Annotated in this window: 108 protein-coding genes and 1 tRNA gene; 84 read left to right on the top strand and 25 right to left on the bottom strand. The window is 54.2% G+C overall.

Annotated features, from left to right (window positions below; genetic code table 11):
- Nucleotides 1-97: 97 nt before the first annotated feature.
- Nucleotides 98-613 (bottom strand): MogA/MoaB family molybdenum cofactor biosynthesis protein, encoded by a 516-nt coding sequence (locus tag CHH75_RS17460; protein ID WP_095265750.1) that lies wholly within the window; start codon nt 611-613, stop codon nt 98-100.
- A gap of 109 nt (nt 614-722) precedes the next feature.
- Between CHH75_RS17460 and CHH75_RS17465 the strand changes: the two genes are divergently transcribed.
- The 6 genes from CHH75_RS17465 (at nt 723) to CHH75_RS17490 (ending at nt 5,714) form a co-directional block, all read left to right on the top strand.
- On the top strand, nt 723-1,886 hold the full coding sequence (locus CHH75_RS17465; protein ID WP_095398783.1) for a CobW family GTP-binding protein: 1,164 nt from the start codon (nt 723-725) through the stop codon (nt 1,884-1,886).
- A 144-nt stretch (nt 1,887-2,030) separates the two neighbouring features.
- Nucleotides 2,031-2,369, top strand: coding sequence for a four-helix bundle copper-binding protein (locus CHH75_RS17470; protein ID WP_095265655.1), 339 nt, complete (start codon nt 2,031-2,033; stop codon nt 2,367-2,369).
- Nucleotides 2,370-2,560: 191 nt separating this feature from the next.
- Entirely contained in the window at nt 2,561-3,454 is an 894-nt protein-coding gene (locus CHH75_RS17475; RefSeq protein ID WP_095398784.1) for an ATP-binding cassette domain-containing protein, read from the top strand.
- Entirely contained in the window at nt 3,454-4,182 is a 729-nt protein-coding gene (locus CHH75_RS17480; protein ID WP_095398785.1) for a hypothetical protein, read from the top strand. The genes CHH75_RS17475 and CHH75_RS17480 overlap by 1 nt, the downstream gene beginning before the upstream one ends.
- Before the next feature lie 75 nt (nt 4,183-4,257).
- Nucleotides 4,258-4,722: a hypothetical protein gene (locus tag CHH75_RS17485; RefSeq protein ID WP_095265652.1), complete on the top strand. Its 465-nt coding sequence runs from the start codon at nt 4,258-4,260 to the stop codon at nt 4,720-4,722.
- Nucleotides 4,723-4,790: 68 nt separating this feature from the next.
- Entirely contained in the window at nt 4,791-5,714 is a 924-nt protein-coding gene (locus CHH75_RS17490; protein WP_095398786.1) for an S-layer homology domain-containing protein, read from the top strand.
- Nucleotides 5,715-5,986: 272 nt separating this feature from the next.
- Here the strand turns inward: CHH75_RS17490 and CHH75_RS17495 are convergent, their stop codons facing one another.
- On the bottom strand, nt 5,987-8,092 hold the full coding sequence (locus tag CHH75_RS17495; protein ID WP_095265650.1) for an ABC transporter ATP-binding protein: 2,106 nt from the start codon (nt 8,090-8,092) through the stop codon (nt 5,987-5,989).
- Nucleotides 8,093-9,850, bottom strand: a complete 1,758-nt coding sequence (locus tag CHH75_RS17500; RefSeq protein WP_095265649.1) for an ABC transporter ATP-binding protein — start codon at nt 9,848-9,850, stop codon at nt 8,093-8,095.
- A 568-nt stretch (nt 9,851-10,418) separates the two neighbouring features.
- Between CHH75_RS17500 and CHH75_RS17505 the strand changes: the two genes are divergently transcribed.
- Complete coding sequence (locus tag CHH75_RS17505; protein WP_095265648.1) at nt 10,419-10,724, top strand: HesB/YadR/YfhF family protein; 306 nt, start codon at nt 10,419-10,421, stop codon at nt 10,722-10,724.
- A gap of 49 nt (nt 10,725-10,773) precedes the next feature.
- A complete protein-coding gene (locus CHH75_RS17510) occupies nt 10,774-11,226 on the top strand; it encodes an NUDIX domain-containing protein (RefSeq protein ID WP_095265647.1) in 453 nt (150 codons plus the stop codon).
- Nucleotides 11,227-11,324: 98 nt separating this feature from the next.
- Here the strand turns inward: CHH75_RS17510 and CHH75_RS17515 are convergent, their stop codons facing one another.
- A complete protein-coding gene (locus tag CHH75_RS17515) occupies nt 11,325-11,840 on the bottom strand; it encodes an ADP-heptose synthase (RefSeq protein ID WP_095398787.1) in 516 nt (171 codons plus the stop codon).
- A gap of 182 nt (nt 11,841-12,022) precedes the next feature.
- On the opposite strand from CHH75_RS17515, the gene CHH75_RS17520 reads away from it, so the two are divergent.
- Nucleotides 12,023-13,768 (top strand): ABC transporter ATP-binding protein, encoded by a 1,746-nt coding sequence (locus tag CHH75_RS17520; RefSeq protein ID WP_095398788.1) that lies wholly within the window; start codon nt 12,023-12,025, stop codon nt 13,766-13,768.
- Between the two features lie 152 nt (nt 13,769-13,920).
- Here CHH75_RS17520 and CHH75_RS17525 read toward each other — a convergent pair whose 3' ends face one another.
- A complete protein-coding gene (locus CHH75_RS17525) occupies nt 13,921-14,364 on the bottom strand; it encodes a DUF441 domain-containing protein (protein ID WP_095398789.1) in 444 nt (147 codons plus the stop codon).
- Between the two features lie 81 nt (nt 14,365-14,445).
- Nucleotides 14,446-15,426 carry a YpdA family putative bacillithiol disulfide reductase gene (locus CHH75_RS17530; RefSeq protein ID WP_095266188.1) on the bottom strand — a complete coding sequence of 327 codons (981 nt, stop codon included), beginning with the start codon at nt 15,424-15,426 and terminating at the stop codon, nt 14,446-14,448.
- A 394-nt stretch (nt 15,427-15,820) separates the two neighbouring features.
- On the opposite strand from CHH75_RS17530, the gene CHH75_RS17535 reads away from it, so the two are divergent.
- On the top strand, nt 15,821-16,417 hold the full coding sequence (locus CHH75_RS17535) for a DUF2087 domain-containing protein (protein ID WP_095266272.1): 597 nt from the start codon (nt 15,821-15,823) through the stop codon (nt 16,415-16,417).
- Nucleotides 16,418-16,506: 89 nt separating this feature from the next.
- Here the strand turns inward: CHH75_RS17535 and CHH75_RS17540 are convergent, their stop codons facing one another.
- The 4 genes from CHH75_RS17540 to CHH75_RS17555 form a co-directional block, all read right to left on the bottom strand.
- Entirely contained in the window at nt 16,507-17,133 is a 627-nt protein-coding gene (locus tag CHH75_RS17540; RefSeq protein WP_095266189.1) for an FMN-dependent NADH-azoreductase, read from the bottom strand.
- A gap of 82 nt (nt 17,134-17,215) precedes the next feature.
- Nucleotides 17,216-18,058, bottom strand: coding sequence for a DUF4097 family beta strand repeat-containing protein (locus CHH75_RS17545; RefSeq protein ID WP_095398790.1), 843 nt, complete (start codon nt 18,056-18,058; stop codon nt 17,216-17,218).
- Nucleotides 18,055-18,603: a DUF1700 domain-containing protein gene (locus tag CHH75_RS17550; protein WP_095266191.1), complete on the bottom strand. Its 549-nt coding sequence runs from the start codon at nt 18,601-18,603 to the stop codon at nt 18,055-18,057. Before CHH75_RS17550 ends, CHH75_RS17545 begins: the two co-directional genes overlap by 4 nt.
- Nucleotide 18,604: 1 nt before the next feature.
- Nucleotides 18,605-18,925 (bottom strand): PadR family transcriptional regulator, encoded by a 321-nt coding sequence (locus CHH75_RS17555; protein WP_095266192.1) that lies wholly within the window; start codon nt 18,923-18,925, stop codon nt 18,605-18,607.
- A gap of 228 nt (nt 18,926-19,153) precedes the next feature.
- Here CHH75_RS17555 and CHH75_RS25360 point away from each other — a divergent pair, with 228 nt between their 5' ends.
- Nucleotides 19,154-19,288 (top strand): hypothetical protein, encoded by a 135-nt coding sequence (locus CHH75_RS25360; protein WP_255223059.1) that lies wholly within the window; start codon nt 19,154-19,156, stop codon nt 19,286-19,288.
- A 109-nt stretch (nt 19,289-19,397) separates the two neighbouring features.
- Here the strand turns inward: CHH75_RS25360 and CHH75_RS17560 are convergent, their stop codons facing one another.
- On the bottom strand, nt 19,398-19,637 hold the full coding sequence (locus CHH75_RS17560) for a hypothetical protein (RefSeq protein WP_095266193.1): 240 nt from the start codon (nt 19,635-19,637) through the stop codon (nt 19,398-19,400).
- A gap of 471 nt (nt 19,638-20,108) precedes the next feature.
- Here CHH75_RS17560 and CHH75_RS17565 point away from each other — a divergent pair, with 471 nt between their 5' ends.
- The 10 genes from CHH75_RS17565 to CHH75_RS17610 all read left to right on the top strand — a co-directional run bounded on the left by CHH75_RS17565 (nt 20,109) and on the right by CHH75_RS17610 (nt 31,644).
- On the top strand, nt 20,109-20,420 hold the full coding sequence (locus CHH75_RS17565; protein ID WP_095398791.1) for a ubiquitin family protein: 312 nt from the start codon (nt 20,109-20,111) through the stop codon (nt 20,418-20,420).
- 82 nt (nt 20,421-20,502) lie between these two features.
- On the top strand, nt 20,503-24,483 hold the full coding sequence (gene essC / locus CHH75_RS17570; RefSeq protein WP_095398792.1) for a type VII secretion protein EssC: 3,981 nt from the start codon (nt 20,503-20,505) through the stop codon (nt 24,481-24,483).
- A 16-nt stretch (nt 24,484-24,499) separates the two neighbouring features.
- Nucleotides 24,500-25,306: a hypothetical protein gene (locus CHH75_RS17575; protein ID WP_095266196.1), complete on the top strand. Its 807-nt coding sequence runs from the start codon at nt 24,500-24,502 to the stop codon at nt 25,304-25,306.
- A gap of 34 nt (nt 25,307-25,340) precedes the next feature.
- On the top strand, nt 25,341-25,850 hold the full coding sequence (locus CHH75_RS17580) for a WXG100 family type VII secretion target (RefSeq protein WP_095266197.1): 510 nt from the start codon (nt 25,341-25,343) through the stop codon (nt 25,848-25,850).
- A 162-nt stretch (nt 25,851-26,012) separates the two neighbouring features.
- Nucleotides 26,013-26,288 (top strand): WXG100 family type VII secretion target, encoded by a 276-nt coding sequence (locus tag CHH75_RS17585; protein ID WP_095266198.1) that lies wholly within the window; start codon nt 26,013-26,015, stop codon nt 26,286-26,288.
- A 161-nt stretch (nt 26,289-26,449) separates the two neighbouring features.
- Nucleotides 26,450-28,552: a serine/threonine-protein kinase gene (locus CHH75_RS17590; protein WP_095398793.1), complete on the top strand. Its 2,103-nt coding sequence runs from the start codon at nt 26,450-26,452 to the stop codon at nt 28,550-28,552.
- Nucleotides 28,553-28,573: 21 nt separating this feature from the next.
- Nucleotides 28,574-29,326, top strand: a complete 753-nt coding sequence (locus tag CHH75_RS17595) for a vWA domain-containing protein (protein WP_095266200.1) — start codon at nt 28,574-28,576, stop codon at nt 29,324-29,326.
- 5 nt (nt 29,327-29,331) lie between these two features.
- On the top strand, nt 29,332-30,165 hold the full coding sequence (locus CHH75_RS17600; protein ID WP_095266201.1) for a hypothetical protein: 834 nt from the start codon (nt 29,332-29,334) through the stop codon (nt 30,163-30,165).
- 201 nt (nt 30,166-30,366) lie between these two features.
- Nucleotides 30,367-31,164, top strand: a complete 798-nt coding sequence (locus CHH75_RS17605) for an SDR family oxidoreductase (RefSeq protein ID WP_095398794.1) — start codon at nt 30,367-30,369, stop codon at nt 31,162-31,164.
- 84 nt (nt 31,165-31,248) lie between these two features.
- Nucleotides 31,249-31,644: a DnaJ family domain-containing protein gene (locus CHH75_RS17610; protein WP_095398795.1), complete on the top strand. Its 396-nt coding sequence runs from the start codon at nt 31,249-31,251 to the stop codon at nt 31,642-31,644.
- Between the two features lie 90 nt (nt 31,645-31,734).
- Here the strand turns inward: CHH75_RS17610 and gluQRS are convergent, their stop codons facing one another.
- Complete coding sequence (gene gluQRS / locus CHH75_RS17615; protein ID WP_095398846.1) at nt 31,735-32,703, bottom strand: tRNA glutamyl-Q(34) synthetase GluQRS; 969 nt, start codon at nt 32,701-32,703, stop codon at nt 31,735-31,737.
- Between the two features lie 198 nt (nt 32,704-32,901).
- Between gluQRS and hrpB the strand changes: the two genes are divergently transcribed.
- The 5 genes from hrpB (at nt 32,902) to CHH75_RS17640 (ending at nt 39,260) form a co-directional block, all read left to right on the top strand.
- Nucleotides 32,902-35,406, top strand: coding sequence for an ATP-dependent helicase HrpB (gene hrpB, locus CHH75_RS17620; RefSeq protein WP_095398796.1), 2,505 nt, complete (start codon nt 32,902-32,904; stop codon nt 35,404-35,406).
- A gap of 346 nt (nt 35,407-35,752) precedes the next feature.
- Nucleotides 35,753-36,115 (top strand): replication termination protein, encoded by a 363-nt coding sequence (locus tag CHH75_RS17625; RefSeq protein ID WP_095266205.1) that lies wholly within the window; start codon nt 35,753-35,755, stop codon nt 36,113-36,115.
- Nucleotides 36,116-36,152: 37 nt separating this feature from the next.
- Complete coding sequence (locus tag CHH75_RS17630; RefSeq protein WP_095266206.1) at nt 36,153-37,163, top strand: Gfo/Idh/MocA family protein; 1,011 nt, start codon at nt 36,153-36,155, stop codon at nt 37,161-37,163.
- 162 nt (nt 37,164-37,325) lie between these two features.
- On the top strand, nt 37,326-38,606 hold the full coding sequence (locus tag CHH75_RS17635; protein ID WP_095398797.1) for an MFS transporter: 1,281 nt from the start codon (nt 37,326-37,328) through the stop codon (nt 38,604-38,606).
- 84 nt (nt 38,607-38,690) lie between these two features.
- Entirely contained in the window at nt 38,691-39,260 is a 570-nt protein-coding gene (locus CHH75_RS17640) for a winged helix-turn-helix domain-containing protein (protein ID WP_095266274.1), read from the top strand.
- 118 nt (nt 39,261-39,378) lie between these two features.
- Here the strand turns inward: CHH75_RS17640 and CHH75_RS17645 are convergent, their stop codons facing one another.
- Nucleotides 39,379-39,933 carry a TraR/DksA C4-type zinc finger protein gene (locus CHH75_RS17645; protein WP_095398798.1) on the bottom strand — a complete coding sequence of 185 codons (555 nt, stop codon included), beginning with the start codon at nt 39,931-39,933 and terminating at the stop codon, nt 39,379-39,381.
- Between the two features lie 200 nt (nt 39,934-40,133).
- Here CHH75_RS17645 and CHH75_RS17650 point away from each other — a divergent pair, with 200 nt between their 5' ends.
- Entirely contained in the window at nt 40,134-40,511 is a 378-nt protein-coding gene (locus tag CHH75_RS17650; RefSeq protein ID WP_095398799.1) for a DivIVA domain-containing protein, read from the top strand.
- A gap of 47 nt (nt 40,512-40,558) precedes the next feature.
- Here CHH75_RS17650 and CHH75_RS17655 read toward each other — a convergent pair whose 3' ends face one another.
- Nucleotides 40,559-41,062: a cupin domain-containing protein gene (locus CHH75_RS17655; protein WP_095398800.1), complete on the bottom strand. Its 504-nt coding sequence runs from the start codon at nt 41,060-41,062 to the stop codon at nt 40,559-40,561.
- Between the two features lie 386 nt (nt 41,063-41,448).
- Here CHH75_RS17655 and CHH75_RS17660 point away from each other — a divergent pair, with 386 nt between their 5' ends.
- The 5 genes from CHH75_RS17660 to CHH75_RS17680 all read left to right on the top strand — a co-directional run bounded on the left by CHH75_RS17660 (nt 41,449) and on the right by CHH75_RS17680 (nt 46,339).
- Nucleotides 41,449-42,336 carry a BglG family transcription antiterminator gene (locus CHH75_RS17660; protein WP_095398801.1) on the top strand — a complete coding sequence of 296 codons (888 nt, stop codon included), beginning with the start codon at nt 41,449-41,451 and terminating at the stop codon, nt 42,334-42,336.
- A gap of 14 nt (nt 42,337-42,350) precedes the next feature.
- The gene (locus CHH75_RS17665) at nt 42,351-42,851 is read left to right on the top strand and encodes a PTS sugar transporter subunit IIA (RefSeq protein ID WP_095266212.1); all 501 of its coding nucleotides are present in this window, start codon (nt 42,351-42,353) and stop codon (nt 42,849-42,851) included.
- Between the two features lie 163 nt (nt 42,852-43,014).
- Nucleotides 43,015-43,293 carry a hypothetical protein gene (locus CHH75_RS17670; protein ID WP_095398802.1) on the top strand — a complete coding sequence of 93 codons (279 nt, stop codon included), beginning with the start codon at nt 43,015-43,017 and terminating at the stop codon, nt 43,291-43,293.
- A gap of 5 nt (nt 43,294-43,298) precedes the next feature.
- Nucleotides 43,299-44,765 (top strand): N-acetylglucosamine-specific PTS transporter subunit IIBC, encoded by a 1,467-nt coding sequence (nagE, locus tag CHH75_RS17675; protein ID WP_095266214.1) that lies wholly within the window; start codon nt 43,299-43,301, stop codon nt 44,763-44,765.
- A 191-nt stretch (nt 44,766-44,956) separates the two neighbouring features.
- On the top strand, nt 44,957-46,339 hold the full coding sequence (locus tag CHH75_RS17680; RefSeq protein WP_095266215.1) for an amino acid permease: 1,383 nt from the start codon (nt 44,957-44,959) through the stop codon (nt 46,337-46,339).
- Nucleotides 46,340-46,354: 15 nt separating this feature from the next.
- Here the strand turns inward: CHH75_RS17680 and CHH75_RS17685 are convergent, their stop codons facing one another.
- Complete coding sequence (locus tag CHH75_RS17685) at nt 46,355-46,981, bottom strand: LysE family transporter (RefSeq protein ID WP_095398803.1); 627 nt, start codon at nt 46,979-46,981, stop codon at nt 46,355-46,357.
- 276 nt (nt 46,982-47,257) lie between these two features.
- On the opposite strand from CHH75_RS17685, the gene CHH75_RS17690 reads away from it, so the two are divergent.
- The 3 genes from CHH75_RS17690 (at nt 47,258) to odhB (ending at nt 52,523) form a co-directional block, all read left to right on the top strand.
- Complete coding sequence (locus tag CHH75_RS17690) at nt 47,258-48,163, top strand: DUF72 domain-containing protein (RefSeq protein ID WP_095398804.1); 906 nt, start codon at nt 47,258-47,260, stop codon at nt 48,161-48,163.
- A 215-nt stretch (nt 48,164-48,378) separates the two neighbouring features.
- Nucleotides 48,379-51,255, top strand: coding sequence for a 2-oxoglutarate dehydrogenase E1 component (locus CHH75_RS17695; protein WP_095398805.1), 2,877 nt, complete (start codon nt 48,379-48,381; stop codon nt 51,253-51,255).
- A gap of 5 nt (nt 51,256-51,260) precedes the next feature.
- Complete coding sequence (gene odhB / locus CHH75_RS17700) at nt 51,261-52,523, top strand: 2-oxoglutarate dehydrogenase complex dihydrolipoyllysine-residue succinyltransferase (protein ID WP_095398806.1); 1,263 nt, start codon at nt 51,261-51,263, stop codon at nt 52,521-52,523.
- Between the two features lie 162 nt (nt 52,524-52,685).
- On the opposite strand, the gene CHH75_RS24930 is transcribed toward odhB, so the two are convergent.
- Nucleotides 52,686-52,856, bottom strand: coding sequence for a hypothetical protein (locus CHH75_RS24930; protein WP_176475608.1), 171 nt, complete (start codon nt 52,854-52,856; stop codon nt 52,686-52,688).
- Between the two features lie 167 nt (nt 52,857-53,023).
- Here CHH75_RS24930 and CHH75_RS17705 point away from each other — a divergent pair, with 167 nt between their 5' ends.
- The 3 genes from CHH75_RS17705 (at nt 53,024) to CHH75_RS17715 (ending at nt 55,386) form a co-directional block, all read left to right on the top strand.
- Nucleotides 53,024-54,103 (top strand): lactonase family protein, encoded by a 1,080-nt coding sequence (locus CHH75_RS17705; RefSeq protein ID WP_095398807.1) that lies wholly within the window; start codon nt 53,024-53,026, stop codon nt 54,101-54,103.
- A gap of 162 nt (nt 54,104-54,265) precedes the next feature.
- Nucleotides 54,266-55,051: an SDR family oxidoreductase gene (locus CHH75_RS17710; protein ID WP_095398808.1), complete on the top strand. Its 786-nt coding sequence runs from the start codon at nt 54,266-54,268 to the stop codon at nt 55,049-55,051.
- A gap of 89 nt (nt 55,052-55,140) precedes the next feature.
- Nucleotides 55,141-55,386: a YuzB family protein gene (locus tag CHH75_RS17715; RefSeq protein ID WP_095266222.1), complete on the top strand. Its 246-nt coding sequence runs from the start codon at nt 55,141-55,143 to the stop codon at nt 55,384-55,386.
- Between the two features lie 175 nt (nt 55,387-55,561).
- Here the strand turns inward: CHH75_RS17715 and trhO are convergent, their stop codons facing one another.
- The gene (trhO, locus tag CHH75_RS17720; RefSeq protein WP_095398809.1) at nt 55,562-56,464 is read right to left on the bottom strand and encodes an oxygen-dependent tRNA uridine(34) hydroxylase TrhO; all 903 of its coding nucleotides are present in this window, start codon (nt 56,462-56,464) and stop codon (nt 55,562-55,564) included.
- A 310-nt stretch (nt 56,465-56,774) separates the two neighbouring features.
- On the opposite strand from trhO, the gene CHH75_RS17725 reads away from it, so the two are divergent.
- The 6 genes from CHH75_RS17725 (at nt 56,775) to CHH75_RS17750 (ending at nt 63,782) form a co-directional block, all read left to right on the top strand.
- Nucleotides 56,775-57,824 (top strand): ABC transporter substrate-binding protein, encoded by a 1,050-nt coding sequence (locus CHH75_RS17725; protein WP_095398810.1) that lies wholly within the window; start codon nt 56,775-56,777, stop codon nt 57,822-57,824.
- A gap of 57 nt (nt 57,825-57,881) precedes the next feature.
- Nucleotides 57,882-58,808 (top strand): ABC transporter permease, encoded by a 927-nt coding sequence (locus tag CHH75_RS17730; RefSeq protein WP_095266225.1) that lies wholly within the window; start codon nt 57,882-57,884, stop codon nt 58,806-58,808.
- The gene (locus tag CHH75_RS17735; RefSeq protein ID WP_095266226.1) at nt 58,808-59,602 is read left to right on the top strand and encodes an ABC transporter ATP-binding protein; all 795 of its coding nucleotides are present in this window, start codon (nt 58,808-58,810) and stop codon (nt 59,600-59,602) included. The genes CHH75_RS17730 and CHH75_RS17735 overlap by 1 nt, the downstream gene beginning before the upstream one ends.
- 271 nt (nt 59,603-59,873) lie before the next feature.
- On the top strand, nt 59,874-61,091 hold the full coding sequence (locus tag CHH75_RS17740; protein ID WP_095266227.1) for a CynX/NimT family MFS transporter: 1,218 nt from the start codon (nt 59,874-59,876) through the stop codon (nt 61,089-61,091).
- 279 nt (nt 61,092-61,370) lie between these two features.
- On the top strand, nt 61,371-62,585 hold the full coding sequence (locus CHH75_RS17745) for a chromate transporter (protein ID WP_095266228.1): 1,215 nt from the start codon (nt 61,371-61,373) through the stop codon (nt 62,583-62,585).
- A 285-nt stretch (nt 62,586-62,870) separates the two neighbouring features.
- On the top strand, nt 62,871-63,782 hold the full coding sequence (locus tag CHH75_RS17750) for an NAD(P)/FAD-dependent oxidoreductase (RefSeq protein WP_095398811.1): 912 nt from the start codon (nt 62,871-62,873) through the stop codon (nt 63,780-63,782).
- Nucleotides 63,783-63,931: 149 nt separating this feature from the next.
- On the opposite strand, the gene CHH75_RS17755 is transcribed toward CHH75_RS17750, so the two are convergent.
- The gene (locus CHH75_RS17755; protein WP_095266230.1) at nt 63,932-64,240 is read right to left on the bottom strand and encodes a hypothetical protein; all 309 of its coding nucleotides are present in this window, start codon (nt 64,238-64,240) and stop codon (nt 63,932-63,934) included.
- Nucleotides 64,241-64,374: 134 nt separating this feature from the next.
- On the opposite strand from CHH75_RS17755, the gene CHH75_RS17760 reads away from it, so the two are divergent.
- From CHH75_RS17760 to CHH75_RS17785, 6 genes are all read left to right on the top strand, one after another.
- Nucleotides 64,375-64,734 carry an antibiotic biosynthesis monooxygenase family protein gene (locus CHH75_RS17760; RefSeq protein ID WP_095398812.1) on the top strand — a complete coding sequence of 120 codons (360 nt, stop codon included), beginning with the start codon at nt 64,375-64,377 and terminating at the stop codon, nt 64,732-64,734.
- A 176-nt stretch (nt 64,735-64,910) separates the two neighbouring features.
- Nucleotides 64,911-65,879, top strand: a complete 969-nt coding sequence (locus tag CHH75_RS17765) for an AAA family ATPase (RefSeq protein ID WP_483310957.1) — start codon at nt 64,911-64,913, stop codon at nt 65,877-65,879.
- An 11-nt stretch (nt 65,880-65,890) separates the two neighbouring features.
- Nucleotides 65,891-66,997: a DUF58 domain-containing protein gene (locus CHH75_RS17770; protein ID WP_095398814.1), complete on the top strand. Its 1,107-nt coding sequence runs from the start codon at nt 65,891-65,893 to the stop codon at nt 66,995-66,997.
- The gene (locus CHH75_RS17775) at nt 66,994-68,313 is read left to right on the top strand and encodes a DUF4129 domain-containing protein (protein ID WP_095398815.1); all 1,320 of its coding nucleotides are present in this window, start codon (nt 66,994-66,996) and stop codon (nt 68,311-68,313) included. Before CHH75_RS17770 ends, CHH75_RS17775 begins: the two co-directional genes overlap by 4 nt.
- Before the next feature lie 5 nt (nt 68,314-68,318).
- On the top strand, nt 68,319-70,277 hold the full coding sequence (pulA, locus tag CHH75_RS17780) for a type I pullulanase (RefSeq protein WP_095398816.1): 1,959 nt from the start codon (nt 68,319-68,321) through the stop codon (nt 70,275-70,277).
- 125 nt (nt 70,278-70,402) lie between these two features.
- Complete coding sequence (locus tag CHH75_RS17785; protein ID WP_255223060.1) at nt 70,403-71,977, top strand: S-layer homology domain-containing protein; 1,575 nt, start codon at nt 70,403-70,405, stop codon at nt 71,975-71,977.
- A 92-nt stretch (nt 71,978-72,069) separates the two neighbouring features.
- Here the strand turns inward: CHH75_RS17785 and CHH75_RS17790 are convergent, their stop codons facing one another.
- On the bottom strand, nt 72,070-73,170 hold the full coding sequence (locus CHH75_RS17790) for an alpha/beta hydrolase family protein (protein ID WP_255223061.1): 1,101 nt from the start codon (nt 73,168-73,170) through the stop codon (nt 72,070-72,072).
- Nucleotides 73,171-73,379: 209 nt separating this feature from the next.
- On the opposite strand from CHH75_RS17790, the gene CHH75_RS17795 reads away from it, so the two are divergent.
- The 5 genes from CHH75_RS17795 to CHH75_RS17820 all read left to right on the top strand — a co-directional run bounded on the left by CHH75_RS17795 (nt 73,380) and on the right by CHH75_RS17820 (nt 76,530).
- A tRNA-His gene (locus CHH75_RS17795) sits at nt 73,380-73,452 on the top strand.
- Nucleotides 73,453-73,744: 292 nt separating this feature from the next.
- Nucleotides 73,745-74,476 (top strand): ZIP family metal transporter, encoded by a 732-nt coding sequence (locus tag CHH75_RS17805; RefSeq protein WP_095266243.1) that lies wholly within the window; start codon nt 73,745-73,747, stop codon nt 74,474-74,476.
- 72 nt (nt 74,477-74,548) lie between these two features.
- The gene (locus CHH75_RS17810) at nt 74,549-74,809 is read left to right on the top strand and encodes a YqkE family protein (RefSeq protein WP_095266244.1); all 261 of its coding nucleotides are present in this window, start codon (nt 74,549-74,551) and stop codon (nt 74,807-74,809) included.
- Nucleotides 74,810-75,008: 199 nt separating this feature from the next.
- Entirely contained in the window at nt 75,009-75,728 is a 720-nt protein-coding gene (locus CHH75_RS17815; protein WP_095398819.1) for a DsbA family oxidoreductase, read from the top strand.
- A 211-nt stretch (nt 75,729-75,939) separates the two neighbouring features.
- Complete coding sequence (locus CHH75_RS17820) at nt 75,940-76,530, top strand: TVP38/TMEM64 family protein (protein WP_095266277.1); 591 nt, start codon at nt 75,940-75,942, stop codon at nt 76,528-76,530.
- A gap of 23 nt (nt 76,531-76,553) precedes the next feature.
- On the opposite strand, the gene CHH75_RS17825 is transcribed toward CHH75_RS17820, so the two are convergent.
- A complete protein-coding gene (locus CHH75_RS17825) occupies nt 76,554-77,843 on the bottom strand; it encodes an MFS transporter (RefSeq protein WP_095398820.1) in 1,290 nt (429 codons plus the stop codon).
- A 260-nt stretch (nt 77,844-78,103) separates the two neighbouring features.
- On the opposite strand from CHH75_RS17825, the gene CHH75_RS17830 reads away from it, so the two are divergent.
- The 6 genes from CHH75_RS17830 (at nt 78,104) to CHH75_RS17855 (ending at nt 84,624) form a co-directional block, all read left to right on the top strand.
- Nucleotides 78,104-78,946 carry a DegV family protein gene (locus tag CHH75_RS17830; RefSeq protein WP_095266247.1) on the top strand — a complete coding sequence of 281 codons (843 nt, stop codon included), beginning with the start codon at nt 78,104-78,106 and terminating at the stop codon, nt 78,944-78,946.
- A 51-nt stretch (nt 78,947-78,997) separates the two neighbouring features.
- Nucleotides 78,998-80,365 carry a beta-N-acetylhexosaminidase gene (gene nagZ, locus CHH75_RS17835; RefSeq protein WP_095398821.1) on the top strand — a complete coding sequence of 456 codons (1,368 nt, stop codon included), beginning with the start codon at nt 78,998-79,000 and terminating at the stop codon, nt 80,363-80,365.
- Nucleotides 80,366-80,621: 256 nt separating this feature from the next.
- Complete coding sequence (gene rpoD, locus CHH75_RS17840) at nt 80,622-81,530, top strand: RNA polymerase sigma factor RpoD (protein ID WP_230875876.1); 909 nt, start codon at nt 80,622-80,624, stop codon at nt 81,528-81,530.
- Between the two features lie 211 nt (nt 81,531-81,741).
- Nucleotides 81,742-82,788 (top strand): UDP-N-acetylmuramate dehydrogenase, encoded by a 1,047-nt coding sequence (locus tag CHH75_RS17845; protein ID WP_095266250.1) that lies wholly within the window; start codon nt 81,742-81,744, stop codon nt 82,786-82,788.
- Nucleotides 82,789-82,888: 100 nt separating this feature from the next.
- Entirely contained in the window at nt 82,889-83,818 is a 930-nt protein-coding gene (locus CHH75_RS17850; RefSeq protein ID WP_095398848.1) for a manganese-dependent inorganic pyrophosphatase, read from the top strand.
- A 290-nt stretch (nt 83,819-84,108) separates the two neighbouring features.
- Nucleotides 84,109-84,624: a hypothetical protein gene (locus tag CHH75_RS17855; protein WP_095398822.1), complete on the top strand. Its 516-nt coding sequence runs from the start codon at nt 84,109-84,111 to the stop codon at nt 84,622-84,624.
- A gap of 207 nt (nt 84,625-84,831) precedes the next feature.
- On the opposite strand, the gene CHH75_RS17860 is transcribed toward CHH75_RS17855, so the two are convergent.
- The gene (locus CHH75_RS17860) at nt 84,832-85,575 is read right to left on the bottom strand and encodes a hypothetical protein (protein ID WP_095398823.1); all 744 of its coding nucleotides are present in this window, start codon (nt 85,573-85,575) and stop codon (nt 84,832-84,834) included.
- 269 nt (nt 85,576-85,844) lie between these two features.
- Here CHH75_RS17860 and CHH75_RS17865 point away from each other — a divergent pair, with 269 nt between their 5' ends.
- Entirely contained in the window at nt 85,845-87,335 is a 1,491-nt protein-coding gene (locus CHH75_RS17865; protein WP_095266254.1) for an alpha-N-arabinofuranosidase, read from the top strand.
- A gap of 13 nt (nt 87,336-87,348) precedes the next feature.
- Nucleotides 87,349-87,633: a DUF6171 family protein gene (locus CHH75_RS17870; protein WP_095266255.1), complete on the top strand. Its 285-nt coding sequence runs from the start codon at nt 87,349-87,351 to the stop codon at nt 87,631-87,633.
- Between the two features lie 63 nt (nt 87,634-87,696).
- On the opposite strand, the gene CHH75_RS17875 is transcribed toward CHH75_RS17870, so the two are convergent.
- Nucleotides 87,697-88,965 (bottom strand): MFS transporter, encoded by a 1,269-nt coding sequence (locus tag CHH75_RS17875; protein ID WP_095398824.1) that lies wholly within the window; start codon nt 88,963-88,965, stop codon nt 87,697-87,699.
- Nucleotides 88,966-89,178: 213 nt separating this feature from the next.
- Here CHH75_RS17875 and CHH75_RS17880 point away from each other — a divergent pair, with 213 nt between their 5' ends.
- The 7 genes from CHH75_RS17880 (at nt 89,179) to CHH75_RS17910 (ending at nt 94,905) form a co-directional block, all read left to right on the top strand.
- Complete coding sequence (locus CHH75_RS17880; protein WP_095266257.1) at nt 89,179-90,219, top strand: LacI family DNA-binding transcriptional regulator; 1,041 nt, start codon at nt 89,179-89,181, stop codon at nt 90,217-90,219.
- A gap of 14 nt (nt 90,220-90,233) precedes the next feature.
- Nucleotides 90,234-91,394 carry a Gfo/Idh/MocA family protein gene (locus CHH75_RS17885; protein ID WP_095398825.1) on the top strand — a complete coding sequence of 387 codons (1,161 nt, stop codon included), beginning with the start codon at nt 90,234-90,236 and terminating at the stop codon, nt 91,392-91,394.
- A 55-nt stretch (nt 91,395-91,449) separates the two neighbouring features.
- Nucleotides 91,450-92,181, top strand: coding sequence for a ThuA domain-containing protein (locus tag CHH75_RS17890; RefSeq protein WP_095266259.1), 732 nt, complete (start codon nt 91,450-91,452; stop codon nt 92,179-92,181).
- 27 nt (nt 92,182-92,208) lie between these two features.
- Nucleotides 92,209-93,315: a Gfo/Idh/MocA family protein gene (locus CHH75_RS17895; RefSeq protein ID WP_095266260.1), complete on the top strand. Its 1,107-nt coding sequence runs from the start codon at nt 92,209-92,211 to the stop codon at nt 93,313-93,315.
- A gap of 163 nt (nt 93,316-93,478) precedes the next feature.
- Nucleotides 93,479-93,658, top strand: coding sequence for an H-type small acid-soluble spore protein (locus tag CHH75_RS17900; protein ID WP_095266261.1), 180 nt, complete (start codon nt 93,479-93,481; stop codon nt 93,656-93,658).
- Nucleotides 93,659-93,890: 232 nt separating this feature from the next.
- Nucleotides 93,891-94,397 (top strand): GNAT family N-acetyltransferase, encoded by a 507-nt coding sequence (locus CHH75_RS17905; protein ID WP_095398826.1) that lies wholly within the window; start codon nt 93,891-93,893, stop codon nt 94,395-94,397.
- Between the two features lie 157 nt (nt 94,398-94,554).
- On the top strand, nt 94,555-94,905 hold the full coding sequence (locus CHH75_RS17910; protein ID WP_095266263.1) for a hypothetical protein: 351 nt from the start codon (nt 94,555-94,557) through the stop codon (nt 94,903-94,905).
- A 108-nt stretch (nt 94,906-95,013) separates the two neighbouring features.
- On the opposite strand, the gene CHH75_RS17915 is transcribed toward CHH75_RS17910, so the two are convergent.
- Complete coding sequence (locus CHH75_RS17915) at nt 95,014-95,859, bottom strand: hypothetical protein (RefSeq protein WP_095266264.1); 846 nt, start codon at nt 95,857-95,859, stop codon at nt 95,014-95,016.
- A 312-nt stretch (nt 95,860-96,171) separates the two neighbouring features.
- On the opposite strand from CHH75_RS17915, the gene CHH75_RS17920 reads away from it, so the two are divergent.
- The 7 genes from CHH75_RS17920 (at nt 96,172) to CHH75_RS17950 (ending at nt 105,072) form a co-directional block, all read left to right on the top strand.
- The gene (locus tag CHH75_RS17920; protein WP_095266265.1) at nt 96,172-98,241 is read left to right on the top strand and encodes a bifunctional aldolase/short-chain dehydrogenase; all 2,070 of its coding nucleotides are present in this window, start codon (nt 96,172-96,174) and stop codon (nt 98,239-98,241) included.
- A gap of 84 nt (nt 98,242-98,325) precedes the next feature.
- Nucleotides 98,326-99,630, top strand: a complete 1,305-nt coding sequence (gene rhaA, locus CHH75_RS17925) for an L-rhamnose isomerase (protein WP_095398827.1) — start codon at nt 98,326-98,328, stop codon at nt 99,628-99,630.
- A gap of 52 nt (nt 99,631-99,682) precedes the next feature.
- Nucleotides 99,683-101,161: a rhamnulokinase gene (locus tag CHH75_RS17930; protein WP_095398828.1), complete on the top strand. Its 1,479-nt coding sequence runs from the start codon at nt 99,683-99,685 to the stop codon at nt 101,159-101,161.
- A 23-nt stretch (nt 101,162-101,184) separates the two neighbouring features.
- Complete coding sequence (locus tag CHH75_RS17935; RefSeq protein WP_095398829.1) at nt 101,185-101,961, top strand: DeoR/GlpR family DNA-binding transcription regulator; 777 nt, start codon at nt 101,185-101,187, stop codon at nt 101,959-101,961.
- Nucleotides 101,962-102,069: 108 nt separating this feature from the next.
- Nucleotides 102,070-102,798, top strand: coding sequence for a (Fe-S)-binding protein (locus CHH75_RS17940; protein WP_095398830.1), 729 nt, complete (start codon nt 102,070-102,072; stop codon nt 102,796-102,798).
- Nucleotides 102,795-104,312 carry a LutB/LldF family L-lactate oxidation iron-sulfur protein gene (locus CHH75_RS17945; RefSeq protein ID WP_095398831.1) on the top strand — a complete coding sequence of 506 codons (1,518 nt, stop codon included), beginning with the start codon at nt 102,795-102,797 and terminating at the stop codon, nt 104,310-104,312. The genes CHH75_RS17940 and CHH75_RS17945 overlap by 4 nt, the downstream gene beginning before the upstream one ends.
- Complete coding sequence (locus CHH75_RS17950; RefSeq protein WP_095398832.1) at nt 104,302-105,072, top strand: LutC/YkgG family protein; 771 nt, start codon at nt 104,302-104,304, stop codon at nt 105,070-105,072. The genes CHH75_RS17945 and CHH75_RS17950 overlap by 11 nt, the downstream gene beginning before the upstream one ends.
- A gap of 56 nt (nt 105,073-105,128) precedes the next feature.
- Here the strand turns inward: CHH75_RS17950 and CHH75_RS17955 are convergent, their stop codons facing one another.
- Nucleotides 105,129-105,989 (bottom strand): SDR family oxidoreductase, encoded by an 861-nt coding sequence (locus tag CHH75_RS17955; protein WP_095398833.1) that lies wholly within the window; start codon nt 105,987-105,989, stop codon nt 105,129-105,131.
- 261 nt (nt 105,990-106,250) lie between these two features.
- On the opposite strand from CHH75_RS17955, the gene CHH75_RS17960 reads away from it, so the two are divergent.
- Entirely contained in the window at nt 106,251-107,765 is a 1,515-nt protein-coding gene (locus CHH75_RS17960) for a UDP-N-acetylmuramoyl-L-alanyl-D-glutamate--2,6-diaminopimelate ligase (RefSeq protein WP_095266279.1), read from the top strand.
- Nucleotides 107,766-107,799: 34 nt separating this feature from the next.
- Nucleotides 107,800-108,900, top strand: a complete 1,101-nt coding sequence (locus CHH75_RS17965) for a PQQ-dependent sugar dehydrogenase (RefSeq protein ID WP_095398849.1) — start codon at nt 107,800-107,802, stop codon at nt 108,898-108,900.
- A 124-nt stretch (nt 108,901-109,024) separates the two neighbouring features.
- Here the strand turns inward: CHH75_RS17965 and CHH75_RS17970 are convergent, their stop codons facing one another.
- The gene (locus CHH75_RS17970) at nt 109,025-109,669 is read right to left on the bottom strand and encodes a helix-turn-helix transcriptional regulator (RefSeq protein WP_095266312.1); all 645 of its coding nucleotides are present in this window, start codon (nt 109,667-109,669) and stop codon (nt 109,025-109,027) included.
- Nucleotides 109,670-109,933: 264 nt separating this feature from the next.
- Here CHH75_RS17970 and CHH75_RS17975 point away from each other — a divergent pair, with 264 nt between their 5' ends.
- The 5 genes from CHH75_RS17975 (at nt 109,934) to CHH75_RS17995 (ending at nt 115,070) form a co-directional block, all read left to right on the top strand.
- Nucleotides 109,934-110,170 carry a ferredoxin family protein gene (locus tag CHH75_RS17975; RefSeq protein WP_095266280.1) on the top strand — a complete coding sequence of 79 codons (237 nt, stop codon included), beginning with the start codon at nt 109,934-109,936 and terminating at the stop codon, nt 110,168-110,170.
- Nucleotides 110,171-110,652: 482 nt separating this feature from the next.
- Entirely contained in the window at nt 110,653-111,816 is a 1,164-nt protein-coding gene (locus tag CHH75_RS17980) for an ROK family transcriptional regulator (protein ID WP_255223062.1), read from the top strand.
- Between the two features lie 25 nt (nt 111,817-111,841).
- Nucleotides 111,842-112,849, top strand: a complete 1,008-nt coding sequence (locus CHH75_RS17985; RefSeq protein WP_095398835.1) for an asparaginase — start codon at nt 111,842-111,844, stop codon at nt 112,847-112,849.
- A 26-nt stretch (nt 112,850-112,875) separates the two neighbouring features.
- Nucleotides 112,876-114,357 carry a leucyl aminopeptidase family protein gene (locus CHH75_RS17990; protein WP_095398836.1) on the top strand — a complete coding sequence of 494 codons (1,482 nt, stop codon included), beginning with the start codon at nt 112,876-112,878 and terminating at the stop codon, nt 114,355-114,357.
- Nucleotides 114,358-114,365: 8 nt separating this feature from the next.
- Nucleotides 114,366-115,070 carry a copper homeostasis protein CutC gene (locus CHH75_RS17995; RefSeq protein WP_095398837.1) on the top strand — a complete coding sequence of 235 codons (705 nt, stop codon included), beginning with the start codon at nt 114,366-114,368 and terminating at the stop codon, nt 115,068-115,070.
- Nucleotides 115,071-115,343 lie beyond the last annotated feature (273 nt).

Here is a 115,343-nt window from a genome sequence, read left to right on the forward strand (position 1 = left end):
GACAATCTGACAGCGGCGCGTTAGCGCCGCTGTTTTATTATTGACTCAGCTAAGCGGGTTTTTCGGAAACGCAGCTGCTGCGTGACGCCACGATTTCCTAGCCCTGCTTGTCCAGCTCCCGCTTCACGTGACGGAGCTCCGGCACGAGGATGCGGCTGAGCGCCAGCTTGACGGCGCCGGTCGAGCCCGGCATCGAGAATACGGCGGTATTGCCGACGGTTCCGCCGATCGCCCGGCTTAAGATAGCGGCTGGCCCGATATCTTCTGCAAAGCTGAGGTAGCGAAAAATTTCGCCGAAACCGGGCAGCTCCTTATCGAGCAAGGAAGCAACCGCCTCGTACGTCGTATCCCGTCTGGATATCCCGGTTCCACCCGTCAGCAGCACGGCCTCGACCTCGGGATCACCGGCGGCTTCATGGATCAATTCCCGAATCGTGTCGTAGTCATCCTTCACTATCATTTTTTTGACTACACGATATCCCGCTTCTTCAAGCATCTCGCGCATCAGATGGCCGCTGCGGTCATTCTCCTCTGTTCTTGTATCAGATACGGTCACAATCATGCAGTTTACGGTCTGAGGCGCTTCTTGTCTATGTTCTTCCACTGAATTCATCATCAAATCACATCTCCTGTCTCGTTATTGCGGCATCTGTTGCAGTCCTGCGTTCATTTGTAGTACACTCGCTAGCATAATACACTAACGGTAGTTAAAGGAGTACTTTATGGATCATCGTGTAACGCCCATCTATATTTTATCAGGTTTTCTTGGCAGTGGAAAAACAACGCTGCTCACCCGCTTCATCAGTCACTGGAAGCAGCAGGGACTGAAGCCTGCCATCGTGATGAACGAGATCGGCGAGGTGAACATTGACGGTTATATCGCCGGCCAAGATGTTCCCACAGCCGAAATGCTCAGCGGCTGCATCTGCTGCTCCATCCGCTCTGACCTGTCTTCGGAGCTGGCGCTGCTGATCCAGCGGGAACAGCCGGATGTCATTGCCATTGAAGCTACGGGGGTCGCGAATCCGGTGGAGATTCTGGATGCGATTGCCGAGGCTTCATTGTATATGAAGGTGGATCTGAAACAGCTGATCACCGTGGTGGATGCAGGTCATCTGCTGGAGCTGCACCGAGAGCAGAAGGGCAAAACCTACCGTCTCATGCAGGAGCAGATTCGGGCAGCGACCTTGCTCATTTTGAATAAAATCGATCGCATTAAGGACCATGAGCAGGCGGAGATCCGTCAGCTGCTCACGCGCTGGAATCCGTATGCGCCGATTGTGCCGGCATCGCATTGCGAGGTGGATGTTGAAGCGCTGCTCGTTGGCCGGACAGCCGATGTGGTGGACGCTACAGGCCAGGGAAGCGGCAGCGGCGTTGCGGAATCTTCTGTACTGTCAGCTGGCTCTCCCGCGGCTGCGTCCCATTCCGCAGCACGAAGCCGAACCGCAACTGCGGCCGGCAGCCAATGGAATTCAGACGCTGATCATCACGGCCAGGGCGGTCATGACCCTCATAATGATCACCAACAGGACCATGAGCATCACCATCATGACCATGACTCTCATGATCACAAGCATCACCATCACGACTCTCACGATCATGTCATGTCCTACACCTATTATTTCTCCCGACCGGTCAACAGCGAGGCGTTTGAGCGATTCATATCCGAGCTGCCGCGGGATGTGTATCGGGCCAAAGGAATATTGACGTTCAGCGATACGAACAGCCGCTTTCTGTTCCAGTATGCTTATCGGGAAACAGACTTTACGAAAATTACGCCGCAGGGGGAACTGCCCGATGTGGTTGTGTTTATCGGAGAGCACTTTCATAAATCGGGGCTCGAGCAGCAGCTTCAAGCGCTTGAAAATGAGGAGCACGGATAAACATCTAATCTAATCTGCTCTGTTCTCTAATCTGTGCGCTTAAGGTCCCGTTTCCTCGTATTGCTCGTCAGGTTGGTTCAGCCGACCGGTTCGTGTTTAATAGATTGACATAGCGTTTTCAAGACAGCAAGGAGGATCTGATCGATGTTGACTGAGCCTAAGTACGAACAATGTATTGAAGCTTGTATTCGATGTATGAACGCTTGCAATGTGTGCTACGTTTCGTGTCTGAAGGAATATGAGCTGGCCAAGCTGCTGGACTGCATTGCGATCGACCGGGAGTGCGCAGATATTTGCGCTTATGCTGCCCAGGCAATGTCACGCAACAGCCCTTTTGTCAAAGAAATAGTCGAGCTATGCATCAAGATTACGACGGCATGTGCCGAGGAATGCGGCAAGCATGACCACGACCACTGCAAGCAATGCGCAGAAGCCTGCAGACAATGCGCCGAGGCTTGCCGGGAAATGCTGAGCCATCTTTAAGCCTGAGTGTTTGCTATATGAGGAAGTCCGGCTTCGTAATGGAGCCGGGCTTTTTTTGAGTGACGGCATGTTTTAAGTTATGGCGTTCCTAGGGTGAGGCTGGCACACGTTGATAACGTTACGGAGAACCTCTATAATTACGACTATGGAACGATGATGTATCCAATGAATGGAATTGTAGGTGGGTCGCTTTGGAGAAGGTACTCGAACTCATCAAGGTGGATAAACGCTTCGGCCAATATGCTGCCTTGACGAATATAACATGGAGCCTGAAGCAGGGGGAGTGCGCTGCGATTGTCGGGGGAAACGGAGCCGGGAAAAGCACGCTGCTCCACATCCTTGCCGGCCTTATCCGGCCATCCGGCGGGTCGCGGATTGCACATATAGACCCGCTGCGGATCGGCTACGTCCCTGAGCGATTTCCGGCGACCCGCTTCCGTCCGACGGAATATTTGCGTCATGTGGCGGCGATCCAACGGCTTGCCAAATCGGAGGCGGCAAGACGCATCGATGCGATGATGGCGGTGTTCCAGCTTCCAGACACCAGTATGATGCGAAGCTCGAAGGGGATGCTGCAAAAGGTAAATCTGATGCAGGCGCTGCTTCGCCAGCCGGATCTTCTCCTTCTTGATGAGCCGCTGTCTGGACTCGATGAGGCAAGCCAGGCTGAAATGGTCGGCCTCTTGAATGAGACGAAGCGGCTGGGCACGGCGATCGTCATGTCTGTACATGAGCCGCTGCTCATTTCTTCGGTCGCTGACCGGGTGACCCGGCTGAGCAGGGGGCGGATCGTGCATGAAGGACCGCCGGAGATTCGCATCAGCCGGGAAGAAGATGAGATGAGGCTGGAGTTCGCGAATGTGGCGGCACATCTGTTGTCGGAGCTGGAGGAAGCCAGCGGCTTCCTCCGCTGGGAAACGAAAGGCAAGACTGGAGCGGTCATTGTGCGCGCCAGTATTGCTGATGACGTAATGCTGCATATTTTGCAGTCAGGCGGGTCCATCCTCGGTGTGCAGCGGCTGCATGAGCGTTCAGGCGCCGCGGGAGTGCCGGCCCAATCAGCAAGGAAGGGGGCGCTCGCTTAATGATGCCTCTGATCCGCTATATGATTGCGAATTACACGCGTTCCTATCGTTATTTTGCACCGGTGGCTTTTATGCTCATCTCGGTGGTCTTCATATATGCTTATCGGCCCAATCCGATTATGGACAGCTATGCGGTTACGGCTGCTTTGTTATTTATAGGCTCGGCCTGGCTCGGGATGAATTTCCTGAATCATGATCAGGGCAGACAGGCTGTGCTGCTCATTGTTCAGAGCGGGAGCGCGGGACGCTATTACATAGGTCAATATCTGGCCATTATCCTGATTGCAATGATGTTTAGTCTGTTCGCGGTCGGCTACCCGATCGCTGCCAATATGTTTGACAAGCCGATAACGATGTCCGAGCTGGTGATTGGATATTCAGCACATGCTGTATTAACCATGCTGGGCGCATCGCTGTCGATGTATTTTCAATCGGGATGGATGGAGAACCAGGGAAGAGCGGCAGGTTTGCTGCTGCTGGTGATGATTGTTTCATTAGCCGGACAGAGTGTCGGGAACCAGCTGCCGGAAGCGGCATCCCTTGTTCGTTATCTATTGCCGCCGGTGTGGCTGGTCATGGATATGATGGTCAATGCGCCGGTGCGCGGGCAGGCGGTTCAGATCCTCGCGATCCTGTATGCCTGGCTGTACAGCCTGGTTCTTCTTGCCGTATATGTGTGGTGCGCCCTTCGCCGGGATGCGGCCGTTCCGGCTCAAAAAGGCGGTTGAACAACCGGCCTTCTTCCTATACCATTAAGAATAATAGATATAGCAGATGGTAAATAGTCAAGACAGGAGGACGTTATGAAAAAATCCTTACTGCTGGACAGCGAACATTCCAGAGAACTGTTTGCCTATTTCGGGTTGGCGGTATACTACTCCCAAGCGCTGGAACAGCAGCTTGCGAATCTGCTGATGTTAATCAAGCTCTCCCAGGGGAGCGTGCCTTCGGAGGAGGATTTTACACAGTTGTATCAGCGCAAGCTCAGCAGTTCTTTAGGCCAGCTGGTGCATGAGATCCAGCATTACTTTCCGTTCTCCGAGGAAGAGACGCAGCAGCTGAAGGAAGTGTGGAAACAGCGGAATTATATCGTTCATGATTATTTTAAGGAACGGATCCATGAAACCTTCACGCCTGCCGGTCGAACGAGAATGATCCGGGAGCTGTCCGCCTTCAAGGACCAGGCGCAAGCGCTGGAGCAGAAGCTGCAGGGCTACTCTCGTGAGATGTATGTGAAGCTTGGCTTACACAATGAACAGAACGTTTAGTAGAAAATAGGACATTGCTGAAACATTTCGCCATACCTCCACGTCAGAAGGAATAGGAGGTGGAAATAATGAACAAAACTACAAAACTGATAACTTCCATTCTTGTGACTTCGTCGCTTCTTGGTGCGGGTGCCGCTTCCGCTTTTACGGATATCCAAGGGGAGCAGCCACTGCAAATGGTGAAGGAGCTTCAAGCGAAAGGAATTATTCAAGGCGTAAGCGCCGACAAATTCGCACCGTCCAAGACAATCACGACAGCACAGGCTGTGCAAATGATTGTGAATGCCGCTCAGCTGGAGTCTATAGCTGGTGCGGGCGACGCTCGTGTGAATGTGCCTGAGAACGCCTGGTATGCGGATGCCGTTCAAATTGCTGCTGAGCATGGACTGTCCGTATCCGAGAACATGAAATGGAACGAAGCGATCACGCGCGAGGCGTTCGCGCAATTGCTGTATGAAGCGGTTGAAGTAACCGGCCCGTATCCGGTCATCAAGATGTACATTAACGTGGCGGATGCGGATTTGATGAAGCAGGACAGCCTTGGTGCGGTTCAGTTTCTGCTGTTAACGAAAATTGCCGAGCTGGATGAGCAAGGGAACTTCCGTCCGACAGACACGCTGACACGGCTGGAAGCGGCTGAGCTCGCTTACCGTGCGGTTCAGTTCTTAGAGATGCATCAGGAGAACGCGATTCCTGACAAGCCGGAGCAGGACGACCCAGCGGTTACGACCGAAGTTGTCAAAGTGGATGCGAACGAGAACAAGGTTATCGTGACTAAAGAGGATCTGCCAAATCCGGGATATGCAATTAAGATTACGTCCGTGGATTATGTAGGTGAAGACGAGGCTGTCGTATACTACACGGTGGTCGAGCCTGATCCTGACAAAATGTACCCTCAGGTCATTACAGCAGGTTCTGATGAAGTGCTGGTGCCGGCTAAGTACACCAACATTACAACCAAGCTTGCAGACAAGCTGGAACTGCTGCCATAATCGGATTCAGATTTCTTCAGCCGCTTAAGAGACGGCTGTAGCGATCCTGCCAGTAAGAAAAGGCTGCATCGCCCGCGAACTTTACGGTTCGCAAGGGCGCTGCAGCCTTTTTGCATGTGCTAAATGTTACAGAATCTCGCTTGACGCTTGGGTTATAAACGATGGTTCGGCCTCAAGACGCATGCCTCTAGCGCGGTATTCGAGCTTCAAACGATGGTCCAGGCTTTCAGGCCTCAGCTTATGCCTGCTGACGAAGACCGCAGCTTCGGCGCTTACGCCTGGCCTCCGGCAAGCTGGCCGGCTGAAGCGCCGACAGCCTCGGGCGCCTCGGTGGAGGCTGGCTCTGGGCCGCCCTGCTGAAGCTGAACCATTTTGTAGTACCGCCCGCCCATCTTCATCAACTCCTCATGGGTGCCGCGCTCTACAATTTCTCCGCGATGCAGCACCAGAATCTGATCCGCATTGCGAATGGTAGACAGGCGATGGGCGATAATGAAGGTGGTGCGGCCCCGTTTTACGACCTCGAGCGCATCCTGGATCAGCGCCTCGGTCTCCGTGTCGATATTGGCGGTCGCTTCATCCAGAATGAGAATAGCCGGATTGAAGGCGAGCGCCCGGGCGAAGGAGATCAGCTGCCGCTCGCCGGCTGACAGCGTGCTGCCCTTCTCAATGACAGGCTCATCGAAGCCCTGCGGAAGATGGAGGAGCAACCGGTCGGCACCGACATCCCGCAGCGCCTGCTCAATTCTCTCCCGGGGAATATCCGGATCGCCCAAGCTCACGTTCGAAGCGATGGTGCCTGTGAACAGGTACGGGTCCTGAAGCACGATGCCCATATGCTTCCGCAGATGCTGTTTCGGTATTTCCGTAACGGGAACACCGTCAATGGTGATGGTGCCTTGCTGCGGATCGTAGAAGCGGAACAATAAATTGATGATGGAGCTTTTGCCGGATCCGGTGTGACCGACAAGAGCGACGGTCTGGCCTTGCTTGGCTTCAAAGGCGATGTTCTTCAGCACATAATCTTTCTTATAGGCAAACGACACATCCTTAAATTCCACATCGCCTTTATAGCGCGGCATGGAACCGTCGTTTACCCGCTCGCCAGGTTCATCCATCAGCTCAAACACCCGCTTTGCGGAGACGATGGACGTATCCAGTGCGGCAAGCTGATTGACCATGCCGGTAATCGGCTGGAACATGCGGCCGAGCAAATCGACGAATGCATACAACACACCGATGGACACAATCCCGGCCCCGTTCAGCGATCCTGACCCGAAATACCACAGTACAACCACCAGGGAGACGTTCCGAAGAATGTTGACCAGGTTGTGGGTTGTCAGGGAATTCAGGTTCAGCATTTTGTTCTGATGGGCAAGGTAGTCCGCGTTCAGATCCTCGAATTCTTTCTGGGTTGCCTTCTGTCTGCGGAATACGCGGATGATCTCCATGCCCTGGATCGATTCATTAATGATGGCATTAATCTCGCTTAAACGCGAACGGATGACGGTGTTGTATCGGGTGGCGAATTTCCGGTACAGAATCGTCCATATGACCAGCATCGGGATGACAAACAGACTGATAAGCCCCAATCTGACATCCAGCAGGAACAGCGCGATATAAATCCCGGTAATGTATACAATACCGGAGCTGAAATTGGACAGTACCGCAACGAACAGATCTTTAACCGCTTCGGTATCGTTAGTAACGCGGGATACAACCTTGCCTGCTGGCAAATTGTCAAAAAAGTGAACCGGCAGGCGCTGAATATGCGCGTATACATCGGTTCTGAGCTTCTGGATTACCCGATTCGCCGCTGATTGCAGCCAGTAGGTTCTTCCGAATACGGTAACCATCGAGATAAACAGGCAGACGAGGAACAGTCCTACCAGCTTGTAGATGCTTGGCAGCTCCGGCTTGTAAAATTCAAACAGCTCCTCGCGAGACAGCTGGACGGCCGGATACTGATGCAGCTCCCCGTTATAGGACAGGCTCAGCATGCCGTCCTGGAAGGAGCGCTCGCCATCGCTGCGCGCCACCGCTTCGGGAATGAAGTAGAAGCTTCGCCCGACCTGGAGAATGCGCACCTCCTGCCCCCGGCTTTCGTTCTCGCCAAATCGGTCTTCTCGCTTGTAATATTGATCCTGATATCTTGCGGCGCCATCCGCCTGGGTCGTTTCATAATAAGGCTTCTCAATGCCCAGAATGTGATCGTCGATCATCGTCTTGGCGATGAACGGACCGGCCAGCTCGGCAGCAACCCCGATCGCCAGCAGGATCAGAGCGGCAATAAACGTTCCTTTGGCTGTGAGCGCATAGCGGAACAGCCGCTTTCCGATCCCGGATTGATGTTTGAATGTCGGTTCATTGGGCGTCAATTAGGACACCTCCTCAGAGGTTAGTTTGTTCTCAAGCTGCTGGCGGTCGTATTGCTCACGGTACCAGCCGTTCATCGCCAGCAGTTCCTCATGTCTGCCCTGCTCGACGATGCGTCCTTCTTCAAGGACGATAATCCAGTCGGCATGCTGGACGGCAGACAGCCGATGTGTAGAGATCAGCGTGGTCTTGCCTGCACGTTTAGTGCGGATGTTGTCAATAATGCGCGCCTCGGTTCGGGCATCGACCGCCGACAAGGCGTCGTCCAGAATCAGAATTTCCGGATCGCTGATGAAGGCGCGAGCGAGGGAGACGCGCTGCTTCTGCCCGCCCGAGAGGGCTACGCCCTTCTCGCCGACAAGGGTATCGAGCCCGTCGGACAGAGTGGACAAGTCCTGGTCAAATGCCGCAGTGGCGATCGCTTCCATAATCAACTCGTCGGAGGCATCCTTTTTACCGAACTGGATGTTTTCCCTAACGGTCTTGGAGAACAGAATTTGCTCCTGCGGCACATAGCCGATCCAGCTGTACAGATGATCAAGCGTCAGCTGTTCAATCGGCACACCGTCAAAGCGAATTTCGCCCGAGCCGGTCGGATATTCATGAAGCAGCTGCTTCAGCAGCGTCGACTTCCCGCTGCCTGTGCGTCCGACGACGCCGAGTGTCTGACCTTTATTCAGCGTGAAACTGATGTCCTTCAGGTTATCCGCCGAAGAGCTCGGATAACGGAACGTGACGTTGCTGAATACGATGGAGTTCGGCACTGCCGGAGTTTCCGGCTGTTCCGGGTCTGTGACGTCAGGCGGTGTTTTCAGCGTCTCGTTGACGCGGTCCAGGGAGGCGCCGCCGCGCTGCATAATGTTAATCAGCTCGCCGATGGCGAACATTGGCCAGATCATCATCCCGAGGTACATGTTGAAGGCAACCAGATTGCCAAGCGTAATCTCGTTCTGGAAGACGAGGTACACCCCGTACGACAGACCGATCACATAGCTGAGGCCGATGGAGAAATTGATCGTTGGCTCGAACAAGGCATCTACTTTGGCTACTGCCAGATTTTTGCGGTATACATCATCCGTGATGTCCTGGAACCGCTTCTGGTCCGCCCGCTCCTGGACGTATGCGCGGACAACGCGCACGCCGGCCACGGATTCAAGCACTTGGTCGTTCATGACACCGAAAGCGTCCTGGGCGAGCGTATAGCGCTTGTGAATGGCCCGCCCGTAAATGACCATCCCGATCGCGATGATGGGCATCGGCAGAATGGCAGCCAGCGTCAGCTTCCAGCTGACCAGAAAGCCCATCGCAAACAGCACGGTGAACAAAAAGACGGAGGAGTCTGTCAGCACGAGCATGCCAAAGCCGGCGGTAGCCGCGACAGAACGCAGGTCATTCGTCGCTTTGGCCATCAGGTCACCCGTCCGGTTGCGCTCGAAGAACGGTGGCAGCATGCCGAGCAGATGATTCATGTACCGGGTGCGCAGCAGCCGCTCCACCAGGTTGGCCCCGCCGAACAGGCGGTGCATCCAGACATAGGTGGCCGCGTAGACGACAGCCACGATGCCCAGTATGAGCAGCAGGTAGCGTGTCAGCGAAGCCCATGTGATCGTGCTGGTGACGATGTCGTCAATCGCGTTGCCAAGCAGAAGCGGCGGGAGCAGTTCGATCACACCGCAAATAATGAGCAGGAACAGGCCGACAAGGTAACGTTTTTTCTCTTGTTTAAAGAACCACCCTAAATTTTTAAGTACAGCAAACACTAGAAACCCTTCCTTTCGTGTGGGAGGTGCAGTCTAAGCTCCGGGTTAAACTAAAAAAAGCACATCATCCGCGAAAGACGGACGATATGCTTCCTTATCATTCAACGTATCTTACGCACGGGGATACGACTGTGCGTGCATAAGGGTCAAGGACCACAATGGAGTTACCCAGCAATGAGCGGAATCCATCAATCCTCGGTAAGATGTGCACCGGCAGGGAGTCGATCAATATTCAATTGCAAGCATTGTCCATCCATATCATGGAGCATAAAATGTACTTGATTGAACATGAGTCTCACCCTTCCTTTCATTTTACAATAAATTGAAATCGCGCTCGTATGGATTGAATTCTATCATCGGGTACCGGAATGTGTCAAACAAAATTTCAGAAAATCTTCATTATTTTTGCGAAACAGGCGGGGGGATTACGGCTGAAAATGTTTGTATCCCTGAGCCGGTTTGCGTTATGATACTAATACACCCTGCATATGACAAGTTTTAGACATGGTTTTCAAGTTCAGGGTAAACATACGTTAGAGAACCTCATGAAAAGGGGAGTGTATAGAGCATGCAAATCGAAGTCACCAATGAGGCTGCCCGCTGGTACAAGAAAGAGCTTGAGCTGGAGAGAGGTAAGGCCATTCGCTTTTTCCCGAGATACAGCTCTGGCGGAGGACTGCATCCCGGATTTTCTCTCGGTATTTCCGTGGAAGAACCGGTGTCGCCGGGATTGACGGAACAGGCCGAGGATCTGCTTTTTTTTATGGAAGAACACGATTTATGGTATCTGGAAGGCTATAAGCTAAGCGTGAAATATGTGGAATCACAGGATGATATTTCGTATATTTATGAAAAAGAGGGCGCAGTTAATTAACCTCGGTTGTAAGTCTGCAGCGCTGCCTTAGGGAAAGGAGGCTCCTTGGATGAGCGTATTTCAACGCGATATCAGGCCTTATATTGGCAGAAGATCGAGCATTCAGGTCAAGGCGGCGGTGCTGGTGCTGAATGATAACGGAGAGGTGCTGCTTCTGAAGAGGCCGCGCAGCGGCGAATGGGGGCTTCCATCAGGCAATTTGAAGCCGGGGGAAGCGCTGGAGGATACAGCTGCAAGAGAGCTGTGGGAAGAGAGCGGCCTGGTGGCCGATCGTTTGCGCCTGCTTGATCTCTTCTCGGGACCACGATATGTCAAAAAGCATCCCGGCGGGGATGAGGAGTATTATGTGATCGGGTTGTACGGGGCCGACGGAGTACGCAGTGCCATCAATATGCCGCAGGGCAAAGATAGCGAAGTATCCTTAAAGTATTTCGGCTTTGACGAGCTGCCGAAGCTCGATCCTCTTGCCGTTCGCCTTTTGGATCACATAGGGCAGTCATGAATCGATAGCAGCAGGCCAGTGGCCGATCGTATGCGATTCCCCGCAAGGGGAATTTTTTTTCGGATACATACGCGGATGGGTAAGTAAATAGGAACAGGCTATTCCGCCTGCTCCGGAAATGGCAGCTCCAATGCAAAATCAAAATCATCGATGTCGTATACCTGAACCGGGAGTGCGTTCTCGATAATGCGTTCGATCAGCTCGTACTGGTCGGTGATGATCGGCGCTTCCGTCCGTCCGGCTGTAAGCAGCAGTTCGGTCTCCACGGGATCGAAAATATCTCCGTACGTGGCGGTATCCATCGCATTGATAACGGTGACGATCGTTCTGTCACCTATCGGAATGCTGGGGCTCTTCGCCCACGGCACTTGAAGCGCGCGATCGATTTTCTTCTTGTTCAGCGGCTCCTCAAAATATTGAATCAACTCACCGATTTTATCCCTGACATGCTGATCATCGGCAGTGTTGGTCATAAGCGGCTCGGGGCTCGGCTGCAATTCATAAAGCTCCATAATCGTGGTATAAGGAATAATAAATTCTACGGGCTTGGGCGGAACCACGAGTTGCCCATAGATGGCAAGCATAACGGCTTCCGTCACAAAAACTCTGGTCATGAATAAGATCCTCCCTGCAGGGGCGTTAATACGTGATCGAATTTTGCGTAATCCTGAATAGGGATTCTGCAACAATCCTGAAAAATCAGTTTAGAACTAATAAATCATTGAAGCGCGTAAATGTCAACTTGCTCTCGAAACAGCGGGCTTGCTGCAACTAAGAAAGGAGCTGTTACTCACCGTTGAAGTCCTGGAAATTGTACTACCCATTCGTCAAACCATACATGAAGTGGATTATCCTCACGCTGATCATTGGCATGATCAAGTTCTCGATTCCTCTATTGCTGCCGATGATTATGAAATATGTGGTGGATTCGCTCCTGATCAATCCGGAACTGACCAATCAGCAGAAGATTCATGATCTGATGATGGTGCTCGCCGGGACGCTGGTGCTGTTTGTGATTGTCCGCGGTCCGGTTGAATATTTACGGCAGTATTTTGCCCAGTTTATAACAAGCCGCATTCTGTTCGATATGCGCAATCGGCTGTACGCCCATCTTCAGCGCCTGTCACTCCGGTATTATCAGAACACCAAGGTCGGCGAGGGGATATCCCGATTCATCAATGATGTCGAGCAATCCAAAAATCTGGTTGAAGTCGGCATGATGAATATTTGGCTGGATATGTTTACTTTGCTGTTTGTTTTAATAATTATGTTCTTCATGAACCCGATGCTTACGCTCGTGTCCATAGCGGTGCTGCCTTTATATGCGTTGGCTGTCAATCTGCTGTATAAGCGGCTCAAAAAGCTGACGAAGGATCGCTCTCAGGCGCTGGCGGGCATCCAGGCTTATCTGCATGAGCGGATTCAAGGCATTTCCGTGATTCGCAGCTTCACACTAGAGCGTTATGATCGCAACAAATTCGAAGGCATTAACGGCAATTTCCTGAACAAGGCGATGGCGCAGACGAAATGGAATGCCCTTACGTTCTCCGTCATTAACACATTGACAGATATCGCCCCGATTCTGGTCATTGGCTATGGGGGCTACCGGGTCATTCAGGGGGACCTGACGCTCGGGACGTTTGTCGCCTTCTTCGGGTACCTGGAGCGGATGTATGCTCCGCTGCGGCGGCTGATCAATTCGTCCACGGTGCTGACCCAGGCGTCAGCGTCGCTGGAACGGGTGCAGGAGCTGCTGGACGAGCCCTATGATATTGTGGATGCACCGAATGCGAGAAAGCTGGATAAGGCGGGACAAATCCAGTTCGACCGGGTATGGTTCCGGTATAACGATGAGAATGGATGGGTGCTGAAGGATATTAACCTGACCATTGAGCAGGGGCAGACCGTGGCCTTTGTCGGCATGAGCGGCGGCGGTAAGTCCTCCTTGATCGGACTGATCCCGAGGTTCTACGATGTGCAGCAAGGGGCGGTCAGAATTAACGGGCAAGACGTCAAGGAGCTGACGCTGGAAAGTTTGCGCGGCTCGGTCGGGATGGTGCTGCAGGACAATTTTCTGTTCAGCGGTTCCGTACGCGAAAATATTATGTTCGGCAATCCGAAGGCCCCGGAGGAGGAGATCATCGCGGCTGCGAAAGCAGCGAATGCGCATGACTTTATTATACAGCTGCCGCAAGGCTACGACACCGAGGTGGGCGAGCGGGGGGTCAAGCTGTCCGGCGGGCAGAAGCAGCGGCTGGCGATTGCCCGGGTGTTCCTGAAGGATCCGGATATTCTGGTGCTGGATGAAGCGACATCTGCGCTTGATCTGGAATCTGAACATTTGATTCAGCAGGCGCTGCAGTCGCTGTCCAGCAACCGGACCACGCTGATCGTAGCCCATCGTCTGTCCACCATTACCCATGCCGACCAGATCGTGGTGCTGGAGAATGGCCAGATCACCGAGCAGGGCACACATCAGCAACTGATGGACCGGGAAGGCAGCTACGCGAGACTGTACAATGTGCAGCATTTGGAGGCGTAGGCAGGCGAATACAGCATCATGCATGATATATAAAAAAGGCGGTTCCCAGTGTCACGGGAACCGCCTTTTCTATACCGGTGCGGGGCAATTTTGCAGCTCTATTCGCTGCAATAACCCGGCCATAGGGTACGCAGGAAGCGCAAGTCGCCGGATTACGACTTGCCAATCAGCAGCGACAGCAGCCCTGCCGCAATGAGCGGGCCGACCGGTACGCCGCGCAGCAGGGCGACGCCAAGCACCGTGCCGACCAGAAGGCCAGCGACGACAGTCGGGTTGCTGCCCATGAGGGAGGCGCCGCGCCCGCCAAGATAGGCAACGAGCATGCCGACGGCAATCGCAAGCAGCGACTTCCAGTTCAGAAATGATTCCCCGATGGTGGCCAGGCTCATCTTGCCGCTCGCCAGCGGAGCCATCACCCCAATCGTCAGGATGATGATTCCGATATTCAGTCCATGCCGCTCCAGCCAGGGAAAGGCTTGGTGAAGACCGGTTACCCGGACGAGCAGCAGCACAATCATGGCGATGGCAACCGGAGAGTTGCTGCTGATGATGCCAAGTGCGGCCAGTCCGAGCAGGACCAATGCGATAACATCCATTCGTATCATCCTCCTTTCGAATGAGGTGGTCTCTACCTCAAGCTCATCCAGGCCTGAGAATTGAAATGACCGCAGTTCCGATCAGCGCCTGGAGGCGATAATATCCTCGGCGATAAGTCGGCCGTGGAAGCGGCCGGTCTCGATGAACACTTCGTTGGCGTTGCGGCCGGATGCGATCACGCCGGCCACGTACAGTCCGTCCACATTGGTTTCCATCGTCTCAGGGTTCAAGCGAGGCTTGTCCATACTGTCGTCCAGTTCAACCCCGGAGGCTGTCAGCAGCTGCCGGTCCGGGCGGAAGCCGGTTAATGCCAGCACGAAGTCATTGTCGATCTTCTTCGTTTCTCCGCTTGCAGAGGTGATCGTAATGGTGTTCTGCTCGATCTGGGTTACCCGGGATTCCAAATGAAGCTGGATGCGCCCTTTTTGCACCATGCTTTCAAACAGCGGGCGCACCCACGGCTTGATGTTGTCTGATACGGCGCTGCCGCGGTACACCATCGTAATGTCTGCCCCGACACGAATCAGCTCCATGGCAGCGTCTACCGCGGAGTTGCTGCCGCCGATAATGGCTGTTCTCATTCCTGCATACGGATGCGCTTCGCGGAAATAATGCGTAACCTTGTCCAAATCCTCGCCCGGAATGCCAATATAATTCGGATGATCAAAATAGCCGGTGGCGATGACGACATGCTTCGCTTGGCGGACGGATTCCTCCCCGCTGCGTTTGCGTGTCTTCACTTGGAAGCTGCCGTCCGGCTGCTTCTCAACCGCTAGCGCCTCTTCATAAGCCGAGATTCTGAGATTATAATGAGCCGCGACCCGGCGGTAATAGGCCAGTGCTTCATGCCGATACGGTTTGTCATTGGATATGGCAAAAGGAATATCTCCGATCTCGAGCATTTCTGCCGTACTGAAAAATTGCATATGTGTAGGATACAGGTAGATGGAATGAACGACATTATGCTTGTCGATCAGCTCCACGTCAAGACCGCGCCGGCCGCATTCGATGGCCGCCGCAAGCCCGCACGGTCCTGCGCCGATGATGAGTACATCTAACATGGGTGAACCTCCTTATGTAAACAGCTTAGGCGAGATCAATCAGCATATTCATCCTACAGCAATTGACGGCATAAATCCAGAATGAGGCCGGATTTTTCATAGGTCTTGTAGGAGGGGGTGTTGACTTTGGTTCAATAATTAGATTAATATCTAATTAGATGATTATATAATTAGATTGGTATTAAATAATAGGCCTAATAACAGGTGAGAAACGAAGGAGATGCGGAGACGGGAGAAGCAGAGCGCATGCCTCTTGTCCCTGGATATCAACCGCCAGAGACGGTGAATGAAGAAATCCGGGGCAGAGCGATCGGAGTGTCCTCTCCATCCTGCCTTATTGTGCCGTTATCCTTTCCATATCATTCTGGTCATTCTGGGCAGAAGGAGCAAGGAGATGCAGCTGGATAAAATCGTAAATGTACATAAAGTGCTTGGAGATCCGAACCGGATGCGGATATTGATGATGCTCAGCGGAGGGGAGATGAACGGACAGATGCTGGCGCAGCGCCTGCATCTGTCGCAGCCGACAGTGACCTTCCACGCTTCCAAGTTGAGGGAGGCGGGGCTTGTCCGGGAGCGGAGGGACAAGAACCATGTTTATTTTTCGCTCCAGCCCGAGTATATAAAGGAAGTGTTTGATGCGTCGCTGTCGTTTATTTTTAACAAAGGAGGTGAGTCGTCTATGTCAGTGGCCACGAATGAGACGTTTAAGGCGTCGGTGCTGAAAAATTTCTTTGGCAAGGATGGCAGGCTTCGCTCGATTCCGGCCCAATATAAGAAGAAGCTGGTGGTGCTTGAATTTATGGTGGAACAGTTGTCTCCGGGGCAACCATACAGCGAGAAGGAAATCAATGAATTTATTAAGCAATTCCATGAGGATTATGCTACGATCCGCCGTGAATTTATTATGCATGAGTATATGTACAGGGAGAACGGCATTTATGTGCGGAACCCGCGCGAGATGTGGACGAAATGGGAAGAAGTGCATTAAGCGAATGAGAAAACCGCCTGCGGTCAAGACCGTCAGGCGGTTTGGGTTTACATCGGAGTCTGTGCTTATTCACAAGCCGGGAGCTTATATTAGAAGCCTGCAGCTGTTTTTCTTACAAGCTCAAGACCGGATTGAACAATGTTCTCTGCTTCAGCAGGAAGCTGGTTGTGACCTTCGATGACGATGGTCTCGATGTCTTGCACGCCCCAGAAACGAAGGGAGTTGGTGATGAAGTTAACAGCCATTTCCGCTGCAGCCATTGGGCCTTCGGAATATACGCCGCCGCGGGCGTTCAGGAGAACGACCTTTTTGTCCGTTACGAGACCGACAGGGCCCTCAGCTGTATACTTGAACGTTCTGCCTGCTTGGTTCAGGTAATCCACATAGGTATGAAGGACGGCAGGAACAGTCATGTTCCACAGCGGGAAAGCAAATACGACTTTATCGGCAGCCAGGAATTGGTCCAGATATTTATTTACAGTGTCTGCAGCCGCTTGCTCTTCCGCAGTCAACGCAATGCCGTTAGCCGCTTTATAAAGGCCGACAATTGCATTGTTGTCATAGTAAGGAAGATTCTCCGCGAACAGGTCCAGCTCCGTAATGCTGTCTTGCGGATGGTTCTGCTTGTAAGTTTCTACAAACTCATGATACATTTTCACACTGACCGATTGATCAATGCTGCGGTTGTTGGCTTTGATGAATAGTACGTTAGACATAAATAGGTAACTCTCCTTAAGAAGTATTGTGATTAACTTTACAAAGTATAGTATATATCCTTTCTCCTGTTTGTCAACCGCATCATTGTACAATCGTAATATTGCCGGAGTAGGTTTCCACTGTAATCGTATCGGTCGTTTCTTTCGGTGAATCAGGTGCCTTTACGTTGCCGGAATCAGTTTTTAGATCATAGAACCCTCGGAAGGTGGAAGCCGGTTGTACCGAAATATTGCCTGATCTTCCCTGAATGTTGACGGGGAAGTTGTCGCGCATGACCAAATTGATGGAGCCGGAATACGATTCAATGTTTACCGGACCGCTGACTTGATCAAGCTTCACATTTCCGGAGCGGCTCAGCAGCTCGATGGGAGCCTCGATGTCGGAAGCTACAATGTTGCCGGAGGATAGATCCATGTGGAGCTGATCTGCTGTTATGTTGGCCAGTGTAATATTGCCGGATCCGACAGAGATGTCAATGCGCTTGGATGCGGCGTTATTTAATTTGATATTATTGGCATGAGAGGAGATCGTAAATTCCTCAAGACGGCTCTGGTCCGGGAGCACGACGTCAATTGTGCCCTTGGGCGTACGGATATCGGCAGCCATAATTTGTGGTCTCATCGGAGACATGATGTCCATATCCAATACGGAGCCTGAAAGCTCCAACCCTTCGAGCGCCTCAACCAGCTCGGGAGGAATGAGTCCTTCGAACCGGATGTAGCCGCTGCTGCTTTCACCGGCACGGACGGAAATGTTCATGTTGATGCCGCTTTTAATATCGAGTGATACTAACTGATCTTCCTTCAGTTCCCACTCGCGGGTATAGTTCGTATATTCAGGGCCGAACTTGAACTTGTTAACTGCCATGCCTGCGAAACCGACAGCGATAAGTAGGACTGCCAGGATCTTCATCTTTTTGTTCATTGGTGTGTTCTCCCTTTCATCACGCGCGTATTCCAGTTTGAATAGCCGCGGGTAAGCTTGGTCAGCGCGGAAAAGATGAGCCGCGATGCCTGCCACAGAAATAGGCCGAATCCGACGAGCGCGATGCTCAGAAACAGCTTGGCGGGATAGAAGCTGTCTTGAAGTATATAATCCACGACGACCAGGGCAGGGCTTATGACAGCGGCGGCTGCGCTTAAAGCGACGCCTCCGCCGGTGATCCACAGAGCGGCCAGGAGCGGATAGGCTATCAGCCCGAACAAGGCCAGGCCGGTTGCAATGAATGCTTTAGCCACGGTGTTCCGTTCGTTAGCAGGCGGTGCCTGAAGCGGGTGTAGATCTCCAAGCGCCTCGCGCGCGATTACGAATGGGTCCCCAAGCTCCTCGGCAATCTCCTTCTCCGTGCGGCCGTTCTGAAGCCCGAAGGCAAAGTGGGCTTCCATATCCTGAATGAACTCTCGCCGTTCATCCGCAGGTAGAATGGCAAGCCTTGATTCCAAAATGGAGATAAACTGTTTTTTTGTCATATTAATTTCCTTCCTCTATCAAATTGGTGACATTGCGTACGAATGCCGACCATTCCTTCACCATCTCCTGCATGTAAATGATCCCGCTTTCGGTTAGCCGATAATACTTGCGTGGCGGCCCCTCCGTGGACTCGCGTAAATAGGTTGTGCAGTAGCCCTCCTTGACTAGCCTGCGCAGAAGGGGGTACAGGGCGCCTTCGGCCACCTCGATATGCCTGGACACGGACTGGGCCAATTCGTAACCATATTGATCCTTGCGGTGAATCAATACGAGAACGCACAGCTCCAGAACGCCTTTTTTAAATTGAATATTGACATCCATGGGTCATGGCCCCTTTTCAACTCATTGGTAGTAATTAATAATCAGTAGCTGATAATAAATATATCATTCAGTACTGAATAATGCAATGTACTAGTTATAAAAACGATTCAGAATGGAGACGTGCCGCATCATTTCGGCGTTTGAACGCGTCAATACGAGGTTAATAGAATTTACAGAACATTCGTGAACAGGGTTCATTTTCCAATTCCCAATGAAAGGATGGGCAGCATGTCGATCGATCGGTTTATCGTCAGGAAACTGGAAACATGCCGGGAGTTAACGACAAGGAGTAATCTCGTCAAATTGCTGCAGATTCGGATTGCTAAAGTATGGGAGGCGGAGGAGAGGAGCCGGAAAGGTTAAATGACAGTGGTACGATTATATCAATGGTCCGCTCATTCCCCGTAGCGGGTACTTTGCTTGAAGCGAAGCACGGGTTCGGGTATGAGCCCAAAAAAAGGGCTATCCCTCTTTAGAAGAGGGATAGCGCAAGGGAATCATTTTCACTTTTGCTGTGGAGAATAGCCTCGGAGCCCTCGATTTCAATGCTGATCAGGGAGTTGAGGCATTTTTTCAGCGCTTTTTTACCATTGTGAATTTTATGATCAAGTGCGCTGCTCAACAATTTTAACACCTTTTGTACCGGTTGCTTGCTATCTGTCGTAAAATAGACAGGGACCGGCTTGTTTTGAAACATGATCAACGTTCTCATTATAATCACCTCACGAAAGTTATTTCATGATATTTGCATTATAAAGGGCCAATCTTAAAATAACCTTAAATTCAGAATATTAATCAGCAGCTATTTTGCAAGATTGACAGATTTGTGAACGCAGGCAGGAACCGGGATTCAGCTCGATTCGATGGGAGATGGCTTGCTCTTGAATCTTGCAATTGAGACTCAAGTATCATATCTTTCATATGGAGTGATAGTACATAGGAAATATGACACAAATTGACAGGGTCAGATCTGGAATGATATAGTTACAATAATGTAACTTTTTAAAAAGGATAAATGGAGGGAAAGTTTCTTCCTTAATGAACAAGAGCTAGTAGGGATAGAAACGACGAAATTTTCCGGAAAATCCCATAAAAATTGCCGAATTAAGACTTTGGACATATGTTTGGACTTTCGTAATGGAATAAACTATGATTACGATGATTTCAGGAGGGCGAGCTCACGATGATACTCACCGTGATCAGCGGACGTAATGAACGAGATTGGTTTGATATTGAAGTGCCTGACCATTGCCAGGTCGGAGAATTGATCGAATTGCTGGGATTGCGGCTCTATCAAAGTGCATCTCAAGAAGGAATTCAATATATATTGGAAGGGAAATTTCCGGAAGGTCTGTGGTTTAAGGTCGAGGAGGGGGCGAACCTCGCGGAAGCAGGACTGAGGGAAGGCACCTGTATCCGGTTACAGCGGGCGTTCTCCACAACGGAAGAGGAAGCGCCGATCTACGGCAGAAGATCGCTGTTTCAGGAAACTTGAGTTTGGGTATATAACCCTTTGATTTCCATTGAATCGATCGCCTGCATATTTCAGATGCTCTGGATTAGGGGGAAATGAGAATATGAACTTGCTGTATCAGCGTTCGCCGCGCATTAAGCCGGCTTTGAGTAAAGAAGAACTAGAGATTTTAAGGCCTCCGTCAGAGCCGAGCAAACCGTCATTCTCGATCATTTCGATTATTATACCGATTGTTATGACCGCGGCTACCGTCGGGATGTATGTGTACATGTACATGAGCGGAAGAATGGGCAACAGCAATCTGATGATGATTCAGTTAATGATGGTTTTTATGATGATGACATCTTATACGCTTCCGTTTTTTGTGTACTTGAGCAACAAGAAGACGTATCAGAAGAAATTGGAGGAACGGAGTCAGAAATACCGTGCTCAGCTGGACATTCACCGTGAACAGCTGAAGGAGCGGCAGCAGGAACAGGTTCAGGTGCTGTTTGATATTCATGGCGATCCGGAGGTTTGCTATCAGATCGTGAAGAATCGGAACAGCAGCCTGTGGGAGCGTTCGCCGGAGGATTCGGATTTTCTTGAGGTGTGCGTAGGGCAAGGGGAGGTCCCTTTTCATATCGAGGTGAAGCCTCCAAGAGCTGACGGGTATGATAAGGAACCGCTCATTGCTGCGGCAGAGGAGCTTGCGGCGGAATTTCAGACCGTTGAGAACGCGTCGATATGTCTGCCTTTGTTCCAGTCCAAAGTTATAGGCATTGTAGGCGCGAGGGAGCAGGTGCTCAGCGCGCTGCGGGTCATGATGGCCCAAATTACGGTAAGACATTCGCCGGATGAAGTGAAGCTGGCTTCCTTCTACGAGGAGAAAGAGGCGGCCGAGTGGGAATGGCAGCGCTGGCTGCCGCATATATGGGATGATGATCGTTCGCTGCGCTACATGGCCGACCGGAGAAGCGTTGCGCATCAGCTGGCGGACCAGCTGTTTACCCAGCTTCAACGCCGCAAGAGCAACCAGACCGAGTATAACAAGAAGACGATTGAAACCCCGGTGTACGTCGTTGTGCTGTCTGACACCCGCCTGATTGAGGAGGAGCCGCTGTTGCCGCTGCTGCTGGAAGATGCGGAGAAGGTCGATGCGGTGACGATTATACTGTCGGACCGCAAGGAAAGCCTGCCGATGCAATGCCAGCTCATTGTGGACGTAGAGCGTGGACGGGCGGTTTCAACCATGAAGAAGCCGGATGCAACCGTCTCCTTGCAGAGCTATGTTCCGCATACGATCAGCCGTGAGCAGTCGGAAGCGATGGCCCGCTATATGGCGCCGATTCGGCTGAAGCGATCGTCCGCCTCGGATATCCCGAGTGTTCTGACACTGTTTGAAATGATGGATGTCCAGAAAGTGCCCGAGCTTGAGGTGCTGCGGCGCTGGAGACAGAATCGTTATCCGGACACATTGCCGGTACCGATGGGCGTAAGAGCCGGGGGCAAGAAGATTAACCTGAATCTTCATGACAAAATCGAACGTCAGGGTCATGGGCCCCACGGGCTGATTGCGGGCACAACCGGCTCCGGTAAAAGTGAAGTCATTCAGTCGATCGTCGCTTCGCTTGCCGCCGAGTTTCATCCCCATGATCTGGCGTTCATGCTGATCGACTACAAGGGCGGCGGGATGTCCAATACGTTCATCAATCTGCCGCATGTGGTGGGCACGATCACCAACCTGGACAACAATCTGATCGAGCGGGCCAAAGTGTCGCTGAAGGCCGAGCTTGTCAGACGCCAAAAAATATTGAACGATGCCGGCAACCTGCAGCATATCGATGAATACTACAAGCTGCTGCGGAGCCGGCATGGCGAGCCTCTTCCGCATCTTGTCATCATCATTGACGAGTTTGCGCAGTTGAAGAAGGATCAGCCTGAGTTTATGGACGAGCTGATCAGCATCGCCGCGATCGGACGTACGCTCGGCGTGCATCTGATTCTTGCCACGCAGAAACCGGCAGGCGTCGTGGACGACAAAATATGGAGCAACTCGCGTTTCCGAATTTGTCTTCGCGTACAGAGCGAAGGTGACAGCCGGGACATGCTGAAAATCCCGAATGCGGCCTGGATCAACAAGCCGGGCAGAGGTTACTTTCAGGTGGGCAGCGACGAAGTGTTTGAGGAGCTCCAGTTTGCCTGGAGCGGTGCTCCTTATATTGAAGATACCAAACAAGAGGGAACGATTGTGGTCAAGGAGGTCCGCATTAACGGCAAGAAGGAGCCGATGCTAAGCGTCGATCCGAGAGGCAGCGCCCAAGAGGAAGTTCCGAAGCAGCTTCAGGTGTTCATCGACCATTTGGCCGAGCTGGCCAAGGAAGAAGGCATCCGGAAGCTGCAGGGACCTTGGCTTCCTCCGCTGCCGGAGCATATGGATCTTGACGAGGTGCCAGGCAGCGATGCTGCCGAAATCCAGGGCGAGGCGCTGGCAGCTTATGTCGGAATGCTGGATGATTTGCCGAATCAGTGCCAACGGCCATTCGTGTTAAATCTGGAGCAGGGCCACTGGGCTATCTACGGAATGCCGGGACTAGGCAAAACGACATTTGTACAGACGATCCTGATGTCGATCGCCAGACGTTTTACCCCTGACCAGTGGCATGGCTACATTGTGGATATGGGGAGAATGCTGCGCGATTTCAGCGGATTGCCGCATATCGGCGGCGTTATGAATGCGGAAGAGGATGACCGGATTCAGCGCTTGTTCCGCTATTTGTCGAAGACGGCCAATCAGCGCAAGGATCTGATCGCGGAGGCCGGTGTCAAGACGATTGCCTCCTACCGCCGGACGACAGGGGAGCAAGTGCCGCAGATTGTGGTCATCATCGACGGCTATTTGAACTTCCGGAACAGCTATCCGGAAGAGAACGAGATGATCGAGTATTTGCTCCGGGAAGGCGGCAGCCTGGGCATGACGTTCATTATAACGGCGAACCGGATATCCGACATGTTCGAGAAGGTTCGCAGCAACATTGCCAACGCCGCAACCTTTGAGCTTGCCGACCCGGCGGACTACTACTATGCTGTCGGGCGTCCGTCCAGAGCGCCAAGCCAGCTTCCTCCGGGAAGAGGACTGGTGAAAGGACAGGTTCCGCCGCTGGAATTCCAGATTGCGCTGCCTGCAGCCGGTCAGGATGAAGGCGCGCGTTCCGGCGCATTGCGGGCAACGATCCAGGGGCTCAAGCAAGCGTGGCAGGGCGATGCCGCACCGCGCATCGAATCGCTGCCGGAGAAGATTATGCTTCACCCGCTGCTTGAGCGCATCGGCAGCGGGCCGGCAACGGACCGATTGGCCCGGTACGAAGTGCCTGTCGGCCTGACCACCGATGATTTATCGCCGTTTCGAATCAATCTTCAGGACGGCCCGCATTTCATCGTTGCCAGCCCGATGGAGGGAGGAAAGTCGACGTTCCTGCTTAGTTGGATTTTATCTCTTTCCTACTGTACAGCGCCGGAGAACCTGGAGATTTATACTGTGGATACGAGGTATGGGAGCAGCGGCTTGAGCAGCCTGCGAGACCTGCCGCATATTAAAGGCCATGCAACAAATGAAGAGGAGCTGCGTCCGATTATTGAGGAGCTGTATCACAAAATCCAAACTCGTACGAAGGACGGGGATGATCCGGCGATCGTGCTGTTTATCGACGATGCCGATGTGCTCAGCAAACAGCTGGCCGACTTTACGGTCAAGGATCAGCTGACCGCGATTGTGCGTCAGGGTCGGGACCGCGGGGTTCATGTCGTGCTTGCCGGCGTGCCGGCAGACTTCCCGACCTTCGGGGTGGACTGGGTAACGGATGTAAAAGCAGCTCAGAACGGATTTTTATTTGGAACATTGGATACGAACGATTTATCGTTCTTTAGAATTCCTTTTTCAGAGTCTACGAATAGTCCTGGAGGGCTAAAGATCCTTCCGCCGGGACAAGGGTACTATGTCAAACGTAAGTATTTCCGGATAAAAAGTGCCGTTCCGTTCGATGACCAGTGGAACGCCCAGAAATGGGTCTCAGAAATTCGCGACATATGGCATGTTGTAGTTTGAGAGGAGGTGGCTCATAATGTTGACGATTCGTGCTTCCAAACAGGATACGATTGCACTGAGCGAGAAGGAATTTTTCTTCTTGGCCGGAATCATCGGTTCGGACCGGTTGCTTGGCGTGGAGGACCCGTTTAGCGGGTATCTGGCCGAGGAAATTGCCGAGGAATGGGAAAGAACGAAGGAGTCGCTGCTCAGCAAGCAGTATTTGCTCCTGAAAGAGAGCGGGGAATTGTCCATCCCGCCTGAAGTGTTCTCCCGGGTGGCGATTGCAGGTCTTTCGGACCGCGCATGCTGGTTGAAATACGAAAATCAGGATAGGGAATTTGAAGGATATTTGCATGTGACCGATGAACGTGTCATCCAGGTATGCAGAAGCGGCGAAAAAAACCGATATTACATGTTGAGTGAACTCGGTTCCATCGAGCAAACCTGCGATCAACTGGTGGAGGATTTGGCGCTCAGCGATCAAAATTGGGGGGATATTCCCGCCTTGCTGCTCAGCCGAAAAGAATTCGGGGACATCTACACCTCCGCCTCTGAATTGACATCGGACGAAATCAGCGATCGGTTGGCCAGATTAACCGATGATGAGGAAGGTTCCATCGCGCTTGCAAAATGTTTGAAAAACAAGGTTTCCTCAGGGGAGCTTCAGCTGTCCATATGGAACGGATTGAATTGGGAAAGTCAAAATGCTGCATTTGTTGTGAATGAGTCCATGAATTGGCTGCTGCGTATGAGCCTGGAGGGGGACCAGGACTGGCTCACCGCGGCGCCAGCTACAAAAGAGCAGTTTCGTCATATGCTTCTCATGTGGCTGAAACAGTAAGATGCCTGTATGACCGTATGAAAGGTGAGGACCTATGCGTATTTCTGTTGAGCCGGAATCTCTCCGGACGTTAAGCCGCCAGCTTAAGCAAAGTGGCGATGAATATCTGGCGATTACGAGAGCGCTGAACGAGGCGATAACCTCGTTAGTCTGGGAGAGCTCTCACAGCACCGCAGTGATGGATGAGTGGCAGACAGCCAAGCGTCTTGGAGAGCATCTGGGGACTCTGCTTGGGCAGATGAGCCAATATCTTCAGAGCAAAGCGGATCAGTTCCAGGAAACCGATCACGAGTATCGAACGATTCTGGAGCATGTCCCGGCAGGGGCGGTGTCCGCGGCTGCATTGTTTGCCGCTTCCAAATTGGAAGGGCGCACGTCGATATTGCCCGAATATGGGAACTACTCAACAGTGATTTCAAATCCGAGCTCAGTTGCCGCGGTGGTCGGCGTAAGCAGTTCGGAGAGTGGCAGCACGGTGAAACAGGCGGCTCTGGAAGGACAGGGATGGACGTTTACCGATCCTTCTCTAGGTATTGCTAACTGATCGGACTGCCATTTTTAGGGATAAAGACTGGAAAATGATTCAAACCGGGACGTTCAGGGTAATTGGAAATTAGGTCCGATGACATTTTGATAATCAAAGACCCATAGGCTAAGATTTCAAGTGTCACAAAAATCAGAAAAGTTGATCAAGGAGGTTACATACATGGCAGGACGCATTTTAATTACACCCGAACAAATCGACCAGGTAGCGAATCAATTTAAACAAAGTGGTGATCAAAGCCAGCAGATCGTCACCAGCCTGACTCAATCCATCAACGGGATGGAAGGTCAATGGGATGGTATGACGAAGCAGCGCTTCTTCCAGGAGTTTCAAGAAGCCAGCCGTCTGATGAACTCTTTTGTTCAAACGCTGGAAAGCATCAGCACTGAGCTGAGAGCAATCTCTCAAAAGTTCCGCACTGCAGACGAATCCCGTTAATTCGGAAAATCAGTCATCATGGTTCCTTTTACTATATAATAGCTGCATAGACACAGAAAACCGGGTCTGCTTCTTCAGCCCGGTTTTCTTGCCATCCAGAAGTTATTGTGGGTGCGGGCCGTCTATGTAAATTGAATGAAGCGCTACGTGAGGTGATGTTCATGGCTTTTCAGCCCAACCCGGGCGATCGGATTACGATTAATGAAACAACGTATATTGTTGGACAGCATCCGGCGGCTCCAGGCTTAGCTTATGCCCAGGCCGGAAGACAAGGTATCGTGTACCAGCTGATTCCGGAACATGGTGAAATTTCTGAGGCGAGGGCCTTGAAGGTGTTCTTCCCTAAATTCCGGATTCCGGCGATGGTGTATCAATCGGAGCATATGAGCCCATACAGCGAAGTGCCGGGGCTGGCCGTATGCAGTCGAGAGGTGCTTACTCCCGAAAAAAACGGAGACTTGATAGCGGCATATCCGGATCTGCTCTATGCCGTCGTGATGCCGTGGATTCATGGGGTCACCTGGTTTGATGTCATCAGCGAGCAGCGCTCGCTGAATCGCTCCGAGAGCCTGATGCTGGCCAAGTCGCTTGCTGCGATCGGCTCGAAAATGGAGCAGCGGGGACTCGCGCATTGCGATTTGTCCGCTCCCAACGTCATGCTTCCGTTTTTTTCGGAAGTAAAGTTACCGGAGGAACAATCGGCTGTCGAACTGGTCGACGTTGAGCAGATGTATAGTCCGAAGATGGACCGGCCGGATGTGCTCCTTGCCGGCTCGCCGGGATATGCGGCTCACCGTACCGTGCACAGCGGTTTATGGAGTGCGTACGCCGACCGCTTCGCCGGCGCGGTCATCATTGCCGAAATGCTAGGCTGGAGCGATCCGGCGGTGGTCAGCAAGGCATGGGGAGAGAGCTACTTCGACCAGCATGAAATGCAGACCGCTTGCGAGCGGTACTTTCTGCTGAAAAAGTCGCTGGAGAACCGCTGGGACCCTGCGGTTGCCGAGCTGTTCACACGCACCTGGGACAGTCAGGATGTGCGAAGCTGTCCTACGTTCGGCGAGTGGTTGATTACGCTGTCTGCACTCTCGCCGGCGGAGCCCGAACCGGAGCCGGTCCAGGAGACGGAGACGGCCTCGCCTGCGCCTGTATCAGCCGCAGCTTCAACTGCGGAAGCGGCCGACATTCCGGACGAAGTGCTGGCGGCAATTCATTTGCCGGCCGGGACGCGGGAAGTGAATGAACAGGTCATTGAGCGTCTGTTTCATCAGGCCCGCGATCTGGAGAACGAGGGGGATCTGTCAGGAGCGCTCGAAATATTCCGTTCCGCCTATCATTTTGTGAAGAAGGGGAGCCCGCTGGAGGTTGAGCTGGCAGCGGCGATTGGCGGTTTGGAGGAGCAGCTTTATCCGCCGGAGTCGGATAAAGCGAAAGGATTTAAGGCGCTTCTAACTTCCCGGAAGTTTATGATTTCCTCGGCGGCAGCACTCGTCATTTTGACTGGCTCAGCCTTTACGGTGAATCAGATCCTGGCCGACAAAGCGGTCAGCAAGCAGCAGCAGGAAGAGCAGCGCCGGCTTGAAGAGGAAGCTCGTCTCCAAGAAGAAGCAAGATTGCAGGAGGAAGCGCGCAAGCAGGAAGAGGAGGCGCGGCAGGCTGAGGAAGCCCGGAAAGCCGAGGAAGCGCGGCTGGCTGAAGAGGCGAAGAAAGCGGAGGAGGCCGAGCTGGCCCGCAAGGAAGAGGAACGGGCAGCGCTTCAGGAGAAGTATGAGCGTCAGGCCAGATATGAGGCCTATCTGGCTCAGCTGGAGGAGAAGAAGAAGCGGCAGGAGCTTCAGGAGAAGTATGACCGCCAAGCCAAGTACGAGGCGTATCTGGCCCAGCAGGAAGAGAAGAAGAAGCAGCGGGAGCAAGAGGCCCAGCTCGCAGCCGCGCAGGCGGCAAAGACCGAAGCGGAAGCCAGAGCCAAGGCGGAGCGGGAGGCGGCTGCCAGAGCAGAGGCTGCGCGCAAGGAGAAAGAAGCAGCCGAGCGCTTGAGGAAGCAGCGGGAGGAGAACGTTACCGAGCTGACCGCGCTTTATAAAGCCGCTTTTAACGCCCAGAAGGCAGGGAACAAGGATCGCGCGAAAAATTTTGCCCGTGAATTTGTCAAAATCTATGATTCGGATGCGGCCTATTACCGAACGGTCACGAATATGAGAAGCCGCTACAACAATGCCGTGAAGTTTATAGAAGACGAAAGTCACTGGATGCCAAGTCTGTAACAGGGGTGAACGTAACTCACGATGAACTATACCATTCAAGCATCGCAGCGCACGCCAGCGCTTATCATATACCTTATTGACATCAGCGCTTCGATGAACATGCTCATGGAGGATCGCAGACGGATCGATATCGTCTACGATGCCTTGTCCCTTGCCATCCGGCAGATGGTGTTCCGTTCGACCAAAGGCAACCGCCTTACACCGCGCTACCGGATTGCGATTCTGGCCTATAGCGACGATGTGTATGACTTGCTGAACGGAATCAAAGGGATCGACGAAATTGCAGCGATCGGCTCTCTGCCTGATTTGACGCCGAAGCGTTTCTCCGATTCGGCGAAGGCGTTTCTTCAGGCCGAACGGATTCTTCAGGCCGAAATTCCGAATATGCAGGATTGCCCTGCGCCGCTCGTCTGCCATATGACAGACGGTGTGGCAACAGGCGACGATCCAGAGCCGATTGCACGCCGAATTATGAGCATGAGCGTGCCGGATGGCAATGTGCTGGTCGAGAATATATTCATCTCTGACCATCTGCTGGACCAGCCGATTGCCGAGCCGCGGCGATGGAAGGGCATTCTGCCCGATACCGATCTGAAGGATGAACACGCCCGGAAGCTGATGAACATGTCCTCGGTGCTTCCGGAAAGCTACAGGGAGATGCTGGTGGAAGCCGACTATCAATTGAGCCCGGGCGCCTTGATGATGCTTCCTGGCACTTGCCAGGAGCTCGTGTCGATCGGGTTCCAGATGTCGGCAGCGACACCGGTGAGGTGAGCCTCATGAGACGGTCGAATGCAAGAGCAGAGGCGATGTCATCCTATTCGTTTACGGATACCCGTTATCGTTACGAGAGCAAGCAGACCGGGGAGCAGCCGCTGACAAGGGTAGAGGGGCGTTTTACGTGCCGATACGCATACGGCAGAGCTGCGGAGACGGTGAAGCTGTCCGAGCAGGGGCAGGACTTTATGGCATTCAGTATGAATGACCAGACCTGCTGCTTTGTGCTGTGCGACGGGGTCGGTCTGAGCTATCGCGGCGATGTGGCTGCACGCTTTCTGGGACAGCGTCTGATGTCCTGGCTGACAGCAGCCGACCAGCCCTCCGGCGCCGCACTGGAGAAAAGGCTGAAGGAGCTGACGGCGGAAGCGGAGGGGGAGATCAATCGGCTGGAGGTCGATGACGGCACCCCCGAGCTGCTCCGTGACGTGCTGCGGGAGAAGCAGCGCATGGGCAGCGAGTCGATGTATATATGCGGCCGCATCGAGCTGCCTGGCCGTTTCCAGCGCAAGGGCAGGCTGTGGCTCGCCTGGCAGGGCGATTCCAGAGTGCGCCTGTGGCGGCATCACCAGGAAGTTACCGCCGAGCTTGGCGACCGATTCCGGACGACAGAGCGCTGGTCCACACGTACAGGTCCGATCGGCGGCAAGCCTCATGAGTATGAATGCAGGCTCGATCAAGGAGCAGGCTATCGGCTGCAGCTGTACAGCGATGGCTTGAATGATCTTGATCCGTTAACGGAGCTGATCCCTGACGAGCAGGTGCAGGTGCTGTTTAATGCGCGTCACACCGACGGGCTTGAGGATGACGCTTCCTTTCTGGAAATTGTATGGTAGTCCGCGAGAATGGCATAAGGATGATAAGAAGCTGAGCGAACGATAGACTGACATATCGGAGGACGATATGGCCGAGGTCTCGTTAGGCTCGGCTTTTTTTGTGATGGGATTTTTTGCGAAAGCGATTATAAATCTGTTGCAATTGGGTAATCTTGTGACAGGTGAACCTAAGCTGTTACTAGAAAAGGAGCGTGGATCTGGATGAACCAAGCAAAGGAACGATTTCATGGGAAGACGGCTATCATTACCGGTGCAGGATCGGGCATCGGCAAGGCAGCAGCGCTGAAACTGGCTGCGGAGGGCGCGAATGTGGCGTTGTTCGATTTGTTGGATGATCGCACGAACGAGACGGAAGCCAAGATCAATGCCATTCGGAACGGGGCGGCCAGAGCGTTTGATGTCGATACGAGCGATCCTGCCCGTGTTGAGAAGGCGGTTCTGGAAACGGTTCAAATCTTCGGCGGCGTAGACATCGTGTTTGCCAATGCGGGCATTAACGGCGTGCTGGCTCCGATTGAGGAGATGGAGCTGAAGGACTGGGAGAAGACGCTTCAGGTTAACTTGAACGGAACATTTCTGACCGTGAAATACTGCATCCCTCATCTGAAGCAGCGCGGAGCCGGCAGCATTATTGTCACCAGCTCGGTCAACGGCACGCGCACGTTCTCGGGCTTTGGCATGGGCGCATACAGCACAACCAAGGCCGGGCAGGTCGCGTTTGCCAAAATGGCCGCACTGGAGCTGGCCCGGTACAAAATCCGGGTGAATGTCATCTGTCCCGGCGCAATTTCCACCAACATTGACCAGAGCACGAAAAAGAGCGAGGAGCTGGAGGAGATCGTCATTCCGGTAGAGTACCCGGAAGGCAGCCAGCCGCTGAAGAATGGACCGGGCAAACCGGAGGAGGTGGCCGATCTTGTCGCTTTCCTCGCCTCGGAGGAATCGCGTCATATTACAGGCGCCCAAATCTTCATCGACGGAGCCGAGTCGCTGCTGTAAGCGCCCAACAGGCCCCCTTGCTTGGATTATGACCGGCTTTCGGATAAGATAGAGGTAAAGCGAAACCGAAGGAGGATGCAGAAAATGGGCATCTTTTCCCGATTGGCCGAGGAGCGGATCGAAGAGGCTGTGCGCAGCGGGGAGCTGGACAATCTGGCATATGCCGGAAAGAAACTCCCGATCGATGATCTTGCTCATATCCCTGAAGATTTGCGCATGTCATACCGCATGCTGAAAAATGCCGGTTATGTGCCGGAAGAGGTCAGTTTGCGGAAGGAATGCGTCCGCCTTCATGACCTGCTCACGGCTTGCCGCAATGAAGGAGAGCAGGCGGAGCTGAAGCGCAAGCTGAGTGAGAAGGAGCTGCGGCTCCGGATGCTGCTGGAAGAGCGGGGGCTTAGCGCAAGCAGCGCCTTTTTCCAGTATGAGGACAAGGTGAGAGATCAGCTGACCGGCAGCGGTAAGGCGGAGCAGGAGTAAGACGGTTTGCGTTATCAACTGCTTGTATTCGATCATCGACAAAGCGCCAGCGATTCCCTGGATATCCGGGAGTCGCTGGCGCTTTGCAGTTCAAGGGTGTAGCGGGAACAGGAGCCGGAACGCTTCGTCGGTCAGCCGGATCGGCTCGCTGCGGACCTTCGAGAGGTCGAATCCGCCCACTAGTTCGCTCGGGGAAACATCTTCCGGGCGGTCAAGCAGGCCTGCCGACCAGGCGAGCCATCCGACCACATGTTGGGGCCGGATGCCCTGGGCCCGCAGAAATGACAGGCTGAGCCCGCGGCTTCGCTTGGCCAGCCGTCGGCCTTCCGCATCCACGATCAGCGGCGCGTGGGCGAAGCTTGGCGCGTCATAGCCCAGCTTCTGGTACAGGAGGAGCTGCCTTGGCGTCGAATCCAGCAGATCAGCCCCTCTTAATACATGCGTGATGCCCATCAGCGCATCGTCCACAACGACGGCGAGCTGGTAGGAAATGATCCCGTCCGCCCGCTTCACAACGAAATCGCCGCCATCGGACAGGCGGCATTCATTCACCCCGGCAATGCCGTCTTGAAACAAGAGAGGATCTTCAGGCGTGATGATCCTCAAGGAGGGCTGCTTGCGCACGGCCTTCGCCTGGGCTTCCTCGGGGCTAAGCCGTCGGCAAGTGCCGGGGTAACGCTTGCCCTCGGAAGCCAGTCCGTGCGGGGCGCTGGCCGCGGCAGCGATGTCGGCACGGCTGCAGTAGCACGGATACAGCAGCCCTTGCTCATGCAGCTTCTGAAGCTCGTGCTCGTACAGCTCTTGCCGCAAAGACTGGCGATACGGTCCGCACGGACCTCCCCGGTCAGGGCCTTCATCCCAGTCCAGGCCCAGCCACTTCAGATCGTTCACCAGCGCTTCGGCCAGGTCCTCTCTGGAGCGGTTCACATCAATATCCTCGATACGCAGAACGAATTGACCGTCCGCGCTTCTCATCTGCAGCCAGCTCAGCAAGGCGATCAACGCATTGCCGATATGCATCTTCCCCGATGGGGTCGGGGCGAAGCGCCCGCGTGGCATGTTGTGCTGCATCATCATTTTCACCTTCCGACTTATCCGACCTCAGTACGATTCATGCTATCGTTAACCTTACGCGAGCAGGAAAGCTTGAGCGGCGCTTAGCCGGATTCTCACTTCCTGAAGCTTGGTTTGCGGTTCAACTCTCTATTATAATAAAAAGTACTTCAGAAAAATAGGATAGGATGACGTGAGGTTCATATGAATAATTCCTTGTTACCGATTCATCAAGTGCTGCCCCGACTACAAGCCGCTTTATCCGAAGGGTCGGCCGCTGTGCTCATTGCGGAGCCTGGCGCAGGCAAAACGACACAAGTTCCGCTGGCTCTGCTTAAAGAGCCATGGCTTGGAAATAAGAAGATCATCATGCTGGAGCCGAGGCGCCTTGCTGCGCGCACGGCCGCCCGTTTCATGGCTTCTGCCATGGGCGAGCAGACCGGGGAGACGGTCGGCTACCGTGTGCGTTCGGAAAGCGTTGTCGGCCCGTCTACCAGAATCGAGGTGGTGACCGAGGGCATTTTGACCCGGATGCTGCAAGGTGATCCTTCGCTCCCGGACGTCGGGATGATCATCTTTGACGAGTTTCACGAGCGAAGCCTTCCGGCTGACACGGGGCTTGCGTTTGCGCTTGAATCCCGCGCTGTGCTGCGGGAGGATCTCAAGCTGCTGGTGATGTCCGCCACGCTTGATGCGGAGCCTGTCGCCCGTCTGCTGGGCGGGGCTCCCGTCATTCGGAGCGAGGGTCAAAGCTACCCGGTGGAAACGGTCTACTGGCCGCAGTTCAGCGCAGCCGGGAAAGATCTGCCTCACTCGGTTGCCCGAGCGGTTCTCCAGGCGCTGCACGAGCAGGAGGGGGACATGCTGGTGTTTCTCCCCGGCGCAGGAGAGATCCGGAGGACGGCGGCAGCGATTTCGGCCGGCCTCACGGGCACCGGTGTCGTCATTCGGCCGCTGTACAGCGCGCTGCCGTTTCGCGAGCAGGATCTGGCGATTCGGCCGGATGCGGAGGGCCGGCGCAGAATCGTGCTCGCCACCTCGATTGCGGAGAGCAGTTTAACGATTGAAGGCGTGCGTGTGGTGGTGGACAGCGGTCACGTTCGGACAGAGCTTGTATCTCCGCGCACTGGCCTGCCGCAGCTCGTCACCAGGCGGGTGTCCAAAGCCTCGGCCGATCAGCGCCGCGGCAGAGCCGGACGTCTGATGCCCGGGGTATGCTACCGGCTGTGGAGCCCGGAGGAGCATGCCAGGTTGCCGGACATGGAGGTGCCGGCAATCCGGCAGTCGGATCTGGCTCCGCTGGCGCTGGAGCTGGCTGCCTGGGGAACGCGCGACCCGGAGCAGCTCGCATGGCTGGACCCGCCTCCGGCCGCCGCGCTCGGGTCGGGGCAGCGTCTGCTCCGGCGACTCGGAGCCCTGGATGAACGCGGCGCGATTACCGATCACGGGCGGGAGCTGGCCACCCTTGGCCTGCATCCGCGCCTGGGGCATATGCTTGTGAAAGCGAAGGCGCTCGGGGCTGCCGCGCTCGCTTGCCGACTCGCCGTGCTCCTGCAGGAGCGGGATCTGCTGCGCGGAAGCGAGGCTGCCAGAGACTGCGACATGAGGACGCGGCTTGCCCAGCTGCTGACTTATGAGAGCGCCGGACGGCTCTCGCAAGCGGAGGAGGAGCAGCTGCCGTCCATAATGCGGGAGGTCAAACGACTGGCACGGCAGCTTCAGATTGACGAAGGAGAACGGGGGGAGCCGGAGCTGTGCGGCCTGCTGTTATCCTTTGCCTATCCGGACCGCATCGGCAAGAACCGGGGGGATGGATCCTTCCTTCTGGCTAACGGCAGGGGGGCCAGGCTGGCCGAGCGGCAGCCTCTGAGCCGCGCTTCATACCTAGTTGCAGCGGCCATTGACGACAAGGGAACCGACGGGCATATCCAGCTTGCGGCTGAACTGGATGCGGCGATGATCGAACGCCATCATCCGGAATCCATCCTTGTTCATAAGGAGGTCAGATGGGACGCAGGCGCGGGGGCGGTCAGGGCGAGAAAGAGCTGGAAGCTGGATGCGATTGTGCTCAAGGAGACGCCGGACCCGAATCCGGCAGCGGAAGAGATCGCAGCAGCCGTGCTGGACGGTATGCGATCCGAAGGTCTGGGACTGCTGCAATGGGGTAAGGCTGACCTTCAGTACCGGGAGAGAATGGCCTTCATGCATGCCCATAATCCCGATTGGCCGGACGTATCGGATGAAGCGCTGCTTGACCGCATGGAGGACTGGCTGCTTCCCTTCCTGGATCGGGTGGAATCCCGGCGCGATTTGCAGCGGCTGAAGCCATCAGCGATGCTGGAGCAGCTGCTGACCTGGGATCAGCGCCGCCTGCTTCAGTCCGAGGCGCCGACGCATATCCAGGTGCCGAGCGGCTCGAAGATTCCGGTCGATTACAGCGATCCGCAGCGGCCGGCCCTCGCCGTGCGGCTCCAGGAAATGTTCGGATTAAGCGAGACGCCGCGAATTGCAGGCGGGAAGGCGGCGCTGACGATTCACCTGCTGTCGCCCGCCCAGCGGCCGGTTCAGGTGACTTCGGATCTGGCAAGCTTTTGGGCTCATGGATATTTTGAAGTGAAGAAAGATTTGAAAGGGAGATATCCGAAGCATTACTGGCCGGATGATCCGTTAAAGGCCCAGCCGACGAGCCGCGTCCGGCCCAAGTCATAATCCCGGGGAGGACAGGCGTGTTTTGCCGCTGGCAGATGAGGGTAATGGTTACATATTGATGAGAGCAAGCAGCCTGCTTCCGCTGCGATAAGCGCATGATGTTGATCGGGACGAGGGGCAGGCGGCTTGGCTGATCAATATTCTGTAATTTCACTATATGAAAAATTCACAGAAATAAAATGACGGGTATGCCGTATCCCCTGCTCCTTCGTCCACTTAGCTACTTTTCGTGCTCCAGCTTCCTTCTCCCATGCCGTTATAAAAGCGGGCTTCCGTTATGCACCAAGGGAAATGTTGGTTTATAATGGTTACAAACGGACAAGCTGCGGGAAAGGAGACGGGACGGATGGCATTTATGATTGCGCAAAGAGCGTTTATTAAACTGTATCTGATCACGATGGTGGAACAGCATCGCGGGTACGGCTATCAGATGCTGGAGGAGCTCAGGCAGCAGTTCAAGAGTCATGGCTATGCGCCGCCGCAGAGCGAAATCTATCGTGCGCTGCATGAGTTGGTGCAGGAGGGAGTGCTGTACCGGACCAAGCAGCTGAAGGGAAACGACCCCCGTGTCGATTTCCAGGAAATCGTGCTGTACCATTTTACGGCGGACGGTGCGGAAAAGGCTAAGCTGTACAAACAGCAGGTGAAGCAGGATCTGGATCGCTGTCTGGGCATTCTTCATAAAGCGGTGAATGACAACTACGGATGACCTGAACATCCATCGCAACCAAAGGAGGAATGACCCTATGGGGAAAAAACTGCGCTTTGGGATTATGAGCACGGCTCGGATTGCTAAAAATTCAATGATACCCGGGATATTGAAGTCTGAACGCTGCGAGGTGGGGGCGGTGGCCAGCCGCGATGCGGCCAAGGCCAAGGATTTGGCGGATCGTTATCAAATTGGCAAGTCCTACGGCTCCTACGATGAACTGTTGGCGGACCCTGAGATTGATGCAGTCTACATTCCGCTGCCGAATCACCTTCATAAATCGTGGACCATCAAAGCCGCGGAAGCGGGAAAGCATGTGCTGTGTGAAAAGCCGGCAGCGCTGACCGTAGCCGATGTGCGCGAGATGGCCGAGGCAGCCCGGAAGAACGGCGTGCTCTTCGCGGAAGCCTTCATGTACCGTTATCATCCGAAGCATGCGCGGGTGCGCGAAATTATCGAGAGCGGGGAGATCGGGGAGCTGCGCGGCATACACGGCTCGTTCACCTGCAACAATGCGGATGATAAAAGCAATGTCCGCTACAGCAAGGAGATGGGCGGCGGTTCCATCTATGATCTGGGCTGTTATCCGATCTCGGCTGCGCGGATGATCTATGGCCGCGAGCCGCTCGCTGTGACGGCCCATGCGCTGTTCTCCGAGGAGCATGGCGGTGTCGATATGATGGTGCATGGCATGATGGAGTTCGAGGGCGGTCTTGGCCTGACATTTGAATGCGGCATGTGGACCTATGCTCGCTGCTCGCTGGAAATCGCCGGGACAGAGGGAAGAATTGAACTGCCGTCAGCCTTTGGCTGGGAGCGGATGGAGCATATGAGCCAGATTCTGGTTCATACGCCGAAAGGAACGCGGGAGGAGAAAGTCGGCATCTACAATCACTTTGCACTCCAGGCCGATGCGCTGGCTGCTGCGGTGTTCGATGGAGCCCCGCTTCCTTACGGTCCGGAGGATGCCATTCGCAATATGAGCGCGCTTGAAGCATGCCTGACTGCGGCACATTCCTCATCGCGCGTGCAGGTTCTCACAGAATAAGAAGGCATACCGCATTTCAACGTAAATCGTCCTGATCAGGGCGGTTTATTTTTTTTGTTGCAATTTTCCTCCACATCGTTAAAATAAAATTAACGTTAAAATTATTTTAACGTTATAAAAATATGAACGTTTGTATAATTTTAACGAGAGGAAGATGGAAAAGTGGAGAGGACCGCCGTATTGGAACAGAAGCAAGGGCTGCGCGAGCTGATGAAGATTCGCTCGTTCATGGTGTATGTCGCCGCTCAGACGATGACGAGATTCGGGGATTCCGTGGATTCGATTGCTTACAGCTGGCTTGTCTACATTCTGACTGGTTCGGAGCTGCTGATGGGATCCTTGTTTGCTTTCAATTTTGTGCCTAATCTGTTATTCAGTCTGTTTACAGGAACGCTCGTCGATCGTTGGTCGAAAAGGAAGGTGCTGGCTGCGGTATATATCGGGCGGGGCGGGATGGTGGCTGTGACCGCAGCGCTGTATGCCTTGGGATGGCTTGAAGTATGGCATTTATTTGCGATCACCTTTATCATCTCCACGCTGGAGTGCTTCTCCAAGCCGGCCGAGATGTCGGTTGTGCCTAGGCTGCTGCCGAAGGAGCAGCTGCTGGCCGGCAATTCAATCTTCAGTTCCTTGAATCGAACGGCGGAGCTTGTTGGCTTATCGGCTGCCGGGGCGCTGATCGCTTTCATCGGAATATCGGGCACAATTCTGGTGGTCAGCGTCACTTTCACTGCTGCAGCGGTGACCGTGCTGACGTTGAGGGGGCTGGACGCCCAGGATCCGGCAGCTGATGAAGAGGAGAAGGCAGGCGGGGCGGTGCAGAAGAGCAGGACCATGATCGCAGATATTAAAGAGGCGCTTGCCTTTGTGAAATCCCATTCCTTGCTCCTTGGCACCACGGCGCTGGCTGTCGTCATTAATTTCTGTGTGGCGCCGCTTAATGTGCTTCAGCCCGTCTATGTAAGAGAGTCGCTCGGAGCGGGCAGCGCGGGGATGAGCGTGCTCGGGACGGCGCTGCTGCTCGGCATGATTGCCGGCAGTCTCGGGGTCGGACAATACGGCAAACGTTATAAAAAGAGCACGCTGATCTTTACCGGCTGTGTCCTGCTTGGCGCATGCTATGCTGCGCTCAGCATTCCGGTAATGCTGCCCGCCTATCGCCTGGAGACCGCGGCGGTGTTCATGTTCTTGCTCGGGGCTTCCGTCAGCATCCTGAATACTCCGATTTCCACCTACCTGATGGAGGTCACGCCCCGACATATGCTCGGCCGCATCGGCTCGTTGCTGGGCGTGCTCAGCACGTTGGCCATCCCGCTGGGAGGCTTTCTTACAGGGGTGGTCGCACAATATCAGACACCGCAAACGCTGTATATGATCATGGGGCTGTTCATGTTGCTGCCGGTGATCGTTCTGGGCAGGCGGAAGAGTTTTCGGGAAATCTAGTATGCGGACACTTTGATATTTCCCCATCCACACCCTATAATAAGAGACGGTAACTATTCTCAATCCGGAACTGGGGTGTTCGATGTGGAAACGAAAGAGCTGAGAACGCTGGAGGAAGTTAAAATATATTCGGATCCATATCGTCTCCAAATTTTGCAATTGATGCACAAAATGAACCGTCCGGCTACGGTGAAGGAGATTGCCGACGAGATCGGGGATGCGCCGGCCAAAGTGCATTATCATATGAAGAAGCTGGAGCGGATCGGCATGGTGTCCATGGTGTCCACCAAGGAGATTAACGGTATTATTGCGAAATATTACGAGCCGTTTGCCGGAATGGTGCAGATTAAGCATGCCACCAAGGAAGGCCATGGCGAAGAGCCGATGATCAAGGAACTGATTCGCTCGGAGACGAACAAGCTGCTGTCCACGATTTTTAATCAGAACAAGGAGCATTTCTTCAAGCAGATGGAGCAGTCCGAACCGTCGGCTGGAAATATGATAACGAGCACGCTCTACATGACGGAGGAAGAGAACAAGCAATTCGTGCTGGAGCTGGATCAGCTGATTGAGAAATACAAGAGGAAGCGCGATGAAGAAGACGTTCATGAATATGAGTTCTTTACCACGATGGTTCAGAACAAAAGGAAATAGCGTCATTGCAGGCAGAAAGCTGGCCCCGACCGGGAGCCAGCTTTCCATTCTATTTTCTGCGAATCTTTCATATTCATGTATAGAGAGGGAGAAGCTTCAATATGGGACGGAGGCGACCTTACTCCTTGTAATCATCGGTCCCCGGCTGTGGCGACAGTGCAGGCGAGGTGGACGTTCCGTAATCCTGGACGGCTTCCCATGCGCCAGCATCGTCGAATTGGCCGGCATTCCGCTGGCGATTAACCCCTGCGCCCGAAGGTGGAGGCGTCATGACCTGTTCTTCTACAGGGCGTGAGTCCTCGGAGCTGTGGCTGGATGCATGCTCGATGCAGTGAATCGTGCTCGGCAGCGCCTCCAGCCGTTCATAGGGAATGTCCCGGCCGCACACGGCACAGGTGCCGTAGCTGCCTTCGTCCATTCGTTGGAGGGCGGTATCAATCCGATCCAGCTCTTGTGCCTGCTTGTCATGTATGGCGAGATCGCGACTGCGTTCGAACTCCTCGGTGGCCAGGTCAGCAGGGTGATTATCGGCTGCGCTCAGTTCCCCGGTCGAATCGCGAAGAGAATCTTCGCCGGATTGCTCCGGAGACCCGATCAGCTGTTCCAGCCTTGCTTTGTCCTGAAGAAGACGCTGTTCAAGTTCGTTCAATTGCGGTTGTGTCAACGCACTCATCGTGAGTCTCTCCTTTCGAGTCGTTCTATGTTTTGCATTACCCGCATGGACGGGACGGCAATCAGTCTTTCGGAAGGACAGGGAGGTGTTTTTGGAACTTTCTCTAAAAAAGCCCCGGGGTGGTTTTATTCTAAGACCCGGATATGATATAAAAAAGGTAGCAAGTTACTGGCTGCATCAACGGATGGAGGTAAATCGCAATGGATGAGCATATGAAACGCCGATTAGACAAGCAGAAGAAACTTTTTCGGCAGCTGGGTATTCAATTGGATGCTTTGTCAATCCATGAGAAGGAATTTTCAACCAAGCTTCGCGGCTACGATCAGGAAGAGGTCGATACCTTTCTGGACGATGTGATAAAAGATTACGAGCGTTTTTACGCCACAATTTCCGACTTGATGGATAAATGGCAGGAGCAGCAGATCATCATCCGGGATTTGAAGGCCGGCATCAAGCCTGAGCCTGAACGGCCGACCCTGGACCCGCTCAAGCTGGAGGAGACGGTGGCCAGACTTGAAGCGGACCTGAAGATTTTGAAGAAGCAGATTCGCCCGGAAGAGAAGTTCTTTATCGAGTGAACTACATAGATTTGATGCTGCAGAACAAAAACCACGATGCAACGCGTTTAACGGTTGATCGTGGTTTTTCGTTGGTTGGCCAGCCACGGCGGGGATGGGGAGGCAGCGTTCTGCCCGGATTTAAGCTGAGTTGTCTGATTCGCCGCCTGTTCCATCACCGGATAAATTTCTGAACGCCACGGCAGCAGCTCTTGTTGATGAGGCCTGTCCTGATTGTAGATCAGAAGGAGTTTCGTGCTCGGGGTTAGCGGTGTCAGCCAGTGGTACCATCCCGGTGGCGCATACGCGGCTTGACCCGGCTGCAGGAGGTAGATATGCGGGTTCTGCGCGGAAGGATCGGCAAGCGCGTAGCTTATTTCTCCGGATAAAAGGTAGCATAGCTCCCCGGCATCCGGGTGGCTATGGGGTGGAAGATGACCGCCGGGCTCCAGATGAACCTCGCTCACACATATCGATTCCATATGCGGAAGCTGCCCCGAGGAGAGATGGGCATAGCCTCTGCCCCGAAGGCTGCTGGCCTGGCTTCGTAGATCATAGCGATGTCTTGTCATCGTTATCCAGGACTCCTTCTTTGCCAATAATAGATGAAGAGGGATTATTCTATCTTATTCCAGGTCCGTTCCAGGTAGAATCGCTTTGAGCCCATATTACAAGCCGGGCTGTTGACGATAGGAAGCATCGGCATGAAGGTGCATGTCCGGATAGATGTAATGGACGGGTACGGGAAAAAGATCGAACATTGACGAAATCCGTGCAATTGTTTATGATGGCAATATCTATTTATATGGCGTGTTACCTTTACAGGGCATGAGCCAAGAAGAGATTCCCGTTAGCGGGTGTCTTATTCTTGGCTTTTTGTTGTGGATTCCCTGAAATGATCCTTGTCCATAAGGTTATGGCATCATCCAGGCATACTATACAGGAAAGGGGGAAGAACATGCGCGGAGACGAGACATATACAGTAGTACGGATCATAGGCAATAATGTGGTGATGGTGCACGGCGGAGCGAAAGCTTCGGAGTATGTCATAATTGGCAAGGGCATCGGCTTTGGAACAAAAATCGGCGATGAGGTGTCTTTGGATGACTCCCGCGTAGAGAAGCTTTTCAAGCTGGAGGATCGGGACCAATTGAATCAGTTCCATGATCTGCTTGAGGAGTTCGACCCCCTGGTCATGGAGGTTGCGGACAGCATCATTAACAGCATTTCTCAGGAATTTCCGGGCACGCTAAATAACAAGGTGTATCTGGCCCTTCCAAGCCATATCCAGTTTACCGTATTTCGTATTCGCAAAGGCATGGACATTATCAATCCTTTTCTTGAGGAAACCCGAATCAGCTTCCCCAAGGAGTACGACATTGCCGCCAGAGCGGCCGCAATGATCGAAGAAGCGTTTCACATCGAGGTTCCGGAGGATGAAGTCGGTTTTTTGACCTACCATGTCTATTCGGCTGTCAGCCATGTGCCGGTCGGACAGCTTGTCAAAGCCTCAAACCTTGTCAGCCGCCTCGTCGATACGATTGAGCAGGAGCGGAAGATCGAGTTCAACCGGAGCAGTATGGATTATGTCCGGCTGCTGACGCATTTGCGTTTCTCGGTGGACCGGATCATGAACCAGACAATGGATGTTGACAATTCGTTTGCCGATCAGATTCGCAGCAGATTTAAGAAGGAATATGCACTGGCCAAGCGTCTGGGTACTTATATGAAGCAAGACTTGAACCGGGAGGTTCCGGAATCAGAGATCTGCTTTCTGGCGATGCATCTGTATCGCTTGTTTCAGGGAAGGAAAGCCTCTAAAGATGACCCCAAGAAACCACATTAAGGGAGGAAACCATCATGTTTGGAAAATGGAAGAAGAAAAAAGCAGCTTCACCTATCGAGATCAAAGCTCCGCTGACAGGAAAGGCGGTGCCGCTGTCCGAGGTGCCTGATGAGGCTTTTGCCGCAGGACATATGGGACAGGGCATTGCGATTGAGCCGGCCGAAGGCCGGTTGGTGGCTCCTTTTGACGGGACAGTCGCGCATGTAATCAAATCCAAGCATGCTGTCATGCTCGAAGATGCACAAACGGGACTGCAGTATTTGTTCCACATCGGCATCAACACCGTCGGTCTGAAAGGCGAGGGCTATACAAGCCATGTCAACACAGGCGATCAGGTGAAAGCCGGTCAGGTGCTGATCGAGTTTGATATGGAGGCGATCCGAAATGCGGGCTATCCGCTCATTACTCCGATCATCGTCACCAATGCGGATGAACTGGCTTCCAAGGTGGAAGGCCAGACGGGACATGTTGCTGCCGGTCAGGATGTTGTCCTGAATGTGGAGCTTAAAGCATAGAATATGCTATATAGGCTGCGCTGGTATGAGCAAGACCGTAAAAAACTAGGAGTCTATAATAAGTATTGACAGCATTGACATGCTGAATTAAGCTTGAACACAGCATTATATCATTCATTGGCGTGTTACCAGTTGTGGGCATGAGCCAAGGAAAGTGGACCTGATGACGCAGGTTTCTTTTCTTGGCTCTTTTTTTGCTGCTATTTTTCTTCCGGATCACTTCTCGCATGGCAGAATAGTTCCTGCTCACTTGCCGGATGATAATCGTAACCGCCGGAATAATTATGAATTTTGTCCACAACTAGCCGGGCAGCAATCAGGTAATAAACCGCTGACGATTGACGATCAGCTTGAAGTTGAGCAGCAGGCCTGCGACGGCAGGGAGACGCGTCATTTTGAAGACGGTTTTACAATAAACCATTTTAGATCAGAGAAAGGATGATTTGAATGTTAGCCAAGTTACAAAGGCTGGGGAAATCGCTGATGCTTCCTGTGGCGACATTACCGGCAGCCGGGATTTTGCAAGGTTTTGGCCTCATCGATTATGAGAATGACCTTCATCTCGGGGCAGCAGTCGGTGGATTCTTGAACACGTATTTTGCTCCCTTCTTGAATGCAGGGGCAGGAGCGATATTTGGGAATTTGGCGCTTATTTTTGCAATTGGGGTAGCGATAGGATTTGCAGGGGATGCCGTAGCGGCGCTGTCAGCTCTTATTGCTTATCAGGTATTGATCAATGTGATGGATGCAGCTCCGGCTGCTTTCGGTTGGATTCCGGATGATACCAGTCTAAATATGGGGATTCTTGGCGGTATTATAGCGGGGATATGGTCAGCGTACCTGTACAAGAAATTCCATAATATCAAACTTCCTGACTGGCTTGGCTTCTTCGCAGGTAAACGTTTTGTTCCGATCATTACAGCGGCGAGCACGATGGTGCTGGCCGTATTGATCGGCATGATCTGGAGTCCGATCCAGGAAGTGATCAGCTCATTCGGCATGTGGGTGGTCGGCCTTGGCGGCATCGGCTCATTTGTGTTTGGCGTTGCCAACCGCCTGCTGATCCCGATCGGGCTGCATCATGTTATCAATGCAATCGCCTGGTTTCAAATCGGCGACTTTACGAATGCGGCCGGTGAAGTTGTGCACGGTGACTTGCACCGCTTCTTCGCCGGAGACAAATCGGCCGGCATGTTCATGACGGGCTTCTTCCCTATCATGATGTTTGCCTTGCCAGGGGCAGCTTTGGCATTTGTCCATACCGCAAAACCGGGGAAAAAGAAAATTGTTGCCTCCATCTTTATGGGTTCGGCGCTGGCCGCGTTCCTGACAGGCATCACCGAACCGCTGGAGTTCACTTTTATGTTCGTAGCGCCGATCCTATATCTGGTGCATGCAATCTTGACAGGGGTAGCGGGTTACATTATGTACGCCTTGGATGTGAAGCTCGGCTTCGCATTTTCGGCAGGCTTGATTGACTATCTGGTCAATATGAAGCTTTCGACGAATGCCTGGCTTCTCATTCCGGTCGGTCTTGTCTTCTTCCTCGTATACTACTTCCTGTTCCGGTTCATTATCCAAATGTTCAATCTGAAAACACCGGGCCGATCTGACGACCCGAATGAATTTGAGATGGACAGCGATGCCGGGGAAGCTGGTTCAACCGCCACCGCCTCGACAGACAGCAGGGCAGCCAAAATTTTGACTCACATCGGGGGCGCTGACAACATCGAATCCGTGGATGCATGCATTACCCGCCTTCGCCTCGTTGTCAAGGACGATCAGGTTGTCAACGATGCAGCGCTGAAGCAGCTTGGCGCATCAGGGGTCATGAGACTTGGCAAAGGCGCAGTCCAGGTTGTGTTCGGTCCGCAATCCGAGTCGATCAAGGACGAGATCAAAAAAATGCTGTAGGGCAACACATGAACCGGCAGGGCCGGAGACGATAGTCTCCGCCCTGCTTTTTATATATACATACAAGAGAAAGACAGCGGGTTCATTTACTAATTGGCAGTTGTGTACATAATGTCGAAGCAAACCCTTCATACTAGATTCAACTGTGCACAAAATCGCTCTGTGTGTGAATCGGGTAGGGAGGACAGAACGTGGAACATACTAAACATCGTAAACGAACTGAAAATACGCTGACCTGGTGGCAGCTGGCGCTGCTGGGGGTCGCCTCGACGATTGGAACCGGTTATTTTCTCGGCTCCAGCCTGGGGATTCGGCTGGGCGGACCGGCCGTGCTGATCTCGTTTGTGCTTGCGGCAATCGCTACGTTCATTGTTTTTGACGTGCTGGCACGCATGACAGCCGAAGATCCGCGTGAAGGATCGTTTCGTTCCTATGCCAAAAAAGCCTACGGCCGCTGGGCAGGCTTCTCGTCGGGCTGGATGTACTGGTGCTCGGAAGTGCTTATTATGGGCAGCCAGATGACGGCGCTCGCGATCTTCTCGCGCTTCTGGTTTCCTGCTGTTCCGATGTGGATATTTGCGGCCGGCTATGCCGTCCTCGGATTGTTGGTCATTTGGATCGGGAACAAGGGCTTCGACCGGCTGGAGAACGTGCTTGCTGTCATTAAGGTGGCGGCGATTGTGATGTTCCTCGTCATTGCCGCTGCGGCTCTGATGGGCTGGCTAAGCGGCGGCACACAGCCGAAGGTGCCTGCGACGGCAGGAGAATGGTTTCCGACGGGCGCGCTGGGCCTGTGGTCCTCCCTCATCTTTGCTTTCTATGCTTTTGGCGGCATCGAGGTGATGGGGGTGATGGCCATCCGGCTTAAAGATCCGAAGGAAGCGCCGAAATCGGGCCGGGTCATGATACTGCTGCTCTCGATTGTGTATGTGATCTCGCTTGGACTGTCGCTGATGATGGTGTCATGGCGTCAATTTTCACCGGAGAAAAGTCCGTTTGTGGTCGCGTTAAGCTCGTACGATCTTCCGTTCATCCCTCATATCTTTAATGCGGTGCTCATCGTGGCCGGCTTCTCCACCATGGTAGCGTCGTTGTATGCGGTGACGACCATGCTCGTGACGCTGTCCGAGGACAAGGATGCGCCGAAGCTGTTCGCCAAAAAGAAATTCAAACGCAAAACTCCGGTGTTCGCGCTTGGATTGACCGCTGGAGGACTGATCGTATCGATTGTTCTGTCGCTCATTATGCCGGGGAAAATCTATGAGTTTTTGACGACAGGCGCAGGACTGATGCTGCTGTACAACTGGTTGTTTATTCTGATCTCCGCCGGAAGAATACTGAAGCTGTCTGTCTGGGGTCAGATCAAACGCTATACAGGAATGCTGCTCATCGTGCTGGCCGTTGCAGGCACCGCCTTCCATCACACCAGCCGGCCGGGGCTCTGGATCAGTCTGGCATTTGCTGCAGTCATCTTGATCGTGGTGCTCATCATGCAGTACATCTGGCGGAAAGCCGAGAAGCGCCAGAAGGAGCATGGCAATGACTCCAGGCTGCGGCCGAAGCCGGTCAGATGAGCGCCATGAAGCGGGTTATCCAAACAGGGCAAACACAGCCCGAATTCCAAAGTAGATGCCGAAGCCGACGAGGGATAGTCCGGACAGAATGGAGATCAGGGCAAGCGCGCCGTCGCTCAGAAACTTGCGGAAGGTGCTGGACAGCGTTGCCATGAAGAAGTCCCAAACAATGACGCCGAGAATGACCGCCAGGCTGTAGAGCATCAGATCGCCCGTTCCGTGGTCGGCAGCGGTTTTGACCAGGACAGAACCATAAATGCCAAGCCAGAACAGAATCGTCATCGGATTAGAGATGGACATGAGGAAGCCGGATACAGCCGATTTCCACAGCGACTCTTCCCCCTTGGCCTCGCTGATGGAGACGGTCCTGGAGTTCAGGATGCTCTCTATGCCTGTATAGATGAGTACAAATGCGCCAAAGAGCCACAGAAACGTCTGCATGAACGGTGTCTCAAGAAAATGGACAACGCCGAGATACACCATGGCCATGTACAGGATGTCCGCCGTCACCGCACCGATACCGAACATCCACGCATGCCAGAAGCCGCGTTTGATTCCTTTGTCGAGCTGAGCCGCATTAATCGGGCCGATTGGGGCCGAGAGGGACAGTCCAAGAAGCATGTAGCTTAAAAATAAACTCATCGTTATCCACCTGCCGTATCATTTATTATTACGAAGACTGCGAAGGCTTGTACGATCACTGTTTGTTCCCATTGTATTCAGGGGCATGTCCTATTTATGACACCATGAACGAAATAATTGATGGATTGCCGCTGAATAACCGCGCCGTTGAGGCGCGGTTTTATTTGGGCTTCAAAGTCTGGTAGGATATAGATTGAAGTTGGGACATCAGGGTAAGTATGAGGTAGCGTCTCTATAGAAACGCTGGCCGTTATGGAACAGATGGAGTGAGTGCTTATGTCGAGTGAAGGACTTGCGCAGCGTGTACATATCGGGTTGTCCGGCTGGGGCGATCATGACAAGCTTTACGATGAAGGCGCGAAGGCCGGTGATAGGCTGGGGATGTACGCGCGGCATTTTCCGGTAGTGGAGATGGACAATTCGTTCTACGCTATTCCCTCTCCGGAGCAGATGGGCAAATGGTGTGATCAGACGCCGGAAGGCTTCGGATTTATTGTGAAGGCTTTTCAAGGGATGACCGGACATGACCGGGGCAAGGGGAAAAGTTATTACCCGAACACAAAGGCGATGTTTGATGCGTTTAAGCAATCGGTGGAGGTGCTGAGGGAGAAGGGGAAGCTGCGAGCGGTCCTTTTCCAGTATCCGCCATGGTTTCAATGCGAGCGCAAGCATGTTGAAATATTGAAGCGGACCCGGGAATGGATGGGCGACGCTCCGCTGGCGCTTGAATTCCGGCATCAAAGCTGGTTTGAGCCGGGGATGCGCGAGAAGACGCTGGCATTCATGCAGGACGAGGGCTGGATTCACAGCATCGTGGACGAGCCGCAGGCAGGAGCCGGCTCCGTGCCGACTGTCCTTGAGCCGACCCGTGAGGATGCGGTGATGATTCGTTTACACGGCCGCAATATGAACGGGTGGAATTCCGGCGGGCAGGAGAACTGGCGCGAGGTGCGGTACCTGTACCGCTACAATGATGAAGAGCTTAGAGAGTGGCGGGATCACGTGCTCAAGCTGCTTAAGCATGTGCGGCAGTGCTGGATGATTTTCAACAACAATTCCGGCGGCGATGCCTCCGACAATGCGAAACAGCTGCTGCAGCTGCTCGGCATGGACAGCGGTCCCGAGCCGCTCAGGCAATTGGACTGGTTTGAATTACCCGGTATTTCTCAGGAAATAGAATGAAATGGAAACTCATACAAAAGTTATGTTGAAGAAAGGCGAAATCGTCAATATTTTGTCGCAAATCCATCTGTTTCCGAGATCAATATTATATAAAAAGGTTATTTTCGGTCTGATGCGGTTGTGTATTATAATGGGAGTGTAAAGAAAACGTTTAAATTTTAATAAAGAAATTCCGTCCAAGTACTATCAAAATAATCTGACGGAGGGAGTCAGCGATGAAGACCCTTGACAGAATGGCAGAAGGGCCCTGGCAGAAATATCACGGTCCGAACTTGGGGTACATTCAAGACCAATACGAGAAATATTTACAGAACCCTGATGAAGTGGAGCCTGGATACCGCGAGCTGTTTGCTAGCTGGGGACCGCCTCCATTTTTGGAAAACAATGAAAAGAAAGCGGATTCGCAGGGACAAGTAGCCCCTCTTGACCGCAACTTGCTGAAGAAGAGTGTGGATGCAGGAAAACTGGTATGGAATATTAGAACCTACGGCCATCTTGCCGCGGATATCGATCCGATCGGCATCGGCGAAGAAGCCGACACCCGATTGCTTCAACCGGAAACTTATCAGCTCAGCCAAGCAGACTTGGCTGCTCTGCCCGCGGAGATTGTGTGGGAGAATGCGCCTGGGGATGTGAAGAACGGCTGGGAAGCTGTTCAGCGGCTGCTGAAATTATATACGGGCACCATCGCATATGAATTCAGTCATATCCATGATGAAGAAGAGAGAAACTGGCTTAACCATCAGGTGGAGTCCGGGCGGTTCCCGGTCAGTCTGTCTGCGGAAGAGCGCAGGGATCTGCTGAAGAAGCTGCTTGAAGCCGAGCAGTTTGAAGAATTTTTGCACCGGACCTTCGTAGGGGCCAAGCGTTTCTCCGTCGAGGGGAATGAAGCGCTTGTTCCGTTGCTGGATGAGATTGTGCGTGAACTGGCCGAGGTGGATGTGGATTCGATCTTGATCGGCATGGCTCACCGCGGACGTCTGAATGTGCTGGCTCACGTGCTGGGCAAGGACTACCGCAAAATTTTCTCCGAATTCATGCATTCGCCGAATAAACATCTGGTGCCGTCGGAAGGCTCGATGGGCATCAACTATGGCTGGACCGGCGATGTGAAATACCATCTTGGCGCAGACCGTTTCCTGAAGAAGGGCGAAGGGCATGATGTCCGCATTACGCTTGCGAACAACCCGAGCCACCTGGAATATGTTAATCCGGTCGTAGAAGGCTTCGCCCGGGCGGCGCAAGAGGATCGGAGCCAGCCGGGATATCCGAAGCAGGATGTCAACAAGGCGGCAAGCATCCAGATTCACGGCGATTCGGCCTTCCCTGGCGAAGGCGTTGTTGCCGAGACGTTGAACTTTAACAAGCTGCCAGGCTACCGGACCGGGGGAGCAATTCACATCATCGTGAATAACCGGATCGGATTTACAACGGAAGGCAAGGATTCCCGTTCTACCCACTATGCCAGCGACTTGGCTAAAGGGTACGAGATTCCGATCATTCATGTGAATGCGGATGATCCGGAGGCTTGCATTGCCGTTGCGCGACTGGCAAGTGAATATCGCAATAAATTCAAGAAGAGCATTCTGATCGATCTCGTCGGCTACCGCAAGTACGGTCACAACGAAACCGATGATCCGGAAACGACACAGCCGCTGATCTATCAGAAAGTGAAAACTCATCCGACGGTCAGCACCATTTATATGAAGAAACTGGTGAATGAGCAGGCGCTGAGCCAGGAAGAAGTGGATCAGCTAAAGGACCAGGTTGTTCAAGTGCTGAAGGATGCATACGACAATGTGAAGTCGAAGGAGCTCTCGGATTCCGCTCTGCTCGAACTGAACGCCAGCGACGGCAAGAGCCGTCCGGAGCCAGCCACGAACATCTCGGCTGAAAGCTTGCGCGGAATCAACCGTGAGCTGCTGAAATGGCCGGAAGGCTTCACGGTGTATCCGAAGCTGAAGCGGATTCTGGAACGGCGCAGCGGCGCCCTGAATGAAGGCGAGAAGGTGGACTGGGGGCATGCGGAAACGCTGGCTTTCGCCACCATCCTGTCCGACGGCAAGCCGATCCGGATTACGGGCCAGGACGCGGAGCGCGCGACCTTCGCGCACCGGAATCTGGTGCTTCATGATTCGGTGAACGGCAGCACCTTCTGCCCGCTGCACCGTCTGCCGCAGGCGAAGGCATCGTTTGCCATTCACAACAGCCCGCTGACGGAAGAGGCGGTTCTCGGATTCGAGTATGGCTACAATGTGTACTCACCGGAGACCTTGGTCATTTGGGAAGCCCAGTACGGCGACTTCGTCAACTGCGCCCAGGTTATCATTGACCAGTTCATCTCTGCGGGACGTTCGAAGTGGAGACAGAAATCGAGCCTGGTCATGCTGCTCCCTCACGGCTATGAAGGTAATGGCCCGGAGCACTCCAGTGCGAGATTGGAGCGTTTCCTGCAGCTGAGCGGCGAGGATAACTGGGTTGTTGCGAATTTGTCGAGCGCGGCTCAATATTTCCACCTGCTTCGCCGTCAGGCTGCCATCACGAATACAGAGGACGCTCGTCCGCTTGTGCTGATGGCACCGAAAAGTTTGATCCGCAACCCGCGGGTGGCATCGCCGGTCCATGCCTTCAGTGAAGGCGGCTTCCAGAAGGTGTTGGAGCAGCCGGGACTTGGCAATAATCCGAAAAAGGTAGAGCGTCTGATTCTGTGCTCCGGGAAAGTGGCAATCGATCTGGAGGATGCGCTGGATAAACAGAAGGATGAAGATCAGTCCTGGCTTCATATTCTGCGGGTTGAGCAGCTGTATCCGTTCCCGAAAGAGGAGATTTCCCGCGTGCTGCAGAAGTTCCCGAATCTGAAGGAAATTCTGTGGGTTCAGGAAGAGCCTCAGAATATGGGTTCATGGTTCTTCATGGAGCCGAGAATTCGCGAAATTGCGCCTCAGGGAGTCGAAGTCCGCTATAACGGACGTCCGGAGCGCTCCAGTCCTGCGAGCGGCTATCAGGATGTGCATGCATACGAGCAACAGACGATCATTTCTTTTGCCCTTAATCGAAAAACCATTAATCAACAGATCTCATTGGGGAGGTAGCGGCTGTGAGCGAAATTACTGTACCAGCTATGGGCGAGTCCATCACCGAAGGAACGATATTTAAATGGCATGTCAAAGAAGGAGATGCTGTAAGTGTCGGTGATGTGCTGCTCGAGTTAGAAACGGATAAGGTCAATCTGGAAATCAGCGCGGAAGCGGAAGGGGTTGTGGAGAAAATCCTTCGTCAGGAAGGTGAGAATGTCACCATTGGCGAAGTGATTGGACAAATCGCTGCGCAAGAAGGCGTAACGAAGTCGGCTCCGGCTCCGAAGGCAGAGGAGCCAGCTCCGGCGAAGTCAGAGGCTGCTCCGGCAGCGGAAGCTGTGAAACCACCAGCGCCGGCACCGGTGGACAGCGGAGATGCTTCAGGCACAACCGCTTCGCCTTCGGCACGCAAGCTTGCACGCGAGCGCGGGATTGATCTGGAACAGGTACAGGGCCGCGACCCGATCGGTCGCATCTATCATGATGACGTGAAGAACCATCAAGCGGGTGCAGCCAGCGCTTCGAAGCCGGCTTCCCCGGCTGCGGCAGCCCCAGCTCCTGCTGCTCCTGCCGAATTCACCAAGCCTGTTGAGCGTGTCAGAATGTCGCGCCGCCGTCAGACGATTGCCAATCGTCTGGTCGAGGCCCAGCATACGGCAGCGATGCTTACTACCTTTAACGAAGTTGACATGAGCGCCATTCTGGATCTCCGCAAACGGAGAAAGGATTCGTTCAAAGAGAAGTTTGAAGTCAACCTCGGCTTTATGTCCTTCTTCACTAAAGCGGTAGTGGGCGCGCTGAAGAAATTCCCGCTGTTGAACGCGGAAATCGACGGCGAAGATATTATTGTGAAGAAGTTCTATGATATCGGTATTGCCGTCTCGGCGAAGGAAGGTCTTGTGGTGCCGGTCGTGCGTGATGCGGATCGCCTTGGCTTTGCAGAGATTGAGAAAGAGATCGTGAATCTGGCAGGCAAAGCCCGCAACAACTCGCTGTCGCTGTCCGAGCTTCAAGGCGGCACGTTCACGATTACGAACGGCGGCGTGTTCGGATCGCTGCTCTCGACACCAATTCTGAATACCCCGCAGGTCGGTATTCTCGGGATGCACAAAATCCAGCTGCGTCCGGTTGCCATTGACGAGGAGCGGATGGAAAACCGTCCGATGATGTACATTGCCTTGTCTTATGACCACCGGATTGTAGATGGTGCTGAGGCTGTAAGCTTCCTTGTCACCGTCAAACAGCTTCTGGAAGATCCGGAATCGCTGCTGCTTGAAGGGTAAGCAAGGATCGAACTTGTGCGAACATAACAAAGGCAGGTCTATGGATTTCCATAGCACCTGCCTTTTTTGTGCTGCACTCCAGCCAGCTCCGGTTGTTTCTCCTATGCGTATTTGCATCTCCCCTAAAATGGGGAGGGGTTAGCAGAGAGGTCGGCCGGGAGCTTAGCGGGACTTTTCTTTACTCTTGGTCTTCTGCGGCTCGAGGTCGCGAGGATTCCAGTTCTCCGCCTGGGGCTCCACGTCCTGATGCTTATTTACCTTATCCCGCTGCTCCTGCGAATCATTATCCGTATATTGACGATTTCTGGCTTCATCACTGCTTGGTTGCTTCATGATACATACCTCCTTCAGGATGATGTAGAGTATACATACCCGGTTCCACGAAAAATAAACGGGAGCAAGGTAGCTTAGCATTTGATTTTCGATGGGGTTATCGTTAACATGGAATTTAAAGGTTTAACATATCTCATTGCACGGATGGATGAGAAAGGAGATACATAATGACGATTTCAAATTCACATCAAACCTTATTGTTTACCGGATCCTATGCCGAGAAGGACAGCCCGGGGATCGGGGTGTATCAGTTCCACCAGGAGCGCGGCGAATTAAAGCTGCTGGACGAGGCATCCGGCATTAAAAATCCGACTTTTCTGAATGTGGATATTTCTGCACGCCGATTGTATGCCATTGGCGAAATTTCGGTACAGGGTCAGAAGGCAGCTGAAATTGTAACGTTTGCGGTCGATCCGGAGCTTGGGAAGCTGCAGGAGCTCAGCCGGGTACAAAGTGTCGGCAGTTCAACCTGCCATATCCAGCGGGATGCAGAGAGCAAATTTCTAATTGTATCGAGTTATCATGGCGGCTTGATCGGGCTTCATGCCATCCAGGATGACGGCACTCCGGGGCCGCTTCTGGATGAGAAGCGTCATGCGGAGCTTGTGCAGGTCGCGGACGGACAGCAGCCTCGGGCGCATTCCGCCTTTTACAGTCCGGATGAGCAGTACCTGTTTGTGCAGGACCTCGGTTTGGACAAAATTATGGCCTACACGGTGGATGCCGATGCAAAGAAGCTGAGCTTCCACGGAGAAACCCAGCTGGCACAGGGGGCCGGACCACGGCATTTGACCTTTCATCCGCGCGGGGTCTATGCTTATGTCATCAATGAGCTTGACTCTACCGTAACGGTGCTGCGATACAACCGTGATCAGGGAAGTCTGGAAACGGTGGAGACGGTATCCACATTGCCGCCCGATTATGAAGGCGAGAGCTACTGTGCCGAGATTGCTATATCAACGGACGGGAAGACGCTGTATGGCTCCAATCGGGGGCATGACAGCATCGTTGTGTATCGGGTTGACCAGAACACAGGCAAGCTGACCCCGCTGCAATATATGCCGACCGGGGGAGGGCATCCAAGGCATTTCAGCTTGATGCCTGGCGGCAAATTTCTGGTGGCTGCGAATCGTGATGGCAACAATCTGGTGCTGTTCACTGTTAATCCGGATGACGGATTGCTCGCTCCGAGCGGGCATACGGTTACCCGGGACAAGCCGGTATGTGTGAAGCCGGTCGTATTTTAACCAACCCAATGATGTGTTCTTCATCAGGAGCTGTTCTGCATGCTGTACTTGCAGAGCAGCTTCTTTTTCCTCGCTTATCGCAACAGGAACACGATTCAGAGCGGAAGCGAACGGGTTATGTTATAAACAGAGCAAGCGAACTTTAGAAGGGGGTGGCACTTGATGCACAAACGATTGAATGGTAAAGTCGCAGTCATTACAGGAGCCGGGTCCGGGATCGGTCGTGCCGCAGCCCTTCTGATGGCAGAGCATGGAGCCAAGGTGCTGCTGATCGACAAGGAAACTGAAGGCATTCAGAAGGTCCGCAGCCTGATCGAGGAGGCGGGCGGCGAGGCGTTAACGGGTCAATGCGATATTTCGGATGGAGCCGCGGTGTCTGAATGCTTGCAGCTTGCTGCCAGAGAATGGGGCGTCATCGATATTGTGTTTGCCAATGCAGGGATTAACGGCGTGATCGCGCCGATCGAGACGATGGAGGACGAGGAATGGGATGCCACCATGAACACGAATCTGCGGGGCACCTTTCTTACTATCAAGCATGCGATTCCTCACTTGAAATCAAGAGGCGGGAGCATCATCATCACCAGCTCAATCAACGGCAACCGCGTGTTCACCAACTTTGGCTTCTCTGCCTACAGCACAACCAAGGCGGGGCAGGTTGCTTTCATGAAGATGGCTGCGCTGGAGCTCGCCCGTTACAAAATTCGTGTCAACGCGATCTGTCCGGGCGCCATCAGCACGAACATTAGCGCCAATACGATGATCAAACCGGAGGTGAAGGAGATCCGGGTTCCGATTGAGTATCCCGAAGGCGATCAGCCGCTCGCCCACGGTCCGGGACAGCCGTCCCAAGTCGCGAAACTGGTGCTGTTCCTGGCTTCGGATGATTCCGATCATATAACCGGCTCGGAAATCTATGTGGATGGCGCTGAATCGCTGATCCATTAGTCGGACTGCGAGGCTTCCGGATTTGACAAATCACCGCAAGTTCCCCATAATGAATTCATATTTTTATATAGAGGATTGTGGTGATCAGGATGGGCATTGTCGTGGTCGAGATCTGCGACAGCAACTTGATGAGTGCTTTGGAGCTGGAGCATTTGGAGGACTTGTATCCCGAAATCGCAGTCCTGCGCGCGGATTGCATGAATCTGTGCGGCCTGTGCAAGCTGCGTCCCTACGCGCTCGTCAACGGGAAGCGTGTATTTGGTAAATCGACCGAAGAATGCATCGAGAAGATCAAGGCAGCGATTGAAGAAGAGCTGGCGGTCTACGGTATGTAAGCATTCCGGAAGGGATGTGTCATAGATGAGGAAGAGGGGCCGTGTGCGTCAAGCTAGTGACGCTTGCGGCTTCTTTTCTTATGCACATGGCCAATAAAGTAAAAAATGCGAGAACACGGAACGATCGTCCGTATCTCGCATAATATTATTGGCGTTACCGGTTAGCTTCTGTCGATCAGGAGGCGTTGTGGCCTGCCAACACAATCTCCTCGCATTCCTTGGAGCAGCAGGCATGATGCAGCTCTTCGCACTCCTCGCAGCAGATGTGCTGAAGATGGCAGGCATCGTTGTCACAGTTGATGTAGCGGTCTTCCGCTTTGCCGCAGTGATGGCATTTGCCTACAATGACATCCTCGTCAGTCTGGTTGATCGGAACCGAGATCCGCTCGTCGAACACATAGCATTTCCCGTCGAACAGGCGTCCCTGCACCTCAGGGTCCTTGCCGTAGGTGACGATGCCCCCGTCAAGCTGGGCCACGTCCTGAAAGCCTTCCTTGATCATGAAGCCGGTCAGCTTCTCGCAGCGAATGCCGCCCGTGCAGTAGGTGAGGATCGTTTTATCCTTGTGTTCGCTCAGGTTTTCCCGAATCCACTCCGGAAACTCGCGGAACGACTGTACATCCGGACGAATCGCATTGCGGAAGTGTCCGATATCATACTCATAGTCATTGCGGCCGTCAAGCACGATGACGTCATCGCGCTGCAAATATTCGTAGAATTCCTTCGGCGCCAAGCGCTTGCCGCTGATTTCGTTCGGATCGAGCTCGTCCTCGACACGAAATGTGACCAGCTCCTGACGGTGACGGACGAACATTTTGCGGAAAGCGTGGCCTTCCGAAGGATCGACTTTAAATACCATGTCAGCAAACAGCGGGTTTGCTTTCATGTCGCGCATATACTGCTCGGTCTGCTCGATGGTGCCGGACACGGTGCCGTTAATGCCCTCGGAGGCGACGAGAATACGGCCTTTAAGCCCGAGTTCCTTGCAGTATTGAAGATGCTCATCCTTGAACGCTTCCGGATCGGGGATGTGCACGAATTTATAGTACAGAAGAATTTGGTACGATTGTTCAGCCATGGTTTTTACCACCTATTCTATATTGGAAATTACTCATTGGATTGAAAATTAGGTATACTTATAGAATTGTAGTGAATTGAGCCCACTTAGTCAATTTAAATGTATAGAAAGTTTGTCATCATTTGCCGGAAATCCGGATTGACGAAACGGGGGAGCAGCATATAATATATTCATAATAGACCGTTGTTCAAATTGTTCAATTGGAACAATATTTATTTTTACTTTAATGCTTTTTCCGGTAAAAGCGGGGAAGCGTTGTCGCTTTTAGTCGAAACGAACGGTTTATCAAGTAGAGAGAGGGGTTATTCTTTTGAAGAGAAAAATGTGGCTGTCCATGGCCTTGTCCGCATTGCTGCTGGTCGCGGCAGGCTGCGGCAACAATAGCAATAATACAGAGCCGAGCGAAATGCCGGGCACCGGTTCCGGTGAACAGGCGGAGACAACATCCTACAGCATTGCCTTTTCCCAGTATGTAGAGCATCCGTCGCTGGACGCGACAAGAGAGGGGATTCTGGCGGCGCTGAAGGAAGCTGGTATTTCCGAAGAAGACAACACATTAAGCATTGACTATAACAATGCACAAGGCGATCCGGGCAACAACTTGTCCATCGGCCAGAAGCTGGGAAATACGAAAGCGGATCTCGTCATTGCGATTGCAACGCCTTCCGCGCAAGCTGTGGCCGAGAACGTGAAGGAGAAGCCGATTCTGTTTGCAGCCGTTACCGATCCGCTTGATTCCAAGCTGGTCAATGACCTGAAGCAGCCTGGCGGCAATATTTCCGGAGCTTCGGACACGAACCCTGAAGCTACGAAGCAGCTGATGCGCTTTGTGAGCACCCATTTCCCGGATGTGAAGACCGTGGGTCTGATCATTAACGAAGGGGAACCGAATGCAGTCGTGATGGCAAGAACGGCTGAAGAGGCGCTCAGCGAGCATGGGATTGAAATGGTGAAAGCCGCGGTCACGAATACGTCGGAAGTAAAGCAGGCCGCTGAATCGCTCGTAGGCAAGGTAGATGCGTTCTTTATTACCCTTGATAACAATGTTGTCAGTGGTGTGGATACGATTATCGAAACAGCCAAAGCCAACCAGATCCCGTTCTTCTCCAGTGACCGTGACACGGTGGAGAAGGGAGCCTTCGCGACTGTCGGCTTCAAATACTACGATCATGGTTATCAAGTAGGCCAGATGGCGGTTGAAATTTTGAAGGATGGCAAAAATCCGGGCGAGATGGAAATTACCGTACCGGATAAGCTGGATCTGATCCTGAACCTTGGGGCTGCGGCTGATTATGGCATTGAAGTGACCGATGCCATGAAAGAGGAAGTTAAAGATCCGGAAAACAACATCATCGAGTAACGCCAAGGCGCGGAGTGAACAGCCCGCGCCTTGCTTAATGCTGAAGGAGGTCAATACATGCTGGATTTTCTGAGCCGGCTGGATGGTCCGATTGAATTGGGACTGTTATACGCTTTAATGGCGTTAGGAGTATATATTACATTTCGAATTTTGGATTTCCCTGACTTGACGGTCGATGGGAGCTTTACCACAGGCGGCGCGATTGCCGCAGTCATGATCACTAGCGGGATCAATCCGTGGCTGGCGACCTTGTGTGCGTTTGCCGGAGGGGCGCTTGCCGGGATCTGTACAGGCCTGTTGCATACGAAAGGGAAGATCAACGGCCTGCTGTCCGGGATCATCATGATGATTGCCCTGTATTCCATCAATATGAGAATCATGGGCAAGCCGAACATTTCACTCAGTCAGCAGGACAAAATTTTCGGGTCGATGGACCCGCTCTATGTCATGCTGATCATTGTCATCATCGGCAAGCTGCTGCTGGATGCTTTCTTCCGGACCGATCTTGGGCTGTCTCTTCGGGCTACAGGAGATAACAAACGGATGATTCGCAGCTTCGGGGCGAACACGGACAATACGACGATTCTCGGACTCTGTATCTCCAATGGTCTGGTGGCGCTCTCCGGGGCTGTAGTGGCCCAGCAATCCAGCTTTGCCGACATTGGGTCCGGTATCGGGATGATCGTAATCGGCCTGGCATCGGTCATTATCGGGGAAGCGATTCTTGGAACAGGCTCGGTATTTCGGACAACGCTGGCCGTTATTTGCGGTTCGATCATTTACCGAATCGTTGTTGCGGCAGCATATGAAATTCGATGGCTGGAAGCATCGGACCTTAAGCTGATCACAGCCATTATCGTCATCATTGCCCTAGTGGTCCCTACGATCCGGAAAGCGTTTAAGCAGCGCTCACAAGCGAGAAGGCGAACGATCGAACTGACAAACGCCACGCACGGGCAAACGACAGAAGGGGGGACGCGATAATGCTGGAACTGAAACAGGTGTCCAAGCTGTTTAACCCCGGAACGGTCGATGAGAAGGTTGCGCTCATGAACATTAACCTTCATCTGAAGCCAGGTGACTTTGTTACAGTGATCGGCAGCAACGGAGCGGGCAAATCGACATTGATGAACATCATTTCCGGCGTTATGAAGCCGGATGCCGGCGAGGTGCGGATTGACGGCAGCCCGGTGGGCCATCTGCCGGAGTTTCGCCGCAGCCGCTGGATCGGCCGGGTCTTCCAGGACCCGATGGCTGGAACAGCACCGCAAATGACGATTGAGGAAAATTTAGCAATGGCTTACCGGCGGGGACAATCCCGAGGCTTGAGCATCGGCGTTACCGCTGCGAAGCGGAAGCATTTCCGGGAGCAGCTGGAGCGGCTTGGCATCGGGCTGGAAAATCGTCTGCGGGCGAAGGTTGGCATGCTGTCAGGCGGAGAGCGGCAGGCGCTCAGCCTGCTGATGGCGACGTTCACCAAGCCGCAAATTTTGCTGCTGGATGAACATACGGCGGCGCTTGATCCGGCCCGGGCGGATTTGATCACCCGGATTACGGAGGAAATTGTCCGTGATATGAAGCTGACAACTTTAATGGTTACCCACAACATGGAGCAGGCGATCCGTCTAGGAAACCGTCTGATCATGATGGATAAAGGCCGTATCATTCTGGATGTGAACGAGGAGCGGAAGCAGACATTGACGGTGGAGCAGCTGCTGGGTGAATTTGAACAAATCAGCGGTCAGAAGCTCTCCGATGATCGTATGGTGCTGGGATAACGCTGGACACGATGCGAGATGGAGCCGTATCCTTACTGAAGTTATTATAGGAGGCGAACATTTGGGCTTTACTTTAGCCCGGAGGTTTGCCTCCTTTTTGATTCCATCGATTATTATAGGGTTCGGCATCCCCCGTTTGGGTACAATAGGTGTACCCTCTTCCCTGATGCTCTCCTGAGATTCGGAAAGCGGGGGTAGTCCTTTTTAATGTCATATGTTAAAATCTGATGAGTTAATTTTTACATATTTTTTTGGTGAGGAGTTTGCAAAAATGGTTTCATCTTCAACAAGAGAATCCAACCCAAGATCATCGAATACGGTCAGCACCGGATTGTTGTTTGCAGGAATGATTCTCGTTGCGATTAACTTAAGAGCCGCGATAACGTCGGTCGGACCGCTGATCGGCATGATCCGCGAAGGTGTTGGCATATCCAATACCATGGCCGGCATGCTGACGACCATCCCGTTGCTGGCCTTTGCGTTATTATCCCCAATCATTCCATCCATTGGGCGCAAGCTGGGCCTGGAGGCTACACTGCTCCTCAGCCTGGTCGTATTGACACTCGGTATCGGGATGCGATCGATTGCATCCCCGATAACGCTGCTGCTTGGCACAGCGCTGCTCGGCTCCGCAATCGCTGCAGGCAATGTGCTGCTCCCCAGTCTGGTGAAGCGGGATTTCCCGCATCGCATCGGCCTGATGACAGGCGCTTATTCGGCCTCCATCAATCTGATGGCTGCAGTGGCATCAGGAGTCAGCATCCCGATTGCCGTGCAGCTTGGATTCGGATGGCAAGGCTCGCTGGGGATATGGTCGCTGCTATCGGTTGGTGCGGCCGTTCTATGGTTCCAGCAGTGGCGAAATCGGCCAGCAACCAAAGCGGTGAGCGTCGCTAATGCCCCCGGCAAGCAAGCGCTTTTTCGTTCAAAGACGGCCTGGTGTATTACGCTGTTCATGGGCATGCAGTCATTTACGTTCTATGTCAACATATCGTGGCTGCCGGAAATTTTGCAAAGTCAGGGCATTCCGGCGGTGACTGCTGGCTGGATGCTGTCGATCATGCAATTTGTCAGCATTCCGTTCTCCTTCATCATTCCGATTCTGGCCGGGCGAAACCCGGATCAGCGGACATTGCTCGCCGTGTCCCTTGTGTCGATGTTTATCGGGTATGGCGGCCTGCTGATCGGATGGACTTCGCTTACCTGGTTCTGGGTGATTCTGGTCGGGATTGCAGGCGGCGCCAACTTCAGCCTGTCCCTGATCTTCTTCACGCTGCGGACCCGCACTGCCCAGGGCGCTGCAGCGATGTCAGGCATGGCACAGTCCATAGGTTATCTGTTAGCCGCTGTCGGACCGATGCTGATCGGACTGCTGCATGATATGACGTCCGGATGGAGCCTGCCGTTGATGATGCTGATGGTGGTCACGAGCTTGTCTCTCGTTGTCGGTCTGGGCGCTGCCAAGCCCGGCTACGTCAGCGACAATTAATATGGATCCCCGCCGAACAGGATGAAAGGATGAATGGTGGTTAACAGCCACACTACGAGGAAGACTGCACCCGCGCGGATTAACAACGCGTTTAGGTGCAGTCTTTTGTAGGTTAAGAGCGTGATCCATCCTTCTGGGCGTTTGTTAATAAAAAGCACTAATTTAGTTTACATAGCGTTAACAAAAATATGTAGATGGGTTGTTTCTGTTTATAATATGCTAAATGGAGGATTTCATGGACTAGTATATTGTCAAAAGAGAAAAAGGAGCGTTACGCTGATGTCGAATTACAACGGGCAAGGAATGGAACAAGGGGAGCGAATCAGCAAAGGAAGAGCGGTATTTGAGGCGGGCTGGACCGCGCTCAAGCTCGGATTGACTTCTTTCGGTGGACCGATTGCGCATTTGGGTTATTTTCACCAAACTTATGTCAAGAAAAAACGCTGGATGGACGAAGAGAGTTATGCCGATCTGGTGGCCTTATCTCAGTTTCTTCCGGGTCCGGCAAGCAGTCAGGTCGGCATTGGGGTAGGTCTGACGAGAGCAGGGATGTGGGGAGCCATTGCGGCCTGGCTAGGGTTCACGCTGCCTTCCGTCGTTGTGCTGATGATTTTTGCAGGACTGATGCATACGTTTGATCCGGGAGCAGCCGGCTGGATTCAAGGCTTGAAGATTGTTGCTGTGGCCGTTGTGGCCCAGGCCGTGCTCGGCATGGCAGGCAAGCTTGCAACAGGGCCTGTCAGGGCGGGGATTGCCTTTCTCGTCATGGCGATTGTTCTGCTGTGGCAAAGTCCGCTTGCTCAAGTGATTACAATTGCGGCCGCAGGTTTGGCCGGACTGTGGCTGTTCAGAAGAGAGCAGGCGAAAGAGGGGAAACCTGACCTGCCTGCCATTATTAGCCGCAGGACCGCCATCTTCTGCCTCGGGCTATTCGCTGTGTTGCTGGTTGGACTGCCGATTGTAAGCGGCATGACAAATAATGAATGGATTGCCATTGTGGACAGCTTCTACCGGGCAGGCTCCCTCGTATTCGGGGGTGGACACGTCGTTCTGCCTCTGCTGGAAAGCGAAACGCTGGCCAACGGCTGGCTGAGCCGGGAGGAGTTTCTGACCGGATACGGGGCGACACAGGCCGTACCTGGGCCGCTCTTCACCTTTGCGGCCTATCTCGGCATGATGATCAACGGCATTGCCGGCGGGATTGTGGCGACACTTGCCATCTTCCTCCCCGGTTTTCTGCTGATCGTGGGCGCCCTGCCATTCTGGAACGGCATGCGCCGGAACGCCAAGCTTCAAGGGATGCTGACAGGGATGAATGCGGCGGTGGTCGGCATTCTGTTCGCTGCGCTGTATCACCCGATCTGGACGTCCTCGATTCATTCTCCGGTTGAATTTGTCATTGGGGCAGGGCTGTTCGGGATGCTGATGTTCTGGAAGTGCCCGCCGTGGCTGGTCGTATTGGCAGGGGCAGTGGCCGGTCAGCTGCTGCTGTAACGAATGGAATGAGGAAAGCGGGGGGGGATGCTGCTGCTTTCCAAACGGTTCAGGAGTTATCTCCTGGGCCGTTTTTTTGTGCTGTCATATGAGGCGATTCTTTCATGAATGGATCATAATTCGGGATTTATAACCGAGTAATTCCCGCCGATTGGTTAAATATTAAATGGGACTCTTGCATAAGAGCAGCCTGGTATTGCAGATACGGAATGCGTAAAATGGCAGCGGCGCTGCCGGAATCCGGAGCAGCAAGCCAGCACAAACCAAAGCCAGGAGGGAACAGCCATGGAAGATTGCATCATCATCGGCGGCGGGATCGCCGGTTTGCAGGCCGCCATTCAATTAGGCCGCTATTCAGTGCATCGGGTACTGGTGATCGACAAAGGAACGGGGAGATCGACGCTATGCCAAGGCTATCATAACATTTTGGGCTGGCCTGACGGGGTGGCGGGAGAGACGCTGCGGCGCCTTGGCCGAGATCATGCGGCCTCCTATGGCGTTCAGTTCGTCCAAGATACGATTGAGGATGCGGAGAAGATGGAGAGCGGATTCCGGCTTCGAGGCGCAAGCGGGAACCGTTATGAGGCCAAAACCTTGTTGATGGCAACGGGGGTCACAGATCGTTATCCGGAGCTGCCGGGTCTAGTGCCAACTCTCGGACGTTCTGTATATGTGTGCCCGGACTGTGACGGCTATGAGATTCAGAATCGCAAAACGGTTGTGATCGGCTCAGGGGAGCCGGGCGCTTCCATGGCGGTGCTGCTGCATGAGCGGACACAGGACATCATGTACGTGAATCACGAGGGCGTTCAGCCAGAGCCGGAAACGATGACAAAGCTGTCCGAGCTTGGCATCCCATATATCGAGAAGCCGATAGCTGAGGTGCAGTGCAGCGAAGATGGAATCATATCCGGCCTGCTGCTGAGTGATCAGCAGGCCCTATCTGCGGAGCGGGGGTTCATCGCTTTTGGCGGGAATACAATTCATTCGGATCTTGCGGCCAAGCTTGGGGCGGAGCTGGAGCACAACCGTCATGTGAAGGCGGATCCGCGCTCGAAACAGACCAGTGTGAACAATCTGTGGGTCGCAGGGGATCTGGCGGTACACTCGGAGCTGTCGACGGCAGCGATGGGCGACGGAGCGATTGCTGCCATCTGGATTCATAAAGCGCTGAACAAAATGAATCATAAAGGCTAGAGCGTAACGAGAGCGATGTGCCCGTCCATCATGGAGCCGGTCCCCGAGAACGGGCACCGGCTCCGCTCCGGACGTCGCTGTATGGCTGGATGCCCCAGCCATTATTCAAGGGCGGATCGGGACGCTTATGAGGTCCGGTCGTTGATTGATTATACTTCTGTCAGTCCGAAGCGCGGGATATGCTGGTCGTTCGCATACTTTTGCAGCAGCTCCGCCTGTCTCGGACCGATCAGGTCAAAATGCGGGTAGGGCTGTCTGTTGTGAATGTATCGCGGATCCAGCCCGTTCTCTTTACACCAGCGTGTGAGCAGATTCAGATCCGAGCAACCGACTTTGGTAACGGTGGTGTATTGCGGAAAGCGCGGATCAAACCAATAGTGAGTCAACAAAGCGATCCCGCCCCGGCCCACAATCTCCTTCCACTGCTGCAGTTCCTGTTTGGATATGCCGAAGGCCATGTCTGAGTCATCATCCTTACCTGAGGTATTCATAGGTATTATACCAGCATATACTGGGATGACCTAATCAATTCAAATACCGGCAGTCGTACAGTTCGAGCGCTGTCAGCTGCTGAAGCAGGGGGAGATGGATCATGATTCTGCAAACCGCCACATTGCATATTAAACCGGGTCTTGCCAGTGAATTCGAGAGCGCCTTTCGGGCTGCTTCAGGCAAACTGATCACCAAAAAAGGATACATAGATCATGAACTGCATAAATGTGTGGAAAACAGGGACGAGTATTTGTTTTTTGTACGCTGGACCGGCATCAAGGATCATCTGATCGGCTTTCGAGGCCACCCCGATTATGCGGAATGGCTGTCAATGCTTGAGCCCTTCTACAGCCAGGCGCCGGAGATGCGGCACTATGTCGATATTCGCGCGACCGGAAGAGAGCAGGAGGACGAGGAGAGTGAAGAGCTGCACGCATCCTCTCGGGAGGAGAGCCCGTAGGAGAGCTGCGGGCGATTTCTTCGATATCACGCGCCGGCCGGAATCCCGATAGATTACTCGCTGGGCTCGTGTGCCAGAGCTGCAAGCGGTTGATTTTTGCGCGCTTAAACAGGAATTAAGGGGAGGCGTGACGAATTTTGATGTAACCCGATGATAAAGGATGAGGAGGGATTACGATCGAGAATCTGGATCATGTTCGTCAGCTAGCCGAACAAATACGAAGCAATGTATCGACGGTCATCGTAGGGAAAGAGTCTATGATTGACAAGTTATTTATCGCAATGGTCACCGCAGGGCATGTACTGCTGGAGGATGTGCCGGGCACGGGGAAAACGCTGCTGGCTAAAGCGGCCGCCAAATCGGTGAACTGTCAGTTTACGCGGGTGCAGTTCACACCGGATCTGCTGCCGTCGGATTTGAGCGGCATTTATTTTTATAATCAGAAAATATCGGAATTCGAATTCCGCGCCGGCCCGCTGTTCACCAACATTTTGCTGGCCGACGAGATCAACCGGGCAACGCCCCGTACGCAGTCCAGCCTGCTGGAATGCATGGAGGAGCGGCAGATCAGCATCGATGGCGTCACTCATCGTCTTGCCGAGCCGTTCCTCGTCATTGCAACGCAGAACCCGCTGGAGCAGCAGGGAACGTTTCCGCTGCCGGAAGCCCAGATGGACCGCTTTTTGTTCAAGCTGAGCATGGGCTATCCTTTTTCCGCGGAAAGCGTTCAAATTTTAAAGCGCTTTAAGGACAGGCAGCCGCTGGAGGAGCTTCAGGCGGTGGCGTCTTCTGACAGTATCATCAAGGCGAGGGAAATCGTCAGCAGCGTGCATGTCAGCGATGAGATGCTGTCTTATATCGTCGCTTTGGCGGAATACAGCCGCCAGGAGGCGTCTGTTGCGATCGGAGTCAGCCCGAGGGGTTGCCAGGCGATGCTGAAGGCGGCGCAGGTACAGGCTGTGCTGCATGGCAGAAGCTTTGTTGTCCCTGATGATGTGAAGGAGCTTGCGGAGCCTGTATGGGCCCACCGTCTTCAGCTTAAAGGGCTCGGGATGAATCGCGGAGGCGGTGTGAAGGCGGAGGAGATCATTCGCCGTATGCTGAGCGAGGTCCCGGTGCCGGCTGAAGAGGGTGTATCGTCCTAGGAGGGATTCTGATGGATGCATATTGGATGCTGCTGCTCGCAGCGCTTGTCATTGGATTCCAAAGCTTTATATTTCGGAAAACGGCATTTCGCAAGCTGAGTTACAGCCGCTCCTTTCAGGTTTCTTCCTGTTACGAAGGCGACAAAATCGAGCTGATGGAAACGATTGAGAATCGAAAGGCGCTTCCGGTGCCATGGCTTCGAGTGGAGTCCCGGTTCCGGACCGGGCTGCTGTTTGGAAGCCAGCTGAATCTCGATATTAGCGAAGGCCAGCACAGTCAAAATCACAAAAGCTTCTTCAGCCTGATGCCCTGGACCAAAATCGTCCGCCGCCACCAGATTACCGCTGCCCGCAGAGGGGTGTACAAGCTCGGCACGGTCACGATGACCTCCGGCGACCTGCTCGGACTGTCATCGATGGTGCGGAGTCAGGCGCTCGAAGGTGAACTTACCGTATACCCGAACCCGATTGATATGCACAATATGGAGCTGCCTGTACGCAGCTGGATTGGCGATCTTGTCGTCCGCCGCTGGATTATGGAAGATCCGTTCCTGCAGTCTGGCGTTCGGGCGTACCGTTCGGGAGACCCGCTCAAGGATATTCACTGGAAGGCCAGTGCCAAGGCAGGCAGCCTGCAGGTGCATCAGCGAGATACGACTGCGGACGGCCGCGTCCTAATCTATTTGAATGTGGAGGATCACGAGCAGATGTGGACGCATGCGACGAAGCCGGAGCCGATTGAATATGGCATTCGGCTAACCGCCGGGATCGTCGTACATCTGCTGTCACAAGGGATGGAAGCGGGTTTTGGCACGAACGGGACGCTTGAAGAGGAGCAGGAAACCCATGTTTCGATTCCCGTAACCGGGGGGAAGAATCATCAGGAGCAGATTTTGAGCACCCTGGCAAGGCTGGAATTAACGCGCAGAATGTCATTTCATGACTATCTGGCAGCGGAGCTGGAACGGTTGGAAGAGGCGCGGGACATTCTGATTCTGTCCACGTATATCAGCCCGCGACTGGAAGAGATGCTTAGCCGATTTGTGAGCCGGGGCCATACGGTAACGATTCATATACTGGATCAGCAGGCTGACGGGGACCAGGAGGAATCCGCATGAAAATAAATCGTTCAGGCATCGGATATCCTGTTGTACTGCTTCAGGCCGTGGTTGAAATCCTGTTGTTGTTTCCGCTTATCTATATTCCGGCTTACTATTTGCTATCCGCCGAGCGCCTCTGGGGGTGGCCTGCGCTCATTCTCGCAGGTTACGTGCTGGGATATTCCGGAACCCGGGTGTGGAAGCTCAGTCGACTGGCATCTGCCGGGCTCTGGGCTTGCATTACGGCATCCGTGCTGGCGATCGCCATGACAGGGACCGGTCCGGCGCTGCTGTTCACATGGCCGATGATGTTTGCAGCCGGCTACCGGGGAATCCGGATGGCTCATAACGGCTGGGATGCATTGTTTCCCGGTCCCTATTATCTGGCCGGTCTGCTGATGCATGGCGGTTCAAGCTTCGTGCTAAGCTTCCAGGAGTCCGTGCATGATCTGCGGACGATGCTGGCCTGGACCGGCGCGCTGGCGCTGATCGCTACGCTGCTGGTGCTCAATCAGAGAATGGTGCTGGAGCAGACCCTGCCGGGGAAGGGGGCGCCGGTGCTGGAGCGCCGCGTCCTTCGGCATAACCGGGCGCTCATTGTTATCCTGCTTCTTATTACAGCGGCCGTTGTTGTTCTTCCGCGACTGCAGCAGTTCGTAGGAGACATGATCCGCAGGTTCGCTGCCTGGATCGCTCAATGGTTTCAGTCTACGCCTTCCGAGGTGCCTCCGCCCGAGCCTGAGGTGATTCCGCCGACGCCGGAGCTGCCTTTTGGCGATGAGACACCCTCGCCATCCCCGTGGCTGGCGTTGCTGGAGCAAATCGTGATCTATCTGGTATACGCGCTGCTGATCGCGGCGATGGTATTCGCCTTGTACCGGCTGGGCAAGCATCTTCCGCGGCTGCTGCGCAAGCTTTCGGCGTGGATGAATCGCCGCTTCTCACACCGGGAAGGTCAGGAGATGCTTGGCTATGAGGACGAAATCGAGCAGATCGAGCATGAGCCTGCCGGACGTAAGCTGCTGCAAGGCCTGCGGCGGCGGTTTGCCGTCCAGAGGGATGAGCCGGCGGCAGACAACGCGGCGGCCGTGCGTCAGACGTACCGGCGGATATTGTCACGCAAGATCAGGGAAGGCTATCACTGGAATGCGGCCTTAACCCCGAGAGAAACCGGACGTGATCTGGACCACTGGAAAGGAACGGGCGGCGAGGCCGAATCGGAGCTGCCCCCTGAATTGATTGAATTATATGAAGTGGCCAGGTATGGCGGCAGAGCGCCGTCGGATGAAGAGGTGCAGCGCGTGCTGAAAGCAAGCAAGAGACATAAGGAGTGATCCGAATGGCGGTGCAGAAGGATAGGAATATCCGGATCGATTACGGGAATCCGGAAGTGACCAAGGGAGTATCTGTTCTATCACAGCAGTTCGACGAGTTGTATGTCTATGATGGCGCTGACCTGGGACTGACGTATACCCCCGCACATTCCAGCTTCCGCTTGTGGGCACCGACAGCGAGCAAGGCGTATGTGCTGCTGTACAGCGATTGGCATTCCGAGACGCCGGAGCGTCATCCTATGCGGCGCGATGTGAAGGGGACGTGGGTGCTGCAAGTGGACGGGGATCTGGCCGGACGATACTACACCTATCTGGTTCAGGTCGGGGAGCAGTGGAATGAAGCTTGCGATCCTTATGCGACTGCGGTGGGGGTCAACGGAGACCGGGCGGCGATTGTGGATCTTCAGACAACAAATCCGAAGCGGTGGAAGGCGGAGCGCCCGCCATTAGCCCATCCGGTCGATGCCATCATCTATGAGCTTCACATTCGGGATTACACCATTCATCCCGGCAGCGGCGTGCGCCAGAAAGGACGCTATCTCGGTCTGACCGAGCCTGGCACGAAGGGCCCTGCACAGATTGCAACCGGTCTGGACCATCTGACCCAGCTGGGCGTGACGCATGTTCAGCTGATGCCGGTGTTTGATTACGCGACTGAAAGCGTGGATGAGACCCGGCTCCATGAGCCGCAGTATAACTGGGGATATGATCCGAAAAATTACAATGTGCCTGAAGGCTCCTACGCGACCGATCCGTATAAGCCGGAAGTGCGGATTCGCGAGTTGAAAACGCTGATCCAGACGCTGCACGATCACGGTCTTAGGGTCATTATGGACGTGGTGTACAACCATGTGTACGACGGTTATGTTATCCATTTTACGAAGCTGGTGCCCGGCTATTATTTGCGGTACAAGCCGGATGGCTCGATGTCCAACGGGTCGGGGTGCGGGAATGACTGCGCGACAGAGCGCCCGATGATGCGGAAGTATATTGTGGATTCGGTTCTGCACTGGGCACGTGAATACCATATTGACGGCTTCCGCTTTGACCTCATGGGACTGATCGATGTGGATACGATGAATGAGCTTCGGCGCAGGCTGGATCAGATCGACCCATCGATTCTGATGCTGGGGGAAGGCTGGGTCATGGACACCGAGCTGCCTGACAACGAGCGGGCGAATCAGTCGCATGCGCCCCGGATGGCGAGAGTGGCTCATTTTAACGGGGACCTTCGGGATGCGGTGAAAGGGGAAGTGTTTGATGAGGCCAAGCCCGGCTTCGTGAATGGGGGGACCGGGTTCGAGACGCGTGTGAAACAGGCGGTTGCCGGGGCGATCACGTATTCGGAGCAGCTGCGCTCCTTTGCCGCCGAGCCTGATCAGTGTGTCAATTATGCCGAGTGTCATGACAATCATACGATGTGGGACAAGCTGAGCCTGTCGGCAAAGGATGCTCCGGAAGAGGAGCGACGGGCCATGCACAGGCTGGCTACCGCTATCGTTCTGACCTGCCAGGGGATTCCGTTTCTGCATGCCGGCCAGGAGTTTTACCGCACCAAGCACGGCGTGGACAACAGCTTTAATGCAGGCGACGAGGTGAATCGGATCGACTGGGAGGCGGCGGCTGCCCATCAGGCTGACGTGCGCGCGGTTCGGGAGCTTATTGAGCTTCGGCGCCGCCACCCGGCCTTTCGCATGCGAAACGCGGAACAGATCCGGAAGCATTTGCGGTTTGAAGAGGGACCGGCGCACACGGTCGCCTACACGCTGCGAGATCACGCCAACGGGGAACGTTACCGCCACCTGTATGTGCTGTATCACACCAGGTCCGGGGTGACCAGACTTGCCCTTCCACCGCTGGGAAGCTGGGAGCCGGTGTTTGGTGCTGCCCATATCGAACATCAGACGACCGATACCTTGACGGTTCGAGGCATCGGAATGGTCATTCTCGGCTGTGACAGGTAAAATTACCAGAAAGTGATGCATGCTTCCTTCTATCAACTTCTGATATGGTTGAACATATCTGAACAGATAGAATCGAGGCGTAACTGGTGAAAAAATGGATGTTGTCTTTCACGCTGCTGTCCTTAATGGCTGCAGCAAGTTGTAATCATGCATTGGCTTATGCTAAAGCTCCGAGTCCCCCTTCGTTTCATGACGTATCCGGAAGCTTCGCCCAGGAAGCGATCGTTCGCCTGGCGGGCAAAGGCATCGTGAACGGAGATGGACAAGGGGCTTTTTTACCGAAAGATCCGGTCACGCGGGCCGAATTTACGGCCATGCTGCTGCGAATGCTGGAGCTCCAGCCGGTACATAATGATCTGCAAGCTTTTCGGGATGTCGATGAATCAGCCTGGTACTATGGCTACATTCATGCAGGGGTCAATCTTTCGCTCGTAGAGGGCAATGGTTATCTCTTTGAACCGAATCGCATGATCAACCGTCAGGAGGCTGCCGTGATGGTGATGCGGGCGCTGAAGCAAACAGACGGTTACACCGGCCATTTGGAAGGCGTTTATGGCGATGCATGGCAGATCGCATCATGGGCCCGCTCTGCTATAGCCCACTCAACGGATGCCGGGCTGCTGACAGGCGACCGGGGGAAGTTCCGACCGCTTGACCTGATGACGAGGGAAGAGGCGGCGGCACTGCTGGACCGCGCACTGACGGCAGGCGATGTGTCGGCGGCGGTGGAAGCGGGGAGGAAGGCGAGTGATGCCACAATTCGGATGGGCTGGCTCTACAACGGAACAGCGTCACAGTACATCGCCTACGCCAAGCGAGCTGAGCTGGATGTGCTTGTTCCGCGCTGGTACTTTCTTGAGCCATCCGGAGCATTGACCGACCATACGGATGACCGGCTGCTTCAATGGTCGAGGTCAAGCGGCACGAAGGTATGGGCGATGGTCGGGAACAGAGGCAATGCCGAATCCACGCATCAACTGCTGAGCAGTGCCGACAAACAGAAGGCGGTCATCAGCGCATTGCGCGGTTATGTGAACAAGTACGATCTGGACGGCATCAATCTTGATTTTGAAAATGTGCGGCCCGAAGATCGTGCGGGGCTTACTGCGTTTGTTGCCTCTTTGTCGACAGAGATGCATAAAGCGAATGCGGTCTTGTCTGTTGATGTATCGCCTGACTTGAACACGGATTGGACGGCCGCCTTTGATTACGCGGCGCTTGGCCATTATGCCGATTATATCGTGCTGATGGGATATGATCAGCATTGGTCTGGATCGCCGAAAGCCGGATCCGTCTCTTCCCAGCCCTGGCTATCCGGTGCGGTGAACAAGCTGCTCACCCAGGTGCCGGCCAGCAAAAGCATCCTCGCCGCCCCGCTGTATACGCGGGACTGGCAGCTCGGGCCGGCGGTGACCTCCCAGGACATCAGCCTGGTGGAGCAGGGCGAGCGGATCCGCCAGCGCCGGGCTCAGCTGGCCTGGGATGAGGTGATGGGGCAATACACGGCTTCCTATACGCTCAGCGGGAATGCGCGTCGCATTTGGACCGAGGATGCGCGTTCCTTGTCGCTCAAGCATGCGATTGGCGCGAGCCGCGGTCTAGCGGGGTATGCTTACTGGTACATGGGCGGAGAGACAGCGGATGTGTGGCCTGCCATCACGAATGCTCTGCAATTTACGGATTATCGGTTCAAGCTGTAGGTACGCGTTCAGCCTGAACACAGCAGAAAAGCACCGGCTCGCCGGTGCTTTTTCATGTTTGGCTGAATCACTACAGGCTCGAGCCTGATGATTTACGGATATGGGACAGGGCTTTTCAGCCAGTCGAACATCCGCTCAATGGCAGCCGCATGCTGCAGGGCAGGGAAGTGATGCCGCAGCCCCAGGTAAAAATGCGCGTCCACGTGGTAACGCAGCTCCTTCAGCCTGTGGAGCATCCGGTGGCTATGCTCAATTGCCACCAGCTCATCGCTGGTGCCATGCACAAGCAGAACCGGGCAGCGTAGCTGCTCCGCCAAATGGAGCGGAGAGCGCTGTCTGTACTTATCCGGCACTTTGTTAGGCGTGCCGCCGATCACTCTCTTCATCATCCGCCGCAAATCGATCCGTTCTTCATAGGTTTGGGTCAGATCGGACACGCCGCTCCACAGGATCAGGCGTGAGATGTGGCTGCACCTTACAGCCGCCTGTGCCGCATTAATTGCGCCTCGGGAAAAGCCGAGCATATGCATCCGTGCCGAATCGATCCAGGGCAGCTGTGACAGCCAGTGGATAGCGGTCAATACATCATGGGTATCCGAGCCGCCGAACTCATCCCGGCCTTGACTTCCCTCGTTGCCGCGATAGGCAGGCGCGAATACGATATAGCCCTGGGCGGCAAACTCTTCGATCCACTTGAGCTTCACTGCGCCGACTCTTCCGATGCCGCCCCGGCAATAGATGATGAGCGGGAATTTGACTTTGCCTGGGGAGGAGATAACCTGAGAGCCAGCTATAGAAGTGTCAGCTATAAGGCCGGCTACGCCAGGCTGCCCCGTATCCGGGATGTTCTCGCCACGGTTCGTTCCCGCCTGATCATGATGTCCATACGCCAGCCCTTCGGCTGACTGGAGATCAAGCGTGCGCGGTGCGTCATGACGCGTGTCAAGGCCAGAGGCCTGAACAGGGCAGGCCCCTGCATCGCTGTTTGGAAGTGAAGCTGTGTCTTTATGAAGATCCCCGCTCGCGGGGCGGTGATGAAGGGAACAGGCCAAAGTGTTCATGACACAGACCTGATCCATGCGCTGAATGTGCTGAAGCATCGCTTTGATTGTATCGATCGCGGTGTCGGGTGGAAATCCGAGATACCCCTTCACCCGCAGCTGATCGGATATGTAGTCGATCTGATAAATCATGGGTTGATTCCTCCAGTGATTGAACAAGCCTCGCCATAATCGGGCATCCGCCCGCGCGAGGTGAATGCTCCACCAGTATAGACCGTTGCAGTCGGGAGAGCAAATGCCGGTCGGCATCGAACTACGGAATGTGAACAATTACCATTTGCCTTTTGGGGTGATTTCTGCTACATTATTTTTCTGGACGCACTTGATGCGTTCAACTTATGGCGGTCGTGGCGAAGGGGTTAACGCACCGGATTGTGGCTCCGGCATTCGTGGGTTCAAGTCCCATCGATCGCCCTTACAAGGGATGCCTGATGGCAGAATGATTTGCCAAGGAAGTCCAAGCTATTCATTCATTTACGTAGAAAAGGTCGAAGACGGCGCTACACTGAGCCGAATCTTCGGCCTTTTTCGGTTATCATCCGGTCAAGAACGACAATATAATGAGAAGGCGGGCCCATCGGCTTGCACAGATGAGGTTGATGAAGCCGGTATTTTTATATCCGTCATTTACGCTGCGCTAGCTTCCGAGTATGATATTGATGTTGGGTTGCTCGGTATTACTTGCGAAAAGGGGACTACATAAAGTATGGAATCTGCATTGCTGGGAAGTCTCATATCTGCGATGGCGACGGTGCTAGGCGCTGTTCCGCTGCTGTTCGTCAAGACGTTGTCGGAAAAATGGAAGGACATTCTGATCGCTTTTACAGCGGGCATCATGGTGTCTGCGTCTACATTCGGGCTGATGCCGCAGGCGCTGGAGGAATCGGGGATGATTCCGCTGACGATCGGGCTGCTCGTCGGCATCCTCGTTCTGGATTTGATCGAAAGGAATATTCCTCATATCGATGTAGAGAACCGGGCAGGCATCAGTTCGTTTGATACCTCATCTCTGCTGGTCATCATTGCGCTGTGCATCCATAATATTCCCGAGGGCTTGAGCACCGGCTTCAGTTATGCCAGCCAGAACGAGGGGCTGGGACCGATGGTGGCGATCTCGATCGGGGCGCAGAACATGCCGGAGGGGCTGGTGCTGGCCGTGTTCCTGATCAATTCCCGGGTGAGCAAGGCGAAGTCGTTTCTTGTCGTATTTTTGACCGGTTTGATGGAGATGATCTCGGCCGTTATAGGCTATTTCGCCGCCAGTTATATCGAGTGGATGATCGGTTACGGTCTGGCGTTTGCGGCAGGGGCGATGATGTTTATCGTCTACAAGGAATTGATTCCGGAAAGCCACGGCCACGGGTATGAGCGCCCTTCTACGTACTCCTTCATCGCGGGTCTGCTGATCATGGTCTACATCAGCTATTTCTTTGTCTGACGGCTTGCTGTCAGGCGGCTGATAAAGCGGCCCGGAGATGCTATAATAAGGGGGAAACCGAGGTGAGCAGAATTGGCGAAGAAAAAGCGTAATATGCATACGCCGAGACCGGAGCCATCCGACAAGCCCGCAACGCTAAAGGATATGCTGAATCCGCAGGTGCTGGAGCAGCTGAAGGCGACAACCGAAGCGCTGAAGGCCAGCGAGTCCGAGCGTCTGGAGAAGGAGCGCCAGCAGCGGGAAGCGGAGCGGAAGGCCGAGCAGAAGCGCCGTGACAATGATTTCGAATATTTGCTCGAGCATAGCGAAATGGATTGGCGCAAATATAAATAACAGGCAGCCTATGGCTGTCTGTTTTATTTGGCTTCATCAGTCACCAGGCAGATGACCCTGGTTACATCACCTGCTTTTCGGCTCGAAGCAGACCAGATGTGAAGGATAGCCGGAAGCCATTGCAGTAGGACGGATAGAAGGTTACAATTAGTAAGCGGATCGTTTTGAATTTTATGTGAAAAAAGAGGGGGCCTTCGGGATGCAAGTGGAGATTTGGTCGGATTATGGGTGTCCGTTTTGTTATATTGGCAAGCGCCGTTTTGAGCAGGCGCTGGAGCAATTTCCTCATCGGGATCAGGTTCAGGTCGTTTATCGCAGCTTCGAGCTTGATCCGAACGCCAATTATAAGCCGGGCTTGACGCTGGATGAACTGCTGAGCGGCAAGTACGGCATGTCCATCGAACAAGCGAAAGCAGCGAATGAGAATGTGACCCGGCAGGCAGCAAGCGTCGGTCTCGAATACCGCATGGATCAAGCCGTGCCGGCGAATTCCTTCGATGCGCACCGGCTCGCGCATTATGCGTCCCAGCACGGTGTGATGAAGGAAATGACGGAGCGCTTGTTCAAGGCTTATTTTACGGAAGGGCAAAACCTGCAGGACCGGGTGGTCCTTGCCGATCTTGCCGCCGAAGTCGGCTTGTCCCGGGATGAAGCGGCCGCTGTGCTGGATAGCGAGGCGTTCAGCACCGAGGTTCGTGCTGACGAAGAGGCGGCGGCCAAGCTGGGCGTACGGGGCGTGCCCTTCTTTGTGCTCGGCGGCCGGTATGCCGTGTCCGGCGCCCAGCCGCTGGAAGTGTTCACAGATGCCCTTCAGCGGGCTTATGCGGAGTCGAATCCGCTCGTCATCGTCAATGAGGACGGGGATGGCGGAGTATGCACGGATGAAACCTGCGAAGTGAAAGGCAAGGAAAACCAATAACGAAGTCACTGGAACCAGGGAACAGCGCCCGAAGAACGGCCACGGCTTGTGGCAGCCCTTCGGGCGCTGTTGTTGTTGGTGACTGAATGCGCACCCTAATACGAACGTGATTTTTTTGTAGGACCCGGGGATCTTTTTCCTTTATACTAGAAGAAATTGTCCAGAGAAATGGGTGGATTCATTGTATATATCGTTGGGTAATATGGATATCATGTCTTATTTCACAGAAAGCAACCTGGAGCTATGGCTGGAAAATTTCCGTTCCCTTGGCCCGCTGCCGGGCATTTTGCTTACCTTTCTCAAGTCCTTCATCCCGCCGCTGCCCACGATTGTCATCGTTGGGGTCAATGCTGCTGTATATGGCATGTGGCCGGGATTTCTATATTCCTGGATCGGGATGGTTGCAGGCTGTCTGACGACGTTTCTCATCGTCCGGAAGGTGTCCTCCTCGGCGTTCATTGAGCGCTGGGCAGCGAAGCCGAAGGTGCAAAGAGGCCGGCTCTGGATTCAGGAGAACGGATTCAGTTATGTATTTCTGCTAGGCATATTGCCAGTCGGGCCGTTCGTTGCCGTCAACATTGCTGCCGGTCTGGCCCGGATGAACATCATGTCCTACTTGCTGGCTGTTACGCTTGGGAAAGGGATTATGGTGTTCTGCGTATCCTATATTGGAGCGAATGTGTCGGATCTGCTGTCCCAGCCGTTCAAGCTGGTAGGTGTGCTGGCCTTCATTATCGTGTCGCTGGTGCTCAGCCGCAAGCTGGAGAGCTATTACATTCGAAGACATGCTCCCCAGCAGTAACGAAAGCCGCGCGTGAAGCGCCGCTAGAGTGCGGCTGTCGTCGAGGCGGACGGGTCCTTCCGCTCGCGAAACAACCGGTAATAAAGGATGGATGATACGACATACAGCACGCCCGTAATGCAGAAGGTAATGGCATAGCCCCAATAACTGCCGTACGTTGTCACCAGCGAGGATTGAACAGGTCCCATCGTCGCCCAGCCGAGCATGAACGCCGTTTGGGTGATGGAGTTGGCAATGCCTCTGCGGTGGTCAGGCACCCGGTCGATCAGAATGGACGCCTGAATCGGATTGGCTGCATTCATCAAGGCCTGCCGGAACAGGAATCCGAGCGACGCCACTAACAATATGTTGGTGAAGCCGGTCAGCAGCAAGAATGGCAGGGACAGCACCTGGAAGAAGACGACCGCTTTGATCGCTCCGATGCGGTTCACCAGTGTCGGTCCGATCATCATGGACACAATGGTCATTACCTGTCCGAGTGAGATCAGGATGCCGACAGCCGACAAGGAGACGGAGAACCGGTTCGTAAAATATAGATTCAGGTAAGGCACGACGAGGCCTGAGCCTAGCCCGATAAGCAGCTGGGTGGCAGCGAATTGACCGATGATCTTGAACTCGCCGCGCCGATCCTGCAGCTGTAGCTGCGGATTGGGGGCAGCGTCTGCCGCGGCTTTAGGCGGTTCGGATTTTCGTTGTTCGCTCTTCTTCATCTCGGTTGTGAACAACAATGGAATAAAAGCCAGAAAGGTGGCCGTTCCGCCGATAAAGAGCGAGATTTTCAGACTGTCGATTCGGTTTAATCCGAGCACTTGCAGGAAGTCGGCCAGAAATCCGCCGCCCATGCTGCCCAGCACCTGGGATGCCAGCACAAGCGAGGCGTGAATGCTGAAGATGCGCATCCGGTCCGCTTTGGTTGTGTTTTCCGCCAGGAACGGAATGGCAAGCACCTGGAAGAAGGAAGAGAACAGTCCGGTATAAATCGCAAGTCCGAGCAAGCTCCATTCGCTTTCGAGAAATGAGCGGACAATGAGTCCGGCACCGCTAAGCAGTGCGCCGAGCACCAGAATGTTTTTGCGGCTTGTCCGGTCTCCCATGAATCCGATAGGAATAAACATAAGGGCCGTTGCCAGCGACTGAACACTGACGACCGTACCGTTCATGGAGTCATCATACCCCAGGTTTTGTATGTACAGATTGTAGAGCACGCTGAACATGCCGGTTCCGATCTGGTAAAGCACGTTGGCCAGGAAAAACAGCTTGATATTTCGGGGCCATTGTTTCAAATCTTTCGCTGACTGATGTAATAGTTTCATATTGATGAATGCCTCCTGTTTGCAGCAACCTTTATATTTTAACAGTTTCTGTATGGAGGGGAAAGGAAAAATGCAACACTGCTGGTAAGAGGCGTGACGAGTTATCATCGCCCGACCAGCCCCTCTTTAGCCCGAGGCTTCGAGGCGGCTTAATGTTTTCCATTTGCATGCTTGGCCCGGGTAGTCTATCATTGTTGTTTAAAGCGGTATCATTTCAGATGCCGTAGATGAATAATGAAAGCGAGACGTGAGCAGCAATTATGAGATCCATTGCATGGGTGACCGACAGCACTTGCACCATTGATCCTTTTTTTGCCAGGGATAACCACGTGTATATCGTCCCGTTACGATTGATCGTGGGGGAGGAAGTGTACAGAGAGAGCATTGACATTTCAGCAGAAGACTTCTATGAAAAAATGAAGAACGAAAGCAAAATCAGCAGCTCGCAGCCGCCAGTCGGCGAATTTATCGAGCTGTACGAGCAATTGAAGGACAAGTACGATGATGTTATTGCCATCCATTGTTCATCGGAGCTTAGCGGTACTCTCCATGCGTCCTTGCAGGCAGCAGAGATCGCTGAAGTGAATGTCGTCGGGATTGATTCCCAAGCAGGCGCATTCCCGCTGCGTGAAATGATTGAATCCGGCATCGAATGGTACAAGCAGGGAGATACGGTAGGGGTTATTAAGGAGAAGATCCAGAACATGGTGCAAAATTTGCGGTTCTATCTGATTCCGGCGAGCCTGCACCGGCTGCACAGCAGCGGCCGTGTATCCGGCACACAGCTTGCGGTCAGCCAGCTGCTGCGCATCCATCTGCTTCTTCGCTTCGATCAAGGGAAGATCGTTGTTGCAGAGAAGATTCGGACGTTCAAAAAAGCCCGCCAGCGTATGATGGACGTGCTGAAGGAGGATATTAAGAAAATCCGAAAAGTATGTATTATGCATGCCAACAATGAGGAAGAGGCCAAGCAGATGGAGCAGGAGATCACCAGTTCCCATCCATCCTTGCAGACGGAGATTATGACCTTTATTCCTGTGGTCGGCATTCATGCCGGTGAAGGAACGATCGCCATGTCATGGATTCGCAATCATACAAGGTAAGAAGCAGCACATTAGCATCGCAAGTTGCGTGCGAGAGGGGGCGGGGACAAGATGTTCAGGAAATGGTCGATAGCGTCCTGGCTGCTGCTTGTTGTCCTCCTGGTGCCGCTCGTCAGCTGCGCTGGGGGCGCTAGCTCAGGCACGGGAGCGACAGATGCCCCGCACGAGGCGTCTGAGTCTGGGGCCGGCGGAGATACGTCAGGGCAGGAGTCCCCTTCGCCGGAAGAGCCCGGTGAGCAGGATGCGGGGAACGGCAGCGATGACTTGGCACCTGTTGAGGATGAAGGGGAAGACAACGGTTCTGGCCCGGACTCCGATGCTATGCTCCAGGCTGCAGCCGAACTGAGCCGCCTTGAGCTTGATGAGAAGATCGGCCAGCTCGTCATGGTAGGCATCGACGGGACGAAGATGGATGAGACCACCCGCCGCCTGATACGAGACGATCATATCGGCGGCATTATCTTGTTCAGGGATAACATCGATAGCATGGAACAGGCGGTAGGGCTCATCAATGAGTTGAAGAGGGAAAATGCCGACAATCCGGTTCCGTTGTGGCTCAGTATCGATGAGGAAGGCGGGCGTGTCACCCGCTTCCCCGAGTCGTATGTGAAACTGCCGTCAAGCCGCGACGTCGGCGGCAAGGGGGATCGAGAGCTTACCGAAACCTTCGGTTCGCTCATAGGGGCAAGGGTGGCCTCGCTGGGGCTGAACATGGTCTATGCACCGGTGCTGGATGTGGATAGCAATCCGGACAATCCGGTCATCGGCGACCGTTCCTTCGGTACGACGCCGGATAGAGTGGCCAAGCACGGCATCGCATCGATGAAAGGCATCCAGCGCGAAGGCGTCGTGCCGGTGGTGAAACATTTTCCCGGCCATGGCGATACCGCGGTTGATTCCCACATCGGATTGCCTGTTGTAAAGCATAGTCTCGAACGTCTGCACGAGATCGAACTGGTGCCATTTCAGCAGGCGATCGAGCAAGGAGCCGATGTGGTCATGGTGGCCCATCTGCTGATGGAAAGCATCGATCCGGATACGCCTGCATCCTACTCCAAGCCGGTCATTACCGGTTTGCTGCGCGAGGAGCTTGGCTTTACCGGCGTTGTCATCACGGATGATCTGACGATGGGCGCTGTTGCCGCCACCGCGGACATCGGCGAGGCGGCTGTGGCCTCGATAGAAGCCGGAAGCAATATCGTCATGGTCGGGCATGATTATGCCAAGGAGGAGGCTGTCATCAAGGCGCTGCAGCAGGCGGTTGAATCGGGGCGCATATCCGAGCAGATGCTCGATGACAGGGTTCTAGCCACTCTGGCGCTGAAGCAGAAGTACAATCTGGATCACGAGGAAGTGCCGATCCCGGATATCAACAGGCTGAACAGCGAGGCGGAAGCGGTGCGCAAGGCCATTAAATAGGTCCGGGCTCAGGCAGGCCTGGCGCTTCCTATAACATGATAAAACCCGATCTCAGGAAGAGATCGGGTTATGATGGTTCATTAATTATACTAAAATGTTGAAAAAAAATCGAAAACATGATAGAATGAGGGGTAAATAATTATTGGGCATTTGTCATAATAATCTAATATTAGATTAGCACAAAATATTGGGAATGTCAACAGGGGGGCATAGAATGGAAAACCGTCAGAGTGCGGATTTTGCATTGGAACGTGAGATGGAAGAGGCGGAAAAAACGGCAGCTTCTCCAGCAGAAGATTTTTCCGTTCATGATGATCTATCGCTTCCGCCAGGCATCAAGATCAGCGATCCAGTTCGTATGTACCTGAAAGAAATCGGTCGTGTTCCCCTTCTCTCGGCAGATGAGGAAGTGGAATTATCGAAACGAATAGAGCAGGGGGACGAGGACGCCAAACGCCGGCTTGCGGAAGCCAATCTTCGTCTCGTCGTCAGCATTGCCAGACGCTATGCAGGCCGAGGCATGCAGTTTCTTGACTTGATCCAGGAAGGCAACATGGGTCTGATCAAGGCAGTTGAGAAATTCGACTACTCCAAAGGGTTCAAATTCAGCACATACGCAACCTGGTGGATTCGTCAGGCAATCACGCGTTCTATTGCGGATCAGGCCAGAACCATCCGGATTCCGGTTCACATGGTTGAAACGATCAACAAGCTGGTCAGAGTGTCAAGACAGCTCCTGCAGGAGCTGGGGCGCGAACCGACGCCGGAGGAAATTGCTAAAGAGATGGACATCAGTCCGGAGAAGGTCAGAGAGATACAGAAGGTATCCCAAGAGCCTGTATCGCTGGAAACCCCGGTCGGGGAAGAGAGCGATTCGAATCTTGGCGATTTTATCGAGGACCAGGACGCGCTTGCTCCGGCAGACGCGGCAGCGTTCGAGCTGCTGCGGGAACAGCTGGAGGAAGTGCTGGATACGCTCACCGAGCGTGAAGAGAATGTGCTTCGCCTCCGCTTCGGGCTCGAGGACGGAAGAACCCGTACCCTGGAGGAAGTCGGTCAGGTATTCGGCGTTACCCGGGAACGGATTCGCCAGATTGAAGCCAAGGCGCTGCGCAAGCTGCGTCATCCGAGCCGGAGCAAGCGGCTGAAGGACTTTCTGGAATAATTCGGTACGATATGATGCTTTAAGCATACGATGTTCTGCAGATCCCTTGAGACGGGCAGCCCGCTGCCGTTTCAAGGGATTTTTGTTTAATCTGTCGCTTGTGACGGCTCAGATTGACACCGGTCAAGGAGTTGCATCATAATGATGTAGCATCCCGCAATGGATTAGAAACTGTCCCAACAAGCGGGCGGTAGAGGGAGTGACAGACAATATGAATGTACATAATTCCGCTGTAGAGCGACTGTGCAGGCGCAATGTCCCTTTGGCGAAATTTTCAACATATGGCATCGGCGGTAACGCCAACTATCTGGCTATGCCCGAGACGAGCGAGGAACTGGCCGAGCTGCTGCAGGACTGCAAGCGGCGCGGAATGCCCTGGTTTATTTTTGGCATGGGCTCCAACATTCTTTTTCCGGACGAACCGGGGAGGGACACGGTGTTTATCACCTTGAAAAATATGGCGGAGATCAAGGCGAACGAAGATCGGTGGTATGTATCTGCGGGCACGCCGATGTCATTGTTATCGCTGCTCGGACTCGTTGGCGGAACCGATATGCTGGATTTCACATTCCTGCTGCCGGGATGCCTGGGAGCTGGCATTTATATGAATGCCAAATACAATGCACAGCAAATTTGCGACATCGTGGATGTTGTCTATTATATCGATACCGAGGACCCTTCGCTTCAGGTGCGTTCCATTTCTGCCGAGGACTGCCGGTTTGCTTACAAGCAATCGATCTTTCAGCAGCATCCCTGGATCGTGCTCGGAGCGGATCTGAAGCTTTGCGTCAGCTCCGAGGAACAGGTGAGAACCGCCGCTGTATTGCTGGCAGAGTGGAAGGCCCGGGGGAGTCACCCGTCTTCGTTGCCGAGCTTCTTTTCATTCTTCCTCGGAGAGATCCATTCTTTGGCCGGACGGGGCATTCAGACACCGCAAACGATGCTCGATATTATCCGCTACCGTACAGGCAAGAAGCACTTCGATTATCCATCATGCGGCTCGGTGTTTAAGAACAATTATGATTACGGTGTTGCGACAGGCTTCCTGGTTGACAAGCTGAACCTGAAAGGGACGGAGCATGGGGGAGCGATCATCTCGCCGCATCATGGTAACATGATTTTGAATTACAATCAGGCGACCGCCGCGGATGTCATCTATCTGATTAATCTCATTACCGAGGCTGTCCATAAGGAATTCGGCTTTGTTCCGGAGCCGGAAATTGTGCTGGTTGAAGAGAAGGACAAAAATTCTCTGTAAAGGAATTGGAATAAGTAGATTTTAACGCTATAATCAGATAGGTGAGCCTCTTTTATCGAGGTGGAAGAGGAATATGAATAGAATGAAAGGAGCAGTATACATGGCAAAAACATTGATCTTTGGTCACAAAAATCCGGATACGGATACGATTTGTTCTGCGATTGCTTATGCGGATCTGAAAAATCAACTGGGTCTGTCCGCCGAGCCTGTACGTCTGGGCGAAGTAAATGGAGAGACGCGTTACGCACTGGATTATTTCAAGGTGGAAGCGCCGCGTCTGGTTGAAACGGTAGCGAATGAGGCGGAGGAAGTCATCCTGGTCGATCATAACGAGCGCCAGCAAAGCGCTAGCGATATCGATAAAGTGCGCGTGGTGGAGGTTATTGACCATCACCGGATCGCCAATTTTGAAACAAGCCAGCCGCTTTACTATCGTGCCGAGCCTGTCGGCTGCACAGCAACGATTCTGAACAAGCTGTACAAGGAGAAAGGCGTGGCCATTCGCAAGGAGATCGCCGGACTTATGCTATCCGCCATTATCTCGGACTCGCTGCTGTTCAAATCCCCGACCTGCACGGAGGAAGACGTTGCCGCTGCGCGCGAGCTTGCCGAAATCGCAGGCGTGGATGCGGAAAGCTATGGCCTGAGCATGCTCAAGGCCGGTGCGGATGTCAGCGACAAAACGATCGCCCAGCTGCTGTCGCTGGATGCAAAAGAATTCCAGATGGGAGAAGCGAAAGTGGAGATCGCCCAGGTGAACACGGTGGATACCAACGATGTGCTGTCCCGCCAAGCTGAGCTGGAAGATGCAATCCACACAATCATCGCCGACAAAAATCTCGATCTGTTTGTGTTTGTAGTAACCGACATCCTGAACAATGATTCCGTTGCGCTCGCGCTTGGAAAAGGGTCACAGGCGGTTGAGAAGGCCTACAATGTCACGTTGTCTGATAACAAGGCGCTTCTGAAAGGTGTCGTTTCCCGGAAATCCCAGATCGTCCCTGTACTTACGGAAGCTTTCACAAGCTAATCGCTTGCGAGCTGACCGGCCTCTTGCACAGAGGCCGGTCTTTTTTGCGTTTCAATATACAATCCCCCGCCCCCATTACGGCTGCTCCTGGACGAAGATTGAAATATTGTCATGTAAATTATAACAATCTGAAACCTTTATTCCGGAAATCAGATCATATAATAAGGATGCATATACTTATAAAAGGCGCGTTTGAGACGGCCAGCCTCCGGGTAATTTTTTCTGAAGGCAAAGCCTGCCCATATTAGACCTATCAATCACATCCCAACGTGAAGGAGCGACGACGGGAAATGAAAAAATCAGCATGGAGAATGGTGTTGTTCACTATCATTGTGCTCATGATGACAACCACCTCAGGAATGGCGTCAAGCAATAGCTATGAGCCTGTTCCGGAAGCTTCCAACCAGCAGGCGGTGTACATTCACTCCCTCGACATCCGGGATGGTCAGTTGTACCTTGATGTGGATCCGATCACCTGGTATGAAGGAGAGGAAGCGGACAAGGTGTTCCGCGAGCGGGTACAGGATCCTGAGATGACAGAAGCGCCGGACGGTTATTATATCGTGAACGATACCGAGGAGCATATAACACTGCCAGTGGATGAGCATGCGGAGATTCTGCTTCAAATTTATGATCGCACAGGCCAGTGGGAAGATGTGCAAATCGTCTGGAATGAGAAAGTAGCCCTGTCACGCTTTGGGGAGCTGTTCGCCAACGATGAGCTTGTAGATATGAAGTGGTTCCCGTATCACATCACCGTCAAGGACGGTGTGGTTGTCAAAGTGATCCAGCAGTACATTCCATAAAATAATCTGACACGCCATAACCATCAGCATAACAGAAAGCTGCCCGCGACCGGGACCGGCCACTGTCTGAAGGACAGGGAGGAGGTTCTCCGGATTTCGCGGGCAGCTTTTTCTAATGGTCGCGGCTTGTACGTATTCCGCGGTGCAATCAGGCACTGTGGTTTTCACCTTCGCCTCAGCGCGAACCGTAGCGCCATGCCTCCGGCATCAGCTGTGATGGCCGGCCGGGGGCTGCTTCGGGTACATCAGCTTGCCATGTACAAATTCGGTCACAAACTGGTTCAGCTTGGCGATGCGCTCGTCATATTTTTCCTTGGTGATCTTTCCGTCTTTCAGCTTCTGGTCCAGGCGCTGCGTAATGGATTTGACCTGGAAATCGATCACGTCCTGTACCGGCACGCCCTGCGCTTTGGCAATCTCGGCAAGGCTTTTGCCTGCCTGAAGCTGTTGTCTCAGCTGCTCCGGTGTCATCTTTAACAGCCTGGCAAGCTCGTTGCTGTCGGCCATCGCTTTGCCGTAGTGGTACGCCCGCGCATGCCATCCGCCTTTTGAATCAAGCAGCCGATCGGCTGCGGCGGAGTAATCCACCGTTTTTCCGGATGTGGATGGATGGGAAGCGGCGCGATCCTTCATGATTTCCATCACTTTTTCCTTGATTTGCTCACGGGGAATGCCCTGTTGCTTGGCGATTTCAGCCAGTGAAGAAGTTTTCAGCTTTTCTTTCAGCACCTGCGGTTCCAGCTTCACATAGTCAGCCAAGGCCCGGAACCATTTGCCATGCTTCCCTTCTGCATGCGGATGGCCCCCCGGCTGCTGTGACCGGACTGACGGCATTGTCTCTTTCGGATTCTGCGCAGACAGCGCTTCTGCAAATGCAGGAAGACAGCATCCGAGGGCAAGGATTAACAGCAAAGGCAGCAGCGCTGCCAGTTTCAGATTGTTCCTGTTCATATGTGTAACCACCTTTCTTGATGATGGGCTTTGGATTGGCCCATGGTTGTCCAGTATGCCAAGTTCATCTTTTAAAATAACCGTATCCCTGGAGAAAAATACATAAAATGGATCCCGATTTGCCGAGTTGTCATCCATGTGGCCGGGTTGAAAACGTTTAATATTTTCGGTTGACGAATGCATCATGTCGGCGTTATTATTTGTTTAAGTAAATGATGAATTGTTTTAATTAAATGTGTAAAAAAGAAAACGTGAGGAGAGAAGAAGCGATGAGTCATGAAATCACGATTAATACGGATGTAACGAGAGGGAAGATTAACCGCAATATTTATGGCCATTTCTCGGAGCATTTGGGACGCTGCATCTATGAAGGAATCTGGGTCGGAGAAGATTCGCCGATTCCGAATACCGAAGGGATCCGCAACGACGTTGTGGAAGCGCTTAAGAATTTAAATATCCCCGTATTGCGCTGGCCGGGCGGCTGTTTTGCCGACGAGTATCACTGGAAGGATGGCGTGGGACCGAGGTCGCAGCGCAAATCGATGATCAATACCCACTGGGGCGGCGTGGTGGAGAACAACCATTTCGGCACGCATGAATTCCTTCGCCTCTGCGAGTTGCTGGAATGCGAGCCTTACATATCCGGCAACGTGGGAAGCGGTACGGTTCAGGAGATGTCCGAATGGGTGGAGTACATGACCTTTGATGGGGTGTCTCCGATGGCGGACTGGCGCAAGGAGAACGGCCGGGAGCAGCCGTGGAAGCTGAAATATTTCGGGGTCGGCAACGAGAACTGGGGCTGCGGGGGTAACATGCGGCCAGAGTATTATGCGGATCTGTACAGACAATATCAGACCTACGTGCGGAATTATGGCGATAATACCATTTATAAAATTGCCTGCGGTCCGAACGTTGACGATTACCGCTGGATGGAAGTGGTCATGAGAGAGGCGCATCGCTTTATGGATGCGATCAGTCTGCATTACTATACCGTGCCTAGAGAATGGTCGGATAAGGGGGCGGCGACCGGATTCCCCGTTCAGGAATGGTTCCAGACGCTCAAGAAGGCGCTGTATATGGACGAGCTGATCACAAGACACTCCGCCATTATGGATCAGTATGATCCGGACAAGCGGGTCGGGTTGATCGTGGATGAATGGGGCACCTGGTATAATGTGGAGCCGGGAACGAACCCTGGATTTCTGTATCAGCAAAATACGATTCGCGATGCGCTGGTGGCCGGACTTACGCTCAATATCTTCCACGAGCATAATGACCGGGTGGTCATGGCCAATATCGCCCAGATTGTGAACGTGCTTCAATCGGTTATCTTGACGGAAGGGGAGAAGATGCTGCTGACCCCAACCTATCATGTGTTTGAAATGTATAAAGTGCACCAGGATGCCGAGCGTCTTGACACACACTACAGCGGTGGTGCCTATGAGATGGACGGAGAGTCGATTCCGCATGTATCGGTGTCGGCGTCCAGAACCGAAGACGGCAAAATCAACGTCAGCTTGTGCAACTTGAGCCACGCGTCGAAGGCGGAAGTGTCAGTGGCTCTGCGAGGCTTGAAGGGATCGCTGTCCAAAGTGAGCGGTCGTCAGCTGACAGCGGGAGCGCCGGATGCTCACAATACGTTTGAGGCGGCAGACAACGTCAAGCCGGCAGCCTTCACCGACTTCGAGGTTGAAGATCAGACGCTTCGCGCCAAGCTGGCCCCGATGTCGGTTACGGTGCTGGAGTTGAGCGCCGGGTAAAGGAGGGGGAAGCATGCGGCAGCAGGAATCCGGCTGCAAGGGCTGCAGGGAAGAGTACAAGGTAACGGAGGAACAGATCCAGCGTGTGCTGTCCTCCCCGATGTTCAGCGAAGAGCGCTGTGTGCCGAACGATCAATACGAGGCGCGTCTAAACGCCTGCTCCTCGTGCCCGAAGCTTCAAAGCGGGACCACCTGCACCCTGTGCGGCTGCATCGTGCAGATTACAGCGAAGCTGATTGAGAAGCGTTGCCCGTATCCCGGTCAGGACCGGTGGGCTGCAGCGACAGCCGCCGTCTAGCAGATCGAAAGCCTGCCTCCCAGATAATGGGGGCAGGCTTTCCTTATGTCTTTATGTGATGAATCAAATCAGCTGTTTGCGTGCTTTCAGATAACGGTACAGCACCATGCCAAAAACAGAGCAGAGCAGCGCGCACAGTCCGATGAAGCCATAGCCTGCTTGAAGGCCGCGCAGCAGGCCCAGCTCGGTGTCCTGCCCGAACAGCTGCTTGAAGCCATTCGTAATCGCTCCGATCAGATAGTTGCCGATGACGCTGCCGATGCCCATCATCGTCACCACGAAGGTGATGGCGGTGTCGCTCTCTCTAGGATAGCGTCTGGCAATCAGCGCCATCACCGTCGGATAGATCGGGGCAATCCCGATCCCTGCTGCCGCAAACAGAAAGGCATAGCTTTCGCCTCCGAAGATGGCGGCAAAGGTGCATACCCCCGTTAGACCGGACAAGATGATGATCGACAGAGTAAAGCCGATCCGGTCCGTGATCGGGCCGAGCAGCAGCCTCGCTGCGGAGAAGCACAGGAAGAACGCGGACAGCATGCCGGCTGCGGCCGAAGGCTCCCAGCGGTAGGACTTTTCGAGATAATTGACGAGCCAGCCTCCAACGGCCATCTCGGATACGACGCCAAAGGACAGAATAAGGACAATCAGCCACAGCGCCCGGTCCTTGACCAGCTGTTTCAGCGGAATTCGCTGCAAGCCTGTTGCATCATCCGGGGCATCGCTTGGAAACTTGCTCATGGCAGCCGGAATCATCGGAAGCACCGAGAGCATCAGCATGGCAAAATACATCCCTCGCCAGTCCAGCGTATGACCAGCTATCGTAACGGTCATCAGTCCCGTTGCAATCATCGGGGCGACCGTAGAGCTGATGCCGTAGAAGAAGTGGGATAAATTCATCATCGTGCCGGTATTTCTGACAAAGATGCGTGCTGACAGAATAGCGAGGCCGATTTCGAGCATCCCGTTGCCGATATACATCAGGAAGTAGGAAGCTGAAAACCAGGAATAACTATGGGCCCAAAAAATAAATATCCCGGATATCGCCATCGTGCCAAAAGCGAGCATGCTCACCCATTTAATCCCGATCTTGCGCGTCAAAATGGCCGTGAACGAGCAGGCGATCAGGTATCCGAGCGCATTGAGCGACAGCAAGGTGCCGATCTGCATTTCATTCAGATTGAAATCGAGCTGGATGCGTGGAATGGCCGGCCCCTTGATGTTCTCGGAGATGCCAAAAATAATAAATCCCAGAAAAATCGTAGCCAGATGCAGGATGTAGGTCCTGTTCAGCTTGCGCCTCGCAGGGCGGTTCGTTTGCTGCTCGGTGATCATCGCGGTTTCGTTCTCCTATCCGGTGGTATATACACGACTTATTAAACGTGTTTAGTAAGTATCTGTAGCAGATTACCACATCTGTTTGCACTTTAGCAATCTAAATTTTTTTGTGGCTGTACATCTGTTTTTTTCGGAAAAAGCAGTTGACTTAGCAAGGAGCGCATGAGAAAATGTACGCGCGTACATTATTTGCTGAAGGAATGATGAATTATTGCTAGCCGTAAAGAAGTTGCACAGATTGCCGGCGTATCGGAAGCTACCGTCTCACGTGTACTGAACGGGGTGGGCCCGATGAAGGAAGAGACGAGGCAGCGGGTGCTAGCTGCAGCGCGGCAGGTTGGCTATACGCCGAATGCCATCGCCCGGAGCTTTGCTACGCGCCGAAGCGGCCATCTCGGTGTTGTCATGCCGTACGTTCCGAAGGCCAGACTGTTCTCCGCCTATTATTTCTCCGAAATTTTAAGCGGAATCGGAAGCCGTGCACAGGCGAACAAGTATGATCTCCTGATGCTGTTTCGGGAGCCGGGCGGGACGATGGACTATATGAACTTGTTCCGGTCCCGTAAGGTGGATGCATGCATTATTCTCGGCGCGAAGGACGAGCTGGGCGAGCGGGAAGCGATACGCGAGCTGGATCAGGGGGGACATCCGTACTGTCTGATCAATCAGCGCTTTGACGGCGAGAACTTCCACGTGGTGGACGCCGATCATGCCGAAGGAGGCTACCGTGCCGTTCGCCATCTGCTGCAGGCCGGATATCGCCGAATTGCCTTCCTGAACGGACCGGACGTATATTCCAACAGCCGTGACCGACTGGCCGGATACCGCCGGGCGCTGGATGAAGCCGGCATTACGCCGGATGAGTCGCTGCTGTTCGAAGGCAATTTCAGCCGGAAGAGCGGCCACGCTGCGGCAGAGTTTATCGCTCCGCTTCTCCCGGGAATCGACGCGGTGTTCGCGGCGAATGACCGGATGGCCATCGGTCTGTCGCAAGGATTGCGCGCCCGAGGCGTCAAGCCGGAGCATATGCCAGCCCTGGTCGGCTATGATGATTCCGATTCGGCGGAGATGTCCGATCCTCCGCTGACCAGCGTGCGGGTTCCATTCTATCAGCTTGGCGAGCTTGCGGCATCGCATGTGCTTCGTTTGCTTGAGGAGCAAGGCGGTCCGGCAGATCGCCGGGAGCGGATGCACTTGCAGCTGCCGACCGAACTGGTTGTCCGTGCTTCTTCCCTGAATCGTACAATGTAAAGGAGGATATTCTCATGAAACAATTGCGAGTTGGAATGATCGGCTATAAATTTATGGGCAAGGCGCACAGTAACGCTTACCGCAGTGTGCCTATGTTTTTTCCGGATGCACTGAAGCCGGAGATGGTGGCCATCTGCGGCCGTAACGAAGCGGCGGTGCAGGAAGCGGCCACCCAGTTGGGCTGGAATGAAAGCGTTACCGATTGGAAAGCGCTGATCGCTCGTGATGACATCGACCTGATCGATATCAACGCGCCAAGCGATGCGCATAAGGAAATCGCAATTGCTGCAGCCAAGGCTGGAAAGCATATCTTCTGTGAGAAGCCGCTGGCACTCACGCTGTCGGATGCCCGGGAAATGCTCCAGGCAGCTGAGGAAGCCGGCATCGTGCATATGGTTGGCTTTAACTATAGATTTTCCCCGGCCGTAAAACTGGCCAAAAAGCTTATCGAGAGCGGCAGGCTCGGCAAGATCTATCATTTCCGCGGCTGGTTTTTGCAGGACTGGATTCTGGACCCGCAGTTCCCGCTCGTATGGCGGCTTCAGAAGGATATTGCCGGCTCCGGCTCTCACGGCGATCTGGGGGCTCACATCATTGATATGGCCCACTATCTGGTCGGCGATATCGCGGAGGTGATCGGCATGAGCGAAACCTTCATCAAGGAGCGGCCGCTGGCCAGCGAGATGACGGGCCTGAGCGCCATAGGCAGCGCTGACGGTCCGAAAGGGCAGGTTACCGTTGATGATGCCACCTTGTTTCTGGCCCGCTTCGAGAATGGCGCGCTTGGAAGCTTCGAGGCGACCCGCTTTGCGGCTGGTCATCGCTGTACGAACTCCTTCGAAATTAACGGCAGTCTCGGCAGCATCAAGTTCGACTTTGAGCGCATGAACGAGCTGCAGGTGTATTTTACCAACGATGATGAGGATGTCCAGGGCTTCAGACGCGTTCTGGCTACGGACCCGGCCCATGATTACATGGATGCCTGGTGGCCGCCGGGCCATACGATCGGCTTTGAGCACACGTTCACGCACGAGGTGCTTGAACTGGCGAATGCTGTCGCCGAGGGGCGCCAGCCCGAGCCGAATTTCCGCGACGGCGTCAAGTGCCAGGCGGTGCTTGAAGCGGTGGATAAATCGATTGAGGAGCGGCGGTGGGTTCCGCTGTCCGAAATGTAACGGGATGAGGAGAGACTACACGCTGGAGAGAACAATAACAAAGGAGAGCTGACCAATGAAAAAAGCGCTGATCGTATGGGGAGGCTGGGACGGACATGAGCCCCGGCAAGTAGCGGACATTTTTGCATCGCTGCTGCGTGAGGAACAATTTGAGGTTGAGGTATCGGATACGCTGGATGCATTCAATGACGGGGAGAAGCTGCTCGGACTGGATCTGATTGTACCGGTATGGACGATGGGCGAGATCAGCCAGGATCAAGTGAACAACGTGTCGAACGCCGTGCAGCGCGGAACCGGACTGGCCGGCTGCCATGGCGGCATGTGCGATGCCTTCCGGAACAATGTGGACTGGCAGTTCATGACCGGGGGGCAATGGGTAGCGCATCCGGGCAATGACGGTGTCACATACAAGGTCGAAATCAAGCAAAGCTCTAGTCCGCTGGTGGATGGCATGGAGGATTTCAACGTCGTTTCCGAGCAGTATTATCTTCATGTCGATCCGGCGGTTGAGGTGCTGGCGACGACAAGATTTCCGGTAGCGCCCGGACCGCATATGCTGAATAAATCGGTGGATATGCCGGTTGTCTGGACGAAGCGCTGGGGCTTCGGACGAGTCTATTACAACTCGCTCGGGCATCATGCTGATATCGTGGATATGCCGCAGGTGAAGGAGCTGATGCGCCGCGGGCTGCTGTGGGCTGCCGAAGGCAAAGCGCTCGCCGCTGGCCGCGATGTGTCCCTGTTCACGCATGGTGAAGGTTATACCGGAATGGGAGACAGCCAGTAATCGACGGCAGAAGGAGACGAAACCAAGATGAAAAAAGTAAAAGTAGGCATCATCGGCTGCGGTAAAATCAGCGGCATCTATATGGAGAACTGCCATAAGTTCGACATTCTGGAGCTGTGGGCATGCGCCGATATCGACCGCGCCCGTGCGGAAGAGCAGGCTGCCAAGTACCAAATTCCGAACGTCTATACGACGGAGGAACTGCTGGCTGATCCGGAGATCGAGCTAGTGATCAATCTGACTATACCAGCCCAGCATGCCGCGATTAATCTGGCTGCGCTTGAGGCGGGCAAGCATGTGTATGTGGAGAAGCCGCTCGCTGTCACCCGGGAAGAAGGGCTTAAGGTGCTGGAGACGGCCAAGGCGAAAGGGCTGCTTGTCGGATGCGCACCGGAAACCTTTCTCGGCGCAGGCATTCAGACGGCATTGAAGCTGGTCAGAGAAGGGCGGATCGGCAAGCCGGTTGCCGCTACCGCCTTCATGATGAGCCGCGGGCATGAGCATTGGCATCCGGATCCGGAATTCTATTATGCCGCTGGCGGGGGGCCGATGTTTGATATGGGGCCATACTATCTTACCGCGCTTGTTCAGCTGCTGGGTCCCATCCGGAGTGTTGCCGGCATGACAGGGGCTGCCCTTGCTGAACGCACCATCACAAGCGAGAAGAAATACGGGCAGAAGGTGCCGGTAGACATTCCAACTCACGTGGCCGGGCTGCTGCAATTCCAGGAAGGTGCGATTGGCACCATCATTACGAGCTTCGATATTTTCGGTGACAGCGATCTTCCCCGGATCGAAATTTACGGCACGCAGGGCATATTGTCCGTTCCCGATCCGAACACCTTCGGCGGCCCGGTGTTATACCGGTTGACCGGGGAGTCGGAATGGACCGAGGAGCCGCTGCTGCCAGGATATAGCGAGAACACAAGAGGAATCGGCCCGGCCGACATGGCGTATGCGATTCGAAGCGGACGTGCGCACCGTGCCAGCGGCGAGCTCGCCTACCACGTACTGGAAGCGATGTGGGCCTTCCACGATTCATCAGACGAGGGCAAGTTCTATCAGATGCGCAGCACAAGCGACGCCCCGCGTCCGTTGCCTCTGGACTTGCCGGCGTATACGCTGGATTCATAAACCGGGATCAGAAGGCTGTCGGCTGCTGCACTGCATGGCCGGTGACCGAGCTGAATCGAAAGGAAACGTAATTGATCGATTCGCAGGAAGCTCTTTAGCGGTATATTCCGGGTCGTAATAACCATACTAACCTTGATCAGACCTGATGGAGGTAGAGACAACGATGAACAAACAACGTGCCCAGGAAATCGCCGCATCCCCGATTATGCACAATGTAACGCTGAGCGGGGTCCCTGTCTATATTCAGCATGTCGACGAACATACCGATACTGCCCGGGTTTATCCGCTCGATGATCCAGAGCATGAGCTGAACGTGTCTCTGGGACAGCTTATCGAAGAATAGCAATACGCATGTGCAGCACATCCATCCGCCCCGAAGTTCCGGGGCGGATTTTTACTATGTTGATTTCCCAGAAATCATAGGGGCAAGCGCGATCGGAAGTTCGCTCATTCCCCGGGAGCGGCATGCTTTGCTGGAGGCCAAGCACGGACGTTTGATATGAGCAGATTTGCCGAAGCTAAGCCTTCATTAATATGGTAAACTATTGTGAAATATAGATTAGGCGGGGATGAGGATGGAGATCAGACAAGCGGATATCCGTGATGCCGAAGGCATCGCCGTGGTTCATGTAGAGAGCTGGAGAACGACCTATAAAGGAATTGTGTCTGACGAGTATCTTCAGTCCTTATCAGCGGAGAAGCGGGTGGAGGGCTGGCGGCGCATGATGGCCAATCTGCGTGAGGATGAAGATGTGCTGGTCATTGCGGACGAGCATGGGAAGATCTATGGTTTTATGAGTTTCGGCATGGAGCGGGATAACAAACAGGCTGAGGACGGTGAGCTGTATGCCGTCTATTTACTGGAGGAAATCCAGGGGCAAGGCTGGGGAAGACAGCTGTTCAAGCGCATGGTTGATATTTTAAAGGCGAAAGGTTTCTCGACGCTGCTCGTCTGGGTGCTGGATGGCAACCCGGCGATTCAATTTTACCGTGCGATGGGCGGGGAAGTGACGAAGCAGAAGGAGATTGTCATCGGGGGCGAGACGCACCTCGAATATGCGCTCAGCTGGCCCCAAATTTAGAAAACCAATCTACAGCAGTTTGAAAGCCGGCTTTCCGAAAGGAGCGGGTTTTATCGAATGGAAGCACTGCGGATTTTTCACCGGCTGGTCAAATAGCTATGCCGCCTTCTCTTCTAGGGGAATATAATACATAAACTCTGGGGGAGGAGGAATCATCGTGCAGCAAATTCCGCTTTCGGCAGATTCATGCAGAGGGTATGTCGGCAAACATGTATGCGCAGTGCTCCAAGACGGAACAGAAGTCGTGGGCACGTTGCGCGGCGTACATGACAAAGGCCTGGAGATCGAATTTGTGAATCCGACAGCCTCGGTATTGTCTGCCAAAGGCAAACAGGGCGGCCCTTCTAAAAAATCCAAATCATCCAAAGGCAGCAAAGCAGCAACCTCGGCCTTCGGTCCGGGATATGGATATGGTTACGGAGGTTACTCGCCATACTGGGGTGGCGGCAACTTCTTGGCCTGGGAAGCCATCGCCTTATTGTTCCTTATTCCGTTTCTGTTCATCTAAGCCAAAGGTGCGAAGCAAGCAGGGCATCCGGAGGGTTCTCCGGCTGCCCTGTTTTTTGATTGACTCAAGAGAACTGCCAGCTTCATGGAAGGAATCACAAGAAGTCCGTCAGCCTGAATAGGTTGTATTCGAGGTATAGGTGCGCCGCATGAAAAGCGCAACAGGAATAAGCGCCACCAGGAAGCATAAAACCGCGGTTAATGGCAGAATGGCCCACTCGAATATGGACAATCCGAGCAGCGTCTGCCAGCCCATTGCGGCCAGACCAAGCAGGAACGAGATACCTGACAGATGAAGCATACGATGTCTTAACCGTCGATCATCTGCCGCTTTTCTCACGGATAGCCATGAGACCAAAGGCATGAACTGCAGCGCGTGGAATCCAATTCCGTGCAGCCAGATCATATTGCCGCCCGTCCCGATCTCACGTCCTTGATTCAATACAATCCCTATACCCGCAGCAAACGACAAGGTGATGGCAGCCATGGCATACCGAATCGCGATGGCCAACTCGGGATTCGCTTCATACACGCTGCGCTTGAAGTATTGAACCGCAGCCCAGAGGTAGAACAGGATGAGCAGAATAGCTACAACAGCAAAAACCGCCGCCATCGTGAGGTCAAAAACGCCGCTGCCTTGCGGAAAGCGGGGATTTACGCCCCGGAAATGCTGTACGGTCTCCACGAAATAGCTAAAGAGCGACAGCATAATATAGATGGATGTGAACACCATTTTCTTTCGTGAACTCATTCCCGAATACGGCATAATCATCGCTGTGGACAGCAAAAAAATGCCTAAAGCCGCATTGAACGAGAAGGCTTTGCCCACATCGCCGTAAGGGGCGACGGCCGCTCCGTTAACAAGGACCCACACGGCACATATGCCCGCCAGCAGCATGCCGAGCAGTCCGGTATAGATCAGCCATTGTTCCTGCTTCAATACATAGAATCGCATGTTCTTCCTCTCACCCTTCGCCTGATTTGATAACTTCACTTTAGCGTCGGCAAGCGCAGGGCTGAACGGTCTGAGGAATGAATATCGAAGGCGCTAAAGATGGATTTGAGCTCGTTCCAGAGACGGAGCAGCTACCCCGATCCCAGTCCAGGTTTATTCAAACAAACAAAAACGGAAGTTTTGAAATCGCTAACAATCAATTATTGAGTTTTGTAAATCTTTAAAAATACACCTATTCAAAAATAAACGGGCGTGATAAGATACAAACAAACAAAACAAATACGATGTTCTGATGCGGAGGGAGAGACAAACATGGTTCAGAATTTATGGGAACAATCGAAGGCGGCACTGGCCAGCGGAACACTTGAGCAACTTGTCTACCGGTCCAATCTGATCGGCGCCGACCGGCGGGTGTGCAACTGGGGCGGGGGCAACACGTCCAGCAAAACGACGATCAAGGATTTTCGCGGCAGAGAGGTTGAAGTGATGTATGTGAAGGGCAGCGGCTCGGATCTGGCATCGATGAAGGCGGCCAACTTCACGGCGCTCCGGCTCGAGGACATCCGGCCATTGCTGGAGCGCGAATCGATGACAGATGAAGAGATGGTTGCTTATTTGGGACACTGCATGGTGGATGCGAAGCATCCGCGGGCATCGATCGAGACGCTGCTGCATGCTTTTCTGCCGTTCCCGCATGTGGATCACACCCATCCCGATGCGATCATCAGCCTCTGCTGTGCTCATAACGGGCAGGAGCTGGCTGCGGAAATTTTCGGCGACCGGTTTGTCTGGGTCCCTTATGTTCGCCCCGGGTTTACGCTATCGAAGATGATTGCGGAAGGCGTCAGAAACCATCCGAAGGCGGAGCTTGTGCTTATGGAGAAGCACGGGCTGGTCACCTGGGGGGACACCTCGGAAGCATGTTATGCCAAGACGATTGATATCATTAATGAAGCCGAAAGCTTTATCGCCGCCAGAAGCGAGGGCAAGGAGCCGTTCGGCGGACGGGTGGTCGAGGCGCTGCCGGCAGAGATCCGCAGGTCGCTCGCAGCCGAGATCATGCCGATCATCCGCGGCGCGGTTAGCGACAGCAAACGCATGATTCTGTCATTTGACGATGAGGCGGATGTGCTGGAATTTGTATGCGGCCGCGACGCTGCACAGCTATCCCAGGTTGGCGCAGCTTGCCCGGATCACCTGGTACATACGAAGATGACACCGCTTTTCATTGAGTGGACACCGGATCCGGAGGATAAGGCAGGACTTCGCCAGAAGCTGATCGAAGGCATACAGAATTACAAAAGCAACTACGAAGCCTACTTCCAGCGCAACCGGCATGAAGGCGACGTCATGTTTGAAGCCGCTCCGCGCGTCATTCTTATTCCTGGTATCGGCATGGTCAACACCGGGAAGAGCTGGGCGATGTCCAAAGTCAGCGGGGCGCTCTATCATCGGGCAATTGCTGTGATGCGGGGAGCGACGGCACTCGGGCAGTTTGTCTCGCTCAGCGAGAACGAATCCTACAATGTGGAATACTGGCCGCTTGAGCTGTATAAGCTGACGCTGGCTCCGGCCGAAGCGGAATTCTCGCGGCAGGTTGCCTTCATTACAGGCGGCGCAGGGGGGATTGGCAGCGCTACCGCCCGCCGGCTGGTGGCGGAGGGCGCCCATGTCGTGCTCGCTGATCTGAACGCGGAAGGGGCCCGAAAGGTCGCCGAGGAGATTAACGAGCAGTTCGGGGAGAACCGTGCGCTTGCCGTTGCCATGGATGTCACCGTTGAGGAAGCGGTGCAGGCGGCATACCGCGACAGCGTTCTTGCCTACGGCGGCATTGATATCGTGGTGAACAATGCCGGGCTTGCGACCTCCAGTCCGTTTGACGAAACGTCGCTTGAGGAATGGAATTTGAATATGAACGTGCTTGGCACCGGCTATTTCCTGGTGGCCAGAGAGGCGTTCAAACTGATGAAGCAGCAGGATATCGGCGGATGCATGGTGTTTGTCGGCTCGAAAAACTCCGTGTATGCAGGGAAGAACGCAGCGGCGTACAGCTCGGCCAAGGCGCTGGAGGCCCATCTGGCCCGCTGCATCGCTGCCGAAGGCGGGGAATACGGCATCCGGGTGAACACGGTGCTGCCTGATGCGATTCTTCAAGGATCGGCGATCTGGAATTCCGGTTGGCGCAATGAAAGAGCCGCCGCATACGGCATTGAGCCGGATGAGCTGGAGGAATATTACCGCAAGCGGACAACGCTTCAGGTCAACATTTATCCGCATGATATCGCTGAAGGGATTGCGTTTTTTGCATCGGCGAGGTCTGCCAAAACGACGGGCTGCCTGCTGACGATTGACGGCGGGGTTCCAGCCGCGTTTACAAGGTAAAGGCGGGCCAGCGGCAGCAGCAGGAATACTCGGCCTGGCCGCGAGTTTAATACATGTCATTATATGGCAAGGAGGCAAAGGGGAATGCGTGAGGATATTGTACGCAATTATGAAGCCGCCAAGGAGCTGTACGGCAAGTATGACATCGATGTAGATCAGGCTCTGCAAGCGCTGGAACACATTAAAATCTCCATCCATTGCTGGCAAGGGGACGATGTGCGGGGCTTCCTGTTTCAAGATCAGGAGCTGTCCGGCGGCATTTCGGTGACCGGGGAATACCCCGGCGCCGCACGGACGCCGGCGGAGCTACGTCAGGACCTGGAGAAGGCGCTGTCGCTCATTCCGGGCAAGCATAAAGTGAATTTGCATGCGATCTATGCCGACACGGAGGAGAAGGTTGATCTGGATGAGCTTGCACCGAGGCACTTTCAGACCTGGGTGGACTGGGCGAAGCAGCAGGGGATCGGGCTTGATTTCAATCCGACCTGCTTCTCCCATGACAAGTCCAAGGACGGCTTCACGCTCAGCCACCCGGATCCCGACATACGCCGCTTCTGGATTGACCACTGCAAAGCAGCGCGCAAGATCGGCGCTTATTTTGGAGAACAGCTGGGACAGACGTGCGTCACCAACATCTGGATTCCGGACGGCTACAAGGATGTGCCGGTAGACCGGCTGGCGCCAAGACAACGGCTGAAGGAAGCGCTGGATGACATATTCTCCGAACCGCTCGATTCGGCAATCCATCTGGATGCGGTCGAGAGCAAGCTGTTTGGCATCGGATCGGAGGCGTATGTCGTCGGTTCCCATGAATTTTACATGGGCTACGGGATACAGAACAACAAGCTGATCTGTCTGGATGCCGGACATTTTCACCCGACGGAAGGCATCGCAGGCAAGCTATCGGCCCTGTCACTGTTCACCGAAGGCATTCTTCTTCATGTGAGCAGACCGATGCGCTGGGATAGCGACCATGTTGTGACGATGGATGATGAGCTGATCGAGATCGGTCGGGAGCTGGTGCGAAATGGGCTGCTGGAGAAAACGTTCATCGGTCTTGATTTCTTTGATGGCAGCATCAATCGGGTCGCCGCCTGGGTCATCGGGACGCGCAACACAATCAAGGCGCTGCTGCGGGCGCTGCTGGAGCCGACTGAGGCGCTCAGACAGGCCGAGCGCAAGGGCGATTATACAACGCGCCTGGCGCTGCTGGAGGAATTCAAGTCCTATCCGTTCGGAGCGGTATGGGATTACTACTGTGCGAAGATGGGCGTGCCGGTCAGGGAGCAGTGGCTGGAGGAAGTGAAGGCTTATGAGCAGCAGGTGCTGGTTCAGCGCGGACATCTTGAAGCTGAGCCTTCGGCTTTCGGCCTGAATGTTGGCCAATAAGGTGACTTGAGATCCAAGATCGACTCATGAAATGGAAGGAGGTTGTCTGCACTTGAGCGTGCTTGCATTTGATCTCGGGGCCAGCAGCGGTAGAGCGCTGATCGGCCAGTTGAAAGACCGAACGATCCGGGTGGAGGAGATTCACCGATTTCCGAACGAGCCGGTGCAGATTGGCGGCAGGCTGCACTGGGACATCCTGCGTTTATTCCATGAGCTGAAGCAGGGACTGCTCCGGACCAAAGCTTCGGGCATACAGGTGGAAAGCCTAGGGATCGACTCTTGGGCTGTCGATTTCGGTCTGCTCGACCAGCGGGGCGAGCTGATGGCCAATCCGTATCATTATCGTGATTCGCATACCGACGGTGTGATGGAAAAGGTGTTTGAGACTGTGCCGGCGCAAGCGATTTTTGCCAAGACGGGCATTCAATTTCTGTCGTTCAATACGATTTACCAGCTTGCGGCGATCCGCCAATCCAGACCTTATCTGTTGCAGGAGGCCAGCCGCCTGCTCATGATTCCTGATCTGCTGCGTTACTGGCTGACCGGCGAGATGGCCAATGAGTTTACGAATGCAACCACGACCCAGCTGTTCAATCCTTCGCTGCAGCGCTGGGACCCGGAGCTGCTCAACAGCCTGCATCTCCCGTCTCACCTGTTCGAGCAGGTTGTCCATCCAGGCACGGAGACGGGCGCTTTAAGAGCAGCCATCACTGGGGAGCTTGGCCTGCCGAAGATGAAGGTATATACCGTTGCCGAACATGATACCGCTTCCGCGGTTGTGGCGGTGCCGGCCCTGGAGCGGTCCTTTGCTTATCTGAGCTGCGGAACCTGGTCGCTGATGGGTACGGAGGTGGCGCAGCCGGTCATTCATGATCGTGCACGCGAGCTGAATTTTACGAACGAAGGCGGGGCATACGGCACGTACAGGCTGCTCAAGAACATTATGGGGCTGTGGATTTTGCAGGAATGTCAGCGGACGTGGCAGCGTCAGGGATTATTGTATTCCTATCCGGAATTGGTTATGATGTCGGAAGCGGAACCGGCGTTCTCCTGTTTCATCAACCCGGATGATCCGCTGTTTCTGCCTGCCGGCGATATGCCGCAGCGCATTGCAGCTTATGCCCGCCGGACCGGGCAGCAGGTGCCGCAAAGCCCTGGCGCAATCGTGCGCTGCATTATGGAAAGCCTTGCGCTGCAGTATCGGCATGTGCTGGAATGTACCGAGGAGCTGTCGAATCAGCGCTTCAGCGGTCTGCACATGGTAGGCGGCGGCATTCATAACGAGACACTGTGTCAGTGGACGGCGAGTGCAATCGGCAAGCCGGTATGGGCCGGTCCGGCTGAGGGCAGCGCGATCGGCAATATGGCGGTTCAGTGGATCGCAAGCGGCGAGCTGTCGGACATATGGGACGCGAGGGCGCTTATACGCGATTCTTTTCCTGTCACCATATACGAGCCTGCCGACCGGGAAGCATGGGAGAACGCATTCGGACGATTTTGCCAAATCACGAAATCGACAACCTATATATAAAGTAAGAAGGATGAGGCGGTATCATGCTGGTTGCGGAACGATATGAAAAAATAGTGCAGTTGGTCAACGAGAGAGGAAGCATTCGCGTCTCGGAGCTAAGCCACATCTGCGGCGTGACCGAGGAGACGATTCGCCGCGATCTCGATCGGCTGGAGGAGGCCGGAAGGCTTCGCCGCTCCCACGGCGGGGCGGTCAGCGTGAAGGATCAGCCGGCGGCTCAGCGGTCCCAGCCGGAAATCCCGTATGCGGAACGCGAGATTATGAACGCTGAGGAGAAGCGGCGAATTGCGGAGGAGGCTGTGAAGCTGATTCAGCTGAATGAGCGCATATTGCTGGATGCAAGCTCCACGGCCTGGTATATGGCCCGGATCATTCCCGATGTGCCATTAACGGTGCTGACGAATTCGATTAAGGTGGCAGCGGAGCTTGGACCGAAGGAGAAGATACAGGTCATTTCCACCGGCGGCATTCTTGCCGGTCGCTCCATGTCCTTTGTAGGGCCGCTGGCCGAGCGCTCGCTGGATGCTTATTATGTAGACAAGGCGTTTATCTCGTCCAAGGGCGTGCATATCGAGCGCGGACTTAGCGAATCCAATGAACTTCAGGCCAGAATCAAGCAGCGGATGATCGGCATGGCTGACGAGGTGATTGTGCTGGCCGATGCCAGCAAATTCGGGCTGCAGGCGTTCACCCAGGTCGCAGATCTGTCGCAGGTGCACCGAATCATTACAGACCGGAGACTGGCTGAAGCGGAGGCCGATTCATACCGAGAGCTCGGCATTATCGTTCAGTCCGTATAACTAGCGATCCCCCGGCATTGATCCTGGGGCTTTCATTATCTATTCCAAGATCTATTCCAAGTTCAAGATGAATACCAACATTCCAATTCTGAAACGGGGGGATCCGCAGTGAAAATATCCCTGTTCGTCACTTGTCTAAGCGATGTTTTGTTTCCGCAGGTGGCGGAAGCGATGGCCAGATTGCTGGCCAGGCACGGTGTGAAGCTGGAGTTTCCGGAGGTCCAAACCTGCTGCGGGCAGCCGGCCTACAACAGCGGCTATTGGGAAGAGTCCCGCCAGAGCGCTCGCACGATCCTCGACGCCTTCGAGGACAGTGATTTTGTGATCGCGCCGTCCGGCTCATGTACACATATGATCCACCAGTATCCCGGCTTGTTTCGTGAGGACCCTGTCTATTGGGCCAAAGCGAAAGCGCTTCACCATAAAACCTATGAATTCACACAGTTTATGGTCCAGGTGCTGGGCGTCACGGATCTCGGCGCTCAATTTCCTCATAAAGTGACGTATCACCCTTCCTGCCACGGCAGCCGCCTGCTCGGTGTAAAGGAAGAGCCGATGGCGCTTCTCGGTAGTGTGAGGGGGCTTGAGCTGGTGCCGCTGCCGTATGGGGAAGATTGCTGCGGCTTCGGCGGGACATTTGCTATCAAAATGGCCGATATATCCGGAGCCATGGTGACGGAAAAAAGCGATCATGTGCTGGAGACGGAGGCGGAGGTGCTCGTGGGGCTCGACATGGCATGCCTGATGAACATCGCCGGCAATCTGCGCCACAGAGGGGAACAGGTGCGGGTCATGCACCTGGCAGAGCTGCTGTATGAGGGGGTGAGCCATACATGAGCAGAGCGGATGCAGGAGCTCAAACGGTCAAGGAGCGAGCCGGGCTGGCGCTGAACAACGAGTTTCTGCGCAGTGCGGTCCGCTTCACGACCGAGCGGCTTCGAAACGGCAAACAGGCGGCAACGGCGGAGCATGGCAACTGGGATGACTGGCGGGAGCGCGGGCGGCAAATCCGGCTGCATACGATCGCACATCTGGATTATTATTTGAACGAGTTTGCCGAGAATGCAAGAGCGAACGGGGCGTTTGTGCATTTTGCCGAGACGGCGGCGGAGGCGGTAGATATCGCGCTGACCATTGCCAAGCATAAGGCTGCCTCCTCGGTCGTCAAATCCAAGTCGATGGTGTCCGAGGAGCTTCATCTCAATCAGGCGCTTGAAGCCATTGGGGTGGAGGCCGTGGAGACGGATCTTGGTGAATATATTATTCAGCTTGCGAAGGAGACGCCTTCGCATATCATTATTCCGGCGATTCATAAGAACCGGTTTCAGATTGCCGAGCTGCTATCCAAGGAGGCAGGGGAGACGCTGCCGCCCGATACCGCGATTCTGGCCGGATTCGTCCGGATGAAGCTGCGCGAGAAGTTTCTGGAAGCGGATATCGGCATGACCGGCTGCAACTTTGGCATTGCGGAGACGGGATCGATGGTGCTGTTCGAGAACGAAGGGAACGCGCGAATGGTTACGACCGTCCCGAAGACGCAGATTACGCTGATGGGGATGGAGCGGCTGATTCCATCCTGGGCGGATCTGGAGGTGATGGCTACGCTTCTGCCCCGGTCGGCAACAGGCCAGAAGCTGACCGTCTACATGTCCGGAATTACCGGACCGCGCCGGAGCGAAGATGCAGACGGGCCGGACGAACAGCATATCATCATTATCGACAACGGCCGTTCGCTGCAGCTTGGCGATCCCGAATTCCAGGAGCTGCTGAACTGCATACGCTGCGGCGCATGCCTGAACGCATGCCCTGTGTATCGCCATATCGGCGGCCATGCTTATGGCGGAACCTACAGCGGCCCGATCGGAGCCGTGCTCACCCCGGCCTTGAAGGGCAACGTAGCCGAATGGGATGACATTGCGAATGCCTCCAGCCTTTGCGGGGCCTGCTATGAAGCCTGTCCGGTCAAGATCCCCCTGCATGATATGCTGGTCTACCTGCGGCGAAGAAAGAATGAGGCAGGAAGAGGCGACAAGCTGGAGACGGCCGGGATGAAAGGCTTTGCGGCTGTGATGGGCAGCAGCGGCAGGTACCGCAGTGCGGTGTCGGCCCTGAAGCTTGGGCAGCGGCTGGTGGTCCGAAATGGAGAGATTCGCACCAGAATCGGCCCGTTAAAGGGCTGGAACAAATACCGGGTGACGCCGGCACTGCCGAAGCAAAGCTTCCGTGACCGGTGGGGAACGGTGGAGGCGGAGCTTCGCCGCGATGTGAAGGAAATGGCGCCTGAGACGGAAGCGAAGCTGCAAGCCTTGATCAGGCAGCGCAGGAACGGAGGGGATGAGCATGACGGCTAAACCGGGCGGGAACCCTATTGCAGCTGCGGCGCAATGGGCGGATCAGCTGGCAGAGCTGGAAGCCGCATCGCGCCGGAAGCGGGAGAAATTCATGAACGGCATCGCTGACCGGCTGGGCAGGGAGCGGATTCGTCAGCGGCCGGAGCATCCGTACCGGGGCGCACCGGAGGAATGGGGGCGCTTCGAATGGTCCGGGGAGGAGCGCATCCGCCAGTTCACCGCCAATTTCGAGATGGCAGGAGGCCATGTCGTTCACCTTGCCAATATGGAGCAGGCAGCAAGATTTATGGCCGACAAGTGTGCGGAAATGAGCGCCAAGACGCTGCTTAGGCAGCATGAACCGGCGCTGGAGCAGCTGGGCCTGGAACGGCTTCTGCCTGATTCGGAGATTCATGTTTGGAATACACATGAAGAGATGAATTGGCGAGCCATCGCTGCCAGGTCGGATATCGGGATTGTAATCGCCGACCATGCGGTGGCTTACACGGGCTCCTTGGTGGTGATGTCGTCGGAGCATAAGGGCAGAGCCGTCAGCCTGCTCCCGGCTGTGCTGATGGCTGTCATTCCGGTCGAGCGTCTGCGCACGCGCCTGGGAGAGGTGCTGGTCCGGCTGGATGAAGCGGGGCGGGAGCAGCTGCCCGCCGGCGTACATTTCATCTCCGGCCCGAGCCGCTCTGCCGATATCGAGAATGATCTTACCATCGGCGTTCATGGACCGGGCATTGTATATGCCATACTGGTGGATACGATAGAGCATTGACAGCCCGAAGGGGATTCCCCTTCGGGCCTTCTTACGCTTTCAGCAGGTATACTTCATCAAGGCTTCGATTTAGGCTTTCGCCCTTCCGCTAGCCGGTCCCACTGCTCAGAGGAAAGCTCGGACAGCTCGTTGAATTGCCCGGCTCCCTGGAGCCATTCGCCGCCATCGATCGTGATCACTTCACCATTGATATACGCGGCATAATCGGAGATGAGATAGGCGGCCAGATTGGCGAGCTCCTCCTGACTACCAAAGCGCCCGAGCGGGATATGCTTCACCATGCTCTCCACCAGCTCAGCTGTCGGTGTCAGGCGGGAGGCTGCCCCTTCCGTCGGGAAAGAGCCGGGAGCGATGGCGACCTGGCGAATGCCATAGCGGGCCCATTCGACGGCCAGCGAACGGGTCAATGCCACCACTCCAGCCTTGGCTGCAGCGGAAGGCACGACATAAGCGGAACCGGTGGAGGCATAGGTGGTCACGATGTTCAGCATCGTCCCGCCGCGCCCTTGCTCGATCCATCGTTTCCCAACCTCAAGCGTCGCATAGAAGGTGCCGTGCAGCACGATGTTCAGCACAGCATCCACTGCGCGCGGGGACAGGCGCTCCGTCGGGCTGATGAAATTGCCGGCTGCATTGTTGACCAGCACATCGATCCCGCCGTAATGCTGCTCTGCAGCTTCAACGAGCTCGCTGATTTGCGCGGGGTCACGGACGTCGCATATATCGTAGAACACCTCGCAGCCTTGCGCCCGCAGCGCATCTGCAGTTTCGGCCAGCACCTCCTTGCGCCGGCCGCATATGGCCAGTCTTGCGCCAAGCTGGGCAAATCGTTCCCCCATCGCCCGGCCGAGCCCGGTAGCCCCGCCGGTGATCAGAATGCTTTTGTCCTGCAGCAAATCCTCGCTGAAAGGTATCATTGTCCATCCTCTCCCATACGTTAATATGAACGGTCAAGCTTCTGATCCTTCGTCTTCTTTCGCGCAAAACATGCAAGCGTTTACTTTTTTTAGATTAACATGGATTGATATTCCAGTCACCCTATAGTTTGAGGGTTGTTTCAAGGACGGTGCTTCCGGTTAGGGTTTTAGTAAAGTTTGTTTAAAACGGAACCGACTCGTAAACGCTACAACCTATATCCCTAATGATTGTTTAATTACAGCAGGAGAGAGGGGCCCACAATGAATCTGAAGCTATTGACGGATCGGCTGCTTCTGAAAACGGTATACGGACCGGTATCACGGGAAATTACGAATCTGGACACGGATTCCCGCAATATTCGCCCTGGCGGGCTCTTCATCTGCATCCCCGGGTATCAGGTGGACGGGCATGATTATGCCGAGAACGCTATACATAACGGAGCGGCAGCCATCGTGGCCCAGCGGCCGATAGCTGTTCATCCGGGAGTTACGGTCATCCTCGTGCCGGATACGCGGCGGGTGCTGCCTATTTTGGCTAATGCCTTTTACGGCAATCCGTCTGGCAAACTGCGTCTGATCGGCATTACGGGGACGAACGGCAAGACAACAACGGCGCATATGGTTGAACATATCCTGAATGAGTCTGGCGTTCGTACAGGGATGGTCGGCACGCTGTATATGAGGTTTGGCGATGAAATGGAGAAGACCGTCAACACGACACCGGATGTGATCCAGCTCCAGCGCTATATGCACTCCGTTGCCGAGAAGGGCGGCGAGTGCGTCGTGCTGGAGGTTTCCTCCCACGGTCTTGATATGGGGCGGGTAAGAGGCTGCGACTTCCAGACGGTCGTGTTTACGAATCTGTCGCATGATCACCTCGATTTTCACCACACGATGGACAATTACCGCAACGCCAAAGAGCTGCTCTTCTCCCAGCTTGGAAACAGCGAGCGTGACCTGATGAAAAAGGCGGTGCTGAATGCAGATGATGAAGCATCCCGCTATTATGCGAAGCGCACCTCTGCGCAGCCCATTACTTACGGCATTTGGAACAGCGCTGATATCATGGCGGAAGCGATCCGCTCTACCCCGGCAGGCATGGCCTTCAAGCTGGTGACGCCCTGGGGGAGCCGGCCGGTTATGCTCCCGGTTCCGGGCGAGCATAACGTCTATAATGCGATGGCCGCTGCTGCTGCCTGCCTGGCTGACGGCGTTTCGCTGGATGCGGTTCACTCGGCTCTGGAGCGTTTTCCCGGTGTTCCGGGACGATTTCAGGAGGTCGATACAGGCAAAAGCTTCGGGGTGGTGGTCGACTATGCCCATAATCCCGACGGCCTGAAGGCCGTACTGCAGTCGGCGCGGCAGATTACCCAAGGGAAGCTGATCTGCGTTCTTGGCTGCCGGGGGGAGAGGGACCGCCGGAAACGGCCGGTCATGGCCCGAATAGCCTGTGCATATTCCGATTATGTGATCTTCACTTCGGACAATGCCTACAATGAAGATCCCGAGCGAATTTTGGCCGAGATGATGAGCGGGCTGAACGAGCAGGCGTATCAGAATTGGCAGGTCATTCCAGATCGTAAAGAGGCGATCCGCCGGGCGGTTGAGCTGGCCGGGGACCACGACAGAGTCATCATTACCGGAAGAGGCCATGAGACGAGCCTTGTGAAAGGCAATGAGGTGGACGTGTTCACAGACGAGGAGGCTGTGATACACTCACTACAAAGCTTCCATAGCGGGGCTGAAATGTCATCTTCCGAGAAACCTTTTCATTAGAAAGGAGTGCATTGTAATGCCAAGTCGATTCCGCATGATAGGAGGACTCCTGCTGTCGGCAGCGCTGATCATCTCCGCCTGCGGTACGGAGGGTCCTTCACCTGCGCCAGGTCAGCGGGAATCCGGGGAGCAGCCGGTACCCGAGCAGCCCGCTCCGGCGCAGCCTGAGCCGTCGGGGGAGTACACCGTGCTGGCACAGAATCTGCGGACGCCCTGGGCGATGGATTTCCATGAGGAGACGGTCTATATCAGCGAGCGGGGAGGCCATATCGTGGAGCTGCACGACGGGAATATGAAGCGGCTGCCTGTGCAGACGGCTCTGCCTGTAACCGAGGTCGGGGAAGGCGGATTTCTCGGGCTCGTGCTGTCACCCGATTATGGCGACACGAAGCAGGCTTACGCCTATCACACGTATGAGCAGGACGGCGCGATTCTGAATCGGGTGATTCTGCTTGAGCAGCAGGAGGAGCAGTGGGCTGAAGTGGATGCATTGATTGAACGCATTCCTGGGTCGCGGATCCACAATGGCGGAAGAATGGCGCTTGGGCCGGATAATCATCTGTACATCGCAACAGGGGATGCCGGTGACGGCGCATTGTCCCAGGATGAAGCGAATCTGGCCGGAAAAATACTGCGCATGTCATTATCCGGGGAAATCCCGGCCGATAATCCGCTGCCGGATTCTTACGTATATTCTTTAGGCCACCGGAACCCGCAGGGGCTAGCCTGGAATGCGGAGGGCGAACTGTTCAGCACCGAGCATGGCCCGTCCGGCAATCCTGGCGGCCATGATGAAATTAACCAGATCATGCCTGGCGCGAACTATGGCTGGCCGGATGTGATCGGTGATGAAGCGATGGAGGGAACGATTCCGCCTCTGTATCATACCGGGGAGACGGCGATTGCCCCCTCTGGCGCTGCTTTTGACGAGCAAGGCTTGCTGGTAGCCAGCTTGCGGGGGCAGACGCTGTACCGGTTCGATCCGGAGGGCGGCGAGCTTGAGGTCGTTCTCGATCAGGAAGGCCGTCTGCGGGATGTGAAGGTTCAGGACGGGCGTGTATATGTCCTAACGAACAATACAGACGGTCGAGGCGTGCCGGGGGAAGCGGATGACAGATTGCTGCTTCTGCCTTAACGAAGGTGGTGGGGGTGTCCGGAGCCGCCCGGCGCTCGGCTGCATGCCATCCCTTGCCCAAAAGGCGCATACCGAAAAGCCCTGCCTATCGTATAGGCAGGGCTTATTCGTGGCATAACTGAAGTTATGCATGCTGGTTGGATTTTTGGCGTATGAGGTATGTGCATTTATTGTCGCCTTTGGCCAGACACTCGGTTCGGTCAACATCGGCGCCAAGCAGGCTCTGGAACAGCTCCAGCTCGCACCGGCACGCATGCTGGTACCGGTTGGCCACTTGGGAGATCGGACAATTGAGCTCCTCGATGACATATTCTTCATCGCTCAATTTCTTGTACTCGACCATATAACCGTTATCGTTCTGGATTTGGGCCAGAGCGGATACCCGTTCCTCCAGCTCTTCGCTGCTGACGGAATCGGCATATTTTTTGCGGAGTGAATCCTTTCGTTTATCGAACAGCAGCGAGATCATCTCGTCGCCGGCTTCCTGCTCCAGTTCAGTCAGAAGATCGAGGGCGAGCGCGTGATAGTTCCGGGGGAAGAAGTCCTCCGCTGCTTGTGTCAGGCTGTATAGGGAGACGGGTCTGCCCATCGGCTGCTTGACGATCCGGGCTTCGATATAGCCTTCGTTCTTCAGGCTCTCGAGATGCCGGCGCACCGCCATGCCTGTTATGCCCAGCCGTTCTGTAATATCCTTGGTGCTGAGTTCGCCGTCAACCTTCAACATTTGCATAATATATTCTCTTGTGCTGTAACCTGCTTCCCGTTCCATGTAATCACCACCTTCAATCTGGCTGAACAGATCCATATAGACGTATATAAGAACTGGTTCGTAAGTTTGTTTGTAGAGGGAAGGCAATATCCTGTGCCATCAGCCACTTTGCATGAATTGATGAGACAAGCTGTCATAAACTAGCGCCTATTTATATATTGTAGTATAAAAACTGCTTCAGGGACAGAGGAAGCTGGAGGAATACCTGTCTAACCACCGCTGGACATTCGATTATAGCGGAGAGAATGAGGGAGGGGTGATCAGATGTATGTGATCGGTGCGGCCTGCATTGATGAAAAGGCAGGAGAATGTGTGGATGTATGTCCGGTGGACTGTATCGAGGAAGGAGACGACCAGTTCTATATCGATACGGATATTTGCATATCTTGCGGAGCCTGTGAAGCCGCTTGTCCCGTTGCGGCGATTTTCTACTATGAAGAGTTGCCGGAAGACCAGAAACATTATTTCGACAAGGCGGTTCATTATTACAGCAGCAAGTAGCGATCGTTAGCCGCAAAGCGGAGATACAGGATAATGAGAGCAAAGAGACACGATGAGGACAGATGTCCATGAGTGAAAGAATCCTTCGTCTGATGATGGAGGATTCTTTTATTTTTTTGAGGGGGCGTTCCATACTGGGGTAGGTGTGTGCTTTTTATAACATGGTGAAAATAATTCAAATTGATGATGATAGGTATATGTTAAATTATAAAGCATCATTCCGAGTTGATCTGTCGATCAATGACAGTTTTAAAAACAACCGGGCTTCATTAAAGCGCTTCATTTGACAGATTGAAAAAATAGGCTGCAGTGAAGTGTCATCTATATTGACACTCTTTTGGAGGGGGCTTAGTATTAATGTCATTGGAGAATAAATAGAGAGAAAGCGACATGTTTTTTTTCCAAAGTAGTGATCGTTTCTATGGCTTGATGGGAGTGCAGATGATGTAAGGCTCTATGGACGAAATGAATTAGGGGATGTCATGATGAAGAAGCTTGATCAAGACGATATGAAGCGGCAAAACAGGTCAACGGTTTTCCAAATCATCAAGCAGCATCAGCCGATCTCCAGAGCAGCAATCGCCAAGCAGACAGGAATGAGCCCGACCACGGTAAGCCGAATTATTGCGGAATTTTCCGATGAAGGCTATGTGGTGGATATGGAGGAGCAGGCGTCGGCCGGACGGGGAAGAAAGTCCACGCTCATCCGGCTACGCGAACATTCCGTGCTGTCGGTAGGGGTCCAGATTGATCGCGAATTCGGCATGCTGGCCATCGTCGATGTCCAGGGCAATGTCATGACAAGCACCAGCTTTGCCAGAGAACCGGGAGAAGCTGCCGAAACGACGGCCCGCCGCATCGGCGGGAAGCTGACGGAGCTCGTGGAGGGGAGCGGCATGGACCGCTGCCGTCTCGTTGGCCTCGGAATCGGGGTTCCAGGCATCGTCAATGTGGAGGACGGCACGGTGCGGTTGTCGGTGCAGCTTGGCTGGAGAGAGGTCGGGCTTGCCGGGATGATCACCGAGACAACCGGTCTTCCGGTTGTCGTGGATAATGAGCTGAAGCTGAAGGGGCTGGCGGAGCAGCTGAGAGGCGCGGCGCAAGGATCGAGCCGGACCGTGCTGCTCGGATTTGGCCATGGCGTAGGCTCGGCCTTGATTCGCCGAGGAGAAATTTATCGCGGTGCCACGAACAGCGCGGGAGAGATCGCGCATATGATGATGAATCCGCAGGGAATGATGTGTGATTGTGGCAATGTAGGCTGCCTGCAGACGTTCATCACCATACCTTCGTTGCTGTCGGAAGCGCGAAAGATGGAGCCGATCGACACATTTGGAGAGCTGTTTGAGCAGTGGCAGAGCGGGAAACGCTGGGCTTCTTTTTTGCTGGAACAGGCACTGGTTTATATGGCGATGACGGTGAACAATGTGGTCAGCATGTATAATCCGGATCGGGTGATCGTGAGCGGAGAGATGATTGATCCATATCCGGAAATTTATGAGGCTTTGGTTGATCTTTGCCGTACAAAATATATCTGGGAGCCCCTTCGCGGCACCTTTTCCATCTCGCGCTCCGATCTTGCTCGGCATGGCGTGCTGATTGGCTCAGGATTGGTCGCCCAGAATGTCTATTTTCAATTAAATTAAGCACAGGTAGCAGGAGGAATGCGACATGGGATTTGTTCCATTAGTAGAGGAGTATCGCGGTGAGGCGCTGGAAAATGTGCACTATGGCGCGATCAGTGTGGTTGATGAGAATGGAAAGGTGCTGTACGCTGCGGGCGATCCGCATCACCAGACATTTCTGAGATCGGCGGCGAAGCCGTTTCAAGCCATCCCGGTGCTGAAGAGACGGGTGGATGAATTGTACGGGTTGTCTGGCAAGGAGACCGCCTTGTTTGCGGCTTCCCATCGAGGCGAAACCTTCCATATTGAAGCGTTGGAGTCGATTCTGCGCAAGACGGGGATCGTGGAAGAGAATCTGTACTGCGGCCCTGCATATCCGCTTAATGAGGCGGCGCGGGCCGAGCGGCTTCGGGCTCACGAGTCGAAACGGCGCATCTTCCATAATTGCTCGGGCAAGCACAGTGGACTGATCGCATTGTGCAAGCACATGGGATGGGATGAAGAGACCTACTACATGCCGGATCATCCGCTGCAGAAGGAAATTGTGGCAACCCTGGCGGCCATAGCCGAGGTTCCCGAGTCGTCCATATCGCTCGGGGTGGATGGCTGCGGGCTGCCGATCTTCGCGATTCCGCTCGACAAAATTGCGTATGCTTATATGAAGCTGGCTTGTCCTGACCGGATTGAGGATGCGGAGATAGCGGCAGCGGCAGAAAAAATGGCCAGGCTGATGAACGAGTATCCGGATATGATTGCGGATACCCGCTTCGTATGCTCGGCTTTGCTTAAGGATCCGAATTTGACGGCCAAAGGCGGCGCAAAGGGGGTATACGGCATCGGTCTTCGCCGTGAGCGCATCGGGATTTCGCTCAAGGTGTCTGATGGATCAGAGCAGGTGTGGCCTTGTATCATCGGCTCCATTCTGGAGCGGCTCGGGTATGCCAACCAAGCGACGATCGACCGGCTGTACGAGGTTGTGCCTAACGAGATCTATAATGATGGGGGCACGCTTGTCGGCTATCGCCGGCCTGTTTATAAATGGAATGCGAAATGATCACCGAGAAGGAGGACGCTCACGCAATGCGGATTACGATCGATGCCGGAAAGACGGTGGACACAGCAATTTATGCATTATACGAGGGGGATTCGCATCCTTTTCCCTTCAGTGAACTGAACAAGCGCCCCCATACCCTGACCTGGATTTATGCCCGTAACCCGGGGGAGCAGGATTGGCTGGCCGTCGGCATGGGGGAAGCCAGCCGTGCGACACGGGAACAGGTGCGCCGGACAGGCGCTGCCTGTGTCAGAGCGATGATGAAGGAGCAGCGTTCCGGCGCGGAGCTGATCCGATCCAGCGGCGGATCGGCGCATGAAGGCAAAGGCTTGTCCCCGGAAGAGGAGCTGCAGGCATGGGCGGAAGGCTGGCTCTATGGATTGTATCGATTCACGAAGCATCGCGGCCGGGAGGCGTATCAGCCGGAAGCAACCTTGAACTTGCGGTTGCAGGACTGGCCGGAACTGACAAGGGAGCAGATTCAAGACATCCTTCACAGGGCGGCCGTTCGGTCGGAGGGGACCCGGCTCGCGCGCGATCTTGTCAATGATTCGCCTGAGTCGCTGAACCCGGAAGCGTTTGTCGAGTTGGTATGCGGGCGCTGGAAGGAGCAGCCGGTGCAAATCCAGGTATACCGTGGCCAGGAACTGGCAGAGCGTCAGATGAACGGCCTGCTGGCCGTCGGGGCAGGCAGCAGGCATGACCCGGCTTTAATCGAAATTACATACCGTCATGCACCCGATCCGGACGAGCTGCCGATCGCCCTTGTCGGCAAAGGGATTACGTTCGACATGGGCGGCATGAACGTCAAGACAGGGCGAGACATCAGTGATGCCCGCATGGACATGGGGGGTGCGGCGGCAGTAATCGGGGCGATGGATATATTGATATCCAGCCGCGCCCGGGTGAACGCCGTCGCCCTCATTGCCGTGGCAGACAATCTGCCGGGGCCGGATGCGATGCTCCCGTCTTCGGTCATCCGATATCCGAACGGCCTGACCGTTCAGGTGGCGAATACGGACGGAGAGGGGCGGCTCATCCTGGCTGATGCGCTGCTTCATGCCGCCGCAATGGGCGTTCGCAAAGTGATCGACATTGCAACGCTTACAGGCAATATCGGCACGGCGCTTGGACTTGAGCTTGCCGGCATATGGGGCGATGAAGAGATCACGCGTGATCTGGTTGAGATCGGGGAGCGCAACGGGGAACGGCTGTGGCCGATGCCGCTCGTGGAGGAATATGTGTCCGACCTGCGGAGCGATTATGCTGACCTGCGCAATGTCGGTGCCTCGCCGCTGGCCGGAGCGATTTCAGCGGCGCTGTTCATCCGTCATTTCGTGGATGAAGACATGCAGTGGGTTCATATCGATATGGCTGGAACCGTTCAGTACAAGCGGGAGTATCCTCACGTGGCGGCCGGGGCGACCGGATATGGTGCCCGGCTGCTGGCGGATTATGTACAGAAGCAGTTTCCGTCCCCAGTGAATCCTGCTTCGGATAGGAGGTGAGGAAGGGCATGCTGCTGGAAGTCATTGCAACCTGTGTCCAGGACGCGATCACCGCCGAACATAGTGGCGCAGACCGGCTGGAGCTGATCACCGCCTTTACCGAAGGAGGGCTGACTCCTGGGATCGGTATGGTTCAAGAGGTTGTTCGTGCGGTTCAGATTCCGGTTCATGTGATGGTTCGTCCACACAGCCGTTCTTTCATCTACGATGCGTGGGACATCGCGACGATGGTCGCGGAGATCAAGGCGATTCGCAGCACAGGTGCTGCCGGAATCGTGCTTGGCGCGCTGACGGAGGACGGGATGATTGACGAACGCGCACTGGAGCAGATGCTTGCTGCAAGCGGAAGTTTGCAGGTTACTTTTCATCGGGCGTTCGATGAGCTGAAGGATCAGATGTCGGGGCTGGAGGTGCTGAAACAGTACGCTCCGGTTACGCGCATTCTGACATCGGGCGGCAAGCCGAAAGCGTGTGATGCCGTTCCGAGAATTCACCAGCTGGTCGAAGCGGCGCAGGACAGCCATATCCGGATCTTGGCGGGCAGCGGCTTGAGCCGGGCGATGATCCGGGATTTTGTTGAGCAGACGGGCGTATCCGAGGTGCATTTCGGGACATCGGTTCGTTACGGGCAATCGGCGCTCGCGCCGATTCACCCTGAAGAGCTGCGACGGGTTGCAGCCGCGCTGCAGCCGCTGCGCGAGTCAGCGAAGTGAAGATCTGACTTCGCTGCAGCCGGAAGAAGGACGGCAACAAGGCCATTCGAAGGTATCGAATGGCCTTTGTTCCATTGCAAATAATCTGAATTATGGGTATTCAGGACGGGGCGCTGCGCTGTGCAAGGATCGTTAGCAGGGTTAAGTTGATTCATTGGTTAGCCCGGTTAAAGGCCCTTTGAAAGGCGAAATTAAAAGGTTAGTTAAAAGTCAGTTGAATTTTTGTAAACAACAAGAAAGTTTCATAGAGTAACACAATTGTCATGTTTTTTA

The organism is Paenibacillus sp. 7541, from assembly GCF_002276395.1.
Lineage (GTDB): Bacteria > Bacillota > Bacilli > Paenibacillales > Paenibacillaceae > Paenibacillus_AQ > Paenibacillus_AQ campinasensis.

Coding starts and splice junctions, on each gene's coding strand:
- CHH75_RS17460 (WP_095265750.1), bottom strand. CDS start 613: ATGAATTCAGTGGAAGAACATAGACAAGAAGCGCCTCAGACCGTAAAC.
- CHH75_RS17465 (WP_095398783.1), top strand. CDS start 723: ATGGATCATCGTGTAACGCCCATCTATATTTTATCAGGTTTTCTTGGC.
- CHH75_RS17470 (WP_095265655.1), top strand. CDS start 2,031: ATGTTGACTGAGCCTAAGTACGAACAATGTATTGAAGCTTGTATTCGA.
- CHH75_RS17480 (WP_095398785.1), top strand. CDS start 3,454: ATGATGCCTCTGATCCGCTATATGATTGCGAATTACACGCGTTCCTAT.
- CHH75_RS17485 (WP_095265652.1), top strand. CDS start 4,258: ATGAAAAAATCCTTACTGCTGGACAGCGAACATTCCAGAGAACTGTTT.
- CHH75_RS17490 (WP_095398786.1), top strand. CDS start 4,791: ATGAACAAAACTACAAAACTGATAACTTCCATTCTTGTGACTTCGTCG.
- CHH75_RS17505 (WP_095265648.1), top strand. CDS start 10,419: ATGCAAATCGAAGTCACCAATGAGGCTGCCCGCTGGTACAAGAAAGAG.
- CHH75_RS17510 (WP_095265647.1), top strand. CDS start 10,774: ATGAGCGTATTTCAACGCGATATCAGGCCTTATATTGGCAGAAGATCG.
- CHH75_RS17515 (WP_095398787.1), bottom strand. CDS start 11,840: ATGACCAGAGTTTTTGTGACGGAAGCCGTTATGCTTGCCATCTATGGG.
- CHH75_RS17525 (WP_095398789.1), bottom strand. CDS start 14,364: ATGGATGTTATCGCATTGGTCCTGCTCGGACTGGCCGCACTTGGCATC.
- CHH75_RS17530 (WP_095266188.1), bottom strand. CDS start 15,426: ATGTTAGATGTACTCATCATCGGCGCAGGACCGTGCGGGCTTGCGGCG.
- CHH75_RS17535 (WP_095266272.1), top strand. CDS start 15,821: ATGCAGCTGGATAAAATCGTAAATGTACATAAAGTGCTTGGAGATCCG.
- CHH75_RS17540 (WP_095266189.1), bottom strand. CDS start 17,133: ATGTCTAACGTACTATTCATCAAAGCCAACAACCGCAGCATTGATCAA.
- CHH75_RS17545 (WP_095398790.1), bottom strand. CDS start 18,058: ATGAACAAAAAGATGAAGATCCTGGCAGTCCTACTTATCGCTGTCGGT.
- CHH75_RS17550 (WP_095266191.1), bottom strand. CDS start 18,603: ATGACAAAAAAACAGTTTATCTCCATTTTGGAATCAAGGCTTGCCATT.
- CHH75_RS17555 (WP_095266192.1), bottom strand. CDS start 18,925: ATGGATGTCAATATTCAATTTAAAAAAGGCGTTCTGGAGCTGTGCGTT.
- CHH75_RS25360 (WP_255223059.1), top strand. CDS start 19,154: ATGTCGATCGATCGGTTTATCGTCAGGAAACTGGAAACATGCCGGGAG.
- CHH75_RS17560 (WP_095266193.1), bottom strand. CDS start 19,637: ATGAGAACGTTGATCATGTTTCAAAACAAGCCGGTCCCTGTCTATTTT.
- CHH75_RS17565 (WP_095398791.1), top strand. CDS start 20,109: ATGATACTCACCGTGATCAGCGGACGTAATGAACGAGATTGGTTTGAT.
- essC (WP_095398792.1), top strand. CDS start 20,503: ATGAACTTGCTGTATCAGCGTTCGCCGCGCATTAAGCCGGCTTTGAGT.
- CHH75_RS17575 (WP_095266196.1), top strand. CDS start 24,500: ATGTTGACGATTCGTGCTTCCAAACAGGATACGATTGCACTGAGCGAG.
- CHH75_RS17580 (WP_095266197.1), top strand. CDS start 25,341: ATGCGTATTTCTGTTGAGCCGGAATCTCTCCGGACGTTAAGCCGCCAG.
- CHH75_RS17585 (WP_095266198.1), top strand. CDS start 26,013: ATGGCAGGACGCATTTTAATTACACCCGAACAAATCGACCAGGTAGCG.
- CHH75_RS17590 (WP_095398793.1), top strand. CDS start 26,450: ATGGCTTTTCAGCCCAACCCGGGCGATCGGATTACGATTAATGAAACA.
- CHH75_RS17595 (WP_095266200.1), top strand. CDS start 28,574: ATGAACTATACCATTCAAGCATCGCAGCGCACGCCAGCGCTTATCATA.
- CHH75_RS17600 (WP_095266201.1), top strand. CDS start 29,332: ATGAGACGGTCGAATGCAAGAGCAGAGGCGATGTCATCCTATTCGTTT.
- CHH75_RS17605 (WP_095398794.1), top strand. CDS start 30,367: ATGAACCAAGCAAAGGAACGATTTCATGGGAAGACGGCTATCATTACC.
- CHH75_RS17610 (WP_095398795.1), top strand. CDS start 31,249: ATGGGCATCTTTTCCCGATTGGCCGAGGAGCGGATCGAAGAGGCTGTG.
- gluQRS (WP_095398846.1), bottom strand. CDS start 32,703: ATGCCACGCGGGCGCTTCGCCCCGACCCCATCGGGGAAGATGCATATC.
- hrpB (WP_095398796.1), top strand. CDS start 32,902: ATGAATAATTCCTTGTTACCGATTCATCAAGTGCTGCCCCGACTACAA.
- CHH75_RS17625 (WP_095266205.1), top strand. CDS start 35,753: ATGGCATTTATGATTGCGCAAAGAGCGTTTATTAAACTGTATCTGATC.
- CHH75_RS17630 (WP_095266206.1), top strand. CDS start 36,153: ATGGGGAAAAAACTGCGCTTTGGGATTATGAGCACGGCTCGGATTGCT.
- CHH75_RS17645 (WP_095398798.1), bottom strand. CDS start 39,933: ATGAGTGCGTTGACACAACCGCAATTGAACGAACTTGAACAGCGTCTT.
- CHH75_RS17650 (WP_095398799.1), top strand. CDS start 40,134: ATGGATGAGCATATGAAACGCCGATTAGACAAGCAGAAGAAACTTTTT.
- CHH75_RS17655 (WP_095398800.1), bottom strand. CDS start 41,062: ATGACAAGACATCGCTATGATCTACGAAGCCAGGCCAGCAGCCTTCGG.
- CHH75_RS17660 (WP_095398801.1), top strand. CDS start 41,449: ATGCGCGGAGACGAGACATATACAGTAGTACGGATCATAGGCAATAAT.
- CHH75_RS17665 (WP_095266212.1), top strand. CDS start 42,351: ATGTTTGGAAAATGGAAGAAGAAAAAAGCAGCTTCACCTATCGAGATC.
- CHH75_RS17670 (WP_095398802.1), top strand. CDS start 43,015: ATGACGCAGGTTTCTTTTCTTGGCTCTTTTTTTGCTGCTATTTTTCTT.
- nagE (WP_095266214.1), top strand. CDS start 43,299: ATGTTAGCCAAGTTACAAAGGCTGGGGAAATCGCTGATGCTTCCTGTG.
- CHH75_RS17685 (WP_095398803.1), bottom strand. CDS start 46,981: ATGAGTTTATTTTTAAGCTACATGCTTCTTGGACTGTCCCTCTCGGCC.
- CHH75_RS17690 (WP_095398804.1), top strand. CDS start 47,258: ATGTCGAGTGAAGGACTTGCGCAGCGTGTACATATCGGGTTGTCCGGC.
- CHH75_RS17695 (WP_095398805.1), top strand. CDS start 48,379: ATGAAGACCCTTGACAGAATGGCAGAAGGGCCCTGGCAGAAATATCAC.
- CHH75_RS24930 (WP_176475608.1), bottom strand. CDS start 52,856: ATGAAGCAACCAAGCAGTGATGAAGCCAGAAATCGTCAATATACGGAT.
- CHH75_RS17705 (WP_095398807.1), top strand. CDS start 53,024: ATGACGATTTCAAATTCACATCAAACCTTATTGTTTACCGGATCCTAT.
- CHH75_RS17710 (WP_095398808.1), top strand. CDS start 54,266: ATGCACAAACGATTGAATGGTAAAGTCGCAGTCATTACAGGAGCCGGG.
- CHH75_RS17715 (WP_095266222.1), top strand. CDS start 55,141: ATGGGCATTGTCGTGGTCGAGATCTGCGACAGCAACTTGATGAGTGCT.
- trhO (WP_095398809.1), bottom strand. CDS start 56,464: ATGGCTGAACAATCGTACCAAATTCTTCTGTACTATAAATTCGTGCAC.
- CHH75_RS17730 (WP_095266225.1), top strand. CDS start 57,882: ATGCTGGATTTTCTGAGCCGGCTGGATGGTCCGATTGAATTGGGACTG.
- CHH75_RS17735 (WP_095266226.1), top strand. CDS start 58,808: ATGCTGGAACTGAAACAGGTGTCCAAGCTGTTTAACCCCGGAACGGTC.
- CHH75_RS17740 (WP_095266227.1), top strand. CDS start 59,874: ATGGTTTCATCTTCAACAAGAGAATCCAACCCAAGATCATCGAATACG.
- CHH75_RS17745 (WP_095266228.1), top strand. CDS start 61,371: ATGTCGAATTACAACGGGCAAGGAATGGAACAAGGGGAGCGAATCAGC.
- CHH75_RS17750 (WP_095398811.1), top strand. CDS start 62,871: ATGGAAGATTGCATCATCATCGGCGGCGGGATCGCCGGTTTGCAGGCC.
- CHH75_RS17755 (WP_095266230.1), bottom strand. CDS start 64,240: ATGGCCTTCGGCATATCCAAACAGGAACTGCAGCAGTGGAAGGAGATT.
- CHH75_RS17760 (WP_095398812.1), top strand. CDS start 64,375: ATGATTCTGCAAACCGCCACATTGCATATTAAACCGGGTCTTGCCAGT.
- CHH75_RS17770 (WP_095398814.1), top strand. CDS start 65,891: ATGGATGCATATTGGATGCTGCTGCTCGCAGCGCTTGTCATTGGATTC.
- CHH75_RS17775 (WP_095398815.1), top strand. CDS start 66,994: ATGAAAATAAATCGTTCAGGCATCGGATATCCTGTTGTACTGCTTCAG.
- pulA (WP_095398816.1), top strand. CDS start 68,319: ATGGCGGTGCAGAAGGATAGGAATATCCGGATCGATTACGGGAATCCG.
- CHH75_RS17785 (WP_255223060.1), top strand. CDS start 70,403: ATGGCTGCAGCAAGTTGTAATCATGCATTGGCTTATGCTAAAGCTCCG.
- CHH75_RS17790 (WP_255223061.1), bottom strand. CDS start 73,170: ATGATTTATCAGATCGACTACATATCCGATCAGCTGCGGGTGAAGGGG.
- CHH75_RS17805 (WP_095266243.1), top strand. CDS start 73,745: ATGGAATCTGCATTGCTGGGAAGTCTCATATCTGCGATGGCGACGGTG.
- CHH75_RS17815 (WP_095398819.1), top strand. CDS start 75,009: ATGCAAGTGGAGATTTGGTCGGATTATGGGTGTCCGTTTTGTTATATT.
- CHH75_RS17820 (WP_095266277.1), top strand. CDS start 75,940: ATGTCTTATTTCACAGAAAGCAACCTGGAGCTATGGCTGGAAAATTTC.
- CHH75_RS17825 (WP_095398820.1), bottom strand. CDS start 77,843: ATGAAACTATTACATCAGTCAGCGAAAGATTTGAAACAATGGCCCCGA.
- CHH75_RS17830 (WP_095266247.1), top strand. CDS start 78,104: ATGAGATCCATTGCATGGGTGACCGACAGCACTTGCACCATTGATCCT.
- nagZ (WP_095398821.1), top strand. CDS start 78,998: ATGTTCAGGAAATGGTCGATAGCGTCCTGGCTGCTGCTTGTTGTCCTC.
- rpoD (WP_230875876.1), top strand. CDS start 80,622: ATGGAAGAGGCGGAAAAAACGGCAGCTTCTCCAGCAGAAGATTTTTCC.
- CHH75_RS17845 (WP_095266250.1), top strand. CDS start 81,742: ATGAATGTACATAATTCCGCTGTAGAGCGACTGTGCAGGCGCAATGTC.
- CHH75_RS17850 (WP_095398848.1), top strand. CDS start 82,889: ATGGCAAAAACATTGATCTTTGGTCACAAAAATCCGGATACGGATACG.
- CHH75_RS17855 (WP_095398822.1), top strand. CDS start 84,109: ATGAAAAAATCAGCATGGAGAATGGTGTTGTTCACTATCATTGTGCTC.
- CHH75_RS17860 (WP_095398823.1), bottom strand. CDS start 85,575: ATGAACAGGAACAATCTGAAACTGGCAGCGCTGCTGCCTTTGCTGTTA.
- CHH75_RS17865 (WP_095266254.1), top strand. CDS start 85,845: ATGAGTCATGAAATCACGATTAATACGGATGTAACGAGAGGGAAGATT.
- CHH75_RS17870 (WP_095266255.1), top strand. CDS start 87,349: ATGCGGCAGCAGGAATCCGGCTGCAAGGGCTGCAGGGAAGAGTACAAG.
- CHH75_RS17875 (WP_095398824.1), bottom strand. CDS start 88,965: ATGATCACCGAGCAGCAAACGAACCGCCCTGCGAGGCGCAAGCTGAAC.
- CHH75_RS17885 (WP_095398825.1), top strand. CDS start 90,234: ATGAAACAATTGCGAGTTGGAATGATCGGCTATAAATTTATGGGCAAG.
- CHH75_RS17890 (WP_095266259.1), top strand. CDS start 91,450: ATGAAAAAAGCGCTGATCGTATGGGGAGGCTGGGACGGACATGAGCCC.
- CHH75_RS17895 (WP_095266260.1), top strand. CDS start 92,209: ATGAAAAAAGTAAAAGTAGGCATCATCGGCTGCGGTAAAATCAGCGGC.
- CHH75_RS17900 (WP_095266261.1), top strand. CDS start 93,479: ATGAACAAACAACGTGCCCAGGAAATCGCCGCATCCCCGATTATGCAC.
- CHH75_RS17905 (WP_095398826.1), top strand. CDS start 93,891: ATGGAGATCAGACAAGCGGATATCCGTGATGCCGAAGGCATCGCCGTG.
- CHH75_RS17915 (WP_095266264.1), bottom strand. CDS start 95,859: ATGCGATTCTATGTATTGAAGCAGGAACAATGGCTGATCTATACCGGA.
- CHH75_RS17920 (WP_095266265.1), top strand. CDS start 96,172: ATGGTTCAGAATTTATGGGAACAATCGAAGGCGGCACTGGCCAGCGGA.
- rhaA (WP_095398827.1), top strand. CDS start 98,326: ATGCGTGAGGATATTGTACGCAATTATGAAGCCGCCAAGGAGCTGTAC.
- CHH75_RS17935 (WP_095398829.1), top strand. CDS start 101,185: ATGCTGGTTGCGGAACGATATGAAAAAATAGTGCAGTTGGTCAACGAG.
- CHH75_RS17945 (WP_095398831.1), top strand. CDS start 102,795: ATGAGCAGAGCGGATGCAGGAGCTCAAACGGTCAAGGAGCGAGCCGGG.
- CHH75_RS17950 (WP_095398832.1), top strand. CDS start 104,302: ATGACGGCTAAACCGGGCGGGAACCCTATTGCAGCTGCGGCGCAATGG.
- CHH75_RS17955 (WP_095398833.1), bottom strand. CDS start 105,989: ATGATACCTTTCAGCGAGGATTTGCTGCAGGACAAAAGCATTCTGATC.
- CHH75_RS17960 (WP_095266279.1), top strand. CDS start 106,251: ATGAATCTGAAGCTATTGACGGATCGGCTGCTTCTGAAAACGGTATAC.
- CHH75_RS17965 (WP_095398849.1), top strand. CDS start 107,800: ATGATAGGAGGACTCCTGCTGTCGGCAGCGCTGATCATCTCCGCCTGC.
- CHH75_RS17970 (WP_095266312.1), bottom strand. CDS start 109,669: ATGGAACGGGAAGCAGGTTACAGCACAAGAGAATATATTATGCAAATG.
- CHH75_RS17975 (WP_095266280.1), top strand. CDS start 109,934: ATGTATGTGATCGGTGCGGCCTGCATTGATGAAAAGGCAGGAGAATGT.
- CHH75_RS17980 (WP_255223062.1), top strand. CDS start 110,653: ATGATGAAGAAGCTTGATCAAGACGATATGAAGCGGCAAAACAGGTCA.
- CHH75_RS17985 (WP_095398835.1), top strand. CDS start 111,842: ATGGGATTTGTTCCATTAGTAGAGGAGTATCGCGGTGAGGCGCTGGAA.
- CHH75_RS17990 (WP_095398836.1), top strand. CDS start 112,876: ATGCGGATTACGATCGATGCCGGAAAGACGGTGGACACAGCAATTTAT.
- CHH75_RS17995 (WP_095398837.1), top strand. CDS start 114,366: ATGCTGCTGGAAGTCATTGCAACCTGTGTCCAGGACGCGATCACCGCC.